The following is a 115343-nucleotide window of genomic DNA, read 5'->3' as shown; positions in this document are numbered from 1 at the left end:
CAAATATGATATTTGCCTCAGACGTACCCGATGGTGGCGAAAACAGTGAAGGATGTGGATCCAGATGTCGTTGTTGGCAGGTCAGACCGCGGTGATCACGGGCGGAGCGCAGGGACTGGGGCTGGCCATCGCGGAGCGCTTTGTCGCCGAGGGTGCGCGCGTGGTGCTCGGCGATGTCAACCTCGAGGAAACCCAAGTGGTGGCCAAGCGGCTCGGCGGTGAGGACGTCGCGGTCGCGGTGCGGTGCGATGTCACCCAGTCGTCGGAGGTCGAGGCCCTGATCCAGACCGCCGTCGAGCATTTCGGTGGCCTGGACATCATGGTCAACAACGCCGGGATCACCCGCGACGCGACGATGCGCAAGATGACCGAGGAGCAGTTCGACCAGGTCATCAACGTGCATCTGAAGGGGACCTGGAACGGTACCCGGTTGGCGGCGGCGATCATGCGGGAGAACAAGCGGGGCGCGATCATCAACATGTCCTCGGTTTCGGGCAAGGTGGGCATGGTCGGCCAGACCAATTACTCGGCGGCCAAGGCCGGCATCGTCGGCATGACCAAGGCGGCCGCCAAGGAGTTGGCCTACCTGGGTGTGCGGGTGAATGCGATCGCTCCCGGATTGATCCGCTCCGCGATGACAGAGGCTATGCCGCAACGCATTTGGGACTCGAAGGTGGCCGAGGTGCCGATGGGTCGGGCCGGCGAGCCCAGCGAGGTCGCCAGCGTGGCGCTGTTCCTGGCGTCCGACCTGTCGTCGTACATGACCGGCACGGTCATGGAAATCACCGGCGGTCGCCACCTATGAGTCCCGACGTCGTCATCTGCGAGCCGGTCCGGACACCGATCGGCCGCTATGGCGGAATGTTCTCCTCGCTGTCCGCCGTCGACCTCGGGGTCACCGCGCTGAAAGGGCTGCTGGAGCGAACCGGGTTGGCGCCCGACGCCGTGCAAGACGTGATCGTCGGGCACTGCTATCCCAACAGCGATGCGCCCGCGATCGGACGCGTGGTGGCCTTGGATGCCGGCCTGCCGGTGACGGTGCCCGGCATGCAGGTGGACCGTCGCTGCGGGTCGGGCCTGCAGGCCGTCATTCAGGCGTGCCTGCAAGTGGGTGCCGGCGACAATGACCTCGTCGTCGCCGGGGGATGCGAAAGCATGAGCAACGTCGCGTTCTACTCCACCGACATGCGTTGGGGCGCAAGAAACGGCGTTCAGGTGCACGACGGGCTGGCGCGTGGGCGCACAACCGCCGGCGGCCGCCACTACCCGGTTGCGGGCGGGATGCTGGAAACGGCCGAGAACTTGCGCCGTCGATACGGCATATCCCGCCAGGAGCAGGACGAGCTCGCGGTGCGGTCGCATCAGCGCGCGGTGGCCGCGCAGAAGGACGGCATCCTGGCCGAGGAGATCGTTGCGGTGACCGTCCGGAACCGAAAGGGCGAGGAATTGATCGACACCGACGAGCATCCCCGCGCCGACACCTCGGTCGAGTCGTTGAGCAAACTGAAACCGGTTCTGGGCAAGGATGATCCGGAAGCGACGGTCACCGCCGGCAACGCCAGCGGCCAAAACGACGCCGCGTCCATGTGTGTGGTGACCACGCGGGACAAGGCAGCCGAATACGGCCTGACACCGCTGGTTCGCATGGTGTCGTGGGGACTTGCCGGCGTGGCGCCCAAGATCATGGGTATCGGCCCCGTGCCCGCCACCGAGGCCGCGCTGGCCAAGGCCGGTTTGCAGTTGTCCGACATCGATCTGATCGAGCTCAACGAAGCCTTTGCCGCTCAAGTGCTTGCGGTGACTCGCGAATGGAAGTTCGGCACGAGCGATTTCGATAGGACCAACGTGCACGGCTCGGGAATCTCGCTGGGCCACCCGGTCGGCGCGACCGGCGGCCGGATGCTCGCGACGCTGGCGCGGGAGCTCACCCGCCGCCAGGCGCGCTACGGGCTGGAGACAATGTGCATCGGCGGCGGCCAGGGGCTGGCCGCGATCTTCGAACGGGTCGTCTGACGTGCAGCCGCTCGACGGGGTAACCGTCATCGAGATATCCAGCTTCGTGGCGGCACCGCTGTGCGGTGTGACGCTGAACCAGCTGGGGGCCCAGGTGATCCGCGTCGACCCCATCGGCGGCGCCTCGGACGTGAAGCGGTGGCCCCTGGCCGCCGACGGCACCTCGATTTACTGGACCGGGCTGAACAGGGGGAAGCGCTCGGCCACCATCGATGTGCGCTCGGGCGAGGGCCAGGAACTCGTGCAGCGGCTGATCACCGAGGGCGACGGGATCGTGGTGACCAACGCGGTGTTGCCCTGGCTGAGTCATGATCTGTTGGCCGCCAAGCGTTCCGACGTCATCCACGTGCAGCTGCTCGGTCGCGGTGACGGGTCCACCGGGGTGGACTACACCGTCAACGCGGCCATCGGGTATCCATTGGTGACCGGTCCTGCCGACCACGCCGGCCCGATCAACCACGTGCTGCCGGCCTGGGATGTGTGCTGCGGCCTGTATGCGGCGCTGGCCGTCGTCTCTGCGCTGCACCGGCGCGAGCGGTCCGGGGCGGGTGCGCGGATCACCCTCGCGCTCGAGGATGTCGCGCTGGCCACGGCCGGAAATCTGGGATTGTTGACCGAGCCCCAGGTGAGCGGGACCCAGCGGGAGCGTCTGGGCAACGCGATCTACGGCCAGTACGGCCAGGACTTCACCAGTTCCGACGGAGTGGCGTTCATGGTGGTCTTGTTGACTCCCAGGCACTTTCGCGACATGGTCGAGGTGACCGGCACGGAGTCCGCGGTGGCCGCGCTGGCCGAGGCGCTTGGTGTGGACTTCAAGGTCGAAGGCGACCGCTACAGGTATCGTGACGTGTTGTCCGGCTTGTTCGCGGCATGGTTCGCCGAGCACACGGCCGAGCAAGTGACCGCGGCGCTGTCGCGCACCACCGTGTTGTTCGAGCGCTACCGCACCTTCGCGGAGGTGGTCGAGGACCCGAAAGTGACTGGCAATCCACTATTTTCCCCGCTGAACCAACCGGGAGTCGGTGAATATCTGGCCACCGGCCTACCGGCCGCGTTCGACGGGGTCCACGCGTACAGCCAGCCCGCGCCCCCGCTGGGCCAGGACACTGCCGACATCCTTGGCCAGCGCCTGGGGTTGACGCCCGCCGACATCGAGCGGCTGACCAGCACCAACATCATCGGCTGAACGGAGCGCAGATGACCAAGCTCGCCCAAACCCTCGGGCTGACCGAATTCCAGACCGAGATCATCGCCACGGTGCGCCAATTCGTCGAGAAGGAAGTCATCCCCAACGCGGCCGAGCTCGAACGCGGCGACACCTACCCCCAGCACATCGTCGACCAGATGCGCGAGATGGGCCTGTTCGGGTTGATGATTCCGCAGGAGTACGGCGGGCTGGGGGAGTCGCTGCTGACCTACGCGCTATGCGTCGAGGAGCTGGCCCGGGGCTGGATGAGCGTATCCGGCGTGCTCAACACGCATTTCATCGTGGCCTACATGCTGCGCCAGCACGGCACCGACGAGCAGAAGCAGCGCTTTTTGCCGCGGATGGCCGGCGGCGAGACCCGTGGCGCCTTTTCGATGTCGGAGCCGGAGCTGGGGTCTGACGTTGCGGCGATCCGCACCCGGGCCCGCCGCAATTCCGACGGCACCTACACCATCGACGGTCAGAAGATGTGGCTGACCAACGGCGCCACCTCCACGCTGGTGGCGGTGCTGGTGCGTACCGACGAGGGCTCGGACAAGCCGCACCGCAACCTGACCGCGTTCCTGGTCGAGAAGCCGGTCGGGTTCGGCGAAGTCGTTCCCGGGCTGCATATTCCGGGCAAGATCGACAAGCTGGGCTACAAGGGCATCGAAACCACCGAGATGATTTTCGACGGCTATCAGGCCGGCGCCGACGACGTTCTCGGCGGCGCCACCGGGCAGGGCTTCTTCCAGATGATGGACGGTATCGAGGTCGGCCGGGTCAATGTGTCGGCGCGAGCATGCGGAGTCGGGCTGCGCGCGTTCGAGCTCGCGGTGCGCTACGCGCAACAGCGCCAGACGTTCGGCAAGCCGATCGCCGAGCACCAGGCGATCGCATTCCAGCTGGCCGAGATGGCAACGAAAGTCGAAGCGGCACACCTGATGATGGTCAACGCGGCGCGCCTGAAGGATTCGGGCGAGCGCAACGACGTCGCCGCCGGTATGGCCAAATATCTGTGCAGCGAGTACTGCACCGAGGTCACCCAACAAAGCTTCCGGATTCACGGTGGCTACGGCTATTCCAAGGAATACGAGATCGAGCGATTGATGCGTGACGCGCCGTTCCTGCTGATCGGCGAGGGAACCAGCGAAATCCAGAAGAACATCATCAGCAAGCGACTGCTCGCCGAATACCAGGTGTGACCAGATGAGCGTTCCGGATTTCGCTGCGCGGCCTCAACTTTCCGAGGACGTCGCGCGGATTATCCGTGGACGGATATTCGACGGCGTCTATGCCGCGGGGTCGTACGTTCGGCTGGACCAACTCGCGGCCGAGTTGGGGATCAGTGTCACACCGGTCCGCGAGGCGCTGTTCGCGCTGCGCGCCGAAGGGTTGATCGCCCAGCAGCCGCGCCGCGGGTTCGTGGTGTTGCCGGTGACCGGGCGAGACGTCACCGACGTCGCCAACGTGCAGGCACATGTCGGTGGGGAGCTGGCCGCGCGGGCCGCGGTCAACATCACCCCCGAGCAGCTGCTTGAGCTCAAGGAACTGCAGGCCCAATTGGAGCAGGCCTATGCCGGCGACGACCACGAGCGCACGGTGCGGCTGAACCACGAGTTTCACCGGGCCATCAATGTGGCCGCGGAGTCGCCAAAGCTGGCTCAGCTGATGTCGCAGATCACCCGGTACGCCCCCGAGTCGGTGTTTCCCTCGATCGAGGGCTGGCCGAGCCAGTCGATCAAGGACCATCGGGAGATCTTGGCCGCGCTCGAGATTCACGACGACAAACTTGCCCGGGCGGCGATGTCGGAACATCTCGCCGCCGGGGCGATTCCGCTGATCGATCACCTCGTCGCGCGGGGTGTGGTGACCGAAGAGACCGGCACGGCCTAGGTGCTTTGATCCCGCGTGTCGACGAAACGTCGCTGACGCGAAACCCACTCGGCGCGAGACGCTTTCGATGCTGTCAGGCTGCTCCAAGAGCAGCAAGGCTTTGGCAATATAGCGGCGCAATGTGGCAATGCTGCCGCTGGTCCGATGCGCGGCGACCGGAGAACATGGCGGGGTGCATGCGCAAATTGTGTTGTACGACGGGTTCGACCCGTTGGATGTCATCGCTCCGTTCGAAGTTCTCGCCGGCGGCGCGGGGATGGTCTTGGGCGAACTCTGGGTGACATTGGTAGCAGCGGAGGGCCCTCGTACCGTGACAAGCGGCACCCGCGGTCTGGCGCTGGCCGCCACCGCCGCGCTCGATCCGTCCGAACCCGGGTGCGTGATTGTCCCCGGCGCCAGCGGGCCGATCGTCGGTGACCCCGATGACGGCGACGAGACCATCCCGGTGCTGTTGGCCCGGGCGGCGCAGACCGAACTGACTCCGCTGCTGCGCAACGCATTTGCCAACCCGGACGTAACGGTGGCAGCGGTGTGTGGTGGTTCGGTGGTGATGGCGATGTCGGGGCTGATCGAAGGACGCCACGCCGCGACCCATCATCTGGGTCTGGACCTGCTCGAGGCCGCGGGTGTGCACCCGGTGGCGGCCCGGGTCGTCGACGACGGAGATCTCGTCACCGCCGGCGGCGTGACCTCGGGCCTCGATTTGGCCCTGCACCTGCTCGAACGCTGCTACGGCCCGCGAATCGCCCACGCCGTCGAGCGGCTCTTCGAATACGAGCGACGGGGCACCGTATGGCGGCCCGTGGGCCGAGAACCTGTGGAGGTCTAGGTTGAGCATCGAAGGCGACTGGGACGTGAAGATCAAAACGCCCATCGGCACGCTGGCGGTGCGCTACGCGTTCACCCAACATCGCGACGGGCTTGCCGGTACGGCGACCTACCAGGATGAAACCGTTGCGTTGCAAGACCTTACGAGTGAGCCGGCCGAGGGTGGCACCCGGCTCACCTGGAGCCAGTCGGTGACCAGGCCCATGCGGCTGCACCTGGCTTTCGATGTGCTGATCCATGACGATGTCCTCGACGGGCACTCCCGCGCCGGCCGCTTACCGCGTTCTGCGGTATCCGGGGCCCGTCGCCATCTCTTGTAGCACAGCCGGATTGGGCATACGCTGCCAGCAGGGTGGGCAAACGATTGGAGAGAAGAAGATGACTCCAACGCTTCGCACATCGGCCCTCTTGGTGGCAACCGCGACAGCCATCGCGTTCGCGGCACCCGCCCATGCCGACCTGCTCGACCCGATCCCCGGCAATGGTGTCTTCGTCGTCGGGCCCGACATCGCACCGGGCCTGTATCACACGGGCGGGTCGGGTTCGGCGTTCGGCGTTTGGATCAACAACGTGCCGACCCAAGACTCGATGTGCTCGTGGTTTACCTACAGCACGCCCGACGCGAACAAGGACCACGTCCTGCAGACCAACACCTCCATCGGTCCGATGTTCGCGAACATCAACACTTCGGTGAAGGCCTTCGAGTCGCTGAACTGTCAACCCTGGACGCGCGTCCCCTAGAGCCGGTCGACGTCGACCAACATCTCCCGCACCCGGCGGATGTCGACCTTGCCGGTGCCGCCGCGCGGAAGGCCGTCGTCGGAGTCCAGCAGGAGCCACACCGTCGGCACCTTGAAGGCGCTCAGCACGGCTTTCGCGGAGTCGCGCAACTGCTCGGCGGTCAGCGCGCGGTTGGCGCACACCACCGCCGCGCCCACCCGGTCACCCGCGGCGCCGGGCACATTGGTGACGACGGCGTTGTCGATGCCGTCGATCGTGCGGAGCGCTCGCTCGACCTCGCTCGGATAGACCGTGGCGCCGCTGACTTTGAACATGTCATCGGATCGCCCGTGATAGAACAGGAACCCGTCCTCGTCGAGATGGCCAAGGTCGCCGGTCGGGTAAAAGCCGTCGACGGTGAACAACTCTTCGCGGCTGCGGCCGCAGATGCCGCGCATCGTGTGCGGTCCGCGGAGCTGGATCTCACCCGCGGTTCCCGCCGCGACGGGCTCCCCGGTGTCGATGTCGACGATGCGGACTTGGATGCCGTCGAACGGTTTTCCGCAGCTGCCCCACGCCGTCTCGGGCATGTCGGTGTCGGCGGGGTAGCCGCAGTACGGTCCGAATGCCTCCGTCATGCCGAACAGCGTGGCCCGGGCGCCCGGCCGGGCCCGCTGCTCGGGCGGCAGCAGGGCCTCCAGGCTGCCCGGCCGCAGTGCCGAGAGGTCGACGCCGGCCGTGCTCGCGTGCCGGGCCAACGCCTCGGCCTGATCGGGCCAGCCGCGAAACAGGTTGACGCGCTCGCGCTCCAGCAGTCGCAGCGTGGTTTCGGGACGGGGGATCTCCTCGGTCACCAGGGTGGCGCCGGCCAGCAGCGCGGACAGTATTCCGCTGCCGAAACCGCCCACCCAGAAAAACGGCATCGGCAGATACAGCCGGGTGTCGGAGGTGATGCACCGCGCCGCCAGCCCCGACCGTACGGCACCCAACGCGTTGCCGTGCGAGTGCACGACCCCCTTCGGGGTGCCACTGCTACCGGAGGTGAACATGATGACCAGCGGGTCGGCGGCGGTGACCGTCGCGGTCATGGCGTCGATGATCCCGCGCGCGCCCGCGCTGGCCGTCGCGTCGTCAAGCTGGGAGATCGACCAGACTTGGCGTAGCGCAGGAAGTTCGGAACGCGGCACCGCCTGCAGGTCATCGAGATACCGATGACCCCGAAATTCGTCGACGCTCACCAGAAATTGCACGGCCGCCACGCGCAGCTGCGCGACGAGTTCGCGGGCGGCCAGCAAGGTGCTCAACGGAACCAACACCGCGCCGATGCGGGTCAGTGCGATGGCGACCTGGACCCAGCGGGCGCTGTTGGGCATGATCAAACCCACGCGGGTACCCTTGCCCACGCCGGCTTCGACGAACGCCGCGGCCAGTTCGCGTGTGGCCGAATCGAGGTCGCGATAGCTGACCCGGCACGTCGGATCGATCACCATCGGTGTGTCCCCGTCGTCCTCGGCGCGAAACCGCACCAGCTCGTCGATGGTGTCAGGCATCGAAGAACATCCGGAGTTGCCGCATGTCGACCTTGCCGCTGGACATCAGTGGCACGTCCGCGCGCGCAAGCGTGATGAACCGCTTGGGGATCTTGTACGCGGACAGTTCGGATTTGAGTCGTTCGGTCAGCGTGGCGTCGTCGAGCGCCGCCGCGCCGTCGGGCCGGACCACCACCGCGGCGACGAGTTGCCCGCGCCGGTCGTCGGGCAGGCCGATGACGTACGCCGGCGCGCCGCCGGTGACCTTGGTGATGGCCTTCTCCACCTCGGCCGCCGAGACATTCGCGCCGGCCGTTTTGATCATCGCGCGCCGGCGGCCGACGAAATAGACGAATCCGTCGGCATCCGTGCGGACCAAATCGCCGGTATGCAACCAACCGTCGGCGTCGAAGCACTCTTCCCGTGCGCGCTTGTAGTAGCCCTGCATCACATACGGCCCGCGGATGCACAGTTCGCCGACCTCGCCGAGGGCAACGCTTTTCAGCGTGTCGGGGTCGACCACCATCGTCTCGAATCCGGGTGCGGGCTTGCCGAACGAGCCGCGACGCGCTTCGGGTTGGTCGGATTCATCCCCGGCGATCAGCACGACGCTGCCGGCCTCGGTCATGCCGAGCATATTGTGCCGCAGTTCCGGGTCGGCCGGTCGCGTGTCGGGGGCCATGATCGGGTACAGGTTGCCCCGCCGCAGCGACGACAGATCCCGGCCGGCGTAGCTGGGGTGGTCGGCCAGGTGTGCGATCCCGGCGGCGAATCCGTTGGTCATGGTTGGCTTTTCGGCTTCCAGCAGGTCGAGTGTCGCCCCGGGGTCAACCGCGTTGGAACACACCAAGGTCGAGCCCGCCACCAAGGTGGCCAGCAGGCCGAACGCCAAACCGCCGATCCAGAAGAACGGCGAATTGCAGAACAGCTTGTCCGCCGCGGTCAAACCCCGAATCGTGTTGAGGTTGCGCTGATGCTCGAGCAGCCCGGCGTGGGTGTGCACCACGCCTTTGGGAGCGCTGGTGGATCCCGACGTGTAGACGATGGCCAGCGGGTCGCAACCGTAGACATCGGCCTCCATCGCCGCCAGCAGCTGCGGGTCGACGGCGCCGGCTCGTCGGCACACCGTCTCGTGGGTGATCGCGACGTGGCGCAGATGCGGGGCCGCGGGTGAAAACAGCCGAGAATCCAGATCGGCGTCCGCCAGGACTTCGCCCAATCGCTGCACGTAGTCGTGGGAGCGATAAGACGCTGCGGACAACAGGATTTCGACGTCGCTGTCGATCAGCTGCTCGCGCATCTCACGCGCGGTGACGAACGTCGAGAACGGCACCACCACCGCGCCGATGCGCGCGGCGGCCAGCATCGCGACGACGAAGTCGGTGCCGTTGGGGTAGAGCAGGCCCACGTGGGTCCCCTTGCCGGCACCCAGCGCGATCAGCCCGCGCGCGAGCCGCGCCGATCGGGCGTCGGCTTCGGCATAGGTGATGCGGTGGGCATCGCAGACGAGAAGGGGATGGCGATCGCGCGATCGGGCTTGATGCCGCAGGACGTCGGCGACCGTGGAATCACCGGGCATGGTCGCGCTGTGCCGCGTCGAAGAAGCGCCGGATCTGGCTCAGGTCGGCTTTGCCCGACGCGGTGCGCGGAATCGTGTCGACGATCGCGATCTCGGTCGGAATCTCGTAGCGGGCCAATCGCGTTCGCAGATACTCCACCAAAGTGTCGGTATCGGTGCCGGGGGAGCCGCGCAGCTCCACCATCGCGACCGGTGTCTCGCCCAGGCGGGCGTCGGGTCGGCCGATCACGGCGGCGCCCGCCACCGCGGGGTGGCTCTCCAGGGCTACGCGGACGTCGTCGGGCATCACCTTGAACCCGCCGCGGATGATTGCCTGATCGGCGCGCCCGACGATCCAGAGGAAGCCGTCGGCGTCGATACGCGCCAGATCCGTGGTCCGCATCCACTGCGTCGATGGGCCGAGCTGACCCGGCTTGACCTCCAGCAGACCGACCTGGTCGGCCCCCAGCGGCGTGCCGGCGTCGTCGACCACCCGCAGCTGCGCGCCGGGGTTGGCCCGCCCGACGCTACCCCGTTTGGTGCTCCAGTGGGCCTGGTAGTCGGCCAGTGTCCAACCCGCCACACCGCCGCCGAATTCCGTTGCTGCATAAGAGGTTAGAACGGGTATACCGTACTTTTCGGTGAACGCGTCGGCATCGTCGGCCGACAGCGGGGCGGTGCCGCAGGTGACGGCGCGGATGCTGTCCAGGTCGGTCCGCGACAGGTCGGAGTGCAACACCGTCCGCAACGCGGCCGGCACCAGTGATACCGCGCGGGGCCGGTGCGTTCGCACCGCCTGTGCCCACGCGTTGAGCTCGAAGCGTTCCAGCAACACAAACGATCTCGCCTCGGTGACGCACTGCAGCACCCGGAAGACGCCGCCGATGTGCACCAGCGGCGAGTTCATGATCGCCACACCGCGTCGCAGCTGCTGCGGCGGCGGCGCGTGTTCGGGGTCGGGGCCCAGCACACTGCGCGCAAGCATGTCGTAGCTGAGGTCGATTCGCTTGGGCGGTCCCGTCGTTCCGCTGGTCAGCATCCGCACCGCGATTTCCGTTGCGGCGGTGGGCCCGTCGTGGCTGCGTGCCGGCTCGCCGGGGTCGTCGAGGCTCCCGGAGATCGGCATGGTCGGCGTGCCGGGGGCGACCAGCGTGGCCAGGTCGTCGGGCTCGCCGACCACCAGGGGCAGTTGCAGCGCGGCGATGTCGGCCCTGGTGCGCTCGTCGCCGCGGGACGGATTGATGGTGACCACGGTCCCGCCGCCCAGCAGCACGCCCAGGAACGCCGCCACCTGGGCCGGCCGGTTGCGCAGCAGCATTCCGATCGCGGGGTTGTCGCCGTGTTCGGCAGTCACCGACGCCATGTCCCGAGCGGCGTCGGCGATCTGGCCCCATGACAGCCAGCGGCCGTGGTACTCGATCGCGGGTGCGCTCGGCTGCAGCTCCAGCACGGCGGCGATGCGTCGACTCAGCGGATGACGGCCCATCAGCGGATCTTTGGTTCGGCGCCCTTGCCGTCGGCGTCCCGCTGTGCCGCCAGTTCGGCGGTGCCCAGCGGGTTGCCCAGCCGGGTGTAGATCAGGCCCTGCTCCAGGGCGGCGCGGTAGGGCTTGTCCAGCGACTCCCAGATCGCCTTCACGGTGCCCTGCGTCGCCGACGGCGGCTTGGCCGCGATCGCCGCCGCGATCTCGTGAGCACGCCCGGCCAGCCGGTCGGTTGCCACCACTTCGGACACCAACCCGATCCGCAACGCGGTGTCGGCACTGACCCGTTCGTCGTTGCCCATCAACGCGATACGCAACGTCTCGCCCAGGCCGATACGGCGCATCAGGCCGATCGGCTCTAGGGCGCAGACCAGGCCGGCCGACACGTGCGAGTCGAAAAACGTCGCGTCTTGTGAGCAGATGACCACGTCGGACTCGTTGAGGAAGTAAAACGCACCCGCGGTGCACATGCCCTGAACGGCGCACACCACCGGCTTGAACATCTTCTGCCACTTGGGGCTGAGCAATTCGCCGGGATCCTCGTGATTCCATACGTTTTCGGGTTGCCCGTACGGCGTCTTGATGTCCAGCCCGGCGCTGAAGGCCCGGCTGCCGGCCGCCCGCAGCACCACCGCATGAACCGACTCGTCGAGCTTGACGATGCGCCAGGCTTCGGCCATCTCCTCACACATCGTGCGGTTGAACGCATTGAGTTGATCGGGGCGATTCAGCGTGATGGTGGCGACATGGTCGCCTCCGTCGATGTCGAGGAGGATGGTTTCGAAACGCGGGGTACTCACCGGCACTGCCAATTCGGTTTGCGCTTTTCCACGAAGGCTTTGGGGCCTTCGGCGGCGTCCTCGGTGCGCAGCACCCGCTCGCGGAAGGTTTCGGCCATGATCTCGGCCTCGTGCAGCGGAACGTTCAGGCCCTTCAGGATCGCCAACCGGGTACCCCGAACCGCCAGCGGCGCATTGGAGTTGACGATGTCGGCGATCTCACGGGCGCGGTCCAACAGGCGGTCGTGCTCGACGACCTCACTGATCAATCCGAGTTCGTAGGCGCGCCCCGCGCTCATCCGTTCGTGCTTGCCCATCAACGCCATCCGCAGGGCGATCGAGCGGGGCAGCACCCGGGAGATCCGCACCAGTTCACGGCCGGCTACCAGCCCGATGCTGACGTGCGGATCGAAAAACGTTGCCTGCTCGGATGCGATGACGATGTCTGTCGTGGTGACCCAATCCATGCCTGCGCCACAACAGATTCCGTTGACCGCGGTGATCACCGGCTTGGCCATCGTGCGAAACGGGGGAGTGCCCTCCTGGGGGGCTTCCCACTGGTCGTAGGTCGACAGGTATGGCCGCTCGTAGATCACCTTGCCGTCTTCGGGAATTTCTTTGACGTCGGCACCGGTGCAGAATGCGCGGCCGGTGCCGGTGACGATCGTCAGCCAGACATCGTCGTCGTTTTCGGCTTCGTCGTAGGCGGCGCGCAGCTCGGTGATCATGTGTGGGCTCAGCGCGTTGAGCGCCTCGGGCCGGTTCAGGGTGATGGTGGCGGTATGCCCGTCGACCTCGTAGTTGATCGTGTCGAACGAGTCAGCAGGCATCCGTGTTCCCTTCATACTGGTGTGACCGAAACCTTAGGTCAGCGGCCATCGAATGTCGGCGCGCGTCGTTGCCGAAAGGCTTCCAGGCCTTCTTTGAAATCTTTTGTCCGACAGGACAGTTCCAGGTTGAACAGCTCCTGTGTCATCGATTGGCTCAGCGAAGCGTGCTGGCCGTAGTGCAGGGCTTGCTTGGCCAGCCCGAGCGCCACGGTTGGCCCGTCGGCCAGCCGCGCCAGCAACTGCTCCACGCTGTCGTCGAGTTCGGCCGCGCCGGCGGCCTGGTGGATCATTCCCCAGTCGGCCGCGTCGGACCCACTCACTTTCTCGCTGAGCAGCAGCATGCGCCGGGCCCGCGCCAGCCCGACCAATCGGGGGAGCAGCCAGCTAGCACCCGAGTCCGGGCTGAATCCCCGCTCGATGAACGGCTCCCAGAACACGGCGTCGTCGGCAGCCACGGTGAAGTCGGCGGCCAGCGCGAGATTGCAGCCCATCCCCACCGCCCAGCCCCGCACGGTGCAGACCACCGGCAGCTGGATGGTTTGCACGAGCTCGATCAGCCGGTGGGCGGCGTGTGGAATCCGGCGCACCAGATCGCCGGTTCGCGGGCGCTGTGCGCTGCCGCTGTTGGTGGCGACCCAGTCGGCACCCGCGCAGAAGTCTTCGTCGGCGCCGCGCAGGTGGATCGCGCGCAACGCGTCGTCGGCGGCGGCCTCGGTGAGCGCGCGGACCAGCGTCTCGATCATCAAGGGGGTCAACGAATTACGCCGCTGTGGGCGATCAAGGGTGAGCCGCAGAATCGCGCCATCCCGGCGTGCTGTCACCGACCCCTCGGCGTCGGCCGCATCGGCGTCGTGACTCACCGTCGGATCCGGCCTTTCTCAGCGATACGGTTACCCATACAGTAGGCAATACGATTGATACGCTGTATAAGCTATCAAGGAATCGCTGCCGACGGAACAACCGGGTCAAAGCCCGGTGAAAGAGGGTCGCATGCCTGAGGGGACACCGGTACGCGCGGATGACGCGAAGTTCGGCGAGATGCCCCTTCCACAAACCGTGGCGGCCGCCGGCGCGATGAGGCGGCTGAGTTCGCTGCTAATCTCCCTGGAACATCCGCACCCGACCGTGGACGCGATGCTGGCGAAGTTCGGCGAATGGGAAAGCGAGCTCGCAACTGCGGCCCCGCAGGACAATGCGCCCCGGATCGGCGAAGCAGACGACGATCCGCGCCGGGTTTATCTCAACCACGCCACCGACATCGGCGCCTACAACCCGTCCTTCCCCGAGTACTCCTTCGACTACCTCGACGCCGACAAGGCCGAAGGCCGGGTCGTCTTCCCACTCGTCTACGAAGGACCGCCGGGGCTAGTGCACGGCGGGTTTCTGTCGGTGTTCTTCGACTGCGTCATCCAGCATCACAGTTGCGTCATGGGGCTGTCCGGCAAGACGCGATCGCTCAACGTCACCTTCCGGCGGCCCACGCCGTTGCTGACCGAGCTGAACTTCGACATCGTCCGCTCGCAAGTCGAGCGCGGCATCGCGTCGACGGCGCGGCTGCTGCTCGACGGCGAAGTGCTGTGCGTCGGCGAGGTCAACACCCTGGCGTCGCAGCCGGACAAGCTGACCGGATACCGATTCGGCAGGCGGCGAAAGGAATCGGCGACATGACTGGCTCGAACGACGATCGGGTGCTTTTCGAGGTCGATCCCGGCAAGAGAATCGCGACGATCACGCTGAACAATCCCAAGCAGCGCAACTCCTATGACGCCGCCATGCGCGAGGCCGTCGGCCGCTGCCTGGACCGGGTGGCCGAAGACGACGATCTGACGGTGGTGCTGCTGCGCGGCGCCGAGGGAGTCTTCTCCACCGGGGCCGACATGAACAACGCATACGGCTGGTATGGCGACAAGAACCAGGCGTCCGATGCGGCCAAGCGGCGGCCCAGTCAGCGCAGGCGACTTACGGTGGACCGCAAGTCATTTGGCTTCTACCACAACTTCATGGGTTTCCCGAAGGTGACGGTCGGGGAGATCTCCGGCTACGCCCTGGGTGGTGGCTTCGAAATGGCGCTGATGACCGACATCTCGGTGATCGCACGCGATACGAAGATCGGCATGCCGGCGACGCGGTTCCTGGGGCCCGCGCTGGGCAGCCTGCACATGTTCTTCCACCGGCTCGGGCCGGTGCTGGCCCGGCGCCTGTTGTTGACCGGTGATGTCATCGAGGCGGGCGAGCTCGAGCATCTCGGAATCTTCACCGACACATGCGATCCCGGCGCCGTGACCGCCCGCGCCCGGTACTGGGCCGAGAAGGCGGCGAAGATGCCCGCCGACGGCGTCGTCATCGCCAAGGAAGCATTCCGCCTTGTCGAGCAGAGCCAGGCGTACAACGGCGAAGAAGTCGCGAGCTATCTGTTCCACGCCTACGGCACCAACCTGCAGTTCGGGCCGGACGAATTCAACTTCGTCAAGACCCGCGCCCAGCACGGAACCAAAGAAGCGTTCCGGCTACGCGACGAGCACTTCTATGTGCCGGAACCCGAAGCATAGCAACCGGATTCGCTTCTAGCGGTGCGCGGTCGTCTTGGGCCGCGAGGAGGACTTGGCCGCCTTGCGCGGCCGAGACGCCGTCGACTTGGCGGATTTTGAGCCCTCGTCGATCAATCGGCTGGCGTGGTCGAGGATGCAGGTGAGGCCGTACTCGAAGTTGGTTTCGTCCGGCGCCCCGATCCGGTGACCGATTCGGCTCACCTGGGCCAGCAGCGGAGTCTTGTCGGGGTCGATGGCAACGGCATCCTCGATGGCGCGCGGACCGACATCGGAGGACTGGTTCTTTTCGTAGAGTCGCTGTAGCACCACCGAGCCGCGGACGTGCACCGAAACCGCCGAATAGGTGTCGAAGGCGTCTTCGGGCGTGAGGCCGGCCTCGACCAGATTGGAGATCGCCTTCTCCATCTCCAGGGCGCCCAGTCGGGCGGCCTTGGGGCTCAGTGCCGCCCGAATCAAAATCAGGTCGCACAGAATTGGGTTGCCCATGAACGTCTTACGCATCGACCGCGCGTGGTTGCGCAGGGTTTCGCGCCAATCGCTGGCCTCCACATAGGGCGTGGCGAACACATACTTGCTCAAGGCGCGGTCGGTCATCGCGTTGAGCAAGTCGTCTTTCTTGCGGAAATACCAGTAGATGCTGGTAACGCCGACGCCGAGGTGTTTGCCGAGCAGCGGCATGCTCAGGTTGTCGATCGACACCTGCTCCGCGAGTTCGAATGCGCCGCTGATGATGTCATCGGGGTTGATGGACCCGCGTTCGCGTCGTTGACGCTTATCAGCGGTTGCCTGCTTTGCCACTACGGGCACCTCCATCAAAATGTATCCTGCACGTACGGTCTGGAAACCGTGCCACCGATTGAATCAAATCTACTCCGCAGATGTACTCCCACCTGCGTATATGTAGGCGTGTCGCCATTCTGGTATGACCGTCAATCGGGCTCTCGTACGCTTTTCCATCTGCTACTGTAATACCTATCGTAGGCTTTTTGGTATATGACGCTGGACGGGCAAAGATGACCGGACGCACGCCATTGGCTGACCCACCGCGTGAGCCGCGGATATCGCCATGGATTTAGGCCTTCGGAATGCGACAGCGGTAGTTGTCGGCGGCAGCCGCGGCATGGGTTTGGCCGCGTCGCGTTGCCTGGCCGAGGACGGCGCCCGGGTGGCGCTGGTCGGCCGAACTCAGGCCTCCCTCGACAGCGCGGTGGCCGATCTCACCGACCGCGGCAGTCCGGATGCCGTGGGATTCGCGGTCGACGTCGGTGACGCGGCGGCGGTCGACAACCTGTTCGCCGAAATTTCGGGCCGATGGAACGGCGAACTCAACGTGCTCGTCAATACCGTCGGACCGGGCGCGTCGGGCAGCTTTGAAGACCTGACCGACGAACAGTGGCGTGAGGCCGTCGAAGACGGCGTGCTGGGGATGGTGCGCTGCGTGCGTTCGGCGCTGCCGCTGCTGCGCAAGGCCCAGTGGGCGCGAGTCGTCAACTTCTCGGCGCATTCGACACAGCGACAAAGCGTCATGCTGCCGGCCTATACCGCGGCCAAGTCGATGCTGACCAGCGCCTCGAAGAACCTGTCCTTGTTGCTGGCCAAAGACGAGATCCTGGTCAACGTGGTGTCGCCGGGCAGCATCGCGTCCGAGTCGCTTGTCGGCTGGGCAGACTCGGTCGGGGTCGACGGCAGCGACCCCTATCGGCTGATGGAGGCCATCGACAAACACTTCGGGCATCCGGCGCACATGCCGCGCGCCGGCTTGCCCGAGGAGATCGGGCCCGTCGTCGCGTTCCTCGCGTCGCGGCGCAACTCTTACATGACCGGCGCCAACATCAACGTCGACGGTGGTTCAGACTTCATCTAGCCTCAAATCGATTGGCAGACAAAAGGAGTGGACTGTGGCGACAGCTGCTGAGGCGCGCACCTGGGCGCGCGGAGCGTTGCGGGGAATCGGCGACTCCCTCTACACGCCTTTCTGCGGCACCGATGGCGACGACATCGACTGGGATGCCTACCGGACGCTGGTGCGTTACTGCGTCGGCGATCTCGGGCACCCGATGTTGTGGTGCACCAGCGGACTCTCCGAGTTCTGGTCGCTGACGATCGACGAGCGGAAACGCTTGCTGGAGGTGGCGATCGAGGAATCACGCGCCATCAATCCGGATGTGGTGGTGCAGTCCTGCACGGCGGCCATGTCGGCGAAGGACTGTTTGGATCTGACATTGCATGCCCAGCAGGCGGGCGCTGACATCGTCTACATCCAGACGCCGATGATGGAGGCCCACGGCGGCGACGGTGTGCTGCGCTTCTTCAAATACGTTGCCGCGCGCACGGATATCGCGTTGGGCATGTTCAATTCGCCGTCTTCGGGTTACGTGTTGACCCCTGCCGAGAGCGCGCGGATCTACCACGAGGTGCCCGCGGTGTGCGCTACCAAGGAAGGCGCGTTCCGGCCCGCGGCGAGCCGGATGCTGCATGAACTGGCACCCGGCCTGGCGGTGTGGGAATGCGACAAGACCGTGTACCGGGCCGGATGGCTGCGGGACGGGATCGTCTGTCCGGCCCAATTGGGCACCGCGGGCTACCTGTTCGAAACCCCGCAGCGGCGGCTGTTTTCCGAATACTGGGACCTGGTGATGTCCGACAAGTTGCTCGAGGCAATGGATTACGGTCGCGAGTCCGGTCTGGACCAGTTCGATCTCGACATCGGACCGTGGTGGACCTGCTACCCGGGACGAGCCGACTACTTCACCCACTGGGGAGGGGCGTTCAAGTACGCCGCTTCGCTACTGGGCCTGCCGATAGGCGCCTATCCGCATTCGCGCCCCCCGCAGGCAGAGCTGCCGGCCGAGGCCAAAGCCCAGATGGAGGCCGCATATCGCAAGCTCGGCCTCATCAGCTAGATGCCAAATCCCTTGTACCGCAAGCCTATGCGACGGCCCGGCCACCGAGGTGGTGACCGGGCCTAGCGCACGTGGCACGTCGACTAGTTCTGTTCGGCGCGCTGGCGCGCCTGGTGAACTTTCGCTTCGGCGCGAGCCTTGTCGGCTTGGGCTTCTTTCTTTGCGGCGTTGCGCAGCGCTTCTGCCTTGTCCTGCTGCGCCTGACCTCCGGTGATCCAGTCGTTGCGACCCGCGACCGTCCCGACTACTTCCTTGGCCTTGCCGACGATGTCCTCGACGACGCCCCTGATGACGTCAACCATTGGCGATTCCCTCCTCCTGCCTAGTGGGTCTCACCCATACCTCTTCCCGGCCGCCCGATGGCGGAAAACACGATCGGAACGTGGCGCTCGCCACAGCTTCAGTGCGCCGGCCCCTGAGCAGCGGCGGCTGCCGAATTCGCGGTCACCGGCACGCTTTCTTCGGTTCCGGCATTCGTCGCAGGCGCCGCCGCGGTGTCCGTCTGCGCAGGCTCGTCGCTGTTTCGGCGCCGTCGCGCCCACAAGACGAGCACGATCAGTACACCCAGCGGTCCCAGCGCGAGCAGGAATTGAGTTCCCGCCCACGCCGCCTGGATCTTGAGCACCGCCGACCGCGCCTGTTTGAGGCGATGCACGACCGCGTTCACTGTCGATCTCACGACTCGTCCCCTTAGCTGCCAGAATTTGAAGTCCTGGGTGTCGGTAACCCGGCGAGTCGCTATCCCAAACAACGCTTCGCATTCGTTGCCGAAGATTTCGCCTTGCCGTTGCCGCCGCGGGCCGGGCCTTTCACCGTCGCCGGGAGCACGGTTGCGCATCGTGAAATTCGCTGTTTGACGCCGGTTCGCGGGGCCGCGAGCGCAGTTGTGGAATGCAGTACCGATAGGTATACAGTATGGGTACAAAGCCCACCGAAATCCGTAGTCAAAGCATCAGGAGGTGCCGCGGAAGATGTCCGGCAGCGACGGTGCCTCCGACACCGACGATGCGGTGCTCTACGAGGCCACCGACAGCGGCGTCGCGATCCTGACGTTCAACCGGCCGGACCGCCTCAATGCGTGGGGTCCCGACATCGCCGCGGGGTTCTACGCCGGCATCGACCGTGCCGAAGCCGACCCCGCCATCCGGGTGATCGTGCTGACCGGTCGGGGCAGGGGATTCTGCGCCGGCGCCTACCTCGGCGCGCCGGGCGGGGCGGCCCAGGTCGCCGAGTCGATGGACAGGGCGGGCCAGACGAACCTGGCCGACCTGGTTGGCGAGCGGCCACCACACTTCGTGACCACGCTGCGCAAGCCCGTCATCGCCGCCGTCAACGGCGCGTGCGTCGGCATCGGTCTGACCCAGGCGCTGATGTGCGACGTCCGGTTCGCCGCGGCCGGCGCCAAATTCGGCGCGGTGTTCTCGCGCCGCGGCCTGATCGCCGAATTCGGGATCTCCTGGATCCTGCCCCGGCTGACCAGCATGGGAGTCACCCTTGATCTGCTGCTGAGCGGCCGCACGTTTCTCGCCGAGGAGGCCGCCGAGCTGGGCCTGGTCAAGGAGGTCGTGGCGGCCGACGACCTGATGAAGCGTGCCCTGGAATACGCCGAGGACATGGCCGCCAACTGCTCGCCCGCATCGATGGCGGTGATCAAGCGTCAGGTCTACGGCGACACCACCCGCGATGTTGTGGACGCCAACGACCGCTCCGAAGTCCTGGTGCACGAGGCGATGTCGCGGCCGGACGTCATCGAGGGGATCACCAGCTTCCTCGAGAAGCGGCCCCCGCGGTTTCCTTCACTCAGCTCAACCGACGCGTAGCGCCCGGAAAGGAAGATCATGAACAGCTTGAGCTACAAGGCGATTGACGTCGACAACCACTACTACGAACCGCTGGATGCGTTCACCCGGCACCTGGACAAGCCGTTCAAGACCCGCGGCGTGCAGATGGTCACCCAGGGCAAGCGAACCTTGGCCGTGATCGGGGGACGGGTGAACCACTTCGTCCCCAACCCCACCTTCGACCCGATCATCGTGCCGGGCTGTTTGGACCTGTTGTTCCGCGGTGAGATCCCCGAGGGCGTCGACCCGGCGTCGCTGATGAAGGTCGAGCGGCTGGCCGAACACCCGGAGTACCAGAACCGTGACGCCCGCATCACCGTGATGGACACCCAGGACATCGACACCGTCTTCATGCTGCCGACGTTCGGGTGCGGGGTGGAGGAGGCGCTCAAGCACGACATCGAGGCGACGATGGCGTCGGTGCACGCCTTCAACCTCTGGCTTGACGAGGACTGGGGTTTCGACCGTCCGGATCGCCGCATCATCTCCGCGCCGATCATCTCGCTGGCCGATCCGGCCAAGGCACGGGAAGAGGTCGACTTCGTGTTGGCGCGCGGCGCCAAGCTGGTGCTGGTGCGGCCGGCGCCGGTGCCCGGCTTGGTCAAGCCGCGGTCGCTGGGGCATCCGAGCCACGACCCGGTCTGGGCCCGGCTGGCCGAGGCGGGGGTGCCGGTGGGATTCCACCTGTCCGACAGCGGTTATCTGCACATCGCGGCGGCGTGGGGCGGCAAGGCGACGTTCGAAGGGTTCGGCGCCAAGGACCCGTTGGACAACGTGCTGCTCGACGACCGGGCGATCCACGACACGATGGCCTCGATGATCGTGCACGGTGTCTTCACCCGCCACCCCAAACTGAAGGCGGTCAGCATCGAAAACGGTTCGTATTTCGTGCATCGGCTGGTCAAGCGCCTGAAGAAGGCGGCCAACACCCAGCCGCGCGACTTCCCCGAGGATCCGGTGGAGCAGCTGCGCAACAACGTCTGGATTGCCCCGTACTACGAGGACGACCTCCCGGAGCTGGCCGAGGTCATCGGCGTGGACAAGATCTTGTTCGGCTCCGACTGGCCGCACGGCGAAGGTCTCGAGTCGCCGGTGTCGTTCGCCGAGGAACTCACCGCCTTCAGCGAGTCGGATATCCGAAAGATCATGCGCGACAACGCGTTAGACCTTCTCGGCGTCAAAGCCACCGTGGCGGCCTAGGCGGCCCGGGCAGTGAGTGAATGGACCGTCGGGGCGGTGCTCGACGCGATCGCCGACGTCATTCCCGACCGTTTGATGACGGTCTGCGGAACCCGGCGCAGCACCTTCGCCGAGTCGGCAGACCGAACCAGTCGATTAGCGAACTTCTTGAGCGCCAACGGCTTCGGGGCGCATCGCGAACGGGACACGCTGAACCGCTGGGAGTGCGGTCAGGACCGGGTTGCGCTGCTGATGTACAACGACCTGTACCCGGACGCGGTGATCGCGTGCCTGAAAGCCCGCGTGGTCCCGGTCAACGTGAACTACAGCTATTCACCGCGCGAGATCGCCGACCTGCTCTGCTACGTCCGGCCGCGCGGCATCATCTACCATCGATCGCTCGGTGCGCGGTGCGCCGAGGTGCTGCCGTCGGACGGTGCCGAACTGCTGATCTCGATCGACGACGGCAGCGACGCCGCCGAACTGCCGGGCGCGGTGACGCTGGATGATGCACTGGCGCAGGGGGGTTCGGGCAAGCCGGCTCCCGGATCGCCCGACGACCTGATCATGATGTGCACCGGCGGGACGACCGGCCGTCCCAAGGGGGTGCTGTGGCGCCAATCCGACATGTACGTGGCGTCGATGGTCGGGGCCGACCACTCCGGCGTCGACGAGATCCACGCCAAGGTGCGCGGGGGAGGCCAGCCGTGGTTCGCGGTCTCTCCGCTGATGCACGCGGCCGGCATGTGGACCGCCTTCGCGGCGATCATGAGCGGTTTCACCGCGGTGCTCTATGACGGCCGGGGCAAACTCGACGCGCGCGCGGTATGGGAGACCGCCGAGCGCGAAGGGGTCGGCATGATGACCATGGTCGGTGACGCGTACGCCGGCCCGCTGGTCGCCGAGTTGCAACGAGGTTGCTACGACCTGTCGGCGCTGAACGGGATCGGCACCGGTGGGGCCGCGACGAATCCGAAGTTCAAGCATGCGCTGATGGAAAAGCTGCCACAGGTCACCATCATCGACGGCTACGGCTCGTCGGAATCCGGGAACATGGGGTTCGGGCACAGTCAACGCGGTACGCAGAGCGAGACCTTCGTGCTCCGCGAGGGCGGAGCGGTGGTGTCCGAGGACCGCACCCGGTTCCTGGCGCCCGGCGATCCCGAAATCGGTTGGGTGGCAAGAAGTGGCCGGATTCCGCTGGGCTACTTCGACGACGCCGAGGCCACGCAGCGCACCTTTCCGGAGATCGACGGCATGCGGGTGGTGATCCCCGGCGACCGGGCGAGCATCGAACAAGACGGCACGCTGCGCCTGTACGGACGCGACTCGCTGGTGGTCAACACCGGCGGCGAAAAGGTCTTCGTCGAAGAAGTCGAAGAAGTACTGCGCACCCACCCCGGCGTCGCCGACGCGTTGGTCGTCGGGCGGGCCAGCGAGCGGTGGGGCCAGGAAGTCGTCGCGCTGGTCGCGGTGGCGCCCGGCGCCGGCGTCGTCGAAGAAGCCGAGCTCGCCACGCTGTGCAAGTCGCAGCTGGCCCACTTCAAGGCGCCCAAGGCCATCCTGTTCGTCGAGCAGGTGCAGCGCCTGGGCAACGGCAAGCCGAACTACCGATGGGCCAAACAAGTTGCCGCAGAACAGCTTCCGGCTACCGCATTGGCCGGCGCCGATGCAGAAGGACCCGCATGAACGACAAAGCGATCGACTGCCTGATCAACGTGCACTTCGGCGAGGCCGACTCCCAGCCCACCTGGATGCTCAAGGTCCGCGACGACTACTTCAAGGGCCCGCAGTCGATGTTCGCGCCGGTCGATTTGTCCGAGCTCCTCGACGAGATGGACACCCACGGGGTGCAGAAGGCGGTCTTGATGGACAACCTCGCCAGCCCGTCGACCACCGCACGAAAGTTCGTCGAGGCCAAGCCGGACCGCTTCGCACTGGCCATGGGTGGGGTCAACCTGCTGCGGCCGGTGGGGCCGCTGCGCGAGCTGACCGCGATCGTGCGCGATCTGCCGGTCGTCTATGCCGTGGTGGGACCCAGTTTTTGGGGTGACGGCCAGTATCCGCCCAGCGATGCCGTCTACTACCCGCTCTACGCCAAGTGCGCGGAACTGGGCCTGCCGCTGTGCGTCAACACCGGCATTCCGGGGCCACCGATCCCCGGTGAGGTACAGAACCCCATCCACCTCGACCGGGTGTGCGTGCGCTTCCCGGAGCTCAAGCTGTGCATGATCCACGGCGCCGATCCGTGGTGGGACATCGCGATCCGGCTGTTGCTCAAGTATGAAAACCTGCGTCTGATGACGTCGGCCTGGTCGCCCAAGCGGCTGCCGGAAAGCCTGCTGCACTACATGCGCACCCGCGGCCCGAACAAGGTCATCTACGCGTCCGACTGGCCGGTCCTGCGAATGCGCCGGGTGATCCCCGAAGCCCGCGCCCTGGACCTGCCCGCCGAGGTACTGGACAACTACCTGTACAACAACGCCCAGGAATTCTTCTTCGGACAGGAGCAGTGACCATGGACCGCTACGAGCTGCGCAGGCTGGACTACAGCCTGTCCGACCACCATGTGGACCTGCAGAACGCGTACAAGCAATTCTTCAAGACGCACTGCTCGATCGAAACTGTGCGCGCGGCGGAGCCTTCCGGGTTCGACAAGAACCTGTGGGAGCGGTTGTGCGCGATGGGCGCGACCACGATGGCGCTGCCCGAGTCCAGTGGTGGCGACGGCGCGACGCTGGTCGACCTCACGCTGGTGGCCGAAGAGATCGGGCGTTCGCTGGCGCCGGTGCCGTGGGTCGACCATGTGTGCGCGGCTCGGCTGCTGGGCCGGCTGGGGGCGCTGGGCGTCGACACCGCCGGCGTCGCCGACGGTGAACAGCTCGCCGGCATCGACGCGCGGATCGACGGCGCGCCGGGCGTGCGGCTGATCCCGACCGGGTCGATCGCCGACCACATCATCGTCCGCGACGGCGACGAGGTGGTGCGCCTGACCTTCGGAACCCGGCCCGCCAAGGTCGACAACTTGGGCCGGTTGCCGATGGCCTGGGTCGATCCGGCCAACGCCGACACCCGCACGGTCATCGCGCGGGGGCCCGAAGCGCTGGCCAATTACGTACTCGCGCTGGACGAGTGGCGGCTGTTGACCGCGGCGGCCCTGGTGGGCCTGGTCGAGGAGACGATGACCATCGCGGCCGAGTTCGCCAAGACCCGTTACACGTTGGGCGTCCCGATCTCAACGCTGCAGGCCATTTCGCATCCGCTGGCCAACATGGCGATCACCGTGCAGGGCGGGCGCAACCTGGCCCGGCGGGCGGCCTGGTTCCTGGACAACGAACCGGACGAACGCGCCGAGCTGGCGCCGTCGGCGTTCGTGTTCATGGCCGAGGAGGCGGCCAAGGCGGCCACCATGGCCGTGCATATCCAAGGCGGACTGGGTGTTTCGTCCGAAGCCGCGGCGACGGCGTACCTGGTGCGGGCCCGGGGTTGGCCGCTGGCGGCCGGGGATCCGGGTGCCACGGCCAAGCGGGTCGCCGAGATCGTGACCGCCCGCGAGAGCGCCGCAGCGGCCGTCTAGGACAGGAGTAAAACATGGACTTCTCCCGGGTGGAGCTTTCGGATGAGGACAAGGCGTTTCGCGAGGAATTGCGCGGTTTCCTGAAAACACATGTGACCGAGGAAGTTCTGCGGCGCGACCGCGAGACCGGTGACAACTTCGACGAGGGCGTGCATCTGGCACTCGGCGCCGCGGGCTATCTGGCAAAGGAATGGAAGCCGGAATCCGAGGGTGGATTCAGTCGTGTGCGCCGGCGCATCTACGAGCTGGAGAAGCGCCGCGCCCACGTGCCGTGGGTGACCTGGGGGACGACCGCAATGGTGGCCCGGTCGGTCGCGAAATTCGGCTCGGCCGAGCTGCAGGACGAGGTGATGCCGCGGGTCTTCAGCGGCGAGGTGAGGCTGTGCCTCGGTTACACCGAGCCCGAGGGCGGTTCCGACATCGCCACCTGCAAAACCCGCGCCGTGCGCGACGGCGAGGGCTGGGTGGTCAACGGCTCGAAGATGTTCACCACCGGCGCGCACAACTGCCAGTACGTCTTCCTGATCACCAACACCGCCCCGGATGCGCCAAAGCACAAGAGCCTGACCATGTTCCTGGTGCCGCTGGACTCCCCGGGCATCGAGATCCAGGGCATCCGCACCGTGGACGGCGACCGGACCAACATCGTCTACTACAGCGACGTCCGCGTCGACGACAAGTACCGGCTGGGCGATGTGAACGCGGGCTGGACGGTGCTGCGCGAGCCGCTCAACACCGAGCACGGCGCGGTCGCGGCCGCACCCGACGGCTTGCAGGACACCTCGATCATGATGCACCAGGCCGGTTCGATGGCCACCGCCGTCGACAACGCGGTGACGGCCGTGACGCGCCCGGATCCCAACGGGCGCAAGCTCGTCGACGACGAGTCGGTCGCCTATCGGCTGGGCCGCAGCGTGGCCCGCCTGGAGGCGGCGTTGTCCTCGCCGAACATCTACGGACGGGTCGCCATCGCCCAGACGATGCGCGACATCTCCCCGGACCTGATGGACATCCACGGCGCGGCATCGGCCCTGCCGTTCGGCGCCGACGGGGCCGCCGACGACGGCAGCGCCGAATACGTCTACCGGTTCGCGCCTTTGGTCGGCATCTACGGCGGCACCCTCGAGGTGTTCCGCAACATGATCGGGCAGTACACGCTCGGGCTGGGCAAGCCCAGCTACTCACCGCCGGTCAAGAAGGTCTCCTGACCCCTCAACCCTGCGCCGAACGTGCACTGATGGCGGTGTTGCCCCGGCGTGTCGCCGCCACCACGGCACGTTCGGCGAAAGTCAGGCCATCGTGCTCAGGCGGTGGCGAGGGCCGGGGGCTTGGCGGCATTCGGGTCGGGGTTGGCGATCGGCAGGCCCATGAAGCGGCGCGCGTTGTCGCCCATGAAGTCGTAGGTGCGCCGTTCGTCCATGTCGTCGGCGTACTTCCAGAAACCCTTCGGCTCGGCCAGTCCTTCGGGATGCGGGTAGTCGGAGCCGAACAGCACCCGGTCCCAGCCCACGGTGTCGACGACGTCGGCCACACAGCCCTCCCAGAACGGGCTGACCCAGATGTTGCGCCGGAACACGTCGTGCGGATGCTCGGGGAAATTCTGCGGCATCTTCTTCTGCAGGTCTTCGAAATCGTGGAACAGCGGGAAGATCCACGAGCTGCCGTTCTCGACGCTGGCGATGCGCAGCTTGGGGAATCGGGTCAGCGTGCCGTGACAGATCAGGCTGGTGATCATGTCCGCAATCTCGCGGTGGCCCAACGTCATCCAGCGGAATGCGCTCTGCGCCATGAAGTTCTGCGTGTGCGGCGGTTCCCACTTGGCGACGTAGTCGTCCAGCGGCGGGTAGCTGGCGTGCAGCACGATCGGCAGCCCGGCGGCCTCGACGTCGCGCCAGAAGGGGTCGAACTCGGGTAGCGCCGGGGAGCGCCAGCCGTGCAGCCCGTTCACCGGCCCGGGCTTGATCAGCGCGGCACGAACGTCGTTGTCCAGCAGGTACTCCAGCTCACGCTGGGCGGCGTCGACCTCGGACAGGTTGATGATCGGGGTGGAGAACACCCGGTTTTGGTAGTTGAACGTCCAGTGTTCCCCCATCCACTGGTTCAGCGCGTGGATGATCGCCAGCGTCAATTCGGGATCGTCGGCCGAGGAGTGCTCGACCAGGCTGGCCAGGGTGGGATAGTTCAGCGCTTCCACCACGCCCTGTCGGTCGAGTTCGGCGATCCGGTCGTCGGGATTGCGTGTCGCGGCCGGCGCGGCGATCGCCGGGCCCTGCATCTCGCGCAGCGTGAGCCCGTCGGAGTTTTGTCCGGCGAAGAACTTCTCATGCGCGCCCGGTGCGGCGACGCGCTCGAATGTCGGGTTCGGGATGAAGTCAGAGACCTTGTTGTTGATGATGATTCGGGTCTGGCGCCCGATGTGGGCGAACTGGACGGCTCGCGCGTAGCGCTCCGGGAGAAACTTGGTCAACGATTCCGGGGTCTCGTACATGTGCTGGTCGGCGTCGAAGATCGGCGCCTGGGTGAACTGAGCCATCGAATGGTCCCGTCAGGTCGTCAGGATGGTCGCGGCCGCGGTGCCGGGGGCGCCGTACAACTGGGTGAACCCCACCTTCGGGTTCCCGGGCACCTGGCGATCGCCCGCTTCACCACGGAGTTGGCGGACGATTTCGTGGATCTGGCGCAGGCCGGAGGCGCCGATGGGCTCCCCGTTGGCGATCAGCCCGCCGTCGGTGTTGACCGGCATCGGGCCGTTGATCTCGGTGGCGCCGTCGGCCAGCAGCTTCTCCTGGTCGCCGTGCGCGCAGAACCCGCACTCGGCCATGTGGATGATCTCGGCGCCGGCGTCGGTGTCCTGCAGTTGGATCACGTCGACATCGCCGGGCGCGACGCCGGCCTTCTCGAACGCGGTGCGGGCGGCGTAAACCGTTGGCGCCACGTCTTCTTCGACCGGTGCGCAGGTGGTGTTCACCTCGTAGGCGCCGTAGCGGCGGGTGCGGACTTCCACGGCCCGCAGGTAGACGGGTTTGGAGGTGTAGCGGTGCGCGATGTCGGCCCGGCACATCACCGCCGCCGCGGCGCCCTCGTCCGGCGCGCAGAACATGTATTGCGTCAGCGGGTAATTGAGCATCGTCGAGTTCAGGATCTCCTCCTCGGAGATCGGCTTGCGACGGAACGCATTCGGATTCAGCGCGCCGTTGCGGAAGTTCTTGGCCGCGACCTTCGCCAGCGTCTCCCGAGAGATGTTGTGGTCGTGCAGGTACCGGTTGGCCTTCATGCCGAAGAACTGGGTGGTCAGATACTGCCCGTTCTCCGCATACCAGCTCGGCATGCCCACCAGCGCCGGGTCCTCGGTGAACGCTCCGCGCGGGTGCTTGTCCAGGCCGATCGCGATGCCGATGTCGTAGTCGCCCAACCGGATTCCATCGGCGCAGGCCTTGACGGCGCTGGCCGCCGTCGCGCACGCGTTGAACACGTTGGTGAATGGGATGCCGGTCAGCCCGACCATGCCGACGATCGCGTCCGGATTGGCGACCGTCCAGCTGCCGCCGGTCGCGAATTGAACGTCCTGCCAGGCGATCCCGGCGTCCGCGACCGCGGCAAGGATGGCGTCGACGCCCATCCGCATCGCCGACTTGCCCTCGAATCGGCCGAACGGGTGCAGGCCGACCCCGATGATCGCGACGTCATTCACGCGATGGCCCCTGCGTTCTTGAGTTCCTCGATGCGGTCCCAATCCATGCCGATCTCCATCAAAACGATCTCGGTGTGCTCGGACGCTTGCGGCGCCCGGGTGGTCTGCAGCGGCTCGTGGTTGAACTGGACCGGGCCGCGCACGACCTTGAACGGCGCTCCGCCCGCGGCGACTTCGACCTCGGCGATCATGTCGTTGGCGATCGCCTGTTCGTCGCCGGCCAGGTCGATCAGGCTCTGGAACGGCGCCCATTGGCCCTTCATCGTCTTCAGGTGCTGGCGCCAATATTCAAAGGGCTTGGCGGCGAAGGCCTTCGCGATCAGCTCGGCGGCCGCGCTGGCGTTCTGAATCAACGGGAGCACTTCGGAGAAGCGTTCGTCGTCGGCGGCCTCGGGGATGCCGAGGTGCTCGAAGGTGTCCCGGATCAGGCCCGTCGGGCTGATGATGCACAGGTTGATCGTGCCGCCGTCGGATGTTTCGTAGTTGCCCATGAACGGATTCACCGACATCGCACCGGCGGACCCCGGCATGGGGGTGCGCATCACCTCGCCGGTCTCCATGCCCTGCGTCATGCTGGCGCCGGCGGCCCACCACGCCGTGCTCAACAGCGACACATCCAGTTCGACGGCCTCCCCGGTGCGCTCGCGGTGCAGCAGCGCCGCCGAGATGCCGCCGGCGATGAACATCCCGCCGATGGAATCGCCGAACGCGGGAATGCCTTGTCCCAGTGCGCCACCCAGCTCCTCGGGAGTCAGCGCGTAGCCGATGCCGCTGCGCGTCCAGAACGCCGTTCCGTCGTAGCCACCGACGTTGCGCTCGGGCCCCTTGTCGCCATAGGCCGAACCGCGGGCGTAGATGATGTTCGGGTTGACCGCGCGGATGTGTTCGAGGTCGAACTTGTGCTGTTGCCGCTGAGACGGCTTGTAGTTGGTCAGAAACACATCGGAGGTTTTGGCCAGCTCGTAGATCACTTCCTGGCCGCCGGGAGTGGACACGTCGATCCCGACGCTGCGCTTGCCCCGGTTGGGATGCTCCATCAGCGGATGCCGCTCCGGGTTGACCTGAATGCCACCCATGTTGAGGAAGCCACGTTGGGTATCGCCCCGCAGCGGGTGCTCGACCTTGATCACGTCCGCGCCCCAGTCCGCCAGGATCGCTCCCGCGGCCGGGACGAACGTGAACTGTGCAACCTCGAGGACCCGAATGCCCTGCATCACCTTGACCATTTGTCCCACCAACTCCGTCGTCGTCAGGCCGTACGTTTCTTCACCGCGGACGCTACTTGGCGTCGAACGTCACGGGAAGCGCGGTCGGCGATCGGAAGGGCTGACCGTGAATGTGCGGATCGTCGTCGGTGAGCACGGTGAAGTTGGTCAACCTGGTCAGCAGGCATTCGACGGCCACGCGCGTCTCCAGCCGTGCCAGGTGCAGACCCAGACAGGTGTGTTCACCGGCGGCGAACGAGATGTGCGGCGTGGCCTTGCGGAAGATGTCGAATTCTTCGGCCCGCTCCCAGCGGGTTTCGTCGCGGTTGGCCGAGCCGATGCACACGCCGATCACGGAGCGCTCCGGAATCGTCACGCCTTCCAGTTCGGTCTGCTCGGTGGTGAACCGCTGCACGGTGGTCAGCGGCGTCTCGAAGCGCAGGCCTTCCTCGATCGCCTGGCCGATCAGCCGGTGATCGGCTTGCACGGCGGCGAACTGTTCGGGGTGAGTGAGCAACAGATACAGCAGGTTTCCCGAGGAGCGGTAGGTGGTTTCCAGCCCGGCCGGCAGCAGCAGCCGCAGGAACGAGTAGATGGCCTCGTCGGTCAGCTTCTCGCCGTCGATCTCGGCGGTCACCAGGTCGCCGATGATGTCTTGGGTGGGCTTGGACTTGCGTTGCTCGATCTGCTCGATGAAGTAGTCCTTCAGTGCCGCCGACGCCTCGAAGGCCTTCTCGTAGTTGACGTGATAGCTGATCAACTGCACGGCCCGCTTGCGGAACATCGGCAGGTCCTCGTCCGGTAGGCCCAGCAGCCGGGCGATGACACGGGTGGGGAACTCGAACGTGAAATTCCGGATCAGATCCGCGCGGCCGGTTTCGATGAACTCGTCGATCAGCGCGTTGCAGATCGGGCGCACGATCGTCGGCTCCCACTGTGCCAGCGCCCGGGACTTGAATGCCGCCGACACCAGGTTGCGGTGTTCGCGATGCTTCTTGCCTTCCATCGCCAGGATGGTCGGACCGATGAACAAGCCGATCGTCTTGTCGTAGGGCTTGGAGCTGAACACCCGGCCGTCCCGGAACACCGTGTTGACCGCGTTGAACGACACCGCGGAGTACTCGTTCTTGGGCAGCATGGACTCGGGTGTCTTGCTGTAATCCATGACCGTTCCCCGAAAGACGCCGGACTGACGGCGCTTGTGCGCGAAGTACGGATAGGGGTCACGCAGATCGACCGTTTGGTCGCCGGTGCCGGCGGTGGGAACGTTGGTCGTCACCTATATCTCCCGCATCTACTTCCATCTCAGCGCGAACGGGCAATCGTTACGTAAGATCGTACTGTAATTATTACAGTAGACAATATGGGCCTAAGATCAGCGACGTCGTGACAAGGCGCCTTCCAGTTCGAACGAGGTCACAATGAGCACACTCGATCAACGAGCTGACAGCACAGTCGAACAACAGCGCGCGGACTTGGGCGCCATCCTGGCCAGGCAGCGCCGAGCCTTCGTCGCCGACGGGCCGCCGTCCGTGGCGCTGCGGCGCAACCGGATCGACCGGCTGATGGCGCTGGTCCTGGACAACACCGATGCGTTTGTGGACGCGATGGGTACCGATTTCGGTACCCGATCCAAAGCGGCAACGTTGTTCACCGAGGTCATCGGCATGATCTCGGTCATCGAGCACACGAGATCCCATGTTGCCCAATGGATGCGGGCCACCAAGCTGATGCGCGCGGCGGGGCTGTTCGGGCTGCGTGCCGAAGTGCAACCGTCACCGCTCGGAGTGGTCGGCATCATCGGTCCGTGGAACTTCCCGCTCAATCTCGTGATCCTTCCCGCCGCGACTGCGTTCGCCGCGGGCAACCGGGTGATGATCAAGATGTCGGAGGTCACCTCCCACACCGCTGAGCTGATGAGGGCGACCGCGCCGGACTATTTCGATGCCGACGAACTCGCCATCGTCACCGGCGGACCCGAGGTGGCCGCGATGTTCTCGACGCTGCCGTTCGATCATCTGTTCTTCACCGGTTCGCCCTCGGTCGGCGCCATGGTGCAACGGGCGGCCGCGCAGAACCTGGTGCCGGTGACGCTGGAGCTCGGCGGCAAGAACCCCGTCGTCGTCGCGCCCGCCGCCGACATCCGCCGGTCCGCCACCCGGATCGCACAGGGGCGCATGGTCAACGGGGGACAGGTGTGCGTGTGCCCCGACTACGTCTTCGTCCCCGACGAGCAGATCGAGACGTTCGTCGGTGTCGCCCGCGAAACACTGCGCGCCATGTTCCCCAACATCGTCGCCAACAGCGACTACTGCTCGAGTGTCAACCAGGCCAATTTCGACCGGGTCGTCGGGCTGATCGAAGATGCACGCGCCAACGGTGCCACCGTGGAAACGGTTGCGCCGGAAGGGGAGTTACTGCCCGACCGTGGTTCCCGCAAGATCGCGCCGACCATCGTGCGCGACATCGACGACACCATGAAGATCGCCAGCGAAGAGATCTTCGGTCCGGTCCTGGTGGTCCAGGGATATTCGCGCCTGGGCGATGCCATCGACTACATCAATGCGCGGCCCGCGCCGCTGGTGGCCTACTGGTACGGACCCGACGACGCCGACTTCCGCGACTTCGTCCGCAGCACCCGCAGCGGCGGCGTGGCCCGCAACGACTTTGCCGCGCAGATGATTCCGTCGGCCGCCCCGTTCGGCGGCGTGGGCCGCAGCGGGATGGGCGCGTATCACGGCAAGGCCGGCTTCGACGCGTTCAGTCACCACCGGTCGGTGGTGGGCAGCGACCTGCCGTTCAGCGTCACCGGCAGTGCCGCCCCGCCGTTCGGGAGGCCGATGCGGATGTACGCCGACGCCATGATGCGCATGACGCGGGCCCGCACCCGCCGCCGGCTCAAGGGCGGCCCGCCCGCCTAGCGGGCGTTGGTATTGCGCTTCGCGGCGCGCGCCATCAGGTCGGCGTATCCGACACCCAGCAGCCGCGGCAGCGCCGCCATCACCCGCCCGTCGGGTCCGATCAGGATTCTGGCGCGGTTCTTCTCGGCCCCGCGCAGGATCGTCCGGGCGGCCTTGGCCGGAGACGTCAGCGCCAGCCGGCTAAAGTACTTCGCCGCCTGCTCGGGATCCTCGGTCTGCGCGGTGCGCATGTTGGTGCCGAAGTTGGTGCGCACCACTCCGGGGTGCACGCAGTGCACCGTCACCGGATGGCCCTGCATGATCATCTCCTGGCGCAGCGCCTCGGTGAAACCCCGCACCGCGAATTTCGAAGTGCTGTAAGCCCCTTGGTAGGGCACCGCGATCAGGCCGAACGCGCTGGACAGGTTGACCAACCGCGCCGGCCGCTGCGCAGTTCCGGATTCGATCAGCTGCGGCAGGAAGGCCTTGGTCCCGCTGACCACGCCACCGATGTTGATGCCGACGAGCCAGTCGAAGTCCTTCCAGGACATGTCGGCGATGCTGGAGAACAGGTCGACCCCGGCGTTGTTGAACAGCAACGAGGCGGGCCCGAGATCGCGGCGCACGTCGTCGGCGTACCCGCACACCGCATCGCGGTCGGCGACGTCGACCTGATAGGTGGTCACCCGACCAGGCCGGCAGAGTGCTTGTGTTTGCGCCAGATTCGCCGTGTCGATGTCGGATGCAGCGACGTGCGCCTCCTCCTCGGTGAGGGCCTGGGTCAGGGCGCGCCCGATGCCCGACCCGGCACCGGTGACGACGGCGACGCGATCGGAATATCTCATCCGTTCACCGCCTGCTCGCGCGCCCACCGGTAGTCGGCCTTACCCGACGGACTGCGCTCGATGACGGGACGGAAAACGATCGCCTTGGGAAGTTTGTAGCGAGCCAGCGACTGTGCGGCGTGCGTCACCAGATCGTCTGCGTCGGCGGGTGCCCCGTCGGCCAGCGCGACGACGGCGACGACCTCCTGGCCCCATCGTTCGCTGGGCCGTCCCGCGACCACCACGTCGGCCACCGCGGGATGCGAGGCGATCGCGGTTTCGACCTCCTCGACGAAGATCTTCTCGCCGCCGGAATTGATCGTCACCGAATCGCGGCCCAGCAACTCGATGCTGGAGTCCTCGCGATGGCGGGCCCGATCACCCGGAACCGCGTAGCGCACACCGTCGATGACCGGGAAGGTCGTCGCGGTCTTGGCCGCATCGCCCTTGTACCCCAACGGAATGTAACCGCGTTGCGCCAGCCAGCCGATGCCGTCGTGTCCGGGCGGCAGGATCGACGACAGATCCTCGGCCGCCACGAAGGCATCCGGCCCCGCGTTGAAGGTGCCGGTGGACACCGCGCCGGACGCCGACATGTGATGCATCTGCGCCCCGGTCTCCGAGGACCCGACACCGTCGACGACAACCGCATTCGGCAGCGCTTCGATCAAGCGCTGCTTGACATAGGGGGTCAGCAACGCGCCGCCGTTGGCGATCACACCCAGCGACGACACGTCGGCGATACCCCTCTCCAAGGCGGCGAGCAGCGGACGAGCCATCGCGTCTCCGACCACCGTCACCACCGCTACCCGCTCCCGCTCGATCGTGCGGACCACGTCGTCGGCGTCCAAATGGTCGACGACCGAAGGAAAGACGACGGATTGCCCGGTGGTCAGGGCGGTCATCACGCTCCATTGCGCCGCGCCGTGGATCAGCGGCGGCAAGATCATCAACTTGGTTTCGGGGCCGGCGGCGGCTCGCTGGACGATCTCGTCGATCGAGCCGGCGGGCTCGCCGGTCATCAGATTGCGGCCGCCGAAGGACGTCATGAAGATGTCGTGCTGGCGCCACAGCACGCCCTTCGGCATCCCGGTGGTGCCGCCGGTGTACAGGACGTACAGATCGTCGGGGGAGTGCCGCACCGGCGGCGGCGTCGCGGGCGTGGACGCGATGATGGTGTCGTAATCGACTGCGCCGTGGACCAAGTCGTTGCCGGAGTCGTCGGCGATCTGGATCAGCACGCGCAGCTTCGGCAGGTCGGGCAGGACTTCGGCGACCCGTGGCGCGAACGCGGCGTGGTAGACCAGCGCGGTCGCACCCGAATCCGCGAGCAGATACTGCAGCTCGCTTTTGACGTAGCGGAAGTTGACGTTGAAGGGCGCCACGCGGGCCGCGAAGGCGCCGAGCAACGACTCGACGAATTCGTTTCCGTTGTAGGCGTACAGGCCGAGCAGGTCCTGGCCCACCTGGTGGCCGGCCAGGCCGGAGCGCTCGGTGTGGCAGCCAAGCCCTCGGGAGTGCAGGTACGCGGCGAGCCGGTTGGACCGCTCGACGGTCTGCGCGTAGCTGAGCCGGCGCTCGCCCTGGATCAGCAGCGCCCGGTCGCCGATCCTGGCCGCGACGGCCCGGGCGACGGCGGGGACGGTGAATTGTGTTGCGGTGTCCGACATCTTTGTCCTCACGGTTGGTGGGGTAGCAGACGAACCATCAGGCCGTTGGCTTCGCTTAGCAGCGATCCATCGGCCGACGTCATCGTGGAGAAGATGAAGACTTTCCGGCCGTCGGTATTGCTGATGCGGCCTGTCGCGGTCAATGGAGCATCGATCGGGGTGATCTTGCGGTAGTCGACGTGTAGGTACGCGGTGCGGGTCGGGCGAATGCCCGCGGTGGAAACCACCATGCCGAACAGCCAGTCGTAGAACAGCGGGATCATGCCGCCGTGCACGGCATTGTTGCCGCCCACGTGCGACCGGGTGAAGTGCCCTTGCATCGTGACGCCGTCGGGTCCGGATTCCGTCAGGGTCCACGGCGGTAGCAGCGGATGACCCAGCCCGGGCAGTTCGAGGACGCGACCTGCCGGCGCCTCGTGCTCCGGCGCCTGGTGGCCGTCGAGCAGGGCGCAGGCGTTCTCGACGTACTGAGCGGCGCTCGCCCAGAGCGAGCTGTCCGGGTTGGTGGATACCGTCAGATCCTGCAAGCGGCGCATCGCGTCAGCGAATCGTCCCAGCTCGGGCGGTGCGTTTTCGACCGGAGAGATTTGCGGGAATCCCCCGCGGGTTCCGGCGGCGGTGTCGGTCATGCGGATCCTTTGGCCTGCTGCTGCCATACCTGGAGCAGATCGTCGGTCGTGGTGATCGTTGCCAGCAGCGACAGCGTGTTGGCGATCATCGCAGCACCGTACTCGGTGGGGATGCCCGCGACGGCGTCGGCGGGCACGACGACGCGGTAGCCGGCGTTGACCGCATCCATGACGACGTTGGGTATCGCGATGTTCAGCGAAACACCGACGACGACGATCGTGGACACCCCGAGGTTGCGCAGCACCGCGTCCAGGTCGGTGCCGCCCATCGGTCCCACGCCGTGCCATCTGCGCAGCACCAGATCGGCTGGATCAGGGCCCAATTCGGGAAGCAGCTCGGCTCCGGGTGTGCCCGGTGCGATGTCGACTCCTCCTTTTCCGGGGCCGCGACTCATGGTGAAGATCTTGGCGTTGTGGTTGGAGCCGAGGCCGTCGGGGCGCCGCTGCACCAGGCAGTGCACGACCTGCACACCGGCCGCCCGGGCCGCCGGCAACAGCCGCACGATGTTGGGTAACGCCTCCCGGCGGGCCTCTTCGGCGAGTGCCGCCAATCCGGCGTTCGGGCCGATGACCGCGCCCTGGCATTCCTGGGTGAGGATCGCGGTGTGCCCGGGTTCGAGGACGTCGGCGAGTTGGCGGCTCATGCTGGGACGTCGTAGAACTGCGTCGCCCATTTTCGCAGTGCCATATAGCCTTTCGCGTCGACCTTGGACAGTGCCGGATGTTCGACGTACTTCTGGTAGCGCCAGATTTCCAGGTCGTCGAAGACGGTGGACAGGAACTGCTTTTCGATGAGGTCGCGCAGCTTGCCCTCCGGGACATCGGAGTCGTCGCCCGGGATTCGCGGCCACCAGATCGAGTAGAACAGGTCCGAGCATTCGTCGTCGACCGGCGTGCAGGTGAAGATCAGGCGATGATTCTGCGCGCCTTCGAAGACGCTGATCGCGCCGCCCAGTCCGAACAGGTGGCTGTGGAACCGCAGCGCGAGATCATCGGGATTGTCGCTGCGCGCATCCGGCCAGCCCGCGATGAATTGCCATTCCTGGTCGACGATCTTCCAGTCCAGCACCCGCGGCGTCACCGTCGCGTGGTGGACGTACTCGAAATGAGCGCTGTCGGGGGCGTTCTCCGCGACGATCTGGGGATGCACCGGTTCGCGCTCGGCGCGCCGGGAGAACTCCGGATACGCCCGGTAGTAGCCCGCCGGGTCCGTCTCGAACTGCGGGAACTTCAAGAAGATGTCCGGCATTTCCCACTGCGGCTCCGTGCCTTCCGGGTGATGCCAGATGAACACGCACTCGTATTGCTCCCGGACGGGATATGACTTGAGCCGCAGCGCCTTGTTGGGGCGGTCCGGCTGATAGGGGATGTAGCGGTTGGTGCCGTCGGGGCCCCAGCGCCAGCCGTGGAAGGGGCACTCGACGCAGTCGCCGACCACCTTGCCGCCGTGACCGATGTGGGCGCCGAGATGTTTGCAGTGCGCCTCGAGCACGTGCAGCTCGCCCGACTCGTCGCGGTAGGCGACGAGATCCTCGCCGAAATACTGCAGCGGCCGGACCTCGCCGACGGGGAATTCGGGGGACCACCCGACCATGAACCAGCCGGTGACTTTCCAGGTGAAAGGGACCCGCACGCCCGTCCTCCCGTAGTAGTTTCGCTGATACTAAGTCCGTTACAGTATAGATTTCAGCAGGCTGGCCCGCGCACGGCAAGGAGCGATATGACTCAGGCGGCTGATGAGCTGGAAGAGATTCGGAAATTGAAGGCGCGGTACTGCCGTTTTCTGGACACCAAAGACGTCGAATCCTGGCGCGGCGTGTTCACCACCGACGTGGTGGTCACCCTGGACATGGCGGTGTCCGTCGGCGGTGCCGACCCGATGACCGCACCGCCGATCGAGGGCGTCGACAACTTCGTGCCGACCGTGCTGGGCGGCCTGGAGGGTGTGGCCACCATGCACCACTGCCACACCCCGGAGCTGACGCTCACCTCGCCCGACACCGCCACCGGCATCTGGGCGATGGAGGACCTGCTGATCTTCGGTGACGGCCGGCAGATGCACGGCGCGGGCCACTACCGGGAGACCTACGAGAAGGCCGACGGCGCCTGGCGGATCAAGAGCCTGCACCTGACCCGGACGATGCTGCGGATAACCGGTGGTGACGATGCCTGATTCCGATGCGTCCTTCGACGTGCTGGTGATCGGTGCCGGGTTCTCCGGACTGTACATGCTGCATCGCCTGCGACAGCTCGGACTGCGGACCCGGGTGCTGGAGATGGCCGAAAACGTCGGCGGCACCTGGCTGTTCAACCGTTACCCGGGTGCGCGATGCGATATCGAAAGCATCGAATACTCCTACAGTTTCTCCGACGAGATTCAGCAGGAATGGGTCTGGACGGAGTCGATGCCGGCCCAGCCCGAGATCGAGGCGTACCTGAACTTCGTCGCCGACCGGTTGGACCTGCGTCGCGATATTGCGTTCGGTACCAAGGTCGTCGCGATGGAGTTCGACGAAGAGGCCGCGGTGTGGCTGGTGCGCACCGAATCCGGCGAGTCTTTTGTCGCCCCGTTCGTCGTCGCGGCCTCCGGCATCCTGTCGGTACCGCTGGAGCCCGACATCCCGGGAATGGGCAGTTTCGCCGGAGCGTCGCTGTTCACCAGCCGCTGGCCCAAGGAGGGTTTCGACCTCACCGCAAAACGGGTCGGGGTGATCGGCACCGGCTCCACCGGAGTCCAACTCATCCCCGTCGTGGCTCGACAAGCGTTGCAGCTCTGCGTATTTCAACGTTCGCCCGCATACACGCTGCCCTGGCGGGTGCACCGGTTCGAACCGGGCGAGCTGGACGAGATGAAAGGCCGATACGGTGAGATCCGGGAAGCCCAGCGGGCCCACCCGATCGGGGCCGCCCGGCTGAGCGCCTTTTCCGTACTGCTGGAGATGCTGAGCAGCCCGCCGATCAAGTCGGCCTCGCGTGAAGAGCAGCTGCGCGCCATCGAGGAGCACGGCGTGATGGGCGCGCTCAACTGGAGTGACATCTTTTTTGACATCGAGGCCAACCGAATGGCCGGCCAGCTCTACGGCGAGGCGGTGGCGCGCATCGTCAAGGACCCGCAGACGGCCGCATCGCTTGTCCCCGTGCATCCGTTCGCATGTAAGCGGCCGATCATCGACCAGGGTTACTACGAGACGTTCAACCGGGACAACGTCACACTCGTCGACCTGCGCAAGGCGCCGATCCGCGACATAACACCGCACGGTATCCGCACCGAAGCCGCCGAATACGACCTCGACGTGATCATCTACGCGACCGGCTTCGACGCGATGACCGGCGCGCTGTCCCGCATCGACATCCGGGGTCGCGACGCGATGTCGCTCGGTGAGTTCTGGGCCACCGAGGGGCCGCTGTCCTACCTCGGGTTGGCCGTCGCCGGCTTCCCGAACCTGTTCACCATCCAGGGTCCGGGCAGCCCGAGCGCGGCCACCAACTTCGTCGCGGCGGCCGAACAGCACGTGGAGTGGATCGGCGACTGCATCGCGTATCTGCGCGACAACGGCATCCGCACCATCGAGGCGCTGGGCACCGCGCAGCAGGAATGGATCGACCACGCCACCGCGCTGGTCGCCCCGACGGTGTTGGTTCACCCGTCCTGCAACTCCTGGTACAACGGCGGCAACGTGCCCGGCAAGAAGCGGATGTACATGGGCTATACCGGTGGGATCCCCGAATATCGGCGCCGCTGCGACGAAATCGCCGCCGGCGGGTACACCGGTTTCAAGTTGGCGTAACTGGTTTAAGGTGAGCGGCATGTCTGGGTTTTCGCCGGCGAGACGGTCCTTGGATATCGGCCGCGAACTGGGCATGGTGCTGCCGCGCACGGTGGCCGGCCTCAACGAATCGACGGGTTGGGTCCCGGCGTCGGCGCGGGGCGTGCGCCAGTTCGGCGAGGTCATGCTGGACGAACTTGTGCTGAGTGGCTTTTCGCTGCTGGGCGGAGACCTGACCAAAGATGTCCGGCCGTTGAGCGCGTGCGCGCCGGCGGCGCAGGAGCTGTCGGCGCTGGGCATCGACGGCGCGCATACCGCGCCAAAACCCTTGCAGGTGCAGTCGATACGGCGACGCCGTATTGGCGGGCTGGCGTACGAGCGGCTGACGTTCGAACACGACCCGCAACTGCCCCGGGCGCTGGCGGCCGAGGGTCTGAGCGGTCCGGCCCGGGCGGTGGTGCACCTGTGCCGCCACCGCGACCGGCCCCGGCCGTGGCTGATCTGGGTGCACGGAGCCGGTCAGGGCGGCACCGGGGATTTGTTGCTGTCGCGCATCGGCCACATCCACCACACGCTGGGGTTCAACGTCGCGATGCCGGTGCAGCCCGGCCACGGGTGCCGGCGCCGGGACTGGCCGGCGTATCCGGACATGGATCCGCTCGGCAACGTCGCGGGCATGATGCGGTCGGTGTCGGAGGTGCGCGCCGTGCTGCGCTGGGTGCAACCGCAGGCCAGTGCCGTTGTGGTGTCCGGCATTTCGATGGGCACTCCGGTCGCAGCTTTGGTTTCGCACCTGGAGCGCCAAATCGACGCGGTGGCGCTCTACACCCCGATTCTGGGCCTGAACGCGATGATCGCCCGGCACCTCTCCCGCTGGGGATCGGCCCGGGACGGCTTCCGGGAACTGCTGGGATCCCCGACGGTCGCGCAGCTGACGTCGGTGATCGACCCGCTGGCGGCCGATCCGGCGCCGCCGCCGCAGCGCCGGCTCATCGTCGGGGCATGGCACGATCGCATGGCGATGCGCGAGCCCACCGACGCGTTGCAGGAACGTTGGGGCGGCCAGTTGTATTGGTACGACGGCAGCCACGTGGGCCACATTTTTTCCCGGCGCGTGCAGAAGGTTTCCGAGCGATTCCTGCGCGAGGTCGTCTCGCGAAACGGGCCAGAACCGGTGTCCCAGCGATGACGGCCACTCGCACCGCACGCGAAGTCGTCGAACTGTACAACCTGGTGGTCTGGAACGAATGCAACATCGAGCTGGCCGAAGAGTTGTTGGGGGACACCGTCATCCGGCACGAGGTCGGCGAGGCGCGAACACTGACCCACGCCGAGGCCGTCGCCCGGGTGTCCGACATGTGGCAGCACGTCGAGTCACTGCACTTCGACCTGAACAGCGTCATCGCCGACGATGACGGCGAGCACGTCGCCATCGTCTACGACTCGACCATCACCACCGGCGACGGCGACAAAACCCACATCGCCAGCATCGAGGTGTTCCGCGTCGTTGCCGGCCGGATCACCGAAGTCTGGAATTGCGGCTACCACCAAGGAGTTTGGAATTGACTGATCGCGCACTTGACGAGTTGGGTTACTACCTGCTGGCCGGCGCCGGGGGCGAGGGCCCGGCGACCTTGATGGACGAAGCACGCCGCGGCGAGGAGCTGGGCTTCGGCACCGCGTTCATCTCCGAGCGCTGGAACGTCAAGGAGGCGTCGTCACTGGTCGGAGCGGCCTGCGCGGTGACCAACCGGATGCAGATCGCCACCGCGGCAACCAATCACAACACCCGGCATCCGCTGATCACCGGCTCGTGGGCGACCACGATGCACCGGCTCTCCCGCGGGCGGTTCACGCTGGGCATCGGCCGGGGCATCGCCGCGATCTACGGCGCGTTCGGCATCCCGGCCGTCACGACCGCACAGATGGAGGATTGGGCCCAGGTCATGCGGCGGCTGTTCCACGGCGAGCTGATCTTCAACCACGAAGGCCCGATGGGCAAATACCCGATCCTGTTCCTGGACCCGGACTTCAACGAGGACATCCGGCTGGCGCTGGTGGCGTTCGGGCCCAACACGCTCGCGCTCGGCGGCCGGGCGTTCGACGACGTCATCCTGCACACCTATTTCACGCCGGAGACGTTGCAGCGCTGCGTCAAAACCGTCAAATCCGCGGCGGAGAAGGCGGGCCGCGACCCCGACAGCGTGCGGGTGTGGTCGTGCTTCGCCACGGTCGGAGACCACCTCCCCGAAGCGCTGCGGCTGAAGAAGACCGTCGCCCGGCTGGCCACCTACCTGCAGGGCTACGGCGACCTGATGGTGCGGACCAACGACTGGGATCCCGCGGTGCTGGCCCGGTTCCGGGCAGATTCGGTGGTCACCTCGATCGCCGGCGGGATCGATCACAAGGCCACCGCCGAGCAGATCGAGCACATCGCGACGCTGATCCCCGACGAGTGGCTGGAGCCCTCGGCCACCGGATCGGCGAATGAGTGTGCGGAGCGCATTCGCAAGGAATTCGAGTACGGCGCCGACGCGGTGATCATGCACGGCGCCACACCCGACGAACTCGAGCCGGTGGTCGCGGCCTACCGGGCGGGTTCCGCGGGCTAGCCGGACGTCAACCCGCGGCGGTGACACCGAGACTGCTCGGTTCACCGTGATGCCGTGAGATGTTTCGTTCGAACAACTCGATCGAATGCGCGACGCCGACTGCGCCCGTGTCGGCCTCGGGTAACCGGCCGTCGTTGGCCCGCAACTTCAGCAGCGCTTCCTCGATGGCGGCGTGCGCGGCGAACAGGCACGGCGTCGAGTAGATCGCCACATTCACGCCGAGGTCCTCCAGCTCGGTCAGCGAGAGCCGCGGCGACTTCCCGCCGGCGATCTGGTTGAACAGCAACGGTTTATCGCCGACGACGCCGCGGACCCTGCGGATCCAGTCCGTGCTGCGCACCCCGTCGACCAGTAGCACGTCGGCGTCGGTGGCCGCCAAAGCCTCTGCCCGACGCAGGATCTCGTCTTCCTCGGTTGCGTCGGTGCGGGCCACCACGACCAGGTCGGTACGGGTCTGGAGCACCAGCTGCAGTTTCTCCAGGTATTCGTCGAGCGGGAGGATCTGCTTGCCGTCGACGTGTCCGCAACGCCGGGGCCGCTTCTGGTCCTCGAGGATCACCCCGGATGCGCCGATATGTTCCAGGTTCTCCACCGCGTGACAGGCGACCTCCGGGTCGACGTAGCCGTCGTCGATGTCGACGAGAAGATGCTGTCGTGGAAAGGCCAGCCGAAGCCGCAGCACGAAGTTGACCATGTCCGGCCATGCGATGAAACCGATGTCGGGCAGGCCGTAATACGAGGCGGCGAAGCCGAAGCCCGAGATGAACATGCCGCCGTAGTGTTGGGCCACCAGCGAGGCGGAGAACATGTCGAACACACCAATGAGCGGCGTGACACGCTCGCCGTGGATGTCGTCGCGAAGCGCAGTGCCATAAGTCATTTGGCGACCGTCGGCACTTAAAGACCCGGCGGGACGCACGCGATGTCCGCGTCGACCGCCCGATGCAGGGGATGGGGCGTTCGTCATGCGGTCAATCCCCTTAGGTCGCGGCCGGTTTGGAGGCTAGCAACGACCGCACCAACGGCATAGTGGTGTCAAGGTGAAGAGTTGCCGAACATCGATATGCGGCGCGAGCCGGCTAGGGCATGATGACGGTCCGGCTCACCGGCTCGGCGGCGGCCTGCCGGGCCGACAGACCGCGGAGCAGGGACGCCAGCAGGGCGTCGCGAGTCTCGCGGGGGTCGATGAGTTCGTCGAATCCCATGCTTTCGGCCGAGCGATAGGACGCCTGCAGCTCGGCGTCACGCAGCTTCGCGGTGACGTCCTCGCCGGCGTGCGTCGCCCGGCCCAGCGCGGCCGCGCTCATCGCGCCCATCGTGGCGCCGGGGTAGGCGAAGGTCGCGCTCTGGTGATCGAAACCCAGCAGCGACATGACCATCGACCCGAATCCGTATGCCTTGCGCAGCGTCACATGCAGCTTGACGGTGCTGGCCGCCGTCTGGGCCGCGAACATCCGCGCGCCGGCGCGCAGCACCCCGCTGCGCTCGGATCGGCTCCCGGGCAGCATGCCGGGGTTGTCCGCAAAGAAGATGAGCGGCAGGTGGAACGAGTCGGCCACCATGATGAAATGCGCGGCCTTGTCCGCGGCGTCGGCGTCGATGGAGCCGGCGAGCACATTGGGCTGGTTCGCGACGACCGCGACCGGGTGGCCACCGAGATGGGCCAGCGCGCAGATGATCGCCTTGCCGTACTGGGGCTGGACTTCGAACCAGTCCGGCCGGTCGAAGACCACGTCGAGCACCGCGCGCATGTCGTAGACGCGGCGGTTGTCGCGCGACACGATGTCGAGCAGTTCCGGCGTCGGCCGTGGCTCGCTGTCTTCGTCGCGGGGCAGCGGGCGGGGATACGACCACGCGCTCGGCGGGAAGTAGGACAGGTAACGCCGAATGTCTGCGATCACCGCTTCGTCGTCCTCGGCGACGTTGTGGATCACCCCGCTGGGCAAGGCGGTGACGGGTCCGCCGAGGTCCTCCTTCGAAATGTCTTCTCCGGTCGACTCTTTGACGACCGGTGGCCCCGCGGTGAAGATCGCGCCCTGAGTGCTCATGATCCGGAAGTCGCACACCGGGGCCACCAGCGCGCCATGTCCGGCCGAGGGGCCCAGCACCGCGGCGACGGTCGGCACCTTGCCCGAGCACTGTGCCTGGGCGAGCAGGTCGGTGGGGGCGCGCCCGTAGTGCCCGCCGCCGGGGCGAAAGCCGGCGCCTTCGAGCAGCATCACCAGCGGCGTCTTGTCGCGCAGCGCCAGCTCCGCGATGCGGTAGCGCTTCGAGTTGCCCCCGGGCCCGATGCTGCCGGCCAGGGTGGTGAAGTCCTCGGCGCCGAGCATCACCGGCGAGCCGTTGATCGAGCCCGAGCCGACCACCAGCCCGTCGGCCGCGATCTCGCCGCCGACGAGGGTGCCGATTTCGCGGAAGGTGCCCGGGTCCAGGAGCAGCTCGATGCGGGCGCGGGCGTCGAGCTTGCCCTTGCCGCGATGCTTCTCGAGCCGCTCGGGCCCGCCCATGCCCCACGCGTGCCGGCGCCGACGGTCGAGGTCGGTGAGCGTCTCCTCCCAATCCGGGGGTTTTGTCATGCGTCTTTCCTACCTCTGTGGGGAAATGGTCGCGCGTCCAGATCAGCAGGGTCACATACTGGATTGCTTACTGTAAAGTTACCCGCATGCTTGACGGCCCCCGCCTCAAGATCGACGGCGGCATCCCCAATCGTCTCGAACGCGTGGTTGAGGCGGTCGGGGACCTGGAACAACAGGGATATGACGGGGGCTGGACGGCCGAAACCAGTCACGACCCGTTTCTGCCGCTGCTGCTGGCCGCCGAACACACCTCGCGTCTCGAGCTCGGCACCAACATCGCGGTGGCGTTCGCGCGCAATCCGATGATCGTCGCCAACGTCGCCTGGGACCTGCAGGCGTACTCGCGGGGCCGCTTCATTCTCGGCCTGGGCAGCCAGATCCAGCCCCACATCGAGAAACGATTCAGCATGCCGTGGAGTCATCCTGCCCGCCGGATGCGCGAATTCGTCTCCGCGCTGCACGCCATCTGGTCCGCCTGGAACGGCGAGGCCAAGCTGAGTTTCGAGGGCGACTTCTATACCCACAAGATCATGACGCCGATGTTCACCCCGGAGCAGCACCCGTACCCGGTGCCGAAGGTGTTCATCGCCGCGGTCGGTGAGGTGATGACCGAGATGTGCGGGGAGGTCGCCGACGGACATCTCGGTCACCCGATGGTCTCCAAGCGCTACCTCAACGAGGTGACCGTGCCGGCGCTGCTGCGCGGGATGGCGCGCGGCGGGCGCGACCGCGGCGACTTCGAAGTGTCGTGCGAGGTGATGGTGGCGACCGGAGAAAACGACGCCGAGTTGGCGGCGGCCATGACCGCCACGCGCAAGCAGATCGCCTTCTACGGTTCCACGCCCGCCTACCGCAAAGTGCTTGAGCTGCATGGTTGGGGCGATCTGCACGCCGAGCTCAATCGCCTGTCCAAGCAAGGCGAATGGGACGCGATGGGATCGCTGATCGACGACGACATGCTGCGGGCGTTCGCGGTCGTCGGCCGCCTGGACGAGGTCGGTGCCGCCCTGAAAAGCCGGTGCGAGGGCGTGGTCGACCGCGTGCTGCCGATCTTCTACAACGCTTCCCAGGCCTGTATTACCGCCGCAATGAAGGAGTTTCGCCAGTGAGCACAACGACGATGGACGATGCCGGAAGGTCCCTGGCAGATCCGTTGGCGTACACCGACGAGAAGCGGCTGCACGCGGCGCTGGCTCACTTGCGTGCCACCGCGCCGGTGTCGTGGGTCGAGGTGCCGGACTACAAGCCGTTCTGGGCGATCACCAAACACGCCGACATCATGGACATCGAGCGGCAGAACATGCTGTTCACCAACTGGCCCCGCCCGGTGTTGACCACCACGGTCGGCGACGAGCTGCAAGCCAGCGCCGGGGTGCGCACGCTGATTCACATGGACGACCCGCAACACCGGGTGGTGCGCGCGATCGGCTCGGACTGGTTTCGGCCAAAGGCCATGCGCGCGATGAAGATGCGCGTCGACGAACTCGCCAAGATCTACGTCGACAAGATGCTGGCCGTCGGGCCGGAATGCGACTTCGTCCAGCAGGTGGCGGTGAACTATCCCCTCTACGTGATCATGTCGCTGCTGGGCATCCCGGAGGCCGACTTCGCCCGGATGCTCAAGCTCACCCAGGAGCTGTTCGGCAGCGAGGACAGCGAATTCAAGCGGGGCACCTCGAATGAGGACCAGATTCCGGCACTGCTCGATATGTTCGGTTACTTCAACGACGTCACGGCGTCGCGGCGGGCGAACCCGACCGAGGATCTCGCGTCGGCCATCGCCAATGCCCGCGTCGACGGAGAACCGCTGTCCGACATCGACACCGTGTCCTACTACCTGATCGTGGCCACCGCGGGTCACGACACCACCAGCGCGACCATTTCCGGCGGCATGCAGGCGCTCATCGAAAACCCGGACCAGCTGGACCGCCTGCGGAACAATCTCGACCTGATGCCGCTGGCCACCGAGGAGATGATCCGCTGGGTCACTCCGGTCAAGGAATTCATGCGGACTGCCAACGAGGACACCACCGTGCGCGGAGTACCGATCGCCGCGGGGGATTCCGTGCTGCTGTCCTATGTGTCGGGCAACCGCGACGAGGATGTCTTCGACGACCCGTTCCGCTTCGACGTCGGGCGTGACCCCAACAAGCATCTGGCCTTCGGCTACGGCGTGCACTTTTGCATGGGGGCCGCACTGGCCCGGATGGAGGTCAACAGCTTCTTCTCCGAGCTGCTGCCCAGGCTCAAATCGATTGAGCTGACCGGGGATCCGGAATTGGTCGCGACGACATTCGTCGGCGGCCTCAAGCACCTGCCGGTGCGCTACTCGCTGGTCTGAGTCGGGGGCGTACGCGTCGATCGCTACACTCCCGCTATGACGTCGAAGACGATTGTCATCACCGGTGGCAGTGACGGCATTGGTGCGGCGGCGGCTCGCCGGTTACGCCGCGGCGGCGACAACGTCGTAGTGGTGGGGCGGTCGTCGAGCAAGACCGCCGCCGTGGCCGCGGAACTGGACGCCGACTATTTCGTGGCCGACTTCAGCGACCTGGCTCAGGTGCGAGCCCTGGCCGACAAGATTCGCGCCAACTACCCCCGCATCGACGTCCTGCTCAACAACGCCGGCGGCATGGGCACCAAGATCCAGCTCACTCCCGACGGCTACGAACACACCTATCAGGTCAACTATTTGTCGCCGTTTCTGCTGACCACCCAGCTGTTGCCGGTGCTGCTCGATTCGCACGCCACGATCGTCAACACGACCAGTTCGTCGCACAAGTTGGTCCGCCGAGCCAGCGTGGACGACCTGGAGAACACCGCGCAGCGTCGCGCCAGCACGGCCTACGCGTTGTCCAAGCTGGCCATCGTGCTGTTCACCAAGGAGTTGCACCGGCGCCAACATGCGGGCGGATTGTCCGTTGCGACAGTGCATCCCGGCTACGTCAACTCCAACTTCGGCCGCGCCTCGGGATCGCGGTTCCTGGTCTTCATGCAGCGGTACACGCCGCAGGCGCGGTTCACCGCGAGCGTGGACGAGGGGGCCGATCAGCTGGTCTGGCTCGCGTCCACCGCGCCCGGCGCCGACTGGACGCCGGGGGAGTACTACGCGAAACGCAGGGTCGCCAAAGCCAGCCGCTTATCCGGCGATCCAGCCCTTGCCCGTGAGCTGTGGGACCGCACCCTGGCCAGAATCACCTAGGAAGAAACGCAGGAGGCGAGGTGCCGTGAGCACCGCACTGGTCACCGGGGGCGCGTCCGGCATCGGCCGTGAAGTCGCCGGACGGCTGCGCGACGCGGGCCACGACGTCGTGGTATGGGACCTGTCGGTCGCCGACATCGCCTGCGACGTCAGCGATCCCGATGCGGTGTCGGCGGCGATGCAACGAACCGTGCGGGAGCGCGGGGTGCCCACCCGGGTGGTGACGTGCGCCGCGGTGGGAGCGGCGGGGGTGCTGCTCAAGCAGGCGCCCGCGGACTGGGAACGAGTGCTGGCGGTGAACCTGACCGGCACCTGGCTGACGATCCGCGCCGCGGCGCAGGCCATGATCGATGCCGGGGCGGGCGGTTCGATCGTCGCGGTGTCCAGCATCAGCGGCTCCATCGCCGACCGCGACATGGGCGCCTATTGCGTGTCGAAGGCCGGGGTGGACATGTTGGTCAAGGTCGCCGCCGTCGAGTGGGGGACACACGGCATCCGGGTGAACGCCGTCGGGCCCGGTGTCACCCGAACGCCGATGCTGCCCAACCCCGAAGCACTGCCGGGCTGGGTGGAAGGCCTGACCGAGCGCACGGCACTCGGCGGCCTGGGACAGGCCACCGACGTGGCCGGGGCCATCGTGGGTGTACTCGAATTACCTTGGGTGACAGGCCAGGTCGTGCATGCCGATGGGGGTCTTGCCCTGCACAGCCCGATCGACGCCTACGGCCAGCTGCAGCGGCTGATGGGTCGCGGGAAATGAAGTCACTCGATCCCGAAATCGATGACGCCCCGGACGATTTTTCCGTTCCGCAGGTCGTCGTAGGCGTCGTTGATGTCGTCGAGTCGGTAACGCCGGGTGATCATCTCGTCGAGCTGGAGCTGCCCGGTCTGGTACAGCCGGGCCAGCCGGAAGATGTCGGCTTTCGGGTTGCACGAACCGAATGCGGTGCCGGCGAGCGACTTGTTCGACAGGATGAAGTCCTGCAGATCGATCTTGACTGAGCTGGTCAACTGCGAGGTCATGCCGGTCAGCACGCAGGTCCCGCCCTTGCGGGTGAGCCGCACCGCGTCGCGGACGTCGTCGGGAGTGATCAGCGACGGCGAGACGACGACGGCGTCGGCCATCACCCCGTAGCTCAGGTCGCGTACCAGCTCCATTGCGTCAGCCGCGGTCGCGGCGGTGTGGGTGGCGCCGAACCGCAACGCCGACTTCTGCTTGAACTCCACCGGATCGACGGCGACGATGTGTGCGGCGCCGCCGACCCGGGCGCCCTGAATCGCGCCGGTACCGATTCCACCGACACCGATCACGACCACGGTGTCACCCGGTCGCATGTTGGAGCGATTGGCCACCGAGCCGAACCCGGTCGGTATCGCGCAGGACAGCAGCGCGCTGGGCACCAGCGGTAGATGTGGCTCGATCTTCACCAGCGAATTCGTCGACACCACAGTGTGTTTGGAGAACGCCCCCACCTTGGCCAGATGACCCAACGGCTTGCCCCCGGCGGTGTGATGGCGGTAGGTGCCGTCGGTCGGCATACCGGGCGTGAGCACGCTGGCTCCCATGTCGCAGATGTACTCCATGCCGCTCGCGCACCAGCGGCACTGCCCGCAGACCGCGACGAACGACATCACCACGTGGTCACCGGGTACGAATTCCGTTACGCCGTCCCCAACTTCACGCACGATGCCCGAACCCTCGTGTCCGCCGATCATCGGGAACATGGTGGGCAACCCCAGCGAGCGCAGCATCTCGTTGGGCGCCGACATGTCGCCGGAGAGGATGTGATCGTCGGAGTGACACATCCCGGCCGCGGCCATCTCGACCAAAACCTCGCCGGCCCGCGGCGCGTCGAGGTCGAAATCCTCGACAGACCAAGGTCCGCCGACATCGTGCAGGATCGCCGCGCGGCTTTTCATGCGGCCGGGGTGAACGTGACGGGAAGCTTGTTCGGCGACCGGAAGGTCAGGCCGATGATCCTGGACTCCTCGCCGCTGCCGTCGTCGGGAACCAAGGCGAGGTCGGAAACCCGGTCGAGCAGGCTGTTCAGCATGACCCGGGTTTCCAGCCGGGCCAAATGCATTCCGAGGCACATATGGATGCCGCCGGCGAACGCGATGTGGGCTTGGCGGGGCCGGTGGATGTCGAAGCGATTTGCGTCGGGCCAACGACTTTCGTCGCGGTTGGCCGAGCCCATGCACATGTCGATCTGCGCCTCGGCGGGGATTGTCTTGCCGCCGATTTCGACTTCTTCGGTGGTGGTGCGCATGACCATGGTCAGCGGCGTCTCGACCCGCAGGCCTTCCTCGATGGCGGCGGGGATCAGTGACCGGTCTGCCCGGACCATCTCCAGCTGCTCGGGGTGGGTCAGCAGCAGGTACAACAGGTTGCCCGACGAGCGGTAGGTCGTTTCGAGCCCGGCGGGCAGCAGCAAGCGCAGGAACGCGATGATCGCGTCGTCGGTGAGTTTCTCGCCGTCGATCTCGGCGGCGACCAGGTCGCCGATGATGTCGTTGGTCAGCTTGCGGCGCCGCTGCTCGACTTGCTCGAGGAAGTAGCCGTGCAACTCGGTCGCGGCGTTGAGCCCGGCCACGATGTCGGTCGGAATCGAGATGAGATCGAGCGACAGGCGCCGGAACATGTCGAGATCCTCCGGGGGCAGCCCCAGCAGCACCGAGATGATCCGGGTGGGGAACTCGAACGTCAGCGCCTTGACCAGGTCGGCCTGACCGTCGTGTTTGATCTCGTCGATCAGCTGATCGCACACCGGACCGATGACCGACGGCTCCCACCGTTCCAGCGCGGTGGCCCGAAAGGCCTTGGCCACCAGGCTGCGGTGGTCGTGGTGTTCCTTGCCGCCCATCGCCAGGATCGTGTGCCCCATGACCAACCCGATCGTCTTGTCGTAGGCGGCCGACGTGAAGATCCGATCGTCGCGGAAGGCTTGAAACACATCGTCATAGCCGAACAGCACCCACTCGTCTTTCGGCCTCAGCTCGTCGGGCATCTGAGAGTGATCCCCCAGCGCGCCGTGCCAGACCGGATCGGTACGCCGCATGTATTCGTAGAACGGATAGGGGCTGGTCTCACCGGTGAAATCGAGCGTGACGGGCTCGCCGACGGAATCGATGCTTAGCGGCATCAGCGCTCCTCCTGAGCAACCGGTAGGGCCGTTGATGCAGGTCGGTTCCGGACCGTCCCGGCGTCTTCGGCGGGTGTGTGAGCGGATTGTCGCTATCATAGTATAAATAGCAACGAAGCCCAATGACTTGTGGCGGTTACCGTAACGGGCTCAGTATTGATCGGGATAGGTCCAGGAGGCGGTGATTCTCAAGTGGCCCAGCGGCGATTCGTGTGTTCCCTCGACGAGCTGCCGCCCGGCGGGATGAAGCTCGTCGACGTCGGCAAGTTCGGCGTGGGCGTGTACAACGTGCACGGCGCGCTGTACGCGATCGTGAACTACTGCTCGCACGAAGGCGCCCCGCTGTGCCTTGGCCTGCTCGGGGGTACCACCGAATCGGCGCCGGACGAACCCGGCGGGATACGCCGGGTGCGTGACGGGCAGATCGTTCGATGCCCTTGGCACAACTGGGAATTCGATGTGACGACCGGGCAGAGTGTGGCCGATCCGAGTCGTCGCATCCGTACTTACCCGGTCGATGTCAGCGACGGGGAGGTGTACCTGACCGCATGAGCCCCATGGTTATCGACGCGAACGTGCAACCGCACTTCCGCTACAACGCCGAGATTCGGCGCTACCTCCCCGCCGCCCACCAACTGCGCGCGGTGCCCGACGTCGAACAGCAGTGGTACCAAGCGCCCGGGGGTGACTACCGTGCGGACCTCTACGGGGAGCACTACCCGGGATCGGATCCCGCCACCGTGAGTCGCCACTTGTTCGAAGACGCCGGGGTCGACTACGCAATCCTGAACCCGTTGACGCGCGGCAACATCGCCGACTACCTGCTCAACACCAGCATCTGCGCCGCGGTCAACGACTGGCTGCTCGATCGCTGGCTCGAGCCCGACACCACCGACCGTTTCCGGGGCACGATCAAGGTCAATCCCGAGGACCCCCGAGGCGCCGTCGCGGAGATCGAACGTCTCGCCGACCATCCGAAGCTGGTGCAAGTCGGGATCCCGATGCAGTCGCGCGAGCCGTACGGCAAGCCGATGTTCGAACCCATCTGGGAGGCCGCCGCGGCCCACGGTCTACCCGTCGCCGTGCACATCAACGGCGGCAACGGTGTCGACCACGCCCCGACGTTCGCCGGGCACGCGCACACCTACCCCGGCTATGCGGCGTTCATGCCGCTGAACTATTTCGTGCATCTGGCCACGCTGATCGTCGAAGGCGTGTTCGGCCGGCTGCCGGACCTCAAATTCGTCTTCGCCGACGGCGGCTACGACATCCTCACCCCGCTGATGTGGCGGCTGGACACCTTCTGGTTGTCGATGCGCGACCAAACCCCCTGGGTCGACCGCTATCCCAGCGAATATCTGCCCGGCCATGTCCGGTTCTGCTCATCGGCGTTCGACGGACCGCCCGATGCCGGCCAGGCGCAGCGCTGGATGGAGTTCACCGGCAAATCCGACCTGGTGATGTACGGATCGGGCTACCCCCACTGGTCCACGTCGCCGCCGTCGGTGCCGGCCGAGAACCTCGATGCCGCCCAGCGCGACAAGGTGCTGTGGCGAAACGCCAGTGAGCTTTACGGGCTTGAAGCTAAGGAGCGAGCGCAATGACCACGATCGAACGCGTCGAATCGCAGACCGGTCGCGACGACCACGTCGCCGTCACCATCGTCGACACCGACGTCCACCCGTTGCCGGTCTCGACCGATGTGCTCAAGTCGTATGCACCGGCCGAGTGGGTCGACAAGATCTGGCCCACCGGAAATGCGGTCAGCCCGGTCGGGTATTTCTACGACACCCCGGATTCGTACAAGACGTCGTCGCTGCGGATGGACTCGTGGCCGCCGGGAGGCGGGGTCGCCGGCAGCGACCCGGATTACGCCGCCAAGCAACTGCTGGTCGACGCCGGCGTCAGCATCGCCTCGCTCGAGCCGATGTGCGACGCGCAGCTACCCCAGGCCGAGCACGTGCTCAAGTCCACCTACAACGACTGGCTCGCCGACGTGTGGCTGGACAAGCACAACGCGCACGGCCGCTGGCGCGGGTCGATCAGCGTCAGCGCGCAGACGCCGGAGCAGGCGGCACGCGAAGTCGAGCGATGGGCAGGCCATCCCTATATGGCTCAGGTGCTGATGACGCCGCAGACCCGCGGAATCCCTTTCGGCAGTCCGCATTTCGATCCCCTTTACGAAGCCGCGGCACGCAACGGGCTGCCGGTGGCCACCCACCTGATGGGGCAGACGCCGTTCGAACTGATCCCGCTGTATCCGGTCGGCAATCCCGCGCACTGGCACGACTTCTTCGCGTCCTGGCCGCTGCTGTATGTGTCGCACCTGATGAGCCTGGTTTTCGACGGTGCGTTCGATCGCCACCCCGATCTGCGGGTGGTCTTCGTCGAGGGCGGCTTCACCTGGGCGATGCCGGTGATGTCACGGATGGACCGGATCTGGGAGGCCCGCCGCGGCGACCTTCCGCAGGTGCGGCGCCGGCCGTCGGACTACGTCCGCGAGCATGTCCGCTTCACCACTCAGCCCCTGGAAGACGTCGACATCGTAGAGTTTCGCGAATATCTGGAAATGATGGACCTGGGAGACAATCTCATGTTCTCGACGGACTATCCGCACTGGAGCTATGACTCGCCGACGTACGCGATCAACCGGTTCCCCGCCGACCAGCGGGAGCGGATCATGCGCGGGAACGCGACGGCGCTCTACGGGTTGCCGCCGACCGTGCAGGCGCTGCCCGGTGAGCGGCCCGGCGCCGCTTCCGCACAGGGCTGAGCCGGCCGGGCGCCGTCCGCGCACCGCGCATAGGGCTCTGGGTGAGACCCGGCGGTCGGTCAGGTCTACCTTGAATATGGTTTCCGACATGGCCTATTGCCGTGCCCGGATGACAGCCAGCCCCATCGGCCCGGAAGTTGAGACGGTATGACGCAAACGGATTTGACCCGCCCGCAAGGCATTAACCGCATCGACCCGGTGCTGCGCGATGCCGCGAGCGAGCTGGGCATCGTCGAATTCCGTGCCGAGACACTGGCTGCCGAGCGGGAGCAGGCCAACCGGTTTGCCGCGGAGCGCGCCGCGGCCGTCGACACCGAGGGCGTGAGTGTCGAATCACGCTCGATCTCCGGCCCGGGCGGCCAGCAGCTGAACCTCCGCTTCTACCGGGGCCGCATCGACGGTGATTCGGGAGCGCCGTTGCTCGTCTACGCCCACGGCGGCGGGTTCGTGACCGGCAACCTGGACACCGACCACGCGGCGTGCGTCGAGCTGGCCCGCGAGGGCGGCTGCCTGGTGGTTTCGGTCGACTACCGGCTGGCGCCGGAGAATCCGGCCCCGGCGGCACTCGACGACGTCGAGGCGGGTTTTTACTACGCGATCCGCAACTGCGCGGAGCTGGACGTCGATGCGAGCCGCGTCGCCGTGATGGGCCGGGATGCGGGTGCCGCGCTGGTCGCGAGTCTGGCTCAGCGGATGTTCGACGCCGAGGGCCCGCAGATCCTGATGCAGATCCTGCACCAGCCGATGCTGGACAGCGATGCCACGCCGTCGCGGCGCGAATTTCAGCGCACGCCGGGTCTCAACGGCCCGGCGGTTAGCCGGGCGTGGAGTCATTACCTCGGCCCCGCTAGCGCCAGCGGTCAGCACGTCCCGGCGCACCGGGCGAACCTGGAGGGGCTGCCGCCCACTTTCATCAGCTGTTCGGAGATCGACCCGTGCCGCGACGAGGCCATCGACTACGCCAACCGGCTCCTGCATGCCTTCGTCCACACCGAATTGCACGTGATCGCAGCGACATTCAACGGCTTCGATTCGATGGTGCCGGATTGGGTTGTCTCTGTTGAGAACCGGGCGTTGCACGCGCAATCGGTGCGCCGGGTCTTCGCGATGTAATGGCTCGGCGGGGTTATCGACCCAACTCCGGTAGCGCTTACGGTATTCGCATTTGCTAATATCGAGAACGTGATTCTTGGCGGCGGCAACCGATTGTTGCGCAAGGGCCTGTCGGCGTCATGACCGCCGTGGACTCGCCCGAAAAGGCGCTCTTCATCTCGACAACCCAGTCCTTTCTGCAGAAGGAAGCGCCGCTGAGTCGCGTCCGTGAACTGCACGCCGCGGGGGCCTCCTTCGACCCGGCCTGGTGGCGGCGCGCCGCGGAACTCGGCTGGACGGGACTGCTGGTTCCGGAGGAGCTGGGCGGCGGCAGCGTCTCGGAGAACGGCCTCGCGGATCTGGCCACGGTCGCCGAACTACTCGGCAAAACCGTCGCTCCCGGACCGTTGTACCCGGTCAGCGTCGTGCTCACCGCGCTCGCCGAATCCGCCGATGCGCGGACGCACGCGGGCGTCATCGAGTCGCTGATCTCCGGCGAAACCGTGGCGTCGTGGGCGGTCTCGGAACCCGGCCGCGGCTGGGCGCCGCTGGACCCTGCGGTGACGGCCACCGCGACCGATACCGGCTATCGCATTGACGGCACCAAGGACCGCGTCGAGGCCGGCGCCCAGAGCGGCCTGCTGCTCGTGGTGGCGCGCTGCGGCGCTGAGGTTCGCCAGTTCCTGGTCCCGACGGACGCCCCGGGCGTCCGGGTCGAGCCCCAGCAGTCGGTGGACCTGGTCAAGCAGTACGCGCGCGTGCATTTCGGCGGGGTGGTCGTGGACTCGGCCGCGGCCATCGGCAGCGCGGCCGAGACCGCCGCGCTGATCGACCGGCAGAGCCAGATCGCCCAGGTGCTGCAGTGCGCCGAGGTGGTCGGCGTCGTGCAAACGGTGTTCGACTTCACCGTCGGTTGGGCGCTGGACCGGCACACGTTCGGCCGCCCGCTGGCGTCGTACCAAGCGCTCAAACACGGCTTCGCCGACATGAAGCTGTGGCTGGAAGCGTGCCGCGCCACCACCGCCGCGGCGGTTGCCGACGTCGCCGACCGCGCACCGACGGCGGGCCTGTCGGCCAGCATCGCCAAGTCCTACGTTTCGGAGATGGCGGGGCGGATCGTGCAGGGTTGTGTGCAGATGCATGGCGGCATCGGCGTCACCTGGGAACACGACCTGCACCTCTACCTCAGGCGAGTTACGTTGTACCGCTCCCTGTTCGGCACTCCGGAAGAACACAACTTACGCGTCTACGACTGGGAGCGTTCCGCGAAATGACGCCGACGGAATCCGTTGCCGAGTTCGCCGCCCGCGCCCGAGCGTGGCTGGCGGACAACATGCCGCCCATCGACCCCGATTCGCCGCCGCCCGCGCCGCGCGACGACGAGGACGCCTGGAAGCGGGCCCGCGAACTGCAAAAGCGGCTCTATGAAGGCGGATTCGCCGGCATCTGCTTCCCCCGCGAATACGGCGGCCTGGGTCTGGATTACGCCTATCAGAAGGCGTTCGACGACGAGTCGCTGCGCTACGAGATGCCGTTGATCCTCAACATTCCGACGTTCACCATCTGCTGCGCCACGCTGCTCGACACCGGTAGTGAGGAGCAGAAGAAACAGCACATCGCCGCGGCGCTGCGGGGGGACGAGGTGCTGGTGCAACTGCTGAGCGAACCCAGCGGCGGCTCGGATCTGGCCGGCGTCATCACCCGCGCCGAACGCCGTGGTGACCGCTGGGTGATCAACGGCGCCAAGACCTGGAGCACCAGTGCGTTCGCCGCCGACTACGGCCTGTGCCTGGCTCGCACCGATTGGGATGTGCCCAAGCACGAAGGCCTGACCATGTTCCTGGTGCCGATCGATCATCCGGGAATCACGTTGCGCCGCATCACGATGCTCAGCGGATCAACGGAGTTTTGCGAGGAGTTCTTCGACGGCGTGGACGTCGGTGACGACGCCGTGGTGGGGGAGGTCAACGGCGGCTGGGCGGTGGCCTCGCGGCAGCTCTATCATGAGCGCCGGGCAGTCGGGCAGGGTTCGGAGTTCGCCAGCGGCAGCGGCAGCGAGGGCGGCAACGCCAATCCCGTTGACTACGTGGGCCTGTTGGAGAAGACCGGCCAGGCCGACAACGAACGTGTGCGGGAGATGGCCGGCCGGGCGCTGGTGCATCGGGCGGTCGCCGACCAGCTGATCGACCACCTGTCCCGCAGTGTCCGCGACGGGGTGCTGCCCCCGTCGGCCGGCACGCTGATCCGGTTGTTCCACGCCGAGGCCGTGCAAACCGACGTCGACACCGCGATGGCGATCGCGGGCGCGGCCGGTGTGGTCGGCGAGATCGGCGACGGCCTGGAGACCGGACTGCGGTACCTGGTACGGCAGAGTGTCGCCATCGGCGGCGGCACAACGGAGATGGCGCGCAACGTGATCGGGGAGCGGGTGCTGGGCTTCCCGCGCGAATACGCCGCCGACCGCGGGGTGCCGTTCAATCAGGTGCGGCACGGTCGAAACTAGTCTTGCGCGAAGACGTTCTCGCTATCGCCGCTGCTGACCGGGATCCGGACCATCGACAAGATGTGATGCGCCGGGCTTCCCGGCGGGGCGATCAACGCGTAGTCGCCGCCCTGACGCAGCGCCCGGTCCCGGGCGGCCGCCAGCGCGCTCACGCCGGCGGACCCCAGGTGGGTGACGGCGCTCAGGTCGATCGTCAAAGGCGCTATGCCCGAACGACTTTCGACTGCGATCAGGCGGTCCAGGGTGGACGCGGTGTTGGAGTCGACGTCGCCGCTGACCACGATATAGCCGGCTTCGCGAACGGTTGAGGAGAATTCGTTGTCGACGGCGCGGCGGTAGGTTCCCCGGCTGACGATCGTATCGGTGACGAAGTTGGCCGGTCGTGATAGTCGGTGCGTCACGCTGGCCGTGGTCCCGGTGTCGCTGCGTGCGATGAGGGCCTGGGAAACCAACGCCTCTGCCATCGCGAGCCCCCGGCCACGGCCCTGTTCGCCTTCACGGTGATCCTTCCATTGTCCGCGGTCGATCACCGATGCATGCAGGTTGCCGTCGCCGGACAGCGATGCCTCGACGACGACACCGTCGGAAACCTCGGTGCGATAACCATGTTCGACGGCGTTCTCGACGAACTCGGAGATCGCGTGTACGACGTCGGAGATGTCGTCGGCGTCGGCGCCGAGTTCCGAGAGCCAGCCGCGCAGCCGGGAGCGTACGGTGCGTGCGGCGTGGATCGTCGCGTCCAGCGTCATGTGCAGCGGTGCGGGGGGAGTGCGGCGCTGTGCGGCAAGCAAGGTGACGTCGTCGTTGTAACCGGTTGACCGGAGCAGCAATTCGAGTGTTTCCGAACAGATGCGGTCGATGGTACGCGTCGGGGCATCGATCACGAACCCGCCGACGCCGGCGGCGATGTTGGCGGCAAGGTCGGCGAATTCGGCGGTGCTGGCGCCCAGCGGACGCCCGGGACGCTCGATCAGTCCGTCCGAATAGAACAATATCGAGTCGCCGATGTCGAGCATTTCGCTGCGCACGCCGAACCCGGCGCGGCTGCCGAGCGGACCCGCGCCGGAGGGCTCCACATAATGTGCGGTCGCGGCGGCGGTCACCACCAGCGGCGGCGGATGCCCGGCGGTGCAGTACTGGAATTCGCCCGTGGCGTAGTCGAGCGAGCCGACGCACAACGTCGCCGACTTCGATCCCGGCACCTGCTCATGGAACCGGTCGACTGCCTCGAGCGCCTCGGTGATGGTGTGGCCCTGCGATATCTGCATGCGCAGCGCGGTACGCAATTGCGACATGACCGCCGCGGCCTCGACGCCATGGCCGACGACGTCGCCGACGATGAGCATCAACCGATCCCCGACGGGTATGGCGTCAAACCAGTCGCCGCCGGCCGCGGTGTCCTCGGTGGCGACGAGGTATTGCGCGGTGATGTCGGCACCGGGAACCACGGGTACCGACGAGGCAAGCAGCGCCTGTTGCATGACGATGGCGGAATCGCGGACGTTGCGGTAACGCTCGGATAGTTCCTCGATGCGCGCCTCGGCGGCCAGTCGCGCCTGCACGCGGTCGGTGACGTCGTCGAAGATGACCTGCACACCCTCGATTTCTCCGCCCTTGCCGCGGCGCGGGGTGACCAGGAAGTCGAAATAGCGCTCCTCGAGTCCCGTTCCTTCGAAGTCGGCCTGCAACCGCCACTCCGCCCCGGACTGCCGCTCGCCGGTCTGGTAGACCCGGTCGAGCATCTGGAAGATTTGCTGGCTCTCCAATTCGGGATAGACCTCGCGGACCAGCATGCCCACCGGGTCGAGCGCCGGGTTCAGCGCGCGATAGGCGGCGTTGGCCGCGACAAAGCGGTGTTCGGGCCCTTCCAGCCCGATCAGCATCGCGGGGACCTTTTCGAAGATGCGGCGCACGTCATCGGCCGCACCAACAATTTTGTCCCAGTCCTTTTCGGCCACCATTTGGCCGTCCCTCCTGAGCCTCCCTGCGGGCCTTTTGTATGGACCTGTGTGGACCGAGAAATCTGACAATGCGCGGTCCTATTCGACACACGCAAGTAATCAGATTAGCAATGGCTGGGGGGTGCCTCGTGCATCAGTTTGCTAACGGTCACGTGACCTTGGGCACGTGCTGTCATGCCACTGTGGTGGCAAGCGCGGCATCAATCGTCGGATGCAGCGGCAAAACACTGCCGAGATGGCATGCCTGGACCACCCGGGCGACACCGGGATCGCAGCTGACCAGCCGCAATGCGACGCCGCGGGCGCGGCACCGGCCGGATTCGGTGGCCAGGACGGCGAACGCACAGCAACCCATGAAATCAAGGCCGTTGATGTCGACGATGAACGGGCCCGGCGGGGTCGCGACCGCGGCCGCCTCCTCGACCAGCCGTCGCCAGGTGTGCTCGTTGGCGGCATCGACCTCGCCGCCGGCGCGGATGATCACGACCGCGCCGCTGCGCTGGGTCGCCGCCCGCAAGGTGCTGTGCGGATCCCCGAGCTCGGAAACCAGCCGGGGGCTCAGCGTCACTCTGGTCACTGACGACTCAACCGAAGCCAGGTTCATCGTGCGCTCCTAACGGGTCGCGCCAACGGGACCGTGCTGGATGCCGGGGCGACCTCCTTGTTCGGAGGGAAGATTCTTTTCTATAGCAAGTCCGCAGGCCGCGTCTATAGTCCCACCTCTGACCTGGACATATAACAGTGCCCGCCTCCGTGCGACACGTAACGCTGTGTCGCTCGGAGGCGGGCGATGCCTACGGTCGGATCAGGCGTTCACCGGCTTCTTGGCCGGCTTGGAGACCTTCATGAGTTGCATCAAGTTGCCGCCCATGATCTTGGCCTTGTCCTCGTCGCTGAAATCCTCCAGCTCGTCGACGAAGGTGATCGGGTCCTTGAGGCCCTCGGGGTGCGGCCAGTCGGAACCGAAGACCACGCGGTCGGTGCCGACCATGTTGACGATCTCGGTGAACCGGTCCTCCCAGAACGGGCTGACGTAGACGCACCGCTTGAACGTCTCGATCGGGTCCTCGGCGAACGCCTGCGGCATCTTCTTGTACACGCCCTTGAGGCCCTTGAACAGGGTCGGTACCCAGTCGGCGCCGTTTTCGATGGACAGGATCCGCAGGTCGGGATTGCGGGTCAGCGCGCCGTGGCAGATCAGCGCGCCGAACGCGTCTTCGATGGGACGGTGGCCCATGGCCAGGCTGCGGAAGGCCGTCGGCTTGAACGGCAGGAACTCGTCGCCGGGCTCCCAGATGTTCAGCAGCTCGGAGTAGCCGCTGTCGGAGGCGTGCATCGAGACCGGGATCTCGGCGGCCACACAGGCCTGCCAGAACGGGTCGAATTCCTCCAGGCCGAACGACCGGCTGCCGCGGTAGCCGGGCACCGGTGCCGGGCGGACCAGCACGGTGCGGGCACCGCGCTCCAGACACCACTGCAGTTCCTCGAGCGCACGGTCGACGATCGGCAGGGTGATGACCGGGGTGGCGAAGATGCGGTCCTGATAGTTGAACGACCACTGCTCGTGCATCCACTCGTTGAGCGCGTGGATGACGTCGTGGGTCATCTCCGGGTCGTCCTTCATGCGCTCCTCGACCAGGCTGGCCAGCGTCGGGAACATCAGCGCGTAGTCGATGCCCAGCTCATCCATGACTTCGAGGCGGGCGCCGGGCTCGCGGAACGCGGGGATGGCCTTCATCGGCTCGCCGAGGATCTCGCGGTAGCTCTTGCCCTGGGAGCCGTGCCGGAAGTAGTCCTCCTGGGCACCGGGACGGGCCACCACTTCGAACGTGGGGTTGGGGATGTATTCGCTGATGTGGCCGCGCACCACGATCTTGGTGCGACCGCGCACCTGCACGTAGTCGATCACGTTCTTGCGCTTGTCCGGCAGGAACTTGGTCAGCGCTTCCTGCGGCTCGTACATGTGGTTGTCGGCGTCGAATACCGGGAACGGAAGCTCGCGAGACGGCATGGCGATCTCCTTGAGGGCTGGATTCTCTTTGGGTGGTAATGACGTTACCACTTCTGCGCAACAACATGTACCGGCGTCAGGTGTCGGCTCGGAGACCCTTGGGTGTCGCGCCGTTGATGATGGCGAAATTCACCGTCGCCGTGGCGGCGACCTCGTCGTCGCCGTCGCCGTAGATGTCGACCTGCATGACCATCGCCCGCCGGCCGGCGCGCAGCATCCGGGGCACCGCGAACGCGGCGCCCTGGCGGATCGGGCGCAGGTAGCGGACGAACAGATCCGCGGTCGTCATCGTGGTGCCCGGCTGCAGAAAATCGAGGCCGTACTGGCCGCCCGCGACGTCGACGAGGGTGGCGATCAGGCCGCCCTGCAGCGCCCCGGAAGTGTTGACCACGTGCGGACTCACCGGCATCGTCATCGCAAATTCGCCATTGCGGGAACCAGCGCGCAAGCCGATTGCGGCGAACAACTCCGCCAGTGACGGCGTGGTCGTTTCGTCGTCGGTGTCCCGGATGCCCAGCGCGCGGCTGCAGAAGTCGTACAACTGGCCGGTGTCGACCGGTGTTCCGTTCAATTCGGCGCCCAGCCAATGCAACCGCTGCGCGCCCATCATCGTCTGCATGACGATGGCGGCCGACGCGCCGACATCGAGGGCGGGGTTGAACACTCCCTCGGTGATGCCCTGCCCGACGATGTCGCGGATCAGTTGATACAGCGGGGACAGCACGCGGGCGTATTCGCGGGGTCGGGTATCGGCCAGATGCTGGTTGTAGAGGCCGAGCGCCCGGTTCAGGCTGTCCTGGGTGCTCGATTCCGGCTGCTGGCTGATGCGGTCGATCACCAGCTTCAGCGCGGACGTGCTGTCCAGGCCGGTGGCCTCGGCACGCCAGGTCAGCACCGATTGCGAAATGGTCCGGTCGAACAGCGCGAGCAGTAGCTCGTCCTTGCTGCTGAAGTGTTGGTAGAAGGCCCGTAACGAGGTCTTGGAGCGGGCGACGACCTCCTGCACGGTGAAGTCGGTGCGCCCGGTCTCGCCCAGGATCTCCACGGCGGTCTTGATGAAGCGGTCGCCGCGGGTCACTTCGGCGTCATCGCTGGGGGCGGTCATGTGCGCTATGTCCCCTTCCGTCGCGCATGCGTGCGCTACGAGAATGAGGTTACCGCGCGGACCGGCGTGCCGTGAGTCCTCGGCCGCGGCCGAGGCGCCCCGGCCACTTTGGGAGCGGACCCACCACCTATTCGGCGGTGACGATCTCGGCTTCGGTCTCGGACTCGGATTCCGCTTCGGGAGTCCGCTTCTTCAGTTTGCTGGCGAGCAGGGCGACACCGCCGGCGGCTAGCAGAATGGGCCATTCGACGACGGCGATCAGCCCGACCGCCGCGGCGATGACGGCCGTCCGCGGGCGGATGTTTCCCTCCCGCATACCGGTGCGGATGTCCCTAGTTGTAACGACGACGCCCTCCGCGACCGCGGTCCCGATCTGGCTAACCGTCGAAACCGTTTGGTCGGCAACCGAGTTCGCCGATTTGGTGGCTCGTTCGATGAGCGTCACTGTGCCCTCCCAAGATTCGAATTGTTGTGCGTGTGGCCAATAATTTGTCGTCCGTTTGCTTTTCGGATTCTCTAATTCGCGTTGTTGGATCCTCTTAGTCCTTACGGTGTAGCACGCATGTACTACTTCGACGAGTCTGCTGCGTGAATCTGCAATGTCAAAGCTAACTAAGGCGAGAGGGCGTAAAAGCACAACTATGGTCATCGAGCCGATCGTCTCGGGGCTTCGTATGGTGGTCGCAGGCGGCGCCGCCGCGGCAGCTGAGTTGCTAGGTGGGGATCGTCCCCGCCGCCGCTGGTCCGGTAATGGCCGGGGCTGGATCGAGCTGCGCATGCCTGAGGGGGCCGACTCGTCCGAGTACGAAACCGTCCTGGAAACGACGATCGGCAGCACCACCGGCGTCGCACGCACTCAGGTGAATTGGCCGCTCTCGCGCCTGGTCGTCGACATCGATGAAAACGGGCCCAGCGTCGATGATTTGGCGCTGATGGTGGAGGCGATCGAACGGGCGTTCACCGAGCAGTCCGATCGAACCGAGCCATCCGACGAGTTCGCGACGGCGACTCCGGTCCGGCTGCCGGTGATCGACATTCCCGGGGATGGCGCGGAGGTCGTCAACCGGATGGGACTGCTCGGGGCCAAGGCGGTGTCGCTGGGCGTGACGGCGTTCTTGCAAGTGACGCGGATGCCGCGGTTGCCGCGCGCCTTCGCCGCCGCGACGACGTTTGCCGAGGCGCAGCCCGATGTGCGCCGGGTGTTCGAGCGGGCGCTCGGGCGGGGACGTGCCGACGCACTGCTCGCGCTGGGCACCGCCGTCACCCAATCCCTCGGCCACACCCCGTCGGTGATCGCCGCCGACATGTGCCTTCGGAGCCTGCGCCTCATAGAGGCGCTGTCGGCGGTGGAAGCCTGGAACGAGCACGAACCCAACCTCGCGCTCAGCGCCGAATGCGAGCCGCACCCGGAAATACGGCGGCCCCGCCCGGTGCCGGACACCGCGTCGGAGAATTACGCCCGCGCAGCAACCGCGGCGGGCCTGGCCGGCGCCATCGCGCTGACCGTCAGCGGCGGCGCGATGCTCGCCAGCGAGGCGGTCATCGTCGCCGCACCGCGGGCGCTCAACTACGCCCGCGAGTCGTTCGCCACCACGTTCTGCGCCGGCCTGAACCGCCACCACAACACACTGGTGATGCGACCCGACGCGATCCGGCGCCTCGACGGTGTCGACGTGCTGATCATCGAGCCCGCGGTGCTGATCGGTGAGACCCTGCGGGTCGCCGAGATCAGCGGCGTCGACGGCGAACTCCGCACCAAGGTGTGGCGGTGCGCCCAAACGGATGTCAACGACGGCCTGCTCGGCGCAGGAGTCCACACCGGTTGCTCGCTGTCACCCGCGCATCAGCTGCCGGAACTGGACGACCTCGAGGTCGTGGTGGCGCGCAACGCGGACCCGTACGCCGAACCGCTGATGGCCGCGGCGCGTGCCGCCGATCTCAGGCTGGTATCGGTGGATCAGGCCGATACCGGGCACCTGCGCGGAACCTTCGACGAGCTGCTGCCCGTCGACGACGACGTGGATGTGACGATCTTCGGCGCGGTTCGGCAACTGCAGGCCGACGGCAAGATCGTCGCCGTGATCGGGCGTGACCTTCGGCTCGCCTTCGCCGCCGCGGATCTCGCGCTGGGGGTCTGGCCCGCCGGTCGGGCGGCGCCCGCGTGGACGGCCGACGTCCTGATCCCGAATCTGAAGGTTGCGTGCCGGATCATCGACGCCATCCCCGCGGCCAAGTCAGCCGCGCGCCGGGGTGTCGAGTTAGCTGCTGCCGGAACACTTTTGGGCTCGCTGACGCTGTTACCGGGGGTGCGGGCGGCGGGCGTACGCCCGAGCATCGCGGCCGCCGCCATCGCGCTCATCCCCGGCTACGTGATCGGGCGGGGTGTGGCCATGCAGCCCGATCCGGCCGCTGCCACCGACACCGAATGGCATGCGCTGGACGCCGATCAGGCACAGGAACAGATTCGGGTGCTGTGGCCCGAGGTCGCCAACTCCACCGGATCCATCGCTGCGGTGGCTCAGTTGCCGAAGACCCGGATGCAGGCGCTGGCCGCCAGGTTCGCGGACAGCGGCAAGGATGTCGTCGACGCGATGTGGCACGAGATGCAGGATCCGCTCACCCCGATCCTTGCCACCGGGGCCATGGCGAGCGCGCTCGTCGGTTCGCCGATGGACGGTGTGCTGGTCGGGATCGTGTTGGTGGGCAGCGCCGCGATCGCCGCGGCACAGCGACTGAGCTCGGATCGCCAGCTGAACAGGATGCTCAGCGCCCAGACGCCGCCCGCGCGCGTCGCCACGGGTCCCGACCAGTTCGAGCTGATACCCACCGAGCAACTGAGGCCGGGAACCATCATCGAGGTCCGGGCCGGCGAGCTGGTCCCCGCCGACGCCCGGGTGCTGAGCGCGGTCGCCGTGGAGGTGGACGAATCGTCGTTGACCGGTGAGTCGTTGCCGGTCACCAAGAACCCCGCACCGACACCGGGCCGTCCGCTCGCGGAACGGGCCTGCATGATTTACGAGGGCTCGACCGTGCTCAGCGGGGTGTGCCGCGCGGTGGTCGTCGCGGTGGGCGACGCGACCGCCGCGGGCCGGGCCATGGCGCTGGCCCCGCGGCGGCGCGACGAGGTCGGGCTGCATGCGCAGCTGGCCTCGGTGACGGCGAAGGTGTTGCCCTGGACCCTGACCGGTGGTGTGGGCGTGATCGCCACCGCGTTGCTGCGGGGATCGGGCATTCGGGAGGCCGTCACCAGCGGTGTGTACTGCGCGGTCGCGGCGGTGCCGGAAGGGCTGCCGTTGGTGGCGACGCTGGCCCAGCGCGAGGCGGCCAGGCGGCTGACCGAGCGCAATGTGCTGGTCCGGGCGCCGCGGTCGGTCGAGACGCTGGGTCGCGTCGAGGTGGTGTGCTTCGACAAGACCGGGACGCTCAGCGAAAACCGGCTGGTGGTGACAAATGTGTCCGCGCAGCCAGGTTTCGACGAGGATGTGATTCTCGAGCGTGCGGCGCTGGCGACCCCGGTGGCGATCACCGAGCACGCTCCGCTGCAGGCGACGGATGCCGCGGTGGTCAACCGGGCCGGCAGCCAGCCGAAGCGTGACCGCGAGTTGCCGTTCCGTGCCGGCCGGGCCTACGCGGCCGGGCTGGACGGCGACACCCTGGCGGTCAAGGGCGGACCGGAAATCGTCCTCTCGGGGTGCGTCGAGGGTCAAGACGACGACCTTCGCGAGGAGCTGTTGGAGCACGTCCACAGCATGGCGACGCAGGGCCTTCGGGTGATCGCGGTCGCCGACAAGACGCTGACGGACGACGAGCTCGAAATCGCGCAGGAGAAGGGCCTGGAACCGTTGTGCCGCAGCGGACTTCGCTTGCTCGGTTTCCTCGGGATCACCGACACGCCGCGGCCGGACGCGCGGGATCTGCTGCTCGGGTTGGCCAAACGGGACGTCGGCGTGCGGGTGATCACGGGTGACCACCCGGCCACCGCCCGCGCCATCGCCCGCGAGATCGGGCTCGACGTTCCGGAGGACTGCATCATCACCGGAGCGCGCTGGGAGCGGTTGTCGATCGCCGAGCGTGCCGAGGTCGTCAAGACCAACGTGATCTACGCGCGGATGTCGCCCGAGCAGAAGGTCCAGATCGTCCAGCAGATCAGCAACTCCGGGGTCGTGACCGCGATGGTGGGCGACGGCGCCAACGATGCAGCGGCTATCCGTGCCGCGGCCGTGGGCGTGGGTGTGTCCTCGCACGGCAGCGACCCGGCCCGCGGCGCCGCGGACGTGGTGCTGACCGAGGGTCGCGTCGGAAGCCTCTTGGAGGCGATCGAAGAAGGCCACCGGCTGTGGCAGCAAGCGCAGGCCGCGGTTGGAATGTTGTTGGGCGGCAACGCCGGTGAAGTGGCCTTCAACATGTACGGGACGATGGTCCGGGGCATGGCGCCGCTGACGGCCAGGCAGATCCTGCTGGTGAACATCCTGACCGACGTGTTCCCCACGACGGCCGTTGCGGTCAGCGCGGTGCGCAACATGCGGCCGCCGTCCGAGCGCGGGATCAACATGGACGATCTGATGGAGACCGTCGCCATTCGCGGTGCCGCCACCACGATTGGAGCGAGCACCTCGTGGAGCCTGGCTACCTTCACCCGCGCCGCCCCGCAGCGTGCGGCGACGGTCGGTCTGGTGGGACTGGTCACCACGCAGCTCGGGCAGACGTTGCTGGATTCGCGTGATCCGCTCGTGGTCGGCACTGTCGTCGGGACTTTCGTCGCGATGGGCGCCCTGATCACGACCCCGGGCCTGAGCCAGCTCGTCGGTTGCGTGCCGCTGGGTCCGCTGGGGTGGATCGAAGGGGTGGTCCCGGCCGTGGCCCTGACCGTGCTCACGGCCGCCAAGCCGGACCTGTTGATCCGGATGGCGTCGATGATCGGCAAACGCGTCTCCAAGTACGGCGGCGAGGCCGACAACGTTTTGAACAACATGGTGGGGTCACTCACCGCGTGGGCCCAGGAAATTCCCGGTATGGATAGCGGCAACGGCGCCAAGGGTGATCGGGCACCCCAACTGGAACTCACACCCGCCGGTTAACCGACTACACAACGGAAAGAGACTGACATGACCACGCTGGACGAAGAGCAAAACAGCACGGCCGCATCGGATTCCGGCTCGGACAAGCTGCACGACGAGCTGCATGACGAGCTGCACGACGAACTGCATGACGAGTTGCACGACGAGCTGCACGACGAACTCCACGAAGAGCTCGCCGAAGAGCTCGCCGAAGAACTGGGGTCGGGAACGACTTTCGCAGAACGGTGGGCCGCCTACGCCGAGGCGCACCCCAACTCCAAGCGCGCCCGGACCCTGCGGACCCTGCGGGAGCTGGAATCACGGGCGATCGAGTTGCCGATCATCGGAAAGTTCCACCGCCCCGACAAGCACGACATCGTCTATGTCGCGGGACTGGCCGCGCTGCTGGCATTCGGAGCCGTCGAGTTCCCGATCGCCCTCGTGGTGCTGGGCGGGCACGTGCTGGTCAAGCAGCACTCCAGCCGCTCCCTGGCGGCCGTCGGCGAAGTCTTGGAAGACTGCTTCGGCCACCACGCTTAGAAGGGTGGGGTTCGTCGTTGGGTGGGCGGCCGTGAGCGGTGAGTTGTGTTGGGGGTGGGCTGGTTTGGTGTGGTTGTCGTGTTTGGCGGTGGTGTCGTCGTTCGGCGGCGATGTAGTCGTAGCGGCGTCGGGTGCGGGTGCGGCGGCGTCGGGGCATCATGGCGCTGCGGTCGGTGCAGGGTTCGGGGTGGTCTGGTGCGGTGATCTGGGCGGTGGGTGCGCACAGGTCCGGGAACAGTAGGGCGGCGCCGGGGGCGGTGACGTGGGTACGGCCGGACGGTGAGGTCCAGATGATGGTGCCGTCGGGCAGTTGTCGGTCGTGCCATCCCCAGAAGGTTTTGATCAGATGATGGAGGCGGCATAGGCATTTCAGGTTCGAGGCGCAGGTGGGGCCGCCGTCGGTGTGGGGGATGGTGTGGTCGAGATCGGTGTCGGTGGCCGGGCGGTCGCATCCGGGGAATCGGCAGGTCAGATCGCGGCAGCGGACGAAATCGGCCAGCGCCGGTGACGGGGCGTAGCGGGGTTCGGCCGGGGTGTCGCCGGGATGGACCAGCGGTCGTAGTTTGGCCTGCGCGGCTAGTTGGGCGATTAGTTCGGCGGGGATGAGCACGTCGGTGCCGATGAGCGCGCCGGGCTCGGGTGCGGTGCCGTCAACGGTGGATTGGGTGGCGACCACGTGGATGAGCACCGGGCTGGGCACCGCTGTGGTGGCGGCGGGGCAGGTGGGTTGGCCGCAGCGGCATGTCAGCCGGTCGGCGTCGGCGGCCAGTGCGCCCAGCGCGTCGGCGCGGCGCTGGGCGGCGGTGCGCGGATCGTGCGGGCAGACGGTGTGTGCCAGTGCGTTCAGGCGGGCGTCGAGCACCTGGGCGTCGGGGGTCAACAGCCGGCCGAACACCTCGGTCAGCCCGTTGCCGCCGTCCCACAGCGACAGTTCGCGGTCGGCCTGCTGTTTTCGGGTGCGCCGGAGCGCGTCGCGGTCGGCTTTTGCCACCAGGCGATCGACCGCGGCACCCAGCCGGGCGCGCGTCATCGACGGCCACTGCCGCACCTTGACCGCGAGCTGGGCATCGACGGCGGCCATCACCTCGGGGTCGGTGATCAACTCGGTGCGAGCGACGGCCTCTGACAAGTACCTCAGCCGCCGCGGGCCGCGATCATTGCCGATCGATTGACCTTGGTCGCGGCGGTGCGGGGGATGGCGTCGACGAACTCGACCGTCTTGGGCGCCTTGTAAGGAGCGAGCCGGTTCTTGGCGTACTCGATGATCTGGGTCTCGTCCAACTCCGCGCCGTCGGCGCGCTGCACCACCGCGTGCACCCGGCGCCCCCACCGCTCGTCGGCGAGTCCGATGACGACGACGTCGGCGATGCCGGGGTGGCCCGACAGCGCCGATTCGACTTCGGCGGGAAAGACATTGGCACCGCCGCTGACGATCATGTCGACGCGGCGATCGACGATGTAGAGGAAACCGTCCTCGTCCAGGTGGCCGATGTCGCCGGCGGAACGGAATCCGTCGTCGGTCGACGGCAACGGCGGCGCTCCACCCAAATAGCGGTAGCCCGCGCTCATCACCGAGCGCAGATAGACGTCGCCGTCTTCGCCCGGACCCAGCGGGTTCTTGTCGGCGTCCAAGATGCGAATCTCGGTGTCGCGGAAGCCGCGGCCGACACTGCCGGGATGAGCCAGCCACTCGTCGCCACGCAATGCGGTGAGGCCGAGATTCTCGGTCATCCCGTAGGCCGTCACGATCTGCTCCGGGCTGAGCAGTTCGAACCAGGTGTGCAGCAGCGACGGCGGCATCACCGCGGCGCCCTGCAGGATGAACACGATGCTGGACAGGTCGCGCTCTCGGATGTCGGGCAGGGCCGCGATGCGTGCCAGCATCGTCGGCGTGGCCGTGAAATTCGTGATCCGGTAACGCTCCACGGCATCGACAAACACTGCCGCATCGAACTTTTCGAGAATCACCAGATGGTCGCCGCTGAGCAGCATCAGGAAGGTCGCGAAGCCGTTGGTGTGATACATCGGCGCGGGCACCAGGATGGTCTGCGGCTTGGCCACCGGTGTCCAGTTCGCCAGGAACGGTTCGCCCTGCTGCGGGATCCACAGCGACGGCGCCAGGTTCAGGATCACTTTGGGCACGCCGGTGGAACCGCTGCTGCAGATGCCGTTCGCGGTGGGGGACACGGCTTCGGGGAGCGGGTCCGGGGATTCTGCGGCCGCCCGCGCGTCCAGCTCCCACCGGGTGTCCTCGTCGACGACCACCGCCGGGTTGATCACCGCGCGCACCCGGTCGCGCTCCCATTCGGGCAGATCCCAGTGCATCGGAATCGGTACGGCACCGATCTTCCAGCACCCCAGCGCGGCCAGTACCAGGTGTTGTGAGTTCGGGATGGCAAGGGCGACAAGGGAACCCGTTTCAGCGCCGCTGGCGGCCAGCGCCCGTCCCCACTGGTTGGCCCTGGTGTCGAGCTCGGCGAACGTCATCGTCTGCGCGGTGCCGTCCAGCGCGACAATCGTCACCGCCGGCTGGTCGGCCAGTTCCTCGGCGAGCTCGGCGAGTTTGGTGCCGAACGGGACCCCGTCTGCGAATGGGTTCGGGGTCACCTCGGCCGCGGCGGACTCTGTGCTCATTGGCGCCACTCCTCCTCATCGCTGCGCTCTGCATCGTCGCCGGCGCGGCTCACGCCGATACCGGCTCCGAGAACAGGGTCTCCAGGGAGCCGTCGCGGACGTTGGGGATCAGGCGCAGCCCGAGCGCCTCGGCGCCCAGCGGCAACCGGATCAGCGGCTGGGTGTGGCGGTCGAGCACGCTGACGTCGGATTCGTCGCAAAAGCCCAGGGCGCCGAGTAACTGGTGGGAGGTGCGCAGCACCTGCCGGGCGGTGTCGGTGGCCTTGAACCGCAGCACCAGCGCATCGGCGGAATGCACCTGCAGCGCCAGCGATTCGGGTCGGCAGATGGTGTATTTGGCCAACTCGTGCAGCCCGCGCACCGCGACCGAGGCATCCGCGACGGCGAACCGGACGGCCTGGAAGTCCGCCAGCGGCTTGCCGAACTGGATGCGGGCCTGCACATGGTCGGTGACGATCCGCAGCGAGCGCTGCATCGCTCCCAGAATCCGCCATGACCCCAGCACGAGATGAAGATTAACGTCGGCGGCCGGAACTGTCCCGTCGGGTGCGCTCAATGAGGCGGGCACCAGGAATGGGCCCAGTTTGGCGTTGGTCCGCGACCCCATCTGCAGCTGGTAGCGGTTGCCATCCAGATCGGCGGCGATCCAGTCGCCCGGCAGGTCGCCGTGGTCGATGCGTGCCGCCTCGGGATTGACCAGCGCCAGCCGGGCACCGTCGATCGCCAGCAGCTCCTCGACGAGGGGATAGGGCAGCGCGTGCGCGCCGGCGGTCTGGCACAGCACCGCCGCGGCCAGCAGGTCGTCCGGACCGGACCGGACATCGAGCTCGAACGCGCCGAGCTCGCCGAGTGCCGTGCGCGCCGCGTCCCGAACGCTGTCGTCTCGCTCGGCCCGCAGGGCGGCCTGTGGGCCACCCAGCCGATCGAACCGTTTGGCGGCGACGGCCGCGAAGTCGCTAATATCTTGTGGCAGTGCGGTTTTCACCGGTGTTCTCCCAGGGCGTCTCGGGCGACCAGCATGCGCTGCACCTCGATGGTGCCCGACGCCACGGTGGCCGCTTGTGCGTAGCGCCAATGGTCTTCGATCGCCCCGTGTAGTGCCGACGATGCGCCGCTGTCCAGCGCCGTCGGTCCGAGCACGTCGAACAGCAGCTCGGCGACCTGTTGGTCGCAGGTGGTGGTGGCGATGCGGGCGGCGCTGGCCGCCGCCCCGGCCGCCGGATCGTCCTGCAGCGACACCGCGCGGTAGGCCAGCAGCCGGGCCACCCGCAGGTCGACGAGCGCCCGGACCCACCGGGCCCGCAGCGATTCGGGCAGCCGGTCCCAGTCCTCGCCGAGCTCGCTTTGCATGCGATGCAGCAGCGACTCGCAGCGCGCGTAGCGCGCGATGCCGACCCGCTCGAACGCCAGCGCCTCGCGCATCACCCGCCAGCCGTCACCGACCTCGCCGAGCACGTCGCCGGGGAACGCCGGCACGTCGTCGAGGAACATCTCGTTGAGGTGATGCGGCCCCAGCATCGACGGGATCGGCCGTACCGTGAAACCGGGCCGATCCATCGGGATCAGAAAAAGGGTGAGCCGCTTGTGCTTTGGCGCGTCGGGGTCGGTGCATGTCGCCAGTACGCACCACGACGCCATCTGGGCATACGACGTCCACACCTTCTGGCCCGTGATGCGCCAGCCGTCACCGTCCGGCACGGCGCGGGTACGCAGCGAGACGAGGTCGGTTCCGGCCTCCGGCTCGGAAAAGCCTTGGCACCAAATCACATCGCCGGAGGCGATGGCGGCCAGGTGCTTGGCCTTCTGCTCTTCGGTGCCGTAGCGCATCAATGCCGGGCCGACCCAGTTGATCCCCATGTACTGCGGGCCGCGCGGCTCGTGCTGGGCCCACATCTCCTCGCGCAGCACCGTCTGCTGCCAGACCGAACCACCGCCGCCGCCATGCTCTTTCGGCCAGGCCAGCGCCAGCAGTCCCTCGACGGCCAGCAGCTTGCAGAACGTCTCGGTGGTGGCGAGGTCTTGCGGATCCTCGGTGCACGCACCGAGGAAATCCGGTGGCACGTGGTGAGCGATCAACTCCCGCAGGCGGTGTCGCAGTTCGACGGCGTCGTCGCCGAGGTCGTAATCCATCGTCATCCCTTCGGCAGCCCGAGCAGTCGCTCGGCGATGATGTTGCGCTGCACCTCCGACGTTCCGCCGTAGATGGTGGCGGCGAGCGCGTCCTGGCGTTCGAACAGCAGGTCCGGGTCGCCGGCCGAGCCCGGGCCTTGGGCCGCGGCGGCGAGTTCCCAAACCCGTTGCAAGGTAACCGATCCGAGCAGCTTCATGATGTCGGCCTCCGGACTGTTCCGGCCGGCGAGTTCGTTGCCCAGCGCGCGGTATCCGGTGGCGCGCAGCGCTTCGGCGTCGGCGAGCAGCGACCCGAGTTCGGGGTAGAGGTCGGAGTCTTCGGCGCCCGCAGTGCGCACCGCGTCGAGTCCGCGCTTGATCACGACCCAGTTCATGATCCAGATCATCTGGCGTTCGTGATGCAGCGACGACAGCGCGACGTTCCAGCCGCCGTTGACCGGGCCCAGCAGGTTTTCCAGCGGGATCTCGACGTCGTCGAGGAAGACCTCGCAGAACGTCTCGTCGGAGATCGAGGCCATCCGGATGGGTTCGATGCGCACGCCGGGGGAGTGCAGGTCGAGGATCAGACACGAGATGCCACGGTGTTTCGGCGCGTCCGGATCGGTGCGGGCATACAGCGTGCACCACCGCGATTCGTGCGCCTGCGTCGTCCAGATCTTGTGACCGTTGACCCGGAAGACGTCGCCGTCACGCTCGGCGCGGGTGCGCAGGCTCGCGAAATCCGATCCGGCTTCCGGCTCGGACATGCCCAGCGCCCACCATTCGTCGCCGCGCAGCAGCGGCACCAAGAACCGCTCGATCTGGGCGGGTGTGCCGAACTGGCGAATGCCGGGAGCCGCGACGCCGGGCCCCTGAATGCTGGGCAGCTTGGGTGCCGAGCGCAGCGCGCCTTCGATCCGGATCTCCATCGCGTCGCGCAGACCCAGCGATCGGCCGCCGTGCTCGCGCGGCCAGGTCGGCTGCAGCCACCCACCCTCGAAGGCGGCGCGTTGATAATCGCGGCGCAGCGGGATATCCCAGCGGTACCGGCGGTAGTTCTCGTAATAGTCCTGAGGCAGAAACGCGGCCAACCAGTCGACGAACTCGGCGACCGCCTCGGATTTGGTTGTCATGCCGCGCCTCCGGCGACGAAGCGGGAGCCCACCTCGCGATAGAGCGCGCGACTGTCTCCCAATAGCGCGGCGCCCTGCCAGGCGTGCCGGACATAGAGGTGTGCGTCGTGCTCCCAGGTCTGCCCCAGCGCACCGTGCACTTGGACGGCGGTGCGCGCACAGTTGGTCGCGGCGTCGCCGGCCGCCGCCTTCGCCAGTGCCGCGGCCGTCCAGGCGTCCGCGGGTGCGGTGTCCGGATCGGCCAGGCGGGCCGCGGCGGCGTAGGTGAGGCTGCGGGCGCGCTCGACGGCGACGTAGTTGTCGGCCAGCGCGTGCTTGATTCCCTGGAATGCCCCGATCGGTGAGCCGAATTGACGGCGCGACTTGGCGTGCTCGACGGAGAGGTGCAGGGCGGCGCCGGCCACGCCGACCAGATCGGCGGCGACGGCCACCATCGGTGCGGTCAGCGCCGACTCGAGGTCGACGGGCGCGGACGCCACCGGTTCGGCGTCGATCTCGACGTCGGCGACCGGGTGCGCGGGATCGGTGGAGTCGCCCGCGGTGATCGTCACGCCGTCGCCGGTGCGCACCACCACGGCGACATGGCCGTCGATGGATTTGGCCAGCGCGACGATCAGCTCTGCCCGAGACGCGTTGGGAACCGCGACCGCCCGGCCGCGCACCCTCCCGTCGCGCAGCGTCATCGGTGGCTCGGGTAGCCGAGATCCCTTGGCGTGCACCGCCAGGGTGGCAACGACCCCGCCGGCGATGTCGGTGAGCACCTTGTCCAGACCACCGGAGCGCAAGGCGCCCGCGGCCAGGCCGACGCTGCTGAGCAACGGAATTGGCGCCAGCGCGGCGCCGCACTCCTCGAGAACCACTGTCTGCTCGACGGGTCCGTAATCGCCGCCGGTGGGTGCGGCGAGTTCGGTCCAACCGAGGTCGACTACCGTCTTCCACAGAGCGCGCCAGCGCTCCGGGTCCGTCAGCGCCTGCCGGGCGGCATCGGGAGGACATTCGGTACGCAAGATGTCGCGCACGGTGTCGCGCAGCGACAGCTGATCCGAAGTCAATCCGACATCCATAAGACCCCTAACATAATAAAGATAGTAAACTAGCCGCGCTGTTGCAATCGGCACGAGCATAGGTGGCGCATGGTCGAGTGGTATCTGTTCCTGCCGCAGGTGCGGCTGTCCGTGGGCGACATCACGGAACGGGCGCGGGCCGCCGAAGCCAGTGGCTTCGACGGAATGGCGTTCATCGATCACCTCGAGGCTCCCGGGTTACCCGACGAAAGCATTTGGGAGGCAATGGCCGTCGCCACCTGGGTGGCGGCCAGGACCGAGCGGCTGCGCATCGGTCATCTGGTGCTGTGCGACGCCTTCCGGCATCCCGCCGTGCTCGCCAAGCAGGCCGTCACCCTGTCGGACGCATCGGGCGGCAGGTTCGATCTGGGTCTGGGTTCGGGATCCTGGCCCGCCGAGTTCACCAGATTTGATGTCGGTCAGCAGGATCCGGTGGCCCGCGTGCAGCAGCTCGGCCGTCACCTGGCCCTGATCAGGCAGTACTGGGGCGACGGCAGCGACGACGACGCTACGGTTCAACTGCCCAAGCGCAACCATCCGATACCGCTGGTTCTGGGTGGCAGCGGGCCCCGCATGATGGAACTCGTTCGCAATTACGGCGATTGGTGGAACCTGCAGGCCGACCATATCGACCGGTTGCCGAAGCTGGCCCCGTCGGCGGGCAGCGCCCGGATTTCGGTCCAGCAGATGATCGGCTTCGCCCGCTCGGGCACCGACCCCGACACCGTGCGCGAGGTGAGCACCCGTCGCTTCGGGAACCTGGGGGCGGGCCTGGTGTGCGGTGCTGCCGACGAGCTGACCCAGCACTTCGCGGGTCTGGCCGGCCAAGGGGTCGAGCGTTTCTATGTGTGGTTCGCCGATTTCGCGAAGCCGGAGTCGCTGCACGAGTTCGGGGAAACGGTGATCAAGCCCTTCCCTGGCGGCGGCGCGCTTCGTTAGGGACGACCGGCGGTCGGGCATACGGACCGCGCTGCACGGCCGAGAGCCGGATCTCCGGCAGATCGACCGACGGGTCCACGGTGTCCAGCCAGGCGACGGCGTCGGCGACGTCGGAGATCTGAATCGCGTACATCTCGAAGGGAACGTCTTGCAGCATCTCGGTTTCCACCGGGCCCGGCGTCACGATGTGCACGGCGATGCCGTCGCGGTCGACTTCGAGCGCCAACGCCCGGGCGAACGCGTTCATGCCGGCCTTCGACGCGGAGTAGGCGGTCCGGGCCATCATCGGCTCGTGCGCGGCCGACGACGAGATGAACACGAACCGGGAGCCGGGGCGCATCCGCGGCAGCACCGCGGACGTCACCACGAAGCACGAATCCAGGTTGGCCGAGATGATGGTCTGCCACTGCTCGAAGGTCTGCTTGCGCGCATACGTTCCGCCCAGCGTGCCCGCGGCGTGAACCACCAGGTCAATCGTCTCCAAAGTGCTTATCGCAGCGGCGAATCCGTCCGGATCGGACGCGTCGGCCACGATGTGACGGGCTTCGATCTCCTCGGCGGCCGCGCGCAACGGGCCTTCGCGCCGGGCCACCAGCACCACGTCGTAACCCAGTTCGGCCAGCTTGCGACCGCAGCCCTTTCCTATCCCGCCGCTGCCGCCGGTGACCAACGCGGTTCGCATGGGGACTTAGGACTGCCGGAGGCCCGGCGGGCGTGACCCCGAACGAGAAAGAGCCTGCGGCGATAGCGCGTAGATCCGTTGCGTGGGGCGGCCGGCCAGCACATAGGTCTGCGTATCGGCGAGGTGACGACCCGCGATGCGCCGCGCCCGGTCGACGTCTCCCTCCGCAATGGTCTCGGCCAGCTTGACGTGTGTGTTGAGGACCGCACGCCGCTGCGTCAGCGAGGGATAGGTGCCGCGCGCCGCGCTCTCGTCGGCCCATTGACGTTCGTGGCTGCTCCACAACGTCTCCAGGCTGCCGACGACCGCGATGATGGTGTGATTCCCGCAGCCCTGCACGATGAGATCGTGGAACTGGCGCCCGATTTCGGTGAACAGGCGCCCGTCGTCGAGGTGCTCGGCCATGGACTCGTTGACTCCCTTGAGTTCTGGCACCAGGGTGTCCGCCCGGTCCGGCCGCTGAGCGGCCAGCGCGGCGCAGGCGGGCTCGAGTTCCTGCAACGCCATGCCGAGGTCGGCGACCTGAACGGACTCGCTCTGCAGCAACAGCCCGAGCATGTAGGCCGCGCTGGTCTTGGCCGGCGCATGCACGACGGCGCCACCGCGGTTACCCCGCCGCACCGAGACCAGGCCCTCGGTTTCCAGGATGCGAAGCGCTTCGCGCAGCGAGACCAGGCTGACGTTGAATTGTTCGACGAGTACTTCCTGACGCGGCAGCAGATCGCCGTCGGCGAGTTCGCCGTCGATGATTTGGCGGCGCAACTCGTCGGCTACGATTTCGGCGATCCTCGGCGCCGACAACCGGCGACGGGCATCGGGACCAATTCCCAGGGTGGTCATCCAATCCTCGCAGGAACAGCGGGAAGAGCGGCGAGCACGCACTCAACTGGCTTAGCTATTTTAGCAGTAATGATATAAATAGCATCTCTGATCGCGTGTCGATCGGAAGGACGGATGCAATTGAGCCAGGGGTCTGACGACCGTCCGACACCGCTGCACGGGTTGCGTGTTGTCGAGATCAGTGACCGGATAGCTGGCAGCTACTGCGGCAAGTTGCTGGTCGATGCCGGCGCGCAGGTGCGCAAAATCGAACCGCCACAAGGGGATTGGCTGCGGCGCTACTCGGCGTCGTGTTCGCCGGTGCCGGATGGCCGGCCGTCGCCGTTCTATTGCTACCTCAACGCCGGCAAGCAGAGCCTGACGTTCGCGCCGGGCTCGCAGCGATTGCGCGAGGAGTTGGCGGCCGCCGACGTGATCATCCTCACCGCCGGCCCGTCGCGGGCCGCCGCGCTGGGCATCGATCCGCGCCGGCTGCTGGCGGATGCGCCGCGGACGCTGGTCGTCACGATCTCCGACTTCGGCTGGACCGGACCGTATGCCGATCGCGCCGCCAGCGAATTCACCCTGCAGGCCTGGGCCGGCTCGCCCGGTTTCCGCGGCGATCCCGCCGGGCCGCCGATCTCGATCGGCGGCGACCTGGGGGAGTACATGGGCGGTGTGTTCGCCGCGTTCGGCGCGCTGGCCGTGCGCCGCCGCGTCGAGCACGGCGGTCCCGGCGAACATCTCGACTTGTCGATGCTCGAGGCGATGACCCTGATGCAGAGCAGCGAATGGCTGCATTCGCAACTGCTGCGAGTGCCGCCGATCAGCCGCACCACCGAAGTGCCGTCGATCGAGCCGGCCAAGGACGGCTTCGTCGGGATCACGATGGTCACCGGTCAGCAATGGCTCGACTTCCTGGCGATGGTCGAATGCCCGCAGCTCGAAGAGATCGAGCAGCTGCGTTTTCAGATCGGGCGCTGGGGCTACCGCGACCTGATCCGCGAGCAGATCGGCCCGTGGCTGGCGCAGCGGACCGTCGCGGAGGTCGTCGAGCTGGGCCAACTGTTCCGGCTGCCGATCGCGGCGCTGGGCAACGGCGCCACGATCCGGGAGGTGGAATACGCCACCGACCGGGGGGTGTTCCGGCAAAACCCGGCCGGTTTTCATCAGCCCCGCCCACCGTGGCTGATGTCGGCATGCGCGGCGGCCCCGGTGGGCGAGACCGCCGCTACGGGCGCCGATAATGACGAACCACCGTGGCGCACAACAGAATCAGAGGACACAGTGGCGGCCCATGGCCGGCCGCTCGAAGGCGTTCGGATCGTGGACCTGACCGCGTTTTGGGCCGGGCCGGCGGCGACGCATCTGCTGGCGGCGTTCGGCGCCGAGGTGATCAAGGTCGAGTCGATCCAGCGCCCCGACGGCATTCGGTACTCCGGCGGGATGCGCAAGGACGTCGACGACTGGTGGGAGTACGGCTGGGTGTTCCACGCGATGAACACCAACAAGCGTTCTGTCACATTGGATTTGGGCTCCGAGCAGGGGCGGCGGCTGTTCAAGAAGCTGGCCGCGGAAGCCGACGTCGTGATCGAGAACTTCTCCCCGCGCGTGATGGACCAGTTCGGGCTGACCGCCGATGTGCTGCTCGAGGTCAATCCCAAACTCGTCGTCGCCCGCATGCCCGCGTTCGGGCTGGACGGCCCGTGGCGCGACCGGGTCGGATTCGCCCCCACCATGGAGCAACTCGCCGGGCTGGCCTGGGTGACCGGACTGCCGGACGGGCCGCCGGTGACGCCGCGCGGCGCCTGCGACCCGCTGGCCGGGGTGCACGCCGCCTTCGCCGTGCTCGCCGCGCTGAACTTCACCGACCGCACCGGAACCGGACAGCAGCTCGAGCTGCCGATGCTCGAAACGGTGCTCAACGCCGCCGCGATACAGGCGATCGAATTCGAGGTCTTCGGAAAGACACTGAGCCGCAACGGCAATCGCGGCTTCGGCGGGGTTATCCAGAACCTCTACCGGTGTACCGGAGACGACGACTGGATCGCGGTGACCGTGCGCGACGACCAGCAGTGGTCCGCACTCGTCGAGGTGATGGGACGACCGGCCTGGTGTGACGAGGCCCTGGCCACGGCCGAGGGCCGGCGGGCGCGCGCCGACGACATCGATCGGCGGCTGCAGGACTGGTTCGCCGGGCAGCCGCTGGAATCGACGGTGGAGCGGCTGGCGAGTGCGGGTGTTCCCGCCGCGCCGGTGGTCTCGCCGTCGCTGGTGACCGAGAACCCGCAACTGCGCGACCGGGGTTTCTTCGAGGAAATGCGGCATTCGAGCATCGGGTCAGCCCTCTATCCGTGCCCGCCGTTCGCCCTGCTGTCCGGCCAGGATCGGTGGCTGATGCGCCCGCCGCCGCTGCTGGGCGAGCACAATGGAGAAATACTGCGCGATCGGTGCGGGCTGACCGACGAAGAACTGGCGAACCTCGCTGCCAGCGGGGTGATCGGAACCCGCCCGAAGGGCCTATAAGGAGGCAACTGATGCGCGTGACCGTCGACGAGACCTTGTGTGAGGCCAACGGATTTTGTGAATCGCTCGCCCCGGACGTCTTCGAGCTGGGCGACGAGGACGTGGTGCAGATCGCGGACGGACCGGTGGCGCCGGACCGGGAGATCGACGTGCGCGCCGCGGTCGAGCAGTGCCCGAAGGCCGCACTGCGACTGCAGGAGGACTGACTCGCCCGACGACGGCGAGCGCCGGAACGGCGCGAGGGGGACAGTCGGGCAATCAGGCTCAGCGCCGCTGCGTCAGCGAGATCGCCATCTCGTCATAGATCGACATGTTGGTCGTCAGGTTCGGATAGGACACCTTGGCTGGCCCGATCTCGATGCGCTCGCACCGCAGCAGCAGCTCGTCGAGCACCGCCCGTAGTTCGGCGCGTGCCAGCATCGCACCCAGGCAGTGGTGTGGCCCGCCGCCGCCGAAAGCGACGTGCGGGTTGGGCTGCCGGCCGATGTCGAAGGTGAACGGGGAGGAGAACACTTCCTCGTCGCGGTTGGCCGACCGCAGCATCGACACCACCCGGTCGCCCGCGGGGATGTGCTGGCCGTCCATCTCCACATCGACCTTCGCGGTGCGCGTCCAGTACGCCACCGGCGACGCCCAGCGCAGCACCTCCTCGACGGCGCTGGGCCGCACCGCTTCCTCCGCGCGATAGCGTTCGATCTGCTCGGGGTTGGCGACGAACGCCTGCAGCCCCATGGCCAGTGCGTTTTTGGTGGTGTCACTGCCGGCAAAAGCCAATACGAAGAAGAAGAACTCGAGTTCGTGTTCGGGCAGGCTGAACTGCTCGCCGTCGTCACCGGTGATCACCGCGGACGCCAGCGTGCTCCAGATGTCGTCGGTGGGGGTGTTGCGCTTCTCGGCGGTGAGCTCCATCGCGTAGCCGAAGACCGAGCCGAAGAGCTCGAGTTCCACCTGTCCGCTCGGGCCCGCTTCGGGTGCCAACGCCTTGAGAATGCGGTCGAAGATGTCGAAGATGCGCGGCCGGTCCTCTTCCGGGATGCCGATGATGTCGCCGATCACCGTCATCGGCAACGCGTCGGCGACATCGGAGATCCAGTCCCCGCCGCCCTTGGCGAGCAGGTCGTCGATCATCCGCGCCGCCCGTGCCCGAATACCGTCCTCCAACTTGGCGATCGCTCGGGGATTGAACGCATTGGAGATCAGTTTGCGGCGCTTGTTCAAGTCGGGCGGGTCCAACGTGATGATCGTCGGGTACGACGAAAACATCGCGACCGGCTGAATGAGCGGGCCGTCGCCCGCGGTGAACGAGTCGGTGTCGCGGTGCAGGCGAACCGCATGCCGGTGCTTGGTCGCGACCCAGAAATCGCGGCGCACGGTCTGCGCCACGCCCGGTGTCAGGCCGTGTCGGAAAAGCGGCCTGTGGTGCCGCAGTTCGGCGAACAACTCGTCGGGAAAACCGTTACGCCACAAGGCGAAATCGGATAGGTCCACTGCAGCAGCAGTCATGTGCAACCCCGCTCGCTTTCCTGCCCCGCGGCAACCGGCCGGTGCCGCGTTGACGTTCAATGCTTAAAATAGTAAAAATAGACTTTAGTCGTCGAAACGCGGTGAGGTAAGAGCGGCCGCGTGGGAAACGGAGTGCTCGTGACGAATACGATTCCAGAGCCAGACCCGTCGGAACGCGAGTTCGGACAGTCCGGCATCGCGCTGTCCACCTATCGGTTCCCGACCGGGTGGTTCATCGTCGCCTTCGCCAGCGACGTCAAGCCCGGCGACGTCAAGCGCCTGCACTACTTCGGCGAGGAGTTGGTGCTGTTCCGCACCGCCTCCGGCAAGGTCAACGTGCTGGACGCCTACTGCCAGCACCTCGGCGCCAACATGGGCGTCGGCGGCACCGTCGAGGACGAGAACATCGTCTGCCCGTGGCACGGCTGGCAGTGGCGCGGCGACGGCACCAACGCGCTGATCCCGTACAGCAAGATCGGCTGTAAGAACAACGTTCGCATCCGCACCTATCCGAGCATGGAGTGGTACGGGTTCATCCTGGTCTGGCACGAACGACACGGGCGGGCGCCGTACTGGCAGCCGCCGGCGCTGCCCGAACTGGAAACCGGCGAGTACTACCCGCTGCACCCGCACAGCCGGATGCTGAACCGGGTCAAGGTGCACGCGCAGATGATCATCGAGAACGCGGCCGACCCGTATCACGTGCAGTACGTGCACAAGGCCGCCAACCCGGCCAATACCGCCTCTTTCGAAGTGGCGGGCTATCACCTGCACGCCACCGTCAACGCGCACTTCGGTGGCGGCCGGGCCAAGACCTGGCTGACCCCCAACGGGCCGGTCGACGCCAAGATCATCTACGACAACTACTCGTTGGGGCTGGGACTGGTCCGGTTCCCGAGTGACCTGGTGGCCACCATCGAGGTCACCGGGCAGACGCCGGTCGACGAGGACTACACCGACTACTTCTACACGCAGGCATCCGTTCGTGAGCCCGGCGACACCGGCGACGTGCCGACCGGTCGTGCCGCGAAATTCCTGGCGCTGCAGCAAGAGGTCATCAAGCAGGACTTCTTCACCTGGGAGAACATGAAGTATCTTCAGAAGCCGAACCTGGCTCCCGAGGAGGCACGCGATTACGCGGCGCTGCGGCGCTGGGCGCACCGCTTCTATCCAGACGCCGAGCCCACGCCTAACGACTTCGGGTACACCGCCGACGGCGAACCCGACCCGGCGGCCGCGAAAGCCTAAGTGATGCATTCGGTTCGGAGCAGGCCGCTTGGGCCCTCCGATTTCGGCGTGGATCGTTTCACGGTTCCGGCCGTGCTGGATCGGCGGGCCGAGCAATACCCCGATCGGGTGATGATGTCGATCGCCGGCACCGACGTGACGTTCGAGCAGATGCGGCGGCGCTCTTGTGCGGCGGCCGAGCTGCTGTCCTCGTTGGGTGTGGGCCGTGGCGACGGAGTGGCGCTGTTCACCGGCACCTGCCCCGAATGGGTGTATTTCTGGCTGGGCGCGGCCCGGATCGGGGCGGTGAGCGCGGCGGTCAACGCCGCGAACAAGGGGGACTTCCTGCTGCACACCCTGCAGTTGTCGCGGGCCAAGGTGATTCTCACCGACGCCGAGCGCCGTCCCCGGGTCGATGAGGTCGCCGACCGGCTGGATACGGTGTCCGACATTGTGGTGCAAGACGATTCGCTTGCAAGGCGGATGGAGCGTGGGGCCGGATGTACCGACGACCCGGCCGAGCCTGGCGAGCTAGGGGCGCTGTTCTACACGTCGGGCACCACCGGGCCGTCGAAAGCCGTTGCCACGACCTGGAACTACCTGTTCTCGGTCGCGGCGACCGTCGCGTCGTCCTGGAAGTTGCGGTCGGGGGAGGCGTTGTGGACGGCGATGCCGTTGTTCCACCTGAGCGCCGCGCCCAGCGTGCTGGCCCCGATGCTGGTCGGCGGAACGACCGTGCTGGCGCAGTCGTTCCATCCCGGCCAGGTGTGGGACGACATCCGCGCCCACGATGCCGTCGGCTTCGCCGGAGCCGGCGCGATGGTGACGATGCTGTACAACCTGCCGGCCGACACGCGTGACGCGCAGCTGCCGCTGCGGTTCATCTCGGCCGCGCCGATCGACGCGAGCTCCTATCACGACATCGAAAAGCGTTACGGCTGCCGCATTGTCACGATGTACGGGATGACCGAGGCCTTCCCGATCGCGGTCAAGGGCGTGGCCGACGAGGGCGTCCCCGGAACGTCGGGCCGACCCAATCCCAACTTCGACGTGCGCATCGTCGACGACGACGGCAACCCGGTTCCCGCCGGCACCGTGGGCGAGATCGCCTGCCGGCCCAGGCACCCACACGTGATGAGCGAGGGCTACATCGGCCAAGACGCGCGGTTGGTTCCGCATCCGGAGTGGTTCCGCACCGGTGATCTCGGCCGACTCGACGCCGATCAGAACCTGACGTATCTGGACCGGATCAAGGATTCACTGCGCAGGCGCGGAGAGAACATCTCCTCGGTCGAGGTGGAACGCGTCGTCATGAGCCATCCCGCGGTCGCCGAAGCGGCGGCGATCGGGGTGCCCAGTGAGTTGGGCGAGGACGACATCCTGCTTGTGGTGGCGGTGCGCCCCGACGCCGTGCTGGATTGCGCCGAGCTACTCGACTTCTGCGCCGGCCGGATGCCGTACTTCTGCGTCCCGCGATACATCGACCAGGTCAACGAACTCCCGAAGAACGTTATCGGGCGGGTGCGTAAAGATTTGTTGCGAGCCAACGGTTTAACTTCGAGGGCCTGGGATCGAGAACAACACGGATATATTGTTAAGCGGTAAGTAAAGTCGATGTTACGTAGTTTGTTTCTTTTTTCCTTCAGGGGAGAGGCTGGCGAGTAGAAATGACGATGTCCTACCAGCAGGAGCAGTTCCTGCACGCTGCGACCGGCCGCCACGCGATCTTGAATCTGAACGCCCGGCACAATCGCGCTTACTCCGAGGGCGACCGCGATAGCTGGATCGCGACGTTTCGTCATTCCGGTGCCAGCTTTGTTCGCGACGGCGAAGTGTTCGACGATTTGCGTTCGGCGTTCGACGGGGGCGAAGGACACCGCCTGGTGACCGTCGACCACGAGATCGCCGTCGAGGGCGTGCACGCGATGCAGCGTTGTGTCGCCCTGCTTTTCTCCGCCGCCTTCGGAGAGACCACGTTGCGCGCCACCGGGACGTACCGGGATGAGCTGATCTACGAGCGCGGCGGCTGGTACTACACCTCGCGCAATCTCTGCTGGGATGTGGTGCCGAACCGGCACCCGCTTGTCATGTAAGCGGCACCGATACGTGGATTCCGAACTCAGCTACGAATTAGCCTTCGGCACATACGAAGACGCGTTGCGCATGGTCGGCGCGGCAAGCGAACCGCGCACGGCGCTGACGCCGGTCAGTGGAGCGCGTATCCAGTTGTATGCCTCGATGATTCACGACGGCAATCGGTCCTACTGGGATCCGGAATTCGCCCGGCGGCAGTGGGGAGGCCTGCTGGCACCGCCGGGTCTGTTGATGGGATGGCTGATCCCGCCGCCGTGGGAGCCCGGCGGCCGGCGCCCGGCGGCGTCGCTGATCTTGCGAGTGCCGTTGCCGGGCACCACATTCATCAACGCCGCCAACGACGTCGAGTTCCCCGAACCCATCGTCGAGGGTGACGTGCTGACCAGTGTCGAGGAATTGGTGTCGGTGTCACCGGAGAAGACGACCCGATTGGGCGTCGGCCATTTCATCGAGACGCTGGAGACCTATCGCCGCCAGGATGGGACCGTCGTCGCCCGATCGCGGAATACGCTGTTCCGCTTCACCCCCGCGGCGCCGGCATGACCGCTGCGGAATTGGATTGGAACGAGATCACCGTTCCCGTCGAGCTGCCGGAAGTGGTCGACGAGATCAGCTACCAGCGGGTGGTGGAGAACGCCGGAGCGACGTGGGACTACTTCCCGGGGCATTTCGATCCCGAATACGCCCAAAAGCAGGGCAACCCAACGATTTACCTCAACACGATGCACCTCGCCGGGTTCGCCGACCGCGTCGCGACCGAGTGGGCCGGCCCCAGCAGCCGGGTGGTGCGCCGCTCACTGCGGCTGGCCGGGTCGGTCTACGCCGGCGACACGATGATCGGCCGCGGCCGCGCGGTGGCCAAGCGGCGCGACACCTCGGTGGACCCGCCGCGCTGCTTCGTAGACATCACGATCGAAGTGACCAACCAGCACGGCGTCTTGTGCTGCCCGGTCGAGCTCACGTTGCAGATGCCCGAAAGTGGTTGACGGCGCATCAGAGCTGCATCTGGCAGTGTGTCGGCGCTTCGGCGAGGCGGTTGCCGCGGCCGCGGGCAAATGGGAGCGTCGCAGCCCATGCGAGGCGTGGGACGCCCGGGCGGTGCTCGAGCACGTTATCGGCTTCCACGACGTACTTCTGCTGCAGCCGTTGGGATTAAAGCCGCACCGGCCCCGAGACGAGCCACAGGTGCGGTGGGAATTGACTTACCAGTCACTGGCACGGGCGTTGGCATCCGGTGAAGTCACCAAGCTGGATGCTTACCGGGTCATACCGAATCTGACCCGCGACGTCTTGGTGCATACCTGGGACTTGGCACGTGCGATCGACGGTGACGACCGGCTGGATCCCGATTGGTGTGAACTCTTCTACACCGGCTTGCCGGCCGGTCATGACGCCTTGGTCGCGTCCGGCATGTTCGGCGCCCCCATCGCGGTGAGCGATGAACTCGAGGTGCAGGCACGGCTTCTCGCGCGCCTCGGTCGTGATCCGTTGTGGCGAAGCTCAATCGGCTAACGGCGGCAGTTGCCCCTTGCACACCAGGGTCTGAAGCTCGACGTACTCGTGCAGGCCCTCCGGGCCGAACTCGCGTCCGATGCCCGACTGCTTGAAACCGCCGAACGGGGCCCCGATATCGAGGGTGTACATGTTGATGCCGTAGGTGCCGGTGCGCACACCCGCCGCGACCTCCAAGCCGTGCGCAATGTCGGACGTCCACACCGAACCGGCCAACCCGTAGTCGGTCTCGTTGGCGATCCGGATCGCGTCGGCCTCGTCGCGGTAGCGCAACACCGTCAAGACCGGACCAAAGATCTCCTCCCGGGCGATGCGCATGTCATTGGTCGCGTCGGTGAATAGCGTTGGGCGCACGTACCATCCGCGATCCGACGGGCTGTCCTCGCCGCCGAGCACCACGCGTGCGCCCTCGCTCTGCCCGGACTTGATGTAGTCCTGGACCCGGCGCTGTTGCCGCTGGGCGACCAGCGGACCGATGTCGGTAGCCTCGTCGGCCGGGTCGCCGACGGTCAGCGACGACATCATGCCGGCCAGCGCGTCGACGACGTCGTCATGACGCTTGTCGCTGACCAGAATCCGGGTTTGGGCGACGCAGGCCTGCCCGTTGTTCATCAGGCCGGCCGATTTCAGCCCCGCGACAGTCTTGTCGATATCGGCGTCGTCGAGAATGATCGCCGCGGACTTGCCGCCCAATTCCAGGCTCACTCGCTTGAGCTGCTCGCCGCACAACGTGGCGATGCGGCGCCCGACCGCGCTGGACCCGGTGAATGCGATCTTGTCCACGCCGGGATGCCGCACCAGCGCCTCGCCGATGTCCGGTCCGCCGGGCAGCACCGACACCACGCCTTCGGGCAGCTCGAGCTGCTCGATCATTTCGGCCAACCACAAAGCGTCCAACGGTGTTTCGGGCGCGGGCTTGACGATGACCGTGCATCCCGCGATCAAGGCCGGGATCAACTTGGGCATGATCAGAAATTGGGGAACGTTCCACGGCACGATCGCACCGACCACCCCGACCGGCGCACGGCGCAGGTGTACCTCACCGAGGATGCCCTGGCGACGTTCGGTCCAGGGAAACGTGCGGGCGTCCGCCAGGGCGAGATGCATCATCGTCGCCGCGGCCGCCGCTTGACCGAGCCGGCTGAAGGTGCGCGGGGATCCCATTTCGTCGGTGATCAGGTCGGCCATCTCGTCGATGTGGCCGCCGTAGATCCCGGCCAGCTGTTCGACCTTGGCCATCCGCTCGGCATGCGTCATGCGCGGCCATGGCCCGTGGTCGAAAGCCTGTCGCGCGGCGGCGACGGCGGCGTCGAGATCTTCGGGCCCGGCCACCTGGACATGGCCGACGGGTTCCTCCGAGTGTGGCGAAATCACGGCGAGCTGCTGCGGATTGGCGGGCTTGCGCCACTGCCCTCCGATGAACAGTTCGGCGTAGGTCCGATGGTCGGATTTTTCTGTCATCGGGGCACTTCCTTGGGGCGGGGACGAGGCCGTGACCGTAACTTCGCTATTGACGCTAACATAGCAAAGAATAAGGATAGCGCCGTGGCAAGGAAGCCGAAATGAGTACCGATTGGCGCAGTTACCCGTATCAGTTGGTGCCCGGTGACAGCCAGCTGGATTTCCCCGCGGCCGAGGGTGAACATCCCGACCAGGAGTCGGATACGTGGTTCATCGCCGGCCAACTGCAGGCCGTCGAGAACGACCGGTCGTTTGCGTTCCTGACGATCTTCAACAAGAACCAGCCCGGGGGCACGGTCGTCGCCGACTTCTACACGATGGCGCTGTTCGACCTCGACAGCGGTGACTACGGTACCTATACCGATTACGACATGCCGCCGAAGAACATGGAGCCGGGCGCGCAGCGCAAATTGTCCATGGCCGCAGGCTATCTCGACATCAGCTACGACAGCGGTGCCGGCACCGCATCGTGGACCACCTGCCGTGACGGCGACGGCGAATTACTGCCCTACACGTATCGGGTCAGCCTGGTGGGCCGGGACCACCAAGGCCGATCGATGCGGTTGGACTTGGTCGTCACTCCGACGCGCGCGCCGACACCGGTGGGGGCGTCGACCTACAACGGGAAGATCGCCTGCTTCGGCCAGAACGACACGTATTCGTATTTCCAGACCGGCATGTCGATGACCGGAACACTGCGCTGGGGCGAGACCGTCGAGGAGGTTTCCGGCAGTGCCGGACATGTCGACCGGCAGTGGTTCCCGAAGTATGCGGGCGGCGGCGGAACCGGGGGAGACCCGCGGGCCCGCTCGCACGAATGGCGCACCATCAATTTCGACAACGGCGTCGACCTGAGCATCTGGCGCCAGTTCGACCGCGTGAACGGCAATGCGCCGCAACCCTTTACCGGTGTCACGACGAGCCATCCAGACCCCGCCATCGCGCCACAGTGCGCCGAAGACGTGGAGGTCACCGTCAGCAGCTACGTGAAATGGCCGGAGTCGGTGCGGACCCTGGTACGCCCCCCGGCCCCGGCCCGGTACATGCCCGACCGTCACCGAATCACGTGCGCCACACTGCAACTGGATCTGGTCGGCGAACCGCTCGTGCCGGCGCCGGCGCACGGTCTGCCAATCGAGTACATGGAGGGCCCGTACCGCTACCAGGGGACGCTGTGGGGTAAACCGGTGAGCGGCTTCGCGTTCAACGAACGCTCGCTGGCGCTGTACCGGGACTGGGAGCTGGTCGAGGTGCTGGCCACCACGGTGGCCGACGCCGAACCGAACTTGCAGTCGGTGGTCGATCAGCTGGTGGGATTGGTGGCCGCGGGCCGCCGCCGGTCAGCGGCGGAACTGCTGGCCGGGGCGCTCCCGGTGCAAAACGACACGCTCGCAACGCTTCTCGACGATCTGATCGCCGTGCTGAGCGAGGCTGAGTCAGTCGACGGCAGCTGACGCGGCCAGCGCCTCGGCCCACGCGATGTGGCGGTGCTGCAGTCCCGGCTCGTTGCGACCGAACACCAGGTGATCGCGAGCGCCCGAGCTGAGATTGGCCTGCAGGCCCTCGACGAGCTTGTAGTCCTCGTCGCGCACCGTGGCGTGCGCGTACTCGAACACGGCTTGAGCACCGGCGGCCACGGATTCCTCGGAAAGGTCCAGCGGCGTGGAGTTCTGGTGCACGGTGATCGACCTGCCGGGCTCGTCGCCGGGGTAGATGCGGAACAGCTCGCCGTTGGCGATCGTCACCGAGATCACGATGTTGGGGAACAAGGCGTAGATCACCACCATGTTGTGGAACGGGTCCCACTGTTCCTCGGGGACATTCTCCAGCTCGAGGATCGCGTTGAGCGGGAAGATCAACCGATGGTGCGGTCCGTACGAATCGAACACCGTGCAGTTGCTGCGGGCGATGGTGGCGAAGGTGTCCCGGTGCACGGTGGCGAAGTGGTAGTTCTCGGCGAAGGTGTCGACGGCCAGCTTCCAGTTGATCGGCGCGTCGAGCACCTTTTCACCCAGCGGCGACCACCGGCCGATGCCCCACGAGTCGAGCTCGTCGGCGAGCGGCCCCAGGTGCGCGGCGACGTCGAGGGTCGCGTCTTTGTCCAGCGCCACCCAGAGGAACCCGGCGAACTCGGCGGCGGGGAGCTCGGTCAACGAGTCGGACTTGACCGTCGCATCCGGGAATCCCTCGCGGCCCGGCAAGCCGACCAGCTTGCCGGTGTTGTCGTAGGTCCAGGCGTGATACGGACAGCTGAATCGCTTCGCGGTGCCGCAGCCCGTCACCACCGGGGATTGCCGGTGCAGGCAGACATTGTCGAAGGCGCGGACCGACCCGTCGGATGTTCTCGTCAGCAGGATCGATCGCCCCATCACCGTCTTGGTGCAGTAGGCGCCGGGCGCGGGCAGCTCGCTGACGTAGCCGACCAGTTGCGGGCTGGCCAGCAGCAGCGCCCTGTCACTGCGGTGTCGCTCGGGTGACGTGTAGTCGCTCGCGTCGATCGTGTACTGCCGCGGAGCCAGGTCGGTGGTCTTGTCGCGGGCCAACTTCAAGGCCCGGCGGGTCAGGTCGATGAGCTGGTCGTGATCCATTTTGGAAGCCCCCTCCGACGTTAACTTTATTAAGTTAATAGTGACAATAACAATGCCGGGCTCGGCGGGCCCCGGCGCTCGGTGTGCCCCGGCGCTCGGTGTGCTCACGCTTTCGGTGCGCTCACGGCTTCGGTGCGCTCACGGCTTCGGTGTGCGCTCACGGCTTTCGGTGTGCGCCGTGGCCGCACTGCCCCGGCGTGTCGCCGCCCTGACCGCACACGCGAGGCCGTCGTCGCACACCCGAGGCCGTCGTCGCACACCCGAGGTCGCCGTCGCACAAGCGACGCGCCCGCAGCCCGATGCGCCACGCCCCCTGGCCCGATGCGCCCGCAGCCCGATGCGCCCCGCGCCCTGGCCCGATCAACCCGGTCAAGAAGTGACGAATCTGTGACCAGTGTTACTAATGTGTCTGCTGATGCTTGTGTCGTACCCTGTCCGATGTGTCGATTTCGCGTCGTGACGTGCTCAAATTCGCGGCCGCGACCCCGGCCCTACTGGGCATGGGTGTCGCGGCGTCGGCGTTGGACGCTCCGACGGCCTCGGCATCCCTGGGCACGCTGTTGGACTACGCCGCGGGCGTGATCCCGGCCAGCCAGATCCGGGCCGCCGGCGCCGTGGGGGCTATCCGGTACGTCTCCGACCGCCGGCCGGGCGGTAATTGGATGCTGGGCAAGCCGATCCAGGTCGCCGAGGCACGTGACTTGCACAGCAACGGGCTCAAAATCGTCTCCTGCTACCAGTACGGCAAGGGCAATTCCGCCGACTGGCTGGGCGGCGCGAACGCGGGGCTGCAGCATGCCAAGCGGGGCATGGAGTTGCACGCCGCCGCCGGTGGTCCCCCCAACGCGCCGATTTACGCGTCGATCGACGACGACCCGTCTTACGAGCAGTACAAAAACCAGATCGCTCCGTACCTACGGTCCTGGGAGTCGGTGATCGGACACCAGCGGACGGGCGTTTACGCCAATTCGAAGACGATCGACTGGGCGTTGCACGACGGCCTGGGCTCCTGCTTCTGGCAGCACAATTGGGGCTCGCCCAAGGGCTACACCCATCCGGCGGCCAATCTGCACCAGGTCGAGATCGATAAACGCAGCGTGGGCGGTGTCGGCGTAGACATCAACGAGATCCTCAAGCCGCAATTCGGGCAGTGGGCCTAGCAACCCCGCCTCGTCGTAGCGATTTCTGACCCTTTAATCGATCCGGGCACGGTTGCGCAACTCGGTTCCAGCAAACACTTGTTCGCCCAACGCTGACGGCGGCGGGGCCCAGACGGCTCTATCGCCGCGGCACGACAGGCGGCGCGCACTACAAATTCTTAACATAACGATTTGATAACAATGCCGCCTTGAACAGCGCAGTTATAGCTACTCGACCGTAACCACCTGCATGCAGGACGTTTGTTCTGGATACCCGGACGACCGGTTAATCCCGGTGTTACCCACGACACGGTTACCCGCGCGTAGAACTCACCAGTAACCGATCTGCGCAGAAAAACGACCCGAATCCTTATGACACTCTTAGTACAGCCGATGCAGTCCCCGCGCCGCTTGGTCGACACGAGTGGCCGCCGACAACACACCGGTCAGCCGCGATTCGGGCTGCGATTCAGAGCGGAATCGACCCAGAGCCAGCTGGGACCCCGCGCGCCGGGGTTCTGAGCAGGCCAGACGAACCGATACGTGAAGACGCATACAGGGAGATACACAAGGTGACGATCCACGAGCACGACCGGGTGTCCGCAGACCGCGAGGGCCAAGGCCCGCACAGCACCCATGCTCTGGTCGACCGTCTCACGGCCGGCGAGCCGTACGCTGTCGCGTTCGGCGGCCAGGGCAGCGCCTGGTTGGAAACCCTGGAAGAGCTGGTGTCCTCGGCGGGCATCGAGACCGACATCGCCACGCTGGTCGGCGAGGCGGAGCTGCTGCTCGAGCCGGTGGCCAAAGAGCTGGTCGTGGTGCGTCCGATCGGCTTCGAGCCGCTGCGGTGGGTGCGCGCGGTGGCGGCCGAGGACCCGACCCCCGCGGACAAGCACCTGACGTCGGCCGCGGTATCGATGCCCGGCGTGTTGCTCACCCAGATCGCGGCCGGGCGTGCCCTGGCGCGACAGGGGATGGACTGGACCGCGACCCCGCCGGTCGCCGTCGCCGGCCACTCGCAGGGCGTGCTCGCCGTCGAGGCGTTCAAGGCCGAGGGCGCTCGTGACGTCGAGCTGCTCGCCCTGGCCCAGCTGATCGGCGCGGCCGGCACGCTGGTGGCCCGTCGCCGCGGCATCTCCGTGCTCGGTGATCGCCCGCCGATGGTGTCGGTCACCAACGCCGACCCCGAGCGCATCGTCGCGCTGCTCGACGAGTTCTCCCAGGACGTTCGCACCGTGCTGCCGCCGGTGCTGTCCATCCGCAACGGCCGTCGTTCGGTCGTCATCACCGGCACGCCGGAGCAACTGTCTCGCTTCGAGTTGTACTGCCAGCAGATCTCCGAGAAAGAAGAAGCCGACCGCAAGAACAAACTGCGTGGCGGCGACGTCTTCGCACCGGTCTTCGACCCGGTTCAGGTCGAGGTGGGCTTCCACACCCCGCGGCTGGCCGACGGCATCGACATCGTCGGCGGTTGGGCCGAGAAGGTCGGCTTGGACGTCGAGCTGGCCCGGCGCCTGACCGACGCCATCCTGGTGAGCGGGGTCGACTGGGTGGAAGAGATCACCGCGGTGCACGACGCCGGCGCGCGCTGGATTCTCGACCTGGGCCCCGGCGACATCCTGACCCGGCTGACCGCGCCGGTGATCCGCGGCCTGGGCGTCGGCATCGTGCCCGCCGCCACCCGCGGCGGTCAGCGCAACCTCTTCACCGTCGGGGCCACCCCCGAGGTGGCACGGCCCTGGTCGAGCTACGCGCCGACCGTCGTGACCCTGCCCGACGGCCGGGTCAAGCTCTCGACGAAGTTCACCCGGCTGACCGGGCGGTCGCCGATCCTGCTGGCCGGCATGACCCCGACGACGGTCGACGCGAAGATCGTCGCCGCCGCGGCCAACGCCGGACACTGGGCCGAGCTGGCCGGTGGCGGGCAGGTGACCGAAGAAATCTTCGCCGCGCGCATTGAAGAATTGTCCGGCTTGCTCGAGACGGGCCGCACCTACCAGTTCAACACGCTGTTCCTCGACCCCTACCTGTGGAAGCTTCAGGTCGGCGGTAAGCGCCTGGTGCAGAAGGCCCGCCAGGCCGGCGCCGCGATCGACGGCCTGGTGATCAGCGCCGGCATCCCGGACCTCGAGGAGGCCGTCGAACTGATCGACGAGCTCAACGACGTCGGCATCAGCCATGTCGTGTTCAAGCCCGGCACCATCGAGCAGATCCGCTCGGTCATCCGCATCGCGACCGAGGCGCCCACCAAATCGGTGATCGTGCACATCGAGGGCGGACGCGCCGGCGGTCACCACTCGTGGGAAGACCTCGACGACCTGTTGCTGGCCACCTACTCGGAGCTGCGCTCGCGCTCCAACATCACCGTCTGCGTCGGCGGCGGCATCGGAACCCCCGAGCGGGCCGCCGAATATCTGTCCGGCCGGTGGTCGCAGTCCTACGGCTTCCCGTCGATGCCGATCGACGGCATCCTGGTCGGCACCGCGGCGATGGCCACGCTGGAAGCCACCACCTCGCCGTCGGTCAAGCAGATGCTGGTCGAGACCACCGGCACCGACCAGTGGATCGGCGCCGGAAAAGCCCAGGGCGGCATGGCTTCCAGCCGCAGCCAGCTCGGTGCCGACATCCACGAGATCGACAACAGCGCCTCGCGTTGCGGCCGGTTGCTCGACGAGGTCGCCGGTGACGCCGACGCCGTCGCCGAGCGCCGCGACGAGATCATCGCCGCGATGGCCCGCACCGCCAAGCCGTATTTCGGCGACGTCGGGGAAATGACCTACCTGCAGTGGCTGCAGCGCTACGTCGAGCTCACCATCGGCGACGGCAACTCGACCGCCGACACCGCCTCGCCCGGCAGCCCGTGGCTGGCCGACACCTGGCGCGACCGCTTCCAGCAGATGCTGCAGCGCGCCGAGGCCCGGCTGCACCCGCAGGACCACGGCCCGATCGAGACGCTGTACAACGACGAGGCGCTGCTGGAGAACCCGGAGGCGGCCATCGCGGCGCTCTTGCGGGACTACCCGGACGCCGAGAGGGTGCAGCTGCACCCGGCCGATGTGCCGTTCTTCGTCACGCTGTGCAAGACGCTGGGCAAGCCGGTCAACTTCGTGCCGGTCATCGACAAGGACGTGCGCCGCTGGTGGCGCAGTGACTCGCTGTGGCAGGCGCACGACGCCCGCTACGACGCCGACCAGGTGTGCATCATCCCCGGCACCGCCGCGGTCGCCGGCATCACCCGGGTCGACGAGCCGGTCGGTGAACTGCTCGACCGCTTCGAGCAGGCCGCCATCGACGACGTGCTGGCCGCCGGCGGCGAACCGAAGCCCGTCCGGTCGCGCCGGCTGGGCCGCGCGGATGTGACCGGGGCGCTGGCCGTCGTGCTCGACGCCCCCGACGTCCTGTGGGCCGGGCGCACCGCCACCAACCCGGTGCACCGCATCGCCGATCCCGCCGACTGGCTGGTCCACGAAGGTCAGCGCGCCACGCACTCGTCCACCGGAGCTCGCCTGCAGGTGACTTCCGATGAGCGCGTCGTGTTGAGCATCCCGTTGTCCGGGGTCTGGATCGACATCCCATTCACGTTGCACGCCAACACCGTCGACGGCGGCGCGCCGGTGGTCTCCACCGACGACGCCACCGCCGCGATGCGTGCGGTCCTGGCGATCGCCGCCGGTGTCGACGGGCCGGAATTCCTCCCGGCGGTGACCGACGGAACGGCCACCGTGACGGTGGACTGGAACCCTGAGCGGGTCGCCGACCACACCGGCGTCACCGCGACCTTCGGCGAGCGCCTGGCACCCAGCCTCACCACCGTGCCCGACGCGCTGGTCGGTCTGTGCTGGCCCGCGGTCTTCTCCACGATCGGCTCCGCGGTCACCGAGGCCGGCGTCCCGGTCGTCGAGGGTCTGCTGAGCCTGGTGCACCTGGACCACGCCGCCCACGTGGTCGGCAAGCTGCCCGCTGAGCCGGCCCAATTGACCGTTACCGCAACGGCTTCGGCGGCCATCGACACCGACATGGGCCGGGTCGTTCCGGTCTCGGTGACGGTGACCGGTCCCGACGGCAAGGCGATCGTGACCCTGCAGGAGCGCTTCGCGATCCTCGGGCGGACCGGTTCGGCCGAACTCACCGACCCGTCCCGGGCCGGTGGCGCGGTGTCGGAGAACACCACCGACACTCCGCGCCGGCGCCGTCGCGACGTCACCATGACCGCGCCGGTCGACATGCGTCCGTTCGCCGTGGTGTCGGGTGACCACAACCCGATCCACACCGACCGCGCCGCCGCGCTGCTGGCCGGCCTGGAATCGCCCATCGTGCACGGCATGTGGCTGTCGGCCGCCGCGCAGCACACGGTGACCGCCACCGACGGCCAGGCCCGCCCGCCGGCTCGCCTGATCGGCTGGACCGCACGGTTCCTGGGCATGGTGCGTCCGGGCGACGAAGTCGACTTCCGGGTCGACCGCGTCGGAATCGACCAGGGCGCAGAGGTTTTGGAGGTCACCGCGAAGGTCGGAACGGACCTGGTGATGTCGGCGACCGCGCGTCTGGCCGCCCCCAAGACGGTCTACGCCTTCCCCGGCCAGGGCATCCAGCACAAGGGAATGGGCATGGAGGTCCGCGCCCGGTCCAAGGCTGCCCGCAAGGTCTGGGACGACGCGGACAAGTTCACCCGTGACACCCTGGGCTTCTCGGTGCTGCACGTGGTGCGCGACAACCCGACCAGCCTGATCGCCAGCGGCGTGCACTACCACCACCCCGACGGGGTGCTGTACCTGACGCAGTTCACCCAGGTCGCGATGGCGACCGTGGCGGCCGCCCAGGTCGCCGAGATGCGCGAGCAGGGCGCCTTCGTCGAGGGCGCCATCGCGTGTGGGCACTCCGTCGGCGAATACACCGCGCTGGCTTGTGTTTTGGGCGTCTACGAGCTGGAAGCATTGCTGGAGACGGTGTTCCACCGCGGGTCGAACATGCACGACATCGTGCCGCGCGACGAGATGGGCCGCTCCAACTACCGGTTGGCCGCGATCCGTCCCTCGCAGATCGATCTGCCCGACGACCAGGTCACCGACTTCGTCGCCGAAATCGCCGAGCGCACCGGGGAATTCCTGGAGATCGTGAACTTCAACCTGCGCGGCTCGCAGTACGCGATCGCCGGCACGGTCCGCGGTCTCGAGGCCCTCGAGGAAGCGGTGGAGAAGCGCCGCGAAATCAGCGGCGGCAAACGCTCATTCATCCTGGTGCCGGGCATCGACGTGCCGTTCCACTCGCGGGTGCTGCGGGTCGGGGTTGCCGACTTCCGCCGCTCGCTGGAGCGGGTCATGCCGCGCGACCAGGACCCCGAGTTGGTCATCGGTCGCTACATCCCCAACCTGGTGCCCCGGCCGTTCACGCTGGACCGCGACTTCATCCAGGAGATCCGCGATCTGGTGCCGGCCGAACCGCTGGACCCGATCCTGGCCGACTACGACACCTGGCTGGCCGAGCGGCCGCGTGAGATGGCCCGCACGGTGTTCATCGAGCTGCTGGCGTGGCAGTTCGCCAGCCCGGTGCGCTGGATCGAAACTCAGGACCTGCTCTTCATCGAGGAGGCCGCCGGCGGTTTGGGTGTGGAGCGGTTCGTCGAGATCGGCGTGAAGTCCGCGCCGACCGTCGCCGGACTGGCCACCAACACCCTCAAGCTGCCCGAATATGCGCACAGCACAGTCGAAGTGCTCAACGCCGAGCGCGATGCGGCCGTGCTGTTCGCCACCGACACCGACCCCGAGCCGGAGGCCGAGGACGTGGTCGCCGATTCCGCCGCATCGGACGGTGCGCCGGCAGCAGCCGCGCCGGAGGCCGCCGCGCCGGCGCCGGTGCCCACCGCACCCTCGGGTGCTCCACGGCCCGACGACATCACGTTCGACGCGGCCGACGCCACGTTGGCGCTGATCGCGTTGTCGGCGAAGATGCGCATCGACCAGATCGAGCAGTTGGATTCCATCGAGTCCATCACCGACGGCGCGTCGTCGCGGCGTAACCAGCTGCTGGTCGACCTGGGTTCGGAGTTGAACCTGGGCGCCATCGACGGTGCCGCCGAGGCCGACCTGGCCGGGTTGCGCTCGCAGGTGACCAAGCTGGCGCGCACCTACAAGCCTTACGGCCCAGTGCTTTCCGACGCCATCAACGATCAGCTGCGCACGGTCCTCGGGCCATCCGGCAAGCGGCCGGCCGCCATCACCGAGCGGGTCACCAAGACTTGGGAACTCGGCGAGGGCTGGGCCAAGCACGTCGTTGTCGAGGTCGCGCTGGGCACCCGCGAGGGCACCAGCGTCCGCGGCGGTGCCATGGGGCACCTGCACGAGGGCGCGCTGGCCGACGCGGCCTCGGTCGACAAGGTCATCGACGCCGCGGTCACCTCGGTTGCTGCGCGCCACGGTGTTTCGGTGGCGCTGCCCTCGGCGGGCGGTGGCGGCGGCGCGACCGTCGACGCCGCTGCACTCTCCGAGTTCACCGACCAGATCACCGGCCGTGACGGCGTGCTCGCTTCGGCGGCCCGCCTGGTGCTGGGCCAGCTGGGCCTGGATGACGCGGTGAGCGCCGCACCGGTGGCCACCGACGCCGAGCTCATCGACTTGGTCACCGCCGAATTGGGTTCGGAGTGGCCACGTTTGGTGGCGCCGGCCTTCGAGGCCAAGAAGGCCGTCCTGTTCGACGACCGCTGGGCCAGCGCCCGTGAGGACCTGGTCAAACTGTGGCTGGCCGACGAGGGCGACATCGACGCCGACTGGGTGCGGCTGTCCGAACGTTTCGAGGGTGCCGGCCACACCGTCGCCACTCAGGCGACCTGGTGGCAGGGCAAGGCGCTGGCGGCGGGCCGCCAGATCCATGCGTCGCTGTTCGGCCGGATCGCTGCGGGTGCCGAGAACCCGGACCCGGGTCACTACGACGGCGAAGTGGCCGTCGTGACAGGCGCTTCCAAGGGCTCGATCGCCGCGGCGGTCGTGGCGCGACTGCTTGACGGCGGTGCCACCGTCATCGCGACCACCTCCAAGCTCGACGATGAGCGGCTGGCGTTCTACCGCACGCTGTACCGCGACCACGCTCGCTTCGGTGCGTCGCTGTGGGTGGTCCCGGCCAATATGGCCTCCTACTCCGACATCGACGCCCTGGTCGAATGGGTCGGTACCGAGCAGAGCGAAAGCCTTGGCCCGCAGTCGATTCACATCAAGGACGCGCAGACCCCGACGCTGCTGTTCCCGTTCGCGGCACCGCGGGTGGCCGGCGATCTGTCGGAGGCCGGTTCGCGCTCCGAGATGGAGATGAAGGTTCTGCTGTGGGCCGTGCAGCGGCTGATCGGCGGTCTGTCGAAGATCGGCGCCGAGCGCGACATCGCCTCCCGGTTGCACGTGGTGCTGCCCGGCTCGCCCAACCGCGGAATGTTCGGCGGTGACGGCGCTTACGGCGAGGCCAAGTCCGCGCTGGACGCCCTGGTGAGTCGCTGGCACGCCGAATCCTCGTGGGCCGCGCGAGTCAGCTTGGCGCACGCGCTGATTGGCTGGACCCGTGGCACCGGGCTGATGGGTCACAACGACGCCATCGTCACCGCCGTCGAGGAGGCCGGTGTCACCACCTACTCCACCGACGAGATGGCCGCGATGCTGCTGGCCCTGTGCGACGTGGAGTCGAAGGTGGCCGCGGCCAGCGAGCCGATCAAGGCCGACCTGACCGGTGGTCTCGGCGACGTCGAACTCGACATGGCCGAATTGGCCGCCAAGGCGCGCGAGGAGATGTCTTCGGAGGCAATAGAAGACGACGAGAGCGGCCGGGGTAACCCGGGAACCGTTGCCGCGCTGCCGTCCCCGCCGCGGGGCTACACCCCGGCACCGCCGCCGGAATGGGCCGACCTCGATCTCGACCCGTCCGACCTCGTGGTGATCGTCGGCGGCGCCGAACTCGGTCCGTACGGCTCGTCGCGCACCCGCTTCGAGATGGAGGTCGACAACGAACTGTCGGCCGCCGGAGTGCTCGAGCTGGCCTGGACCACCGGGCTGATCCGCTGGGAGGACGATCCCCAACCGGGTTGGTACGACACGGCTTCCGGTGACCTGATCGACGAGGCCGAACTGGTCGAGCGCTACCACGACACCGTCGTCGAGCGCTGCGGCATCCGGGAGTTCGTCGACGACGGCTCGATCGACCCCGACCACGCGTCGCCGCTGCTGGTGTCGGTGTTCCTCGAGAAGGACTTCGCGTTCGTCGTCTCCTCGGAGGCCGATGCCCGCGCCTTCGCCGAGTTCGACCCCGAGCACACGGTGATCCGGCCGGTGCCCGACTCGAGCGACTGGCAGGTCATCCGCAAGGCGGGCACCGAGATCCGGGTGCCGCGCAAGAACAAGCTGTCGCGCGTCGTCGGCGGTCAGGTCCCGACCGGGTTCGACCCGACGGTGTGGGGCATCAGCGCCGACATGGCCAGTTCCATTGACCGCCTTGCGGTGTGGAACATCGTCGCGACCGTCGACGCGTTCCTGTCCGCCGGGTTCAGCCCCGCCGAAGTGATGCGCTACGTGCACCCGAGCCTGGTGGCCAACACCATGGGCACCGGCATGGGTGGTGGCAGCTCGATGCAGACGATGTACCACGGAAACCTGTTGGGCCGTAACAAGCCGAACGACATCTTCCAGGAAGTGCTGCCGAATATCGTTGCCGCACACGTGGTTCAGTCCTACATCGGCAGCTACGGCTCGATGATCCACCCGGTCGCCGCCTGCGCGACGGCCGCGGTGTCGGTCGAGGAGGGCGTCGACAAGATCAAGCTGGGCAAGGCCGAAATGGTGGTGGCCGGCGGTATCGACGACCTGACGCTGGAAGGCATCATCGGCTTCGGCGACATGGCGGCCACCGCCAGCACCGAGATGATGCGCGACCGGGGCATTGCCGACTCGAAGTTCTCCCGGCCCAACGACCGCCGGCGGCTCGGCTTCGTCGAGGCCCAGGGTGGTGGCACCATCCTGCTGGCCCGTGGCGACCTGGCACTCAAGATGGGCCTGCCGGTGCTCGCCGTGGTGGGCTTCGCGCAGTCCTACGGCGACGGCGTGCACACCTCGATCCCGGCTCCGGGACTGGGCGCGCTGGGCGCGGGCCGCGGCGGCAAGGAGTCCCCGCTGGCACGCGAATTGGCCAAGCTGGGCGTCGGCCCCGACGACATTGCGGTGATCTCCAAGCACGACACGTCGACATTGGCCAACGACCCCAACGAGACCGAGCTGCACGAGCGGCTGGCCGACTCGCTGGGCCGGTCCGAGGGTGCCCCGCTGTTCATCGTGTCGCAGAAGAGCCTCACCGGGCACGCCAAGGGCGGCGCGGCCGTCTTCCAGATGATGGGCCTGTGCCAGATGCTGCGCGACGGCGTGATCCCGCCCAACCGCAGCCTGGATTGCGTCGACGACGAGCTGTCCGGCTCGGCTCACTTCGTCTGGGTGCGTGACACCTTGCGGCTCGGCGGCAAGTTCCCGCTCAAGGCCGGCATGCTGACCAGCCTCGGCTTCGGTCACGTGTCCGGGCTGGTCGCGCTGGTGCACCCGCAGGCGTTCATCGCGACGCTGGACCCGAGCCAGCGCGAGGACTACCAGCGGCGCGCGGACGCCCGCCTGCTGGCCGGTCAGCGTCGGCTGGTGTCGGCCATCGCCGGCGGCGAGCCGATGTACCAGCGGCCGCCGGACCGTCGTTTCGACCACAGCTCGCCGGAGAAGCGTCAGGAAGCCTCGATGCTGCTGAACCCGGTCGCGCGACTGGGCGACGACGAGGCCTATGAGGTCCCTGCCGGATGAATTTGGTGATCGGTTAACCTGGCCAGCCATGGGCATTGTCGGTGTCGGGATCGATCTCGTCTCCATTCCGGATTTCGCCGACCAGGTTGACCAACCGGGAACGGTGTTCTCCGAAACGTTTACGCCGGGTGAGCGTCGCGACGCCTCCGACAAGAGTTCGTCGGCGGCGCGTCACCTGGCCGCACGATGGGCCGCGAAGGAAGCCGTGATCAAGGCGTGGTCCGGCTCGCGGTTCTCCCAGCGGCCGATCCTGCGCGAGGACATCCACCGCGACATCGAGGTCGTCACCGACATGTGGGGACGGCCGCGGGTCCGGTTGACCGGCGACATCGCCAAGCATCTGGCCGACGTGACGATCCATGTGTCGCTGACTCACGAAGGGGATACCGCGGCCGCGGTCGCGATCCTCGAAACGGCCGGTTAGCGCCGAGCGTGGGGCTTATGTACCAACTCACGCCAGTTTTCATGCGTAGCCCCCACGCTCGGTGTCCGAGGACATGAGCGATCTGGCCCAACGCGTCCGCGACGTGTTGCCGTCGGTGCGCCGCGACCTCGAGGACCTGGTGCGGATCGAATCGGTGTGGGCCGACCCCGGCCGCCGCGACGAGGTGCATCGCAGCGCGCAAGCAGTCGCGGATCTGTTGTCCCAGGCCGGTTTTGGCGATGTGCGCATCGTCAGCGAGGGCGGCGCCCCGGCCGTGATCGCCCGGCATCCCGCGCCCGTCGGCGCGCCCACCGTGCTGCTGTACGCCCACCACGACGTGCAGCCCGAGGGCGACCGCGATCAGTGGGCCTCGCCGCCGTTCGAGCCGACCGAGCGCGACGGACGGCTGTACGGGCGCGGCAGCGCCGACGACAAGGCCGGTATCGCAACGCATTTGGCCGCGTTTCGGGCACACGGCGGCCAACCGCCGGTGGGTGTGACGGTCTTCGTCGAAGGGGAAGAGGAATCCGGGTCGCCGTCCCTGGGCCGGCTGCTGGCCGCGCACCGCGATGCGCTGGCCGCCGACGTGATCGTCATCGCCGACTCGGACAACTGGAGCACCGAAATCCCGGCGTTGACCGTGACGCTGCGCGGCCTGGTCGACTGCGTCGTCGAGGTCGCCACGCTCGACCACGGGTTGCACTCCGGCATTTGGGGTGGGGTGGTGCCCGACGCGCTGAGCGTGCTGGTACGGCTGCTGGCCAGCCTGCACGACGACGACGGCAACGTGGCCGTCGCCGGTCTGCACGAAAGTACCGCCGCCGCCGTGGATTACCCGCCCGAGCGGGTGCGCGCCGACTCCGGGCTGCTGGACGGGGTGTCGGAGATCGGCTCGGGTTCGGCGCCGCAGCGGCTGTGGGCCAAACCCGCGATCACCGTGATCGGCATCGACACCACACCGATCGAGAGGGCATCCAACACGCTGATCCCGCGGGCCCGCGCCAAGATCAGCATGCGGGTGGCGCCCGGCGGTGACGCCGCGGCACACCTGGACGCGCTGACCGCCCACCTGCAGCGGCATACGCCCTGGGGCGCGCAGGTCGCCGTCACCCGGGGCGACATCGGGGAGCCCTACGCGATCGACGCCAGCGGCAGCGTCTACGACGCGGCGCGAGCGGCGTTTCGGCAGGCGTGGGGCGTCGACGCGATCGACATGGGCATGGGCGGCTCGATCCCGTTCATCGCCGAGTTCGCCGAGGCGTTCCCGCAGGCGAAGATCCTCGTCACCGGGGTCGAAGATCCCGCGACCCAGGCGCACAGCATCAACGAGAGCCTGCATCTGGGCGTGCTGGAGCGCGCGGCGATCGCCGAGGCGCTACTGCTGGCCAACCTGGGCTGATCAGTGTCGGGAAAGACCCGGCCCGGAATGCTTTGTAGACCGACCGTCTCGCCGCATACTGCTTCTACAGGCAGCCACTCGTCCGCAGGAGAGGCCACGGTGACTACGGAAGACACCCTGACCGGCAAGGCAGCTAAGGCCGGCAAGACCAACCGTTACCACTTCGATCGCCACACTCCGGAGTACCGCGAGCGGTTCACCGCGATCACCGAGGAGATGCACGCCAGGTGCCCGGTGGCGTGGACCGACACCTATGACGGACATTGGGTGGCCGCGGGCAGCCGGGAGGTCTTCGAGCTCGCCCGATGCCCGCACGTGTCCAACGACCACGACGTGACCGGCGAAGGCACCGGCTACAAGGGCATCACCATTCCCACGCTGCCGCAGGGCACCGGCGTCCGCGGCGGCATGCTCGAAATGGACGAACCCGAACACTCCGCCTACCGCGGCATCCTCAACCCCTACCTGTCGCCGGCGGCCGTCCAGCGCTGGGTGCCGTTCGTCGACGAGATCGTGCGGGCCAGCATCGACGAGAAGATCGAAAGCGGGCGCATCGACTTCGTCGACGATCTCGCGAACATCACCCCCGCCGTCCTGACGCTGGCGATGATGGGCGTGCCGCTGAAAAAGTGGCAGCTCTATTGCGAGCCGGCCCACGCCAACGTCTACACCCCCGCCGATTCGCCGGACGCCCCAAGGGTGTTGGAGCAGACGATGGCGATGGGGGCGGACCTGTTCAATCACCTGCTCGAGATCCGCGAGAACCCGCGCCCCGGCCTGGTGGACGCGCTGGCAAGACTTCAGATCGACGGCGAGCCGGCCCCCGACAGCGAACTACTCGGCATGCTCGGCCTGATCATCGGCGGAGGTTTCGACACGACGACGGCGCTGACCGCGCACGCGCTCGAATGGCTGGGCGAAAATCCCGAGCAGCGCGAACTGCTCAGGCGTGAATCGGAAACGCTGCTCGACTCGGCGACCGAGGAGTTTTTGCGTTTCTTCACGCCTGCCCCGGGGGACGGTCGCACGATCGCCGCCGATCTCGAAATCGCGGGCACGCAATTCAAGGAGGGCGACCGCTTGTGGTTGTCCTGGGCGATGGCCAACCGCGACCCGGCGGTGTTTCCCGATCCCAACCGGCTGGACCTCGGCCGGAAGAACAACCGGCACTTCAGCTTCGGGCTCGGCATCCACCGCTGCATCGGCTCCAACGTGGCGCGCGTCGTGTTCAAGTCGATGCTCACCGCGGTGCTCGACCGGATGCCCGACTACCGCTGCGACCCCGAGGGCACCGTGCACTACCCGACGATCGGCGTGATCCAGGGCATGCAGCATCTGCCGGCCACCTTCACCCCGGGCAGGCGGCTGGGACCGGGAATCGACGAGACGCTGGAGAAGCTGCAGCGGGTCTGCGACGAACAGGGCATCGCCCGGCCCATCACCGAGTACAAGGAAGCCGCCGTCATCGGCTAGACCGACAGGTCGCGGCGCAGCTTGGCGACGTGGCCGGTGGCCTTCACGTTGTACTGCGCGACGGCGATCTTGCCCTTTTCGTCGACGACGAACGTCGAGCGGATCACCCCGGTCACGGTCTTGCCGTACATCTGCTTCTCCCCGTAGGCGCCGTAGGCCGTCAGCACCTTGCGCTCGGGGTCACTCAGCAGCGGGAACGTCAGCCCCTCCGCGTCGCGGAACTTGGCCAGCTTCTCCGGTTTGTCGGGGGAGATGCCGACCACGTCGAGGCCGGCCTCGTTGAGCTCGGCGAGGCTGTCGCGGAAGTCGCAGGCCTGCTTGGTGCACCCCGGCGTCGACGCGGCCGGATAGAAGTACACAACGACCCGGCGGCCCTTGTAGTCGGCCAGCGAAACCTTCTTACCGTCGGCGTCGGGCAGGCTGAAGGCGGGCGCCTTGTCGCCCGGCGCCAGCCGCGTGGTCTCGGTCTTGCCGTCGCTCATAGTGCTTCCCCTTTCGGATCACCGGAACGTCCGCATTAGGGTAGTGCCTCAGGTGCACCACGCCGACTATGGAGGACTTGGAGGACAGGACCGTGGCCGACCGGGACCCCGAAGCCATCAAGCAGGAGATCGACCTCGCCCGCGACCAGCTCGCGGCGACCGTCGACTCACTCGCCGAGCGTGCCAACCCTCGCCGTCTTGCCGACGACCTCAAGGTCCGGGTCATCGGGTTCGTCACCAAACCCGCCGTCGTCGTCACACTGGCCGGAATCGGATCGGTAGTGGTGTTCGTGGCGATCCGCCGGATCAGGAATCGCTGACCCCGTACGCCCCCGCATTCCGATCAGCAGGATCCGATTGGGCGATACGGCCGATCGCCGACAGCGATACGCATCGTGGCTTTACCCGGAAATCGACAGTGCCGCAATAGATTTCGTTGCCGCTTCGCCCGGTTGATAGCTAAGCGACAGCCAGTTGCCGTGGGGGACACCACAAACCGGTCGCGTGGACAGCGCGGCCTAGCTGTGGCAACGTCAGGCCGGCGAAAGGACGACCACGGTGGCAACTGGCACGGTACGAATAGTTGACGGCCACAAGCGTTTCGGGTCCGGCAGCCATGCACTTGCCAGTATCGATCTGACGATCGACGACGGCGACTTTCTCGCCGTCCTGGGACGCAGCGGCAGCGGCAAATCCACCTTGCTTCGGGTGATCGCCGGGCTGGAGACCCTCACCTCGGGGACCGTCGAATGGTCGTCGGCCAACGGGGTGGCACGCCCGCACACCGGGGTCGTCTTCCAGCAGCCGCTGCTGATGCCGTGGCTGACGGCGGGCGAAAACGTGGTGTTCGCGGGGCGGTTCGCCGCCAACCGGAAATCGTTCGAACCCGAATACGCCCGCGAACTGTTACGGCGCTTCGACCTGGAGCGGGTCGCGCACCAATACCCCGACCAGCTCTCCGGCGGGCAGGCGCAGCGCGTCTCGATCATCCGGGCCGTCGCCACCCGGCCGCGGCTGCTGCTGCTGGACGAGCCGTTCAGCGCCCTGGACCCGGCGATCCGCGGCGACCTACAGACCTGGCTGGCCGACCTCGCGGCCGAGCTCGGCATCACCGTCGTCCTGGTCACCCACGACGTCGACGAGGCGCTGCAGCTGGCCAGCCGCATCGTGCTGCTCGGCGCGGATGGGCGCATCCGCCGACAATGGCGACCCGACGGCGGCAATGAGGAACTCAGACAAGAGATCCTGGGCCACTACCGGGTGACCGAATAATGAGCGCGCGGGCGCTTTCCCGACGGTCGCTGCTGGCCGGCACGGTCGGCCTGGCCGCGGCGGGCGGCGTGGCCGGATTGGTCGACCTCGGCCGGGCCGCGGCCGTCGACCGGACCAACACCAGCGGTCAACTGCGGATCGGCTACCTGCCCATCACCGACGCCGCGCCGCTGCTGATCGCCCACGCGGCCGGGCTCTACCAGCCGGGCGTGGTGAGTGCGGCCAAGCCGGTGCTGTTCCGCAGCTGGGCGTCGCTGGCCGAGGCGTTCGTCACCCGCCAGGTCGACGCCGTGCACATGCTGATGCCGACGGCCCTGCAGCTGCGGTTCCTGCTGGGTAGCGCGGTGCGGGTGCTGAGCTGGAACCACACCAACGGTTCGGCGTTGACCGTCGCGCCGAACATCACCGAGTTGGGGCAGCTGGCCGGAACCCAAGTCGCGATCCCGTTCTGGTGGTCGATCCACAACATCATCCTGCAGGAGCTGCTGCGCGCCCACGACCTGGTGCCGGTGGTGCGCCGAAGTGCCTCGCGCAGCGCCCGGACCGTCGAGCTGATCGTGATGAGCCCGTCGGATATGGTGCCCGCGTTGGCGAATCGATCGATCGGGGGCTACGTGGTGGCCGACCCGTTCAACGCGATGGCCCAGGTGCGCAAGATCGGGCGGATCCACGCGTTTCTCGGCGACGTGTGGCGCGATCACGCCTGCTGTGTGGTGCTGGCCCACCAGGATCTGATCGACCACCGGCCGCGGGCGGCCGCGTCGCTGGTCAACTCGATTGTGCTTGCGCAGCAACGTCTTAACGCCGACCGGCCGGCCGCCGCGACGACGCTGTCGACCGGGGCCTATCTGCCCCAGCCGATACCGGCCATCAAGACGGCCCTGACCTACCGCGCCCAGGACTACCATTTCGCCCATCCGGACTGGCAGCCGCAGCGGCTGGGTTTCCAGCCGTTCCCGTTCCCGAGTTTCACCCGCCGGCTGGTCGAGGCCATGCACGGCACCGTCGTCGACGGCGACCGGCAATTCCTGAATCGGCTGGATCCCGCCACGGCCCACGCGCAGCTCGTCGACGACACCTTCGTGCGATCCGCGCTGACCGCCCACGGCGGTCCGCAAACCTTTGGCCTCCCAACCGATCTGACCCGAGTCGAACAGGTGCAGCCGTTATGACCACCGAAGAGATCCGCTCCGTCGATGCCCCGGAGGAGGAGGTGCCGCCACCGGCACCCAGGTGGTCGCTGCTGCGGCGGTGGTGGCCGCCGGTGCTGGCGATCGCGGTGGCGGTGGGCCTATGGTGGCTGGGCACCGCCGTGCTGGCCGCCCCGCAGTCGCTGTTGCACCAGACCACGCCACACCGGGTGGCCCGGTCGCTGGTCGAGCTGTACAACCGCGGGGTGTTGCTGTCCGATACCGGAGTCAGCCTGTGGCGGTTGCTGGTTGGATTGCTGGTGGCCGCCGTCGTCGGCGTTCCTGCCGGACTGCTGATCGGTCTGAACGACCTCGCCGATCGCGCCACCCGTCCGGTGGTGCAGTTTCTGCGAATGATCTCACCGCTGTCCTGGGCGCCAATCTCGGTGGCAATCTTCGGAATCGGCAATCAGCCGGTCATCTTCCTGATTGCCGCGGCGGCGGTGTGGCCGATCCTGATCAACACCGCGGCCGGCGTGCACGCCGTCGACCCCGGCTATCTGCAGGTGGCCAAATCCTTCGGGGCGACCCGAACCGAGCTGCTGACGGTTGTGGTGCTGCCCGCCATTCGCGGTCATCTGCAAACCGGGCTGCGGGTCGCGTTGGGAATCGCGTGGGTGGTGCTGGTGCCGGCCGAAATGCTGGGTGTGCGTTCCGGTTTGGGTTATCAGATCCTCAACGCCCGTGACCAGCTGGCCTACGGTCAGGTGGTCGCGGTGATCGTGGTCATCGGCCTGATCGGATACGTGCTGGATCTCGGTGCGCGACGGCTGTTGTCGTCGGCGCGCGGCTGACTCAAGCCGAATCGGCGGCGGCGCGTTGCACGTGGATGGGGAGGTCGTCTGCCCACGGCTGGGTGGTGACCATGTCCTCGACCTCGACGTAGCCGCGCTCGAATTCTCCCGTTGCCGCATCCACCAGCCGATATTCCTGCCGCTGCTGGTGAATGGGCTGCGCGTCCAGAATCACCACCCGCACGTCGCCGGGCTCGAAGCCGCACCGCTGCTGCAGCGCCGCGATCAGGCACTCGTTGTGCAGGTGCCCGTCGCCGAAGTTCCAGCCCAGCACCATGGAGCAGAGCACCTCGCCCTCACACAGGTTGTAGTCGTCCTCGTCGTAGCCGGCCAGCGCGCGGTGCACCAAGGTGAGCAGCGCGCGCCCGTGGGTGTTCATCCCGCGGAACGCCAGCGCCAGGTGCAGGGGGATCAGCGTCTCCTCCTTGCTGCCGTACAACCGCTCGAGCTGCAGGTGCTGCATCGGGCCGAGTGCACGGGAGCCGGTGCGGAACTTGTCGTCCATCGACGGCTTGACGCACCACACCGTGGTGTCCCAGTTGCCGGCGTAGTAGCGCATGCCGGGCAGGAACGAAATCTTCTGGGGGAAAAGGTTTCCCAGCACGACGATCGTCGCGATGACGGCGAACAGCACGACGGGCCAGGGGCCGGTCAGATCCGACAGGCCGATGGGTGCGTGCGCCACGAACAGCCACAGCACCCCGAGGATCATGAACACGTTCCACTCCAGCGGCACGCCCATCGGGAAGGCCAGCAGGATGTTCAGGTGGAACACGATCATCACGAACGCGGCGATCGCGGTCGGCCAGCCGCCGTGCGAGAAGAGCAGCGCCAGGGGCACCAGGCCCTCGACCGCGGTGGAGAAGTGCGCGATGAAACCCGACAGGGCGCTGGGCCTCAGGTCGTCCGGATAGTGCTTGAACAGCGACCGTTTGAGCACACCCGACGGCAGGAACGGGTTGTTGGCGAGCATCGTCGAAATCACGAACGGGAAGTGCCTGGTGATCTTGGAGGCGGCCGCGCCCACCCAGATCGCCAGGAAGACGAGCTTGGCCCCGATGACGATGTCGGCCCCGACGAACAAGAACACCAGTGCCAGCGGCCCGTACACCTCGGCGCGGGCGGCCAGGAAGATCACCTTGTCGCGCAAGCTGATTGCGGCCAGCACCGCCAGGATCGCGATGGTCTGCCACGGCGGCAGCACGCCAATCACCGTGCCCAGAGCGGGAATTGGGCCGGACCCGTCGGACACCAGCGCCATCGCGAGCAACACCAGCAGCGCGCCGTAGAGCAGCGCGTCGAACGGGGTCCGGTCGATGCCCTTGGTCAGCGGCACCCGGTTGGGCCAGGGCGGCAATCGAATGGTGCCGGGCCGCAGCCAGTACAGGATCGATCCCATCGGCGGGAAGTAGCGCCCGGCCAGCGGCCCGAAACAGCAACCGAGGCCGACGACTTCGAACAGCATGGTGAACAGCACGGCCTTCTGGAACACGATCGGCTCGGTCCACCAGGTGGTGACGGCGGTGAAGCTTCCGATGCCGGTGGTGCGCCAGCCGAAGAACCACCCGCCAAGGATGTAGAGCGCGATCTTCACGCCGTACATCACATGCATGATCAGGGGAGTGCCGAAACCGTTCGCGGCGATGTGACGAGTCATCGGGATGATCCGCTCGGCGCGGGGCAGCTTGCTCCACTCGGCGATGTCGACGACGGGCAGGTTTGGCTGGATGAACCCCATTGAGGCTCCTTCGGCGCAGCTCGTTGACAACGGGTGCCCATCGTCAGCCAGGCACCGAGAAAAAACTACCCCGGGCAACCACAGGGTGGGACGGAATTTGCGACGGCGACGAAGGCGGCACGCCGATATGCGTTCTGGGTGCGCCGTCAGGGTTTCGAACCCCGGACCCGCTGATTAAGAGTCAGCTGCTCTACCAACTGAGCTAACGGCGCTTGGTCGGCCACGACCGCGTTGCGACTCTAACAGCATCCCGTCGCAGAGCGAAATCGCTGTTCCTCCCAGTGTAGAGGCTTTAGGGCCGGCGTTTTGCGGGCCGCACGCCGCTGCCTTAGAGTCATCCACCCGAGTTGCCAAGAGCGCGCGGCATAACGCATTAGAATATTCGCCAGTATTCTCCGGTCAGCGGTGACCAGAACGTAAGCAGGATTGGTCGTGGAAGGTCACTTGATGACGCCTTTGCGCAGACGTCGATCGTGGCTGGCTGCTGTGTTGGCCGTGTTTGCTGTCGGCATTGTCTCGTGTAGCAGCAACCACGCCGCCGCGCCGCCGAAGATCATCTTCGACAAGGGCACACCGTTCGCCGATCTGCTGGTGCCCAAGCTCACCTCCTCGGTGTCGGACGGCGCCGTCGGCGTCACCGTCGATGCGCCGGTGACCGTGAATGTCGCCGACGGGGTGCTGGCGTCGGTCACGATGGTCAACGACAACGGCCGGGCGATCGCCGGCCAACTCAGCCCCGACGGACTGCGCTGGTCGACCACCGAGCAGCTCGGCTACAACCGGCACTACACGCTGAACGTCAAGGCGACCGGGCTCGGCGGTGCTGCGAGCCGCCAGATGAGCTTCTCGACGAGTTCACCCGCACACCTGACGATGCCGTACGTCGCCCCGGGCGACGGTGAGGTTGTCGGCGTCGGCGAGCCGGTGGCGATCCGGTTCGACGAGAACATCGCGGACCGCGCCGCCGCGCAGAAGGCGATCAAGATCACCACCAACCCACCGGTCGAGGGTGCGTTCTACTGGCTGAACAACCGCGAAGTGCGTTGGCGCCCAGAGCATTTCTGGAAATCGGGAACAGCGGTCGACGTGGCGGTCAACACCTACGGCGTCGATTTGGGCGACGGGATGTTCGGTGAGGACAACGTCAAGACCCACTTCACGATCGGCGACGAGGTCATCTCGACCGCCGACGACAACACCAAGACGGTGACCGTTCGGGTCAACGGTGAAGTTGTGAAGACGATGCCGACGTCGATGGGCAAGGACAGCACCCCGACCGCCAACGGCTTCTACATCATCGGCGGCCGGTACCGGCACATCATCATGGACTCGTCGACCTACGGCGTTCCGGTCAACTCGCCCAACGGGTATCGCACCGAGGTCGACTGGGCCACCCAAATGTCCTACAGCGGCGTCTTCGTGCACTCCGCGCCGTGGTCGGTCGGTGCGCAAGGCCATACCAACACCAGCCACGGCTGCCTGAACGTGAGCCCGAGCAATGCCGAGTGGTTCTACGACCATTCCAAGAGCGGCGACATCGTCGAGGTCGTCAACACGGTCGGGTCGACGCTGCCCGGCACCGAGGGCCTGGGCGACTGGAACATCCCCTGGCCGCAGTGGAAAGCCGGCAACGCCAACACCTGACGCCGGTTACTCCCCGGATCCGATGCTTCCGGCGTGTTCGAGTCGCTGGTCGGCGATCGCCTTGATCGCGTCCTGGGTGGTCGAATTTCCGGTCACCGCGCTCAGGAAATCTTCCCGGCGCAGCCGCCACAGCGTGCCCGCCCGCAGGCATCGCACCGTGGCGGTGCGCGGCACGTCGAACAGCAGCGCTATCTCGCCGAAATGGTCGCCGTCGTGCAGCGTTCGCACTCCCCGGCCGTCGACGACGGTGTCGAAGACGCCCGAGCCGATCAGGAACATGTCGTCGGCGGGCTCGCCTTGCCGGACAACGACATTGCCGTCGGCGCTCGATTCGGCGATCAGTGCCGAGGCAAGCTGGTCGGCGGCCGCGACCGACAACGGCCGGAACGCTGCGACGCTCCTGATGGCGTCGAGTTCCGCGCGCGCCACCGGGGCGCGCCGTTCCACCCGCAGGACGCGCCACAGGCCATAGATCGCGCCGAGCAGCGCCACAGTGGCCGCCACCCGCAGCGTCCCGCGCACTCCGATCGCGGCGTTGACCTGGGCGGCGCAGAATCCGGCCACCCCGACGACCGAGACGGCGATCATCGCGTTGATGCCGGCCAGCAGGTCCAGCGACCGCCCCGGCGCGCTGCGCTGCAGCAGGGTGCGCCCGCACACGATCTGATAGGCGATCCCGATGCCGAACGCGCTGAGCAGCGGGATGGCCAGCACCTGCGCGGAGGTCACCGCGAGAGCGACCAAGACCGCCGCGCAAGCCAGGAATCCGGCGACCATCGGCAGCGACATCGAATGCCGGCCCAGCGACAGGCTGGCGACGCCGCCGACCAGGCCGCCGATCCCGACGGCCCCGATCAGTACCGGGGTTCCCGACGCGCCGATATGTAAGAGGTCACTCGCGATGCTGGCGACGATGCTTTGCGCGGTGCCGATCAGTGACGCGGTGATGGTCATGACGGCGACCACGACCCGGGCGTTCGTCGACCTGCGCAGCACACCGATCCCCCCGGCGAGCTCGTGGACGACGCGGGAACGCTCGTTGCGCACCCGGGTGTCGATGCCGCGAATCGTCAGAAGCGGCCACGCCCCCAGCGCGCAGAACACCACGATGGTCAGCAAAGCCGCGGCGGGCCCGGAGGACCCCAGAGCCACCGCGGCCACACCCGCACCCACCAACACCCCGGAGGTCTCGAGCAGGGCGGAAACGGCGTTTGCGGCGACCAGCTGGGCCGGGGAGTCGGCCAACCAGGGCAGCAGGGCGTCCTGCAGCGCCTTCGGCGCGGACTGCGTGAACCCTTCCAGTGCGATCACCACAAACAGCAGCGCGGACACGGTGTGCTGTCCCAGCAGCGGAATCACAAGCGCCACTGTGACTCCCCGGGCGACGATGGAGCCGGCCAGTACCCGCTCGCGCCGGAACCTGCCGGCCAGCGCTGCGTAGACGGGCGCGCTGATCGCCCCGGTGATCTGCCGAACGATGAGGAACCAGCCCGGGCCGATCGGGCCCAGCTGTTCGAAGGTGACGACCAGCATCGTCGAAACCCAGGCCACATGTGCGACGACACCGGCAGCGATCGATGATTCCGCCCTGGCGATATTCGCGTTGGACAAGGCATTGCGGAACGCGGTCCACCGACTTGCTCGTGCCGGAGCCTCGGCCATCCGGTCAGCATAAGCACGAGTTCGACTGCCGCGCAGTCGCTTAGGTTATGCGCAGGTGAAGAGCGGGTCGCATACGACGGTGAACGTGCAGCCCGATGCGGTCGGGGCCGTCAACGCGAGGACCAGAACTAGGACGATCTTGTATTTCAGACCAGACATGACGACTCCGAACCTATGCAATGGGCTGATACTACGCCATCTGGCACCGGGAAAGGCGGGCGCTGGCAAAGATCGGCAACCCGACGACGTGGGCCGTTGCCAGCCGCCGCCCATAATCGACACCGGCTTCGCAAAGTCATTGCGCCACAACGCAATAAGTGATCGTGTTCGAAGGCGGACGAACGCCGATCCCCGCGCCCGCCGAGCCGGTCACTGCCCCGCAGAAGCAAAAAGGTCAGAGGGCGGGTATGCCCTCCGACCTTTCTGGGGTGAGTGACGGGACTCGAACCCGCGACATTCAGGATCACAACCTGACGCTCTACCAGCTGAACTACACCCACCATGACCGCGCTATACGCGGCGACTGTCGATACTAGCGGTTCGGTGGCTCGACGGCCGAATCAATTGTCTCCGCGGCGGCGTCGCGGCCCTCTAATTCGGCGGTCACCACCGCGATTTCGCTGGTAGAAGGCCCTGGAAGGGGCACGAACGCGGTGCGGCGGTAGAACTGCAGCTCGCGGATGGACTCGCGGATGTCGGCGAGTGCCCGGTGGGTGACCCCCTTGGCGGGCTGGCCGTAGTAGATGCGCGGGTACCAACGACGGCAGAGTTCCTTGATCGAGCTGACGTCGATCATCCGGTAGTGCAGGAACGAGTCCAGGGCGGGCATATCGCGGGCGATGAACGACCGATCGGTGGCGATCGAATTCCCCGCGAGCGGCGCCGTCTTCGGCGACGTGACGTGCTGGCCGACGTATTCGAGCACCATCGCCTCGGCGGTGGCCAGGTCGACGGTGGAGGCCCGGACCTCGTTGATCAACCCCGAGCGGGTGTGCATTTCGGTGACCACGTCGATCATCGACGCCAAGGCAGCGTCGTCGGCATGGATCACCACGTCGACGCCGTCGCCCAGAATGTTCAGATCGGCGTCGGTGACCAGGGCTGCGATCTCGATCAACTTGTCCGTGCCCAGATCCAGCCCGGTCATTTCGCAGTCGATCCACACCAATTCGTCACGCACAGCGCTCAGCGTATGCCCACGTGAGCCCTGCCCCCGTCGCCCCCTGGCAAGTAGTGTTGAGCGTTGCAACTTTCTCCGGGACTGGGGCGGAGCGCGATGACCACCGAATCAGCCGCACAGCGGATCGCCAGCGGCTACGCCGTCGAAGGCAAGGCACTGGAATTGGGCACCGTCGTCATCGACGGCAACGCCGACCCGGGCGCGCCGATTCGCATCCCGCTGGCCACCGTCAACAGGCATGGTCTGGTGGCCGGGGCGACCGGAACCGGCAAGACCAAGACGCTGCAGCTGATCGCCGAACAGCTCAGCGCGGCCGGGGTTCCGGTGCTGATGGCCGACGTGAAGGGCGACCTGTCCGGTCTGTCGCGACCGGGGGAGGCCAACGACAAGACCGCGGCGCGGGCAACCGACACCGGCGACGATTGGGCGGCGACCGGATTCCCGGTGGAGTTCTTGTCGCTGGGCACCGACGGGGTCGGCGTGCCGATACGCGCGACCGTCGCCAGCTTCGGTCCGGTGTTGTTGTCGAAAGTTTTGGGACTCAATGCGACTCAAGAGTCGACGCTGGGTTTGATCTTCCATTGGGCAACGGAGAACCAGCGTCCCCTGGTCACCCTGGACCAACTTCGCGGTGCCATTAGTCACCTGACCAGCGAGCAGGGCAAGGCCGACCTGAAATCGTTGGGTGGGGTGTCGTCGACAACGGCCGGTGTGATC

At 67.0% G+C, this 115343-nt stretch carries 98 protein-coding genes, 2 tRNA genes and 2 pseudogenes (1 of these 102 running past the window's edge); 57 read left to right on the top strand and 45 right to left on the bottom strand.

What is annotated here, in order from left to right; all coding sequences use genetic code 11:
* Window positions 1–64: 64 nt before the first annotated feature.
* The 8 genes from fabG (at window position 65) to BN973_RS20920 (ending at window position 6664) form a co-directional block, all read left to right on the top strand.
* Window positions 65–805, top strand: a complete 741-nt coding sequence (gene fabG / locus BN973_RS20955; RefSeq protein WP_036472807.1) for a 3-oxoacyl-ACP reductase FabG — start codon at window positions 65–67, stop codon at window positions 803–805.
* On the top strand, window positions 802–2013 hold the full coding sequence (locus BN973_RS20950) for an acetyl-CoA C-acetyltransferase (RefSeq protein ID WP_036470633.1): 1212 nt from the start codon (window positions 802–804) through the stop codon (window positions 2011–2013). Before fabG ends, BN973_RS20950 begins: the two co-directional genes overlap by 4 nt.
* 1 nt (window position 2014) lies before the next feature.
* Complete coding sequence (locus BN973_RS20945) at window positions 2015–3199, top strand: CoA transferase (protein ID WP_036470631.1); 1185 nt, start codon at window positions 2015–2017, stop codon at window positions 3197–3199.
* Between the two features lie 11 nt (window positions 3200–3210).
* Window positions 3211–4404, top strand: coding sequence for an acyl-CoA dehydrogenase family protein (locus BN973_RS20940; RefSeq protein WP_036470630.1), 1194 nt, complete (start codon window positions 3211–3213; stop codon window positions 4402–4404).
* 4 nt (window positions 4405–4408) lie between these two features.
* Entirely contained in the window at window positions 4409–5095 is a 687-nt protein-coding gene (locus BN973_RS20935; protein WP_036470629.1) for a GntR family transcriptional regulator, read from the top strand.
* 172 nt (window positions 5096–5267) lie between these two features.
* Window positions 5268–5924 (top strand): DJ-1/PfpI family protein, encoded by a 657-nt coding sequence (locus tag BN973_RS20930; protein ID WP_036472806.1) that lies wholly within the window; start codon window positions 5268–5270, stop codon window positions 5922–5924.
* A 1-nt stretch (window position 5925) separates the two neighbouring features.
* Window positions 5926–6243 carry a hypothetical protein gene (locus BN973_RS20925; protein ID WP_036470628.1) on the top strand — a complete coding sequence of 106 codons (318 nt, stop codon included), beginning with the start codon at window positions 5926–5928 and terminating at the stop codon, window positions 6241–6243.
* Between the two features lie 58 nt (window positions 6244–6301).
* Complete coding sequence (locus tag BN973_RS20920) at window positions 6302–6664, top strand: hypothetical protein (RefSeq protein ID WP_036470626.1); 363 nt, start codon at window positions 6302–6304, stop codon at window positions 6662–6664.
* On the opposite strand, the gene BN973_RS20915 is transcribed toward BN973_RS20920, so the two are convergent.
* Genes BN973_RS20915 through BN973_RS20890 form a run of 6 tightly spaced genes read right to left on the bottom strand, consistent with a single transcriptional unit; the run spans window position 6661 to window position 13682 of the window.
* Complete coding sequence (locus BN973_RS20915; RefSeq protein ID WP_036470624.1) at window positions 6661–8193, bottom strand: class I adenylate-forming enzyme family protein; 1533 nt, start codon at window positions 8191–8193, stop codon at window positions 6661–6663. The two genes, BN973_RS20920 and BN973_RS20915, sit on opposite strands and share 4 nt — an antisense overlap.
* Window positions 8186–9751, bottom strand: a complete 1566-nt coding sequence (locus tag BN973_RS20910) for a class I adenylate-forming enzyme family protein (protein ID WP_036470623.1) — start codon at window positions 9749–9751, stop codon at window positions 8186–8188. Before BN973_RS20910 ends, BN973_RS20915 begins: the two co-directional genes overlap by 8 nt.
* On the bottom strand, window positions 9741–11216 hold the full coding sequence (locus BN973_RS20905) for a class I adenylate-forming enzyme family protein (RefSeq protein ID WP_036470621.1): 1476 nt from the start codon (window positions 11214–11216) through the stop codon (window positions 9741–9743). The genes BN973_RS20910 and BN973_RS20905 overlap by 11 nt, the downstream gene beginning before the upstream one ends.
* Window positions 11216–12019 (bottom strand): enoyl-CoA hydratase/isomerase family protein, encoded by an 804-nt coding sequence (locus BN973_RS20900; protein WP_036470617.1) that lies wholly within the window; start codon window positions 12017–12019, stop codon window positions 11216–11218. The genes BN973_RS20905 and BN973_RS20900 overlap by 1 nt, the downstream gene beginning before the upstream one ends.
* Complete coding sequence (locus BN973_RS20895) at window positions 12010–12822, bottom strand: enoyl-CoA hydratase/isomerase family protein (RefSeq protein ID WP_036472805.1); 813 nt, start codon at window positions 12820–12822, stop codon at window positions 12010–12012. Before BN973_RS20895 ends, BN973_RS20900 begins: the two co-directional genes overlap by 10 nt.
* A gap of 38 nt (window positions 12823–12860) precedes the next feature.
* Window positions 12861–13682: an enoyl-CoA hydratase/isomerase family protein gene (locus BN973_RS20890; RefSeq protein WP_036470616.1), complete on the bottom strand. Its 822-nt coding sequence runs from the start codon at window positions 13680–13682 to the stop codon at window positions 12861–12863.
* 130 nt (window positions 13683–13812) lie between these two features.
* Between BN973_RS20890 and BN973_RS20885 the strand changes: the two genes are divergently transcribed.
* Together BN973_RS20885 and BN973_RS20880 are read left to right on the top strand one after the other, a co-directional pair.
* The gene (locus BN973_RS20885) at window positions 13813–14490 is read left to right on the top strand and encodes a hotdog family protein (RefSeq protein WP_036472804.1); all 678 of its coding nucleotides are present in this window, start codon (window positions 13813–13815) and stop codon (window positions 14488–14490) included.
* Window positions 14487–15371: an enoyl-CoA hydratase/isomerase family protein gene (locus tag BN973_RS20880; protein WP_036470614.1), complete on the top strand. Its 885-nt coding sequence runs from the start codon at window positions 14487–14489 to the stop codon at window positions 15369–15371. The genes BN973_RS20885 and BN973_RS20880 overlap by 4 nt, the downstream gene beginning before the upstream one ends.
* Before the next feature lie 15 nt (window positions 15372–15386).
* On the opposite strand, the gene BN973_RS20875 is transcribed toward BN973_RS20880, so the two are convergent.
* Window positions 15387–16184, bottom strand: coding sequence for a TetR/AcrR family transcriptional regulator (locus BN973_RS20875; RefSeq protein ID WP_036470612.1), 798 nt, complete (start codon window positions 16182–16184; stop codon window positions 15387–15389).
* A 253-nt stretch (window positions 16185–16437) separates the two neighbouring features.
* On the opposite strand from BN973_RS20875, the gene BN973_RS20870 reads away from it, so the two are divergent.
* Both BN973_RS20870 and BN973_RS20865 read left to right on the top strand, forming a co-directional pair.
* A complete protein-coding gene (locus tag BN973_RS20870; RefSeq protein WP_036470610.1) occupies window positions 16438–17235 on the top strand; it encodes an SDR family NAD(P)-dependent oxidoreductase in 798 nt (265 codons plus the stop codon).
* Between the two features lie 34 nt (window positions 17236–17269).
* Entirely contained in the window at window positions 17270–18274 is a 1005-nt protein-coding gene (locus tag BN973_RS20865) for a dihydrodipicolinate synthase family protein (RefSeq protein ID WP_036470608.1), read from the top strand.
* An 83-nt stretch (window positions 18275–18357) separates the two neighbouring features.
* Here the strand turns inward: BN973_RS20865 and mbp1 are convergent, their stop codons facing one another.
* Window positions 18358–18576, bottom strand: coding sequence for a microaggregate-binding protein 1 (mbp1, locus tag BN973_RS20860; RefSeq protein WP_036470605.1), 219 nt, complete (start codon window positions 18574–18576; stop codon window positions 18358–18360).
* Between the two features lie 98 nt (window positions 18577–18674).
* Window positions 18675–18953 (bottom strand): hypothetical protein, encoded by a 279-nt coding sequence (locus tag BN973_RS20855; RefSeq protein ID WP_139830074.1) that lies wholly within the window; start codon window positions 18951–18953, stop codon window positions 18675–18677.
* 292 nt (window positions 18954–19245) lie between these two features.
* Here BN973_RS20855 and BN973_RS20850 point away from each other — a divergent pair, with 292 nt between their 5' ends.
* From BN973_RS20850 to BN973_RS20825, 6 genes are read left to right on the top strand one after another with little or no spacing between them, the layout of a single operon-like run.
* The gene (locus BN973_RS20850) at window positions 19246–20094 is read left to right on the top strand and encodes an enoyl-CoA hydratase (protein WP_036472803.1); all 849 of its coding nucleotides are present in this window, start codon (window positions 19246–19248) and stop codon (window positions 20092–20094) included.
* A gap of 18 nt (window positions 20095–20112) precedes the next feature.
* On the top strand, window positions 20113–21315 hold the full coding sequence (locus BN973_RS20845) for an amidohydrolase family protein (protein WP_036470603.1): 1203 nt from the start codon (window positions 20113–20115) through the stop codon (window positions 21313–21315).
* A gap of 12 nt (window positions 21316–21327) precedes the next feature.
* The gene (locus tag BN973_RS20840) at window positions 21328–22983 is read left to right on the top strand and encodes an acyl-CoA synthetase (RefSeq protein ID WP_051641387.1); all 1656 of its coding nucleotides are present in this window, start codon (window positions 21328–21330) and stop codon (window positions 22981–22983) included.
* A complete protein-coding gene (locus tag BN973_RS20835; RefSeq protein WP_036470601.1) occupies window positions 22980–23810 on the top strand; it encodes an amidohydrolase family protein in 831 nt (276 codons plus the stop codon). The genes BN973_RS20840 and BN973_RS20835 overlap by 4 nt, the downstream gene beginning before the upstream one ends.
* A gap of 2 nt (window positions 23811–23812) precedes the next feature.
* Complete coding sequence (locus BN973_RS20830) at window positions 23813–24871, top strand: acyl-CoA dehydrogenase family protein (RefSeq protein WP_036470599.1); 1059 nt, start codon at window positions 23813–23815, stop codon at window positions 24869–24871.
* A 14-nt stretch (window positions 24872–24885) separates the two neighbouring features.
* Window positions 24886–26079, top strand: coding sequence for an acyl-CoA dehydrogenase family protein (locus BN973_RS20825; RefSeq protein WP_036470598.1), 1194 nt, complete (start codon window positions 24886–24888; stop codon window positions 26077–26079).
* Window positions 26080–26174: 95 nt separating this feature from the next.
* On the opposite strand, the gene BN973_RS20820 is transcribed toward BN973_RS20825, so the two are convergent.
* The 4 genes from BN973_RS20820 to BN973_RS20805 all read right to left on the bottom strand — a co-directional run bounded on the left by BN973_RS20820 (window position 26175) and on the right by BN973_RS20805 (window position 31046).
* The gene (locus tag BN973_RS20820; RefSeq protein ID WP_036470597.1) at window positions 26175–27404 is read right to left on the bottom strand and encodes an amidohydrolase family protein; all 1230 of its coding nucleotides are present in this window, start codon (window positions 27402–27404) and stop codon (window positions 26175–26177) included.
* A 12-nt stretch (window positions 27405–27416) separates the two neighbouring features.
* Window positions 27417–28562 carry a thiolase family protein gene (locus BN973_RS20815; protein ID WP_036470596.1) on the bottom strand — a complete coding sequence of 382 codons (1146 nt, stop codon included), beginning with the start codon at window positions 28560–28562 and terminating at the stop codon, window positions 27417–27419.
* Window positions 28559–29776 (bottom strand): CaiB/BaiF CoA transferase family protein, encoded by a 1218-nt coding sequence (locus tag BN973_RS20810; protein WP_036472800.1) that lies wholly within the window; start codon window positions 29774–29776, stop codon window positions 28559–28561. Before BN973_RS20810 ends, BN973_RS20815 begins: the two co-directional genes overlap by 4 nt.
* Window positions 29777–29840: 64 nt before the next feature.
* Window positions 29841–31046 (bottom strand): cytochrome P450, encoded by a 1206-nt coding sequence (locus BN973_RS20805; RefSeq protein WP_036470595.1) that lies wholly within the window; start codon window positions 31044–31046, stop codon window positions 29841–29843.
* Window positions 31047–31188: 142 nt separating this feature from the next.
* On the opposite strand from BN973_RS20805, the gene BN973_RS20800 reads away from it, so the two are divergent.
* Entirely contained in the window at window positions 31189–32688 is a 1500-nt protein-coding gene (locus BN973_RS20800; protein ID WP_084163481.1) for a coniferyl aldehyde dehydrogenase, read from the top strand.
* On the opposite strand, the gene BN973_RS20795 is transcribed toward BN973_RS20800, so the two are convergent.
* Genes BN973_RS20795 through BN973_RS20775 form a run of 5 tightly spaced genes read right to left on the bottom strand, consistent with a single transcriptional unit; the run spans window position 32685 to window position 37423 of the window.
* Window positions 32685–33512: an SDR family NAD(P)-dependent oxidoreductase gene (locus tag BN973_RS20795; protein ID WP_036470592.1), complete on the bottom strand. Its 828-nt coding sequence runs from the start codon at window positions 33510–33512 to the stop codon at window positions 32685–32687. The two genes, BN973_RS20800 and BN973_RS20795, sit on opposite strands and share 4 nt — an antisense overlap.
* Window positions 33509–35161: an acyl-CoA synthetase gene (locus BN973_RS20790; RefSeq protein ID WP_036470591.1), complete on the bottom strand. Its 1653-nt coding sequence runs from the start codon at window positions 35159–35161 to the stop codon at window positions 33509–33511. The genes BN973_RS20795 and BN973_RS20790 overlap by 4 nt, the downstream gene beginning before the upstream one ends.
* An 8-nt stretch (window positions 35162–35169) precedes the next feature.
* On the bottom strand, window positions 35170–35790 hold the full coding sequence (locus BN973_RS20785; RefSeq protein WP_036470590.1) for a PaaI family thioesterase: 621 nt from the start codon (window positions 35788–35790) through the stop codon (window positions 35170–35172).
* Window positions 35787–36434, bottom strand: coding sequence for a cysteine hydrolase family protein (locus BN973_RS20780; protein ID WP_036470589.1), 648 nt, complete (start codon window positions 36432–36434; stop codon window positions 35787–35789). Before BN973_RS20780 ends, BN973_RS20785 begins: the two co-directional genes overlap by 4 nt.
* Window positions 36431–37423, bottom strand: a complete 993-nt coding sequence (locus BN973_RS20775; protein ID WP_036470588.1) for a Rieske 2Fe-2S domain-containing protein — start codon at window positions 37421–37423, stop codon at window positions 36431–36433. The genes BN973_RS20780 and BN973_RS20775 overlap by 4 nt, the downstream gene beginning before the upstream one ends.
* A gap of 87 nt (window positions 37424–37510) precedes the next feature.
* Here BN973_RS20775 and BN973_RS20770 point away from each other — a divergent pair, with 87 nt between their 5' ends.
* Genes BN973_RS20770 through BN973_RS20750 form a run of 5 tightly spaced genes read left to right on the top strand, consistent with a single transcriptional unit; the run spans window position 37511 to window position 42169 of the window.
* Entirely contained in the window at window positions 37511–37963 is a 453-nt protein-coding gene (locus BN973_RS20770) for a nuclear transport factor 2 family protein (protein WP_036470587.1), read from the top strand.
* The gene (locus BN973_RS20765; protein WP_036472797.1) at window positions 37956–39578 is read left to right on the top strand and encodes a flavin-containing monooxygenase; all 1623 of its coding nucleotides are present in this window, start codon (window positions 37956–37958) and stop codon (window positions 39576–39578) included. The genes BN973_RS20770 and BN973_RS20765 overlap by 8 nt, the downstream gene beginning before the upstream one ends.
* 19 nt (window positions 39579–39597) lie before the next feature.
* The gene (locus BN973_RS20760) at window positions 39598–40746 is read left to right on the top strand and encodes an alpha/beta hydrolase (protein ID WP_036470586.1); all 1149 of its coding nucleotides are present in this window, start codon (window positions 39598–39600) and stop codon (window positions 40744–40746) included.
* Window positions 40743–41123 carry a nuclear transport factor 2 family protein gene (locus BN973_RS20755; protein ID WP_036470584.1) on the top strand — a complete coding sequence of 127 codons (381 nt, stop codon included), beginning with the start codon at window positions 40743–40745 and terminating at the stop codon, window positions 41121–41123. The genes BN973_RS20760 and BN973_RS20755 overlap by 4 nt, the downstream gene beginning before the upstream one ends.
* Window positions 41120–42169 carry a TIGR03857 family LLM class F420-dependent oxidoreductase gene (locus BN973_RS20750; protein WP_036472796.1) on the top strand — a complete coding sequence of 350 codons (1050 nt, stop codon included), beginning with the start codon at window positions 41120–41122 and terminating at the stop codon, window positions 42167–42169. Before BN973_RS20755 ends, BN973_RS20750 begins: the two co-directional genes overlap by 4 nt.
* 7 nt (window positions 42170–42176) lie before the next feature.
* On the opposite strand, the gene BN973_RS20745 is transcribed toward BN973_RS20750, so the two are convergent.
* Together BN973_RS20745 and BN973_RS20740 are read right to left on the bottom strand one after the other, a co-directional pair.
* A complete protein-coding gene (locus BN973_RS20745; protein ID WP_036470582.1) occupies window positions 42177–43049 on the bottom strand; it encodes an isocitrate lyase/PEP mutase family protein in 873 nt (290 codons plus the stop codon).
* A gap of 199 nt (window positions 43050–43248) precedes the next feature.
* The gene (locus tag BN973_RS20740; protein WP_036470581.1) at window positions 43249–44745 is read right to left on the bottom strand and encodes an acyl-CoA carboxylase subunit beta; all 1497 of its coding nucleotides are present in this window, start codon (window positions 44743–44745) and stop codon (window positions 43249–43251) included.
* A gap of 86 nt (window positions 44746–44831) precedes the next feature.
* Between BN973_RS20740 and BN973_RS20735 the strand changes: the two genes are divergently transcribed.
* Genes BN973_RS20735 through BN973_RS20720 form a run of 4 tightly spaced genes read left to right on the top strand, consistent with a single transcriptional unit; the run spans window position 44832 to window position 48707 of the window.
* The gene (locus tag BN973_RS20735) at window positions 44832–45854 is read left to right on the top strand and encodes an LLM class F420-dependent oxidoreductase (protein WP_036470580.1); all 1023 of its coding nucleotides are present in this window, start codon (window positions 44832–44834) and stop codon (window positions 45852–45854) included.
* An 11-nt stretch (window positions 45855–45865) separates the two neighbouring features.
* Window positions 45866–47086, top strand: coding sequence for a cytochrome P450 (locus tag BN973_RS20730; protein WP_036470578.1), 1221 nt, complete (start codon window positions 45866–45868; stop codon window positions 47084–47086).
* Window positions 47087–47122: 36 nt separating this feature from the next.
* Entirely contained in the window at window positions 47123–47947 is an 825-nt protein-coding gene (locus tag BN973_RS20725; protein ID WP_036470576.1) for an SDR family NAD(P)-dependent oxidoreductase, read from the top strand.
* A gap of 25 nt (window positions 47948–47972) precedes the next feature.
* Window positions 47973–48707 carry an SDR family NAD(P)-dependent oxidoreductase gene (locus BN973_RS20720; RefSeq protein ID WP_036470575.1) on the top strand — a complete coding sequence of 245 codons (735 nt, stop codon included), beginning with the start codon at window positions 47973–47975 and terminating at the stop codon, window positions 48705–48707.
* A 2-nt stretch (window positions 48708–48709) separates the two neighbouring features.
* On the opposite strand, the gene BN973_RS20715 is transcribed toward BN973_RS20720, so the two are convergent.
* Entirely contained in the window at window positions 48710–49867 is a 1158-nt protein-coding gene (locus BN973_RS20715) for a Zn-dependent alcohol dehydrogenase (RefSeq protein ID WP_036470572.1), read from the bottom strand.
* On the bottom strand, window positions 49864–51090 hold the full coding sequence (locus tag BN973_RS20710) for a cytochrome P450 (protein WP_036470569.1): 1227 nt from the start codon (window positions 51088–51090) through the stop codon (window positions 49864–49866). The genes BN973_RS20715 and BN973_RS20710 overlap by 4 nt, the downstream gene beginning before the upstream one ends.
* Before the next feature lie 192 nt (window positions 51091–51282).
* On the opposite strand from BN973_RS20710, the gene BN973_RS20705 reads away from it, so the two are divergent.
* The 6 genes from BN973_RS20705 (at window position 51283) to BN973_RS20680 (ending at window position 57458) form a co-directional block, all read left to right on the top strand.
* Window positions 51283–51642, top strand: a complete 360-nt coding sequence (locus BN973_RS20705; RefSeq protein ID WP_036470567.1) for a Rieske (2Fe-2S) protein — start codon at window positions 51283–51285, stop codon at window positions 51640–51642.
* A gap of 5 nt (window positions 51643–51647) precedes the next feature.
* Window positions 51648–52694: an amidohydrolase family protein gene (locus BN973_RS20700; RefSeq protein ID WP_036472794.1), complete on the top strand. Its 1047-nt coding sequence runs from the start codon at window positions 51648–51650 to the stop codon at window positions 52692–52694.
* Window positions 52691–53863, top strand: coding sequence for an amidohydrolase family protein (locus BN973_RS20695; protein WP_036470565.1), 1173 nt, complete (start codon window positions 52691–52693; stop codon window positions 53861–53863). Before BN973_RS20700 ends, BN973_RS20695 begins: the two co-directional genes overlap by 4 nt.
* A gap of 147 nt (window positions 53864–54010) precedes the next feature.
* Entirely contained in the window at window positions 54011–54976 is a 966-nt protein-coding gene (locus BN973_RS20690; RefSeq protein ID WP_036470562.1) for an alpha/beta hydrolase, read from the top strand.
* A gap of 119 nt (window positions 54977–55095) precedes the next feature.
* Window positions 55096–56229, top strand: coding sequence for an acyl-CoA dehydrogenase family protein (locus BN973_RS20685; protein ID WP_036470560.1), 1134 nt, complete (start codon window positions 55096–55098; stop codon window positions 56227–56229).
* Window positions 56226–57458 carry an acyl-CoA dehydrogenase family protein gene (locus tag BN973_RS20680; RefSeq protein WP_036470559.1) on the top strand — a complete coding sequence of 411 codons (1233 nt, stop codon included), beginning with the start codon at window positions 56226–56228 and terminating at the stop codon, window positions 57456–57458. Before BN973_RS20685 ends, BN973_RS20680 begins: the two co-directional genes overlap by 4 nt.
* Here the strand turns inward: BN973_RS20680 and BN973_RS20675 are convergent.
* The 5 genes from BN973_RS20675 to BN973_RS30020 form a co-directional block, all read right to left on the bottom strand.
* Window positions 57455–59419, bottom strand: a complete 1965-nt coding sequence (locus BN973_RS20675; protein ID WP_036470557.1) for a SpoIIE family protein phosphatase — start codon at window positions 59417–59419, stop codon at window positions 57455–57457. The genes BN973_RS20680 and BN973_RS20675 overlap by 4 nt on opposite strands.
* Window positions 59420–59591: 172 nt before the next feature.
* Entirely contained in the window at window positions 59592–60023 is a 432-nt protein-coding gene (locus BN973_RS20670; protein WP_036470555.1) for an anti-sigma factor antagonist, read from the bottom strand.
* A 201-nt stretch (window positions 60024–60224) separates the two neighbouring features.
* A complete protein-coding gene (locus tag BN973_RS20665; protein WP_036470553.1) occupies window positions 60225–61430 on the bottom strand; it encodes an amidohydrolase family protein in 1206 nt (401 codons plus the stop codon).
* Window positions 61431–61506: 76 nt separating this feature from the next.
* A complete protein-coding gene (locus tag BN973_RS20660) occupies window positions 61507–62535 on the bottom strand; it encodes a hotdog fold thioesterase (RefSeq protein WP_036470550.1) in 1029 nt (342 codons plus the stop codon).
* A gap of 127 nt (window positions 62536–62662) precedes the next feature.
* A complete protein-coding gene (locus tag BN973_RS30020) occupies window positions 62663–62980 on the bottom strand; it encodes a hypothetical protein (protein WP_051641386.1) in 318 nt (105 codons plus the stop codon).
* A gap of 331 nt (window positions 62981–63311) precedes the next feature.
* On the opposite strand from BN973_RS30020, the gene BN973_RS20650 reads away from it, so the two are divergent.
* Together BN973_RS20650 and BN973_RS30015 are read left to right on the top strand one after the other, a co-directional pair.
* Complete coding sequence (locus tag BN973_RS20650; protein ID WP_169718174.1) at window positions 63312–67613, top strand: cation-translocating P-type ATPase; 4302 nt, start codon at window positions 63312–63314, stop codon at window positions 67611–67613.
* A 27-nt stretch (window positions 67614–67640) separates the two neighbouring features.
* On the top strand, window positions 67641–68132 hold the full coding sequence (locus BN973_RS30015) for a hypothetical protein (protein ID WP_051641384.1): 492 nt from the start codon (window positions 67641–67643) through the stop codon (window positions 68130–68132).
* Here the strand turns inward: BN973_RS30015 and BN973_RS20640 are convergent.
* The 7 genes and pseudogenes from BN973_RS20640 to BN973_RS20615 form a co-directional block, all read right to left on the bottom strand.
* A complete protein-coding gene (locus tag BN973_RS20640) occupies window positions 68059–69261 on the bottom strand; it encodes an HNH endonuclease signature motif containing protein (RefSeq protein WP_051641383.1) in 1203 nt (400 codons plus the stop codon). The genes BN973_RS30015 and BN973_RS20640 overlap by 74 nt on opposite strands.
* A gap of 5 nt (window positions 69262–69266) precedes the next feature.
* Window positions 69267–70766, bottom strand: a complete 1500-nt coding sequence (locus BN973_RS20635) for a class I adenylate-forming enzyme family protein (RefSeq protein ID WP_036470548.1) — start codon at window positions 70764–70766, stop codon at window positions 69267–69269.
* A gap of 49 nt (window positions 70767–70815) precedes the next feature.
* A complete protein-coding gene (locus tag BN973_RS20630) occupies window positions 70816–71751 on the bottom strand; it encodes an acyl-CoA dehydrogenase family protein (protein WP_036470546.1) in 936 nt (311 codons plus the stop codon).
* Entirely contained in the window at window positions 71748–72896 is a 1149-nt protein-coding gene (locus tag BN973_RS20625; protein ID WP_036470544.1) for an acyl-CoA dehydrogenase family protein, read from the bottom strand. Before BN973_RS20625 ends, BN973_RS20630 begins: the two co-directional genes overlap by 4 nt.
* A 2-nt stretch (window positions 72897–72898) precedes the next feature.
* Window positions 72899–73318: pseudogene (locus tag BN973_RS32280) on the bottom strand (acyl-CoA dehydrogenase family protein); the annotation flags it as partial.
* Window positions 73319–73375: 57 nt separating this feature from the next.
* A pseudogene (locus BN973_RS32275) lies at window positions 73376–74008 on the bottom strand (acyl-CoA dehydrogenase family protein); the annotation flags it as partial.
* Entirely contained in the window at window positions 74005–75072 is a 1068-nt protein-coding gene (locus BN973_RS20615) for an acyl-CoA dehydrogenase family protein (protein WP_036470539.1), read from the bottom strand. The gene BN973_RS20615 and the pseudogene BN973_RS32275, both read right to left, overlap by 4 nt.
* 69 nt (window positions 75073–75141) lie before the next feature.
* Here BN973_RS20615 and BN973_RS20610 point away from each other — a divergent pair, with 69 nt between their 5' ends.
* A complete protein-coding gene (locus tag BN973_RS20610) occupies window positions 75142–76011 on the top strand; it encodes an LLM class flavin-dependent oxidoreductase (RefSeq protein WP_036470537.1) in 870 nt (289 codons plus the stop codon).
* On the opposite strand, the gene BN973_RS20605 is transcribed toward BN973_RS20610, so the two are convergent.
* On the bottom strand, window positions 75977–76693 hold the full coding sequence (locus BN973_RS20605) for an SDR family oxidoreductase (RefSeq protein WP_036470535.1): 717 nt from the start codon (window positions 76691–76693) through the stop codon (window positions 75977–75979). The genes BN973_RS20610 and BN973_RS20605 overlap by 35 nt on opposite strands.
* Before the next feature lie 6 nt (window positions 76694–76699).
* Complete coding sequence (locus tag BN973_RS20600) at window positions 76700–77533, bottom strand: FadR/GntR family transcriptional regulator (RefSeq protein WP_036470533.1); 834 nt, start codon at window positions 77531–77533, stop codon at window positions 76700–76702.
* Between the two features lie 114 nt (window positions 77534–77647).
* On the opposite strand from BN973_RS20600, the gene BN973_RS20595 reads away from it, so the two are divergent.
* A complete protein-coding gene (locus BN973_RS20595) occupies window positions 77648–80038 on the top strand; it encodes a CaiB/BaiF CoA-transferase family protein (protein WP_036470530.1) in 2391 nt (796 codons plus the stop codon).
* 11 nt (window positions 80039–80049) lie between these two features.
* Complete coding sequence (locus BN973_RS20590) at window positions 80050–80244, top strand: ferredoxin (protein ID WP_036470528.1); 195 nt, start codon at window positions 80050–80052, stop codon at window positions 80242–80244.
* 58 nt (window positions 80245–80302) lie between these two features.
* On the opposite strand, the gene BN973_RS20585 is transcribed toward BN973_RS20590, so the two are convergent.
* Window positions 80303–81601 (bottom strand): cytochrome P450, encoded by a 1299-nt coding sequence (locus BN973_RS20585; protein WP_407067614.1) that lies wholly within the window; start codon window positions 81599–81601, stop codon window positions 80303–80305.
* A gap of 78 nt (window positions 81602–81679) precedes the next feature.
* On the opposite strand from BN973_RS20585, the gene BN973_RS20580 reads away from it, so the two are divergent.
* From BN973_RS20580 to BN973_RS20555, 6 genes are all read left to right on the top strand, one after another.
* Window positions 81680–82789: an aromatic ring-hydroxylating oxygenase subunit alpha gene (locus BN973_RS20580; protein ID WP_407067613.1), complete on the top strand. Its 1110-nt coding sequence runs from the start codon at window positions 81680–81682 to the stop codon at window positions 82787–82789.
* Window positions 82790–82792: 3 nt separating this feature from the next.
* Window positions 82793–84373 (top strand): AMP-binding protein, encoded by a 1581-nt coding sequence (locus tag BN973_RS20575; protein WP_036472786.1) that lies wholly within the window; start codon window positions 82793–82795, stop codon window positions 84371–84373.
* 62 nt (window positions 84374–84435) lie between these two features.
* Window positions 84436–84861 carry a nuclear transport factor 2 family protein gene (locus BN973_RS20570; RefSeq protein WP_036470526.1) on the top strand — a complete coding sequence of 142 codons (426 nt, stop codon included), beginning with the start codon at window positions 84436–84438 and terminating at the stop codon, window positions 84859–84861.
* A gap of 70 nt (window positions 84862–84931) precedes the next feature.
* Window positions 84932–85405: an FAS1-like dehydratase domain-containing protein gene (locus BN973_RS20565; protein ID WP_051641626.1), complete on the top strand. Its 474-nt coding sequence runs from the start codon at window positions 84932–84934 to the stop codon at window positions 85403–85405.
* Window positions 85402–85848, top strand: coding sequence for a MaoC family dehydratase (locus BN973_RS20560; protein WP_036470522.1), 447 nt, complete (start codon window positions 85402–85404; stop codon window positions 85846–85848). The genes BN973_RS20565 and BN973_RS20560 overlap by 4 nt, the downstream gene beginning before the upstream one ends.
* Before the next feature lie 25 nt (window positions 85849–85873).
* Entirely contained in the window at window positions 85874–86374 is a 501-nt protein-coding gene (locus BN973_RS20555) for a DinB family protein (RefSeq protein ID WP_232232123.1), read from the top strand.
* Here the strand turns inward: BN973_RS20555 and BN973_RS20550 are convergent.
* Window positions 86363–87835 carry an aldehyde dehydrogenase gene (locus BN973_RS20550; protein ID WP_036470519.1) on the bottom strand — a complete coding sequence of 491 codons (1473 nt, stop codon included), beginning with the start codon at window positions 87833–87835 and terminating at the stop codon, window positions 86363–86365. The genes BN973_RS20555 and BN973_RS20550 overlap by 12 nt on opposite strands.
* 101 nt (window positions 87836–87936) lie before the next feature.
* Here BN973_RS20550 and BN973_RS20545 point away from each other — a divergent pair, with 101 nt between their 5' ends.
* Complete coding sequence (locus BN973_RS20545) at window positions 87937–89289, top strand: lipocalin-like domain-containing protein (RefSeq protein WP_036470518.1); 1353 nt, start codon at window positions 87937–87939, stop codon at window positions 89287–89289.
* Here the strand turns inward: BN973_RS20545 and BN973_RS20540 are convergent.
* The gene (locus tag BN973_RS20540; RefSeq protein ID WP_036470516.1) at window positions 89272–90423 is read right to left on the bottom strand and encodes an aromatic ring-hydroxylating oxygenase subunit alpha; all 1152 of its coding nucleotides are present in this window, start codon (window positions 90421–90423) and stop codon (window positions 89272–89274) included. The two genes, BN973_RS20545 and BN973_RS20540, sit on opposite strands and share 18 nt — an antisense overlap.
* Before the next feature lie 440 nt (window positions 90424–90863).
* On the opposite strand from BN973_RS20540, the gene BN973_RS20535 reads away from it, so the two are divergent.
* The 5 genes from BN973_RS20535 to BN973_RS20515 all read left to right on the top strand — a co-directional run bounded on the left by BN973_RS20535 (window position 90864) and on the right by BN973_RS20515 (window position 104664).
* The gene (locus BN973_RS20535) at window positions 90864–91583 is read left to right on the top strand and encodes a DUF1906 domain-containing protein (protein ID WP_036470515.1); all 720 of its coding nucleotides are present in this window, start codon (window positions 90864–90866) and stop codon (window positions 91581–91583) included.
* 551 nt (window positions 91584–92134) lie between these two features.
* The gene (locus BN973_RS20530) at window positions 92135–101368 is read left to right on the top strand and encodes a type I polyketide synthase (protein WP_036470513.1); all 9234 of its coding nucleotides are present in this window, start codon (window positions 92135–92137) and stop codon (window positions 101366–101368) included.
* A 28-nt stretch (window positions 101369–101396) separates the two neighbouring features.
* Window positions 101397–101792 carry a holo-ACP synthase AcpS gene (gene acpS, locus BN973_RS20525; protein ID WP_036470511.1) on the top strand — a complete coding sequence of 132 codons (396 nt, stop codon included), beginning with the start codon at window positions 101397–101399 and terminating at the stop codon, window positions 101790–101792.
* A 73-nt stretch (window positions 101793–101865) separates the two neighbouring features.
* Window positions 101866–103191, top strand: a complete 1326-nt coding sequence (locus BN973_RS20520; RefSeq protein WP_036470510.1) for a dipeptidase — start codon at window positions 101866–101868, stop codon at window positions 103189–103191.
* 99 nt (window positions 103192–103290) lie between these two features.
* A complete protein-coding gene (locus tag BN973_RS20515; RefSeq protein WP_051641382.1) occupies window positions 103291–104664 on the top strand; it encodes a cytochrome P450 in 1374 nt (457 codons plus the stop codon).
* Here the strand turns inward: BN973_RS20515 and bcp are convergent.
* Window positions 104661–105146, bottom strand: coding sequence for a thioredoxin-dependent thiol peroxidase (bcp, locus tag BN973_RS20510; RefSeq protein ID WP_036470507.1), 486 nt, complete (start codon window positions 105144–105146; stop codon window positions 104661–104663). The genes BN973_RS20515 and bcp overlap by 4 nt on opposite strands.
* Window positions 105147–105238: 92 nt before the next feature.
* Here bcp and BN973_RS20505 point away from each other — a divergent pair, with 92 nt between their 5' ends.
* From BN973_RS20505 to BN973_RS20490, 4 genes are all read left to right on the top strand, one after another.
* Window positions 105239–105466: a DUF3618 domain-containing protein gene (locus BN973_RS20505; protein ID WP_025737912.1), complete on the top strand. Its 228-nt coding sequence runs from the start codon at window positions 105239–105241 to the stop codon at window positions 105464–105466.
* A gap of 238 nt (window positions 105467–105704) precedes the next feature.
* Complete coding sequence (locus BN973_RS20500; protein WP_036470505.1) at window positions 105705–106418, top strand: ABC transporter ATP-binding protein; 714 nt, start codon at window positions 105705–105707, stop codon at window positions 106416–106418.
* Window positions 106418–107590, top strand: a complete 1173-nt coding sequence (locus BN973_RS20495; RefSeq protein WP_036470502.1) for an ABC transporter substrate-binding protein — start codon at window positions 106418–106420, stop codon at window positions 107588–107590. The genes BN973_RS20500 and BN973_RS20495 overlap by 1 nt, the downstream gene beginning before the upstream one ends.
* Window positions 107587–108402 carry an ABC transporter permease gene (locus BN973_RS20490; RefSeq protein WP_084163477.1) on the top strand — a complete coding sequence of 272 codons (816 nt, stop codon included), beginning with the start codon at window positions 107587–107589 and terminating at the stop codon, window positions 108400–108402. Before BN973_RS20495 ends, BN973_RS20490 begins: the two co-directional genes overlap by 4 nt.
* A 1-nt stretch (window position 108403) precedes the next feature.
* Here the strand turns inward: BN973_RS20490 and BN973_RS20485 are convergent, their stop codons facing one another.
* Both BN973_RS20485 and BN973_RS20480 read right to left on the bottom strand, forming a co-directional pair.
* The gene (locus BN973_RS20485; protein WP_036470501.1) at window positions 108404–110140 is read right to left on the bottom strand and encodes a DUF3556 domain-containing protein; all 1737 of its coding nucleotides are present in this window, start codon (window positions 110138–110140) and stop codon (window positions 108404–108406) included.
* 139 nt (window positions 110141–110279) lie between these two features.
* Window positions 110280–110352: transfer RNA gene (locus tag BN973_RS20480), tRNA-Lys, on the bottom strand.
* A 235-nt stretch (window positions 110353–110587) separates the two neighbouring features.
* On the opposite strand from BN973_RS20480, the gene BN973_RS20475 reads away from it, so the two are divergent.
* The gene (locus BN973_RS20475) at window positions 110588–111784 is read left to right on the top strand and encodes a L,D-transpeptidase (RefSeq protein ID WP_084163476.1); all 1197 of its coding nucleotides are present in this window, start codon (window positions 110588–110590) and stop codon (window positions 111782–111784) included.
* Window positions 111785–111790: 6 nt separating this feature from the next.
* On the opposite strand, the gene BN973_RS20470 is transcribed toward BN973_RS20475, so the two are convergent.
* From BN973_RS20470 to orn, 3 genes are all read right to left on the bottom strand, one after another.
* Window positions 111791–113446, bottom strand: a complete 1656-nt coding sequence (locus BN973_RS20470) for a cyclic nucleotide-binding domain-containing protein (RefSeq protein ID WP_036470498.1) — start codon at window positions 113444–113446, stop codon at window positions 111791–111793.
* A gap of 424 nt (window positions 113447–113870) precedes the next feature.
* A tRNA-His gene (locus BN973_RS20465) sits at window positions 113871–113946 on the bottom strand.
* 32 nt (window positions 113947–113978) lie between these two features.
* On the bottom strand, window positions 113979–114626 hold the full coding sequence (orn, locus tag BN973_RS20460; protein ID WP_036470496.1) for an oligoribonuclease: 648 nt from the start codon (window positions 114624–114626) through the stop codon (window positions 113979–113981).
* 96 nt (window positions 114627–114722) lie between these two features.
* Between orn and BN973_RS20455 the strand changes: the two genes are divergently transcribed.
* Window positions 114723–115343, top strand: the 5' portion of a protein-coding gene (locus BN973_RS20455; RefSeq protein ID WP_036470495.1) for a helicase HerA-like domain-containing protein. Its footprint extends 918 nt past the window's final position; only the first 621 of its 1539 coding nucleotides appear in the window; it begins with the start codon at window positions 114723–114725; its stop codon lies off the right edge, out of view.

This window comes from Mycobacterium triplex (assembly GCF_000689255.1).
GTDB classification, from domain to species: domain Bacteria; phylum Actinomycetota; class Actinomycetes; order Mycobacteriales; family Mycobacteriaceae; genus Mycobacterium; species Mycobacterium triplex.
This window is presented reverse-complemented; position numbering and strand designations above follow the sequence as displayed.

Coding starts and splice junctions, on each gene's coding strand:
- mbp1 (WP_036470605.1), bottom strand. CDS start 18,576: ATGGTTGACGTCATCAGGGGCGTCGTCGAGGACATCGTCGGCAAGGCC.
- BN973_RS20885 (WP_036472804.1), top strand. CDS start 13,813: ATGCCTGAGGGGACACCGGTACGCGCGGATGACGCGAAGTTCGGCGAG.
- BN973_RS20910 (WP_036470623.1), bottom strand. CDS start 9,751: ATGCCCGGTGATTCCACGGTCGCCGACGTCCTGCGGCATCAAGCCCGA.
- BN973_RS20770 (WP_036470587.1), top strand. CDS start 37,511: ATGACTCAGGCGGCTGATGAGCTGGAAGAGATTCGGAAATTGAAGGCG.
- BN973_RS20880 (WP_036470614.1), top strand. CDS start 14,487: ATGACTGGCTCGAACGACGATCGGGTGCTTTTCGAGGTCGATCCCGGC.
- BN973_RS20735 (WP_036470580.1), top strand. CDS start 44,832: ATGCTTGACGGCCCCCGCCTCAAGATCGACGGCGGCATCCCCAATCGT.
- BN973_RS20830 (WP_036470599.1), top strand. CDS start 23,813: ATGGACCGCTACGAGCTGCGCAGGCTGGACTACAGCCTGTCCGACCAC.
- BN973_RS20570 (WP_036470526.1), top strand. CDS start 84,436: ATGACGATGTCCTACCAGCAGGAGCAGTTCCTGCACGCTGCGACCGGC.
- BN973_RS20710 (WP_036470569.1), bottom strand. CDS start 51,090: ATGCCGCTAAGCATCGATTCCGTCGGCGAGCCCGTCACGCTCGATTTC.
- BN973_RS20665 (WP_036470553.1), bottom strand. CDS start 61,430: ATGCCGTCTCGCGAGCTTCCGTTCCCGGTATTCGACGCCGACAACCAC.
- BN973_RS20680 (WP_036470559.1), top strand. CDS start 56,226: ATGACGCCGACGGAATCCGTTGCCGAGTTCGCCGCCCGCGCCCGAGCG.
- BN973_RS20670 (WP_036470555.1), bottom strand. CDS start 60,023: ATGAACCTGGCTTCGGTTGAGTCGTCAGTGACCAGAGTGACGCTGAGC.
- BN973_RS20895 (WP_036472805.1), bottom strand. CDS start 12,822: ATGCCTGCTGACTCGTTCGACACGATCAACTACGAGGTCGACGGGCAT.
- BN973_RS20470 (WP_036470498.1), bottom strand. CDS start 113,446: ATGGCCGAGGCTCCGGCACGAGCAAGTCGGTGGACCGCGTTCCGCAAT.
- BN973_RS20810 (WP_036472800.1), bottom strand. CDS start 29,776: ATGCAGGGCATTCGGGTCCTCGAGGTTGCACAGTTCACGTTCGTCCCG.
- BN973_RS20760 (WP_036470586.1), top strand. CDS start 39,598: ATGTCTGGGTTTTCGCCGGCGAGACGGTCCTTGGATATCGGCCGCGAA.
- BN973_RS20590 (WP_036470528.1), top strand. CDS start 80,050: ATGCGCGTGACCGTCGACGAGACCTTGTGTGAGGCCAACGGATTTTGT.
- BN973_RS20635 (WP_036470548.1), bottom strand. CDS start 70,766: ATGAGCACAGAGTCCGCCGCGGCCGAGGTGACCCCGAACCCATTCGCA.
- BN973_RS20795 (WP_036470592.1), bottom strand. CDS start 33,512: ATGAGATATTCCGATCGCGTCGCCGTCGTCACCGGTGCCGGGTCGGGC.
- BN973_RS20740 (WP_036470581.1), bottom strand. CDS start 44,745: ATGACAAAACCCCCGGATTGGGAGGAGACGCTCACCGACCTCGACCGT.
- BN973_RS20615 (WP_036470539.1), bottom strand. CDS start 75,072: ATGGATGTCGGATTGACTTCGGATCAGCTGTCGCTGCGCGACACCGTG.
- BN973_RS20490 (WP_084163477.1), top strand. CDS start 107,587: ATGACCACCGAAGAGATCCGCTCCGTCGATGCCCCGGAGGAGGAGGTG.
- BN973_RS20695 (WP_036470565.1), top strand. CDS start 52,691: ATGACCACGATCGAACGCGTCGAATCGCAGACCGGTCGCGACGACCAC.
- acpS (WP_036470511.1), top strand. CDS start 101,397: ATGGGCATTGTCGGTGTCGGGATCGATCTCGTCTCCATTCCGGATTTC.
- BN973_RS20605 (WP_036470535.1), bottom strand. CDS start 76,693: ATGCGAACCGCGTTGGTCACCGGCGGCAGCGGCGGGATAGGAAAGGGC.
- BN973_RS20715 (WP_036470572.1), bottom strand. CDS start 49,867: ATGAAAAGCCGCGCGGCGATCCTGCACGATGTCGGCGGACCTTGGTCT.
- BN973_RS20835 (WP_036470601.1), top strand. CDS start 22,980: ATGAACGACAAAGCGATCGACTGCCTGATCAACGTGCACTTCGGCGAG.
- BN973_RS20660 (WP_036470550.1), bottom strand. CDS start 62,535: ATGACCGCCCCCAGCGATGACGCCGAAGTGACCCGCGGCGACCGCTTC.
- BN973_RS20755 (WP_036470584.1), top strand. CDS start 40,743: ATGACGGCCACTCGCACCGCACGCGAAGTCGTCGAACTGTACAACCTG.
- BN973_RS20950 (WP_036470633.1), top strand. CDS start 802: ATGAGTCCCGACGTCGTCATCTGCGAGCCGGTCCGGACACCGATCGGC.
- BN973_RS20905 (WP_036470621.1), bottom strand. CDS start 11,216: ATGGGCCGTCATCCGCTGAGTCGACGCATCGCCGCCGTGCTGGAGCTG.
- BN973_RS20540 (WP_036470516.1), bottom strand. CDS start 90,423: ATGGATCACGACCAGCTCATCGACCTGACCCGCCGGGCCTTGAAGTTG.
- BN973_RS20820 (WP_036470597.1), bottom strand. CDS start 27,404: ATGGCTCAGTTCACCCAGGCGCCGATCTTCGACGCCGACCAGCACATG.
- BN973_RS20875 (WP_036470612.1), bottom strand. CDS start 16,184: ATGGAGGTGCCCGTAGTGGCAAAGCAGGCAACCGCTGATAAGCGTCAA.
- BN973_RS20920 (WP_036470626.1), top strand. CDS start 6,302: ATGACTCCAACGCTTCGCACATCGGCCCTCTTGGTGGCAACCGCGACA.
- BN973_RS20935 (WP_036470629.1), top strand. CDS start 4,409: ATGAGCGTTCCGGATTTCGCTGCGCGGCCTCAACTTTCCGAGGACGTC.
- BN973_RS20575 (WP_036472786.1), top strand. CDS start 82,793: ATGCATTCGGTTCGGAGCAGGCCGCTTGGGCCCTCCGATTTCGGCGTG.
- BN973_RS20745 (WP_036470582.1), bottom strand. CDS start 43,049: ATGACTTATGGCACTGCGCTTCGCGACGACATCCACGGCGAGCGTGTC.
- BN973_RS20940 (WP_036470630.1), top strand. CDS start 3,211: ATGACCAAGCTCGCCCAAACCCTCGGGCTGACCGAATTCCAGACCGAG.
- BN973_RS20725 (WP_036470576.1), top strand. CDS start 47,123: ATGACGTCGAAGACGATTGTCATCACCGGTGGCAGTGACGGCATTGGT.
- BN973_RS20560 (WP_036470522.1), top strand. CDS start 85,402: ATGACCGCTGCGGAATTGGATTGGAACGAGATCACCGTTCCCGTCGAG.
- BN973_RS20600 (WP_036470533.1), bottom strand. CDS start 77,533: ATGACCACCCTGGGAATTGGTCCCGATGCCCGTCGCCGGTTGTCGGCG.
- BN973_RS20685 (WP_036470560.1), top strand. CDS start 55,096: ATGACCGCCGTGGACTCGCCCGAAAAGGCGCTCTTCATCTCGACAACC.
- BN973_RS20485 (WP_036470501.1), bottom strand. CDS start 110,140: ATGGGGTTCATCCAGCCAAACCTGCCCGTCGTCGACATCGCCGAGTGG.
- BN973_RS20625 (WP_036470544.1), bottom strand. CDS start 72,896: ATGGATTACGACCTCGGCGACGACGCCGTCGAACTGCGACACCGCCTG.
- fabG (WP_036472807.1), top strand. CDS start 65: ATGTCGTTGTTGGCAGGTCAGACCGCGGTGATCACGGGCGGAGCGCAG.
- BN973_RS30015 (WP_051641384.1), top strand. CDS start 67,641: ATGACCACGCTGGACGAAGAGCAAAACAGCACGGCCGCATCGGATTCC.
- BN973_RS20675 (WP_036470557.1), bottom strand. CDS start 59,419: ATGGTGGCCGAAAAGGACTGGGACAAAATTGTTGGTGCGGCCGATGAC.
- bcp (WP_036470507.1), bottom strand. CDS start 105,146: ATGAGCGACGGCAAGACCGAGACCACGCGGCTGGCGCCGGGCGACAAG.
- BN973_RS20800 (WP_084163481.1), top strand. CDS start 31,189: ATGAGCACACTCGATCAACGAGCTGACAGCACAGTCGAACAACAGCGC.
- BN973_RS20565 (WP_051641626.1), top strand. CDS start 84,932: ATGGTCGGCGCGGCAAGCGAACCGCGCACGGCGCTGACGCCGGTCAGT.
- BN973_RS20595 (WP_036470530.1), top strand. CDS start 77,648: ATGCAATTGAGCCAGGGGTCTGACGACCGTCCGACACCGCTGCACGGG.
- BN973_RS20520 (WP_036470510.1), top strand. CDS start 101,866: ATGAGCGATCTGGCCCAACGCGTCCGCGACGTGTTGCCGTCGGTGCGC.
- BN973_RS20730 (WP_036470578.1), top strand. CDS start 45,866: ATGGACGATGCCGGAAGGTCCCTGGCAGATCCGTTGGCGTACACCGAC.
- BN973_RS20790 (WP_036470591.1), bottom strand. CDS start 35,161: ATGTCGGACACCGCAACACAATTCACCGTCCCCGCCGTCGCCCGGGCC.
- BN973_RS20475 (WP_084163476.1), top strand. CDS start 110,588: ATGACGCCTTTGCGCAGACGTCGATCGTGGCTGGCTGCTGTGTTGGCC.
- BN973_RS20545 (WP_036470518.1), top strand. CDS start 87,937: ATGAGTACCGATTGGCGCAGTTACCCGTATCAGTTGGTGCCCGGTGAC.
- BN973_RS20845 (WP_036470603.1), top strand. CDS start 20,113: ATGAACAGCTTGAGCTACAAGGCGATTGACGTCGACAACCACTACTAC.
- BN973_RS20650 (WP_169718174.1), top strand. CDS start 63,312: ATGCCTGAGGGGGCCGACTCGTCCGAGTACGAAACCGTCCTGGAAACG.
- BN973_RS20550 (WP_036470519.1), bottom strand. CDS start 87,835: ATGACAGAAAAATCCGACCATCGGACCTACGCCGAACTGTTCATCGGA.
- BN973_RS20825 (WP_036470598.1), top strand. CDS start 24,886: ATGGACTTCTCCCGGGTGGAGCTTTCGGATGAGGACAAGGCGTTTCGC.
- BN973_RS20700 (WP_036472794.1), top strand. CDS start 51,648: ATGGTTATCGACGCGAACGTGCAACCGCACTTCCGCTACAACGCCGAG.
- BN973_RS20765 (WP_036472797.1), top strand. CDS start 37,956: ATGCCTGATTCCGATGCGTCCTTCGACGTGCTGGTGATCGGTGCCGGG.
- BN973_RS20850 (WP_036472803.1), top strand. CDS start 19,246: ATGTCCGGCAGCGACGGTGCCTCCGACACCGACGATGCGGTGCTCTAC.
- BN973_RS20690 (WP_036470562.1), top strand. CDS start 54,011: ATGACGCAAACGGATTTGACCCGCCCGCAAGGCATTAACCGCATCGAC.
- BN973_RS20780 (WP_036470589.1), bottom strand. CDS start 36,434: ATGAGCCGCCAACTCGCCGACGTCCTCGAACCCGGGCACACCGCGATC.
- BN973_RS20870 (WP_036470610.1), top strand. CDS start 16,438: ATGGATTTAGGCCTTCGGAATGCGACAGCGGTAGTTGTCGGCGGCAGC.
- BN973_RS20610 (WP_036470537.1), top strand. CDS start 75,142: ATGGTCGAGTGGTATCTGTTCCTGCCGCAGGTGCGGCTGTCCGTGGGC.
- BN973_RS20495 (WP_036470502.1), top strand. CDS start 106,418: ATGAGCGCGCGGGCGCTTTCCCGACGGTCGCTGCTGGCCGGCACGGTC.
- BN973_RS20915 (WP_036470624.1), bottom strand. CDS start 8,193: ATGCCTGACACCATCGACGAGCTGGTGCGGTTTCGCGCCGAGGACGAC.
- BN973_RS20785 (WP_036470590.1), bottom strand. CDS start 35,790: ATGACCGACACCGCCGCCGGAACCCGCGGGGGATTCCCGCAAATCTCT.